This is a genomic window from Chryseobacterium daecheongense, assembly GCF_003729955.1.
GTDB lineage: Bacteria > Bacteroidota > Bacteroidia > Flavobacteriales > Weeksellaceae > Chryseobacterium > Chryseobacterium daecheongense.
Map to the genome: position 1 here is coordinate 1,268,774 of NZ_RJTX01000001.1, position 115,343 is coordinate 1,384,116.

Below are 115,343 nucleotides of genomic sequence, written 5' to 3' on the forward strand. Positions count from 1 at the left end.
TAATAAATGACATGTCACAAAAAAATATTTCAGAATTTTTTAAAATATTTTTTTTTCATACATTTTGCGGAGTTATTTACTTTTTTCAAGCATAAAACTGAACTTGGTTCCTTCTAAATATACACTTTCTACTGTAATGTTTTCGTTATGAGCTTCAAGGATGTGTTTTACGATGGCCAAGCCTAATCCGGAGCCACCTTCTCGTCTGCTTCTGCTGGTTTCCACACGGTAGAATCTTTCAAAGATTCTTGGCAGAATTTCAGGTTTGATTCCCATCCCGTTGTCTATCACTTCAATAAGCACTTTGTTTTTAAGAACACTGGTTTTCACCACCACTTTTGCTTCCTGTCTGTTGGCATAATGAATGGCATTGGAGATTAGATTGATAAAGACCTGGGAAATTTTCTGTTTATCTGCATCTACAAAGATCTGCGGATGCAGGGTCTGAATTTGTAGGGTTGTATTGTTTTTTTCCGCTTCAAGGTCAAGAAGGTCAAAGATCTCTTTGATCAGGAGATTCACATCAAATCTGGAAACCGTAAGATTGATCTCTCCTGCTTCCAGCCTGTTGATCATATCCAGATCCGTAACTATGGCAATGAGTCTTTCTACGGAGATCCCAATTCTTTCCAGATATTTGTCTCTGATACCCAGGTTTTCCACCCCTCCTTCTCTCAAAGTCTCTACATACCCCTGAATGGAAAACAAAGGAGTTTTGAGTTCATGGGAAACATTTCCTATATATTCTTTACGGTAGCTTTCCATTTCTTTCATCATGTCGATCTGGGAAACTTTCTGCTGATTGAGGTCAGAAAATCTTTCTCCTAATTCTTTAATGGTAATGTTTTCGTCATTGTCATTCACCATTTCCTGCGGAAGGATTTCAGAAATGGTACGTACCTGCTTTTTACCGTAATAATTGAACAACAGTTCAAGGACTACATAATTAATGATAAAAATAAGGACTACACAGATAAAGAGGCCCATTTTGAAAAAGGGCGTTCTGTAATAAATATCTTTTAGTGAATCGAAAATGACTACTAAAAGAAACATCACCAGTGTCAGAAGACACGAGGCGACGAGGGTAAGTCTGTAAAATTTCAATTTTACAACGTTTTATTGGTTGATATAAAGATAGATCTTTTTAGGATTATACGATTAGCTTATAACCTATTCCTTTCAAGGTCTGGATCGTATTAATTCCTAATTTTTCTCTTAATCTTCTGATATGAACATCTATAGTTCTTTCTCCCACAATCACATCATTTCCCCATACCTTTTCAAGGATTTCCTCTCTTTTGAAAACCTTTTCCGTATTGGAAGCCAAAAGATATAATAAATCGAATTCTTTTTTAGGGAGTAAGAACTGTTGCCCATTTTTAGAAACTCTGAAATTATCCTTATCAATAACAAGGTCTCCAATTTCAATCAGCTTTGCGTTGTCTGAAACCTGAGAAGTTAATTGTAACAGGGCATTTACTTTAGAGGTCAGAATTTTCGGTTTGATGAGCTTTACAATGTAATCATTGGCTCCTGCCTGGAAACCTGCCAATTGAGAAAACTCTTCACTTCTGGCGGAAAGGAAAACAATCAGTGTTTTCTGAAGCTCTTTTATTTTGCGAAGTTCCTGGCAAGTTTCGATACCATCTTTTTCAGGCATCATCACATCTAGCAGGATAAGGTCCGGAATAATATCCTTTGCTTTTTCTATCCCTTCATTACCATTGGTAGCGGTGTAAATGTCGTAACCTTCTTTTTCTAAATTGTAAGACAGAATCTCTAAAATATCCAGTTCATCGTCTATTAAGAGTATTTTCTTTTGGTTCATTTTTAATTTTTACTGAGTCAAAGTTAACAATTTTTGAATGACAGATTAATAAATCGGCAATCGTTTACATAAAGTTAACAATAATCTCATTTTGTTAATGTATAGTTAAGAAAAAATTAAATTTTACTAAACCATTTACAACGTCTTTCTTTTATTCCTTTGCACCGAAAGAATCTAAGTGTAAATAAAGAAAGTAAATAATGAAAATTCATAAGCTTAGCATTGCCGTTTTGTTTTTGTCCGGATCAGTATTTTATGCACAGGAAATTAAGCAGGATACTGTAAAAAAGGAAAATAAAATTGATGGCGTAGTAATACAAGGAAGCAGCAACAAGAAAACAGAAACTGCCGTACTTGGGGAACAGAAAAAGGCTATTATACAAAAACAGGCTGTAAGTGCTGAAGAAATTTCCAGAAAAGGAATATCCAACGTAGAGCAAGGTCTTACCAAAGTAACCGGGATCACTACAGTAGAAGGAAGAGGGCTTTTCGTAAGAGGACTGGAAGAAAGATACAATTATCTGTTGATCAACGGTCTTGGTTCTCCATCCAACAACCCTTTCCAGAAAATCATTGCCTTAAAACAGTTTCCAACAGACGTTGTAGGAAAGCTTAATATCTATAAAACTTTTAACTCCAATCTTTACGGAGATTTCGCAGGAGCTACTTTCGATATTGAAACCTTAACAATTGATAAAGCGTTTTCAAAAATTGAGTTTGGTATCGGAATCAATACTTTAAGTACATTTAAAGATCATTTTAAAGTAGCTGAAGGAGCAGATGGAATGAACGGCTATCTTGGTTTAAATTCCAGAGACAGAAGATTACCTAATGAAGTAAGAAATGAAAGACCAAGCAATCACGTCTTTACAAAAGAGCAATCTTTATCTTCGTTTAAAGATTCGTGGAATGTAGATAACATAAAATCGATGCCGAATACAAGTATTGGATTTACTACGGCACAAAAAATAAAAACCGGAGAAACCGGAAATCTGGGAGTCTTATTCTCTTTAAATCAATCATCAAAATATTCTTATAGAGAAGGAGATAATAACCAGTTTAGAAATAATGGACCTACCATAGAACTGAGTAACCTGTTGAATAAAAAAGACTACGAATATGAAACAGAATCTTCTGTTTTATTAGGACTAGGCTATAAGAACAAAGGAACGAATGTAAACTTAAATGCTATTTATCTACAAAACTCTTCTAATATCATTGAGGATTTCAGCGGATATAAGAATGGCCAGGTTTTGGATCAGCGTTTCTTCAGAACCAATCAGCAGGACATTTCAAGATTTTTGGATTTGCAGCTAACAGCATCACAGAAAATCGGAGAACGTCATCAGTTTAAGGCAGGAGCGAGTTATGTAATCAATAATTACAGCCAGCCGGACAGAAAGATTTTCGAACTTAGCCAGCCTGATGATTTCACTCACGCATTAATTTCTTACGGAGGTAACAGCTTTATCAGACAGTATCTGGATGTGGATGGCAGGTTTTACGGATCGGCATTCGGTGAATATTCTGTTTTCTTAGGTGAAAAAGGTGATCGTAAAGATTATCCTATGCAGTTATCTGTAGGATATAATGGATTTACTGATATCAGAAAGAATTCTTACCGATTCATTTTCGGAAATCCGGGAAATATGAGCACTTCTGTTTATATTGATGTAGACCGTCCTCAGGAAACTTTGAATACTTCTATCAATAATAATCAACTTTATTATAATGAAGGTAGTGACTCTTATGCTTATTTATCCAATATCTACCAGTTTGTAAATGCAGGTTACCTGAATTTTGATTATAAGCCAAGCGACAGCTGGGACATTTTAGTGGGTGGAAGATTCGAAAATGACATGAGAATCATCCGTTTCAACAGACCGGGTGATGCCAATAGAATTAATCTTACTCCTAATAAGAATTATTTCTTACCATCTCTTTCTGTTAAAAAGGCCTTAAATAACAAGAATAATTTGAGGTTATCTTTAAGCAAGACCATTACTCGTCCTGTTCTTATTGAAACCATGCCTATTGAATACATTAACCCGGATAACTCTTCAATTCTTGGTAATGCCAATATCCAGAACAGTGAAAACTATAATGTGGATTTGAAATGGGAATACTTCCCAACGAACAAGGAGATGTTTGCGGTTAACTTATTCGCCAAAAGAATTGATAATGCCATTGAACGTTCCATGGCACCTTCAGCTAACGCAAGTGGTGTTGTGATTACTTTTTACAATGCTGAAAGAGCAACTCTTGCTGGGATAGAACTAGAAGGGATTTTAAACCTGGGCAGATTCTCTGAAGCTTTAAATAAATTTACTTTAGGAGCTAATGCTACATTTATGTATTCTGATGTAGAAAGAAGCGAGGATCAGTTAAAAACAGAAAGACCTCAAGGATATACGAATGATCAACTTCATAAAAGAGGTTTACAAGGAGCTGCACCATATACCATCAATGCAGATTTGAAATACGAATATAAAAACTCTAAAAACTTTAGCAAGACTTTCTCTTTAGTATATAATGTTTCAGGTTCCAAAATCTATGCGGTAGGTGGATCCGGTTCAGACAATTACTATGAAAAGCCATTCCATCAATTAGACTTTGTATACCAGAATCAAATTGATAAAAACTGGAACGTAAAGTTCGGAGTACAGAATATTCTGAACAGCAAGTACCGCGTTGAACTGGGAGACGATAGTTATTACTCCGTAAACACAAACGGTATTTATTCTTTGAATAATTATTTCAACGGAGTAACATTCAACTTTACCGTAGGCTATACTTTCTAAAACTTAATTTATAAAAAATAAAATCTTAATATAAAATGAAAAGAAATCTTTTAACTTTATTATCATTAACCTTACTTTTAAGTGTGTCTTCATGTACAATTGAAGTAAATGATGATTCAGGAACACCTACTATTACAAATCCTGGAAATACAGCCGGAGTTCTTCCTGAAGGAGGTAAATTATCTGGTGAAATCACTTCTAATCTTACTATTAAAAAAGGTAATTATACATTAGAAGGTATTGTAAAAGTAGCAGATGGAGCAACTCTTACTATTGAAGCAGGTGCAACATTCACAGTATCTACTGCCGTTACATCAAGCTTAGTAGTTTTACAAGGTGGAAAAATCCTTGCTTTAGGAACAGCAAACGAGCCTATCGTTTTTACAACTACTGCTAAAACTCCTGGAGGATGGGGAGGAATCACGATCTACGGAAAAGCTCCTATCAAAGCGGTGAACGGAAATACTACTGCTGTATCAGAAGATGGAAATGCTATAACATATGGAGGAACTGATGCTAACTTCAGCTCAGGTATCTTAAAATATGTAAGAGTAGAATATGCCGGTAAAAAAATCAGTGACGGAACTTCTGAAACCAATACCTTCACGTTCTATGCGGTAGGTGACGGTACTATCTTAGAGAACCTGGTTGCCTATAAAGGAACAGATGACGGATATGAGTTCTTTGGAGGTACCGTAAGTGCTAAAAATATTGTATCTTATGGTAACTATGATGATTCTTTCGACTGGCAAGATGCTTGGAGCGGACAGAATAATACCAACTGGTATGCTTTCCAAACTGTGACTGGTAACTTCGGGATGGAGATTGAAGCTTCTGCAAATATAGACAACACACCACCTAAAATCTCTAATATCACTTTAATCAGAGATGCTAATACTAATCCTGAAGTTGCAGGATCTACAGAAATTTCTGCGATCCAATTCAAAAGACAGGGAACCGGTATTTTCTCTAATGTATATATAAGCGGATATAAAAACACAGGAGGTAAAAATGCTTATTCAGTGCTTATCCAGGAGCAGACTACTGAAACCAATCAGGTAGCTACCAATAAAATAAAAGTAGAGCCTCTTAACTATGTAAATTCTGACAATCCTGGAGTTTGGGGATATGCATATACTCCGGTTGCAGTAAAAACATTTACTAATACAGCTACTGTTTCAAAAGTGTCATTAACTGCAGGAGCTTGGGCTACTGTGGATGGAGTGAACCTTTTATCTGCTTTACAATAATTAGGTTATAATAGTTTCTTCATATCAAATTGAAAAAGCCGTCAGGAAATTATTCCCTGACGGCTTTTTAACTTTATGTCATTCTGAACAAAATGAAATGAAGCGTAGAATCTAAACATTTATATTCAGCCACTGCGATTCCCGCTATATTAGAAATTAAAACAGTAATGTTTTGTTTGGAAATATATTATTACAGCCTCTAAAAAATCGAAAGAAGTAATTTTTATTTACTTCTTTTGTTTTCAAATTCTTTTAGCTTTCGTTTCATAAATTCAATTTCATTTTTCTGTGTTTCAAGTATATTTTTTTGCAATTGTATCAGTTCGGGATCGGTAAGCCTTGCTTTTTCAGACATCAACACTGCTGCTGCATGGTGCGGGATCATTCCTTTTACAAACTGTTGATCACCCACATTTATTTGTTTTCTAATACCAACCCAAGATAAAATACCAATGGCCAGGGATAGTGTAATGATTACCCAATTGATTTTTTTATTTTGATACATTCCTTTCATTATCAGCAGTTCAATAATCAACATTACCGACACCATCAGCAAAGTCATGTAAAAATTATTGATGTTCGGGATCAGATTATTCAATCCGTCAATCATAGCATACATAATGAAATACATGGCTATGAACATTGCAACAGCCATTGCAATAAAACGTTTGTACATTGCTAAAGAATGTTGTTTCCCACTATGTTCTTCATTTGTATGGGTATCTTGCATTTTGTGTTGATTTTCCATATCAGTAGCTTTTTAATTGTTATTAAGAGTTTCTTGTACACCGAACCAAATAAGCATTTGAGAACCGTAATTTTATGATCTAACAAAAAAGGATGAAGCAAAGCCTCATCCTTTTTATTTTATATTAAGAATATTCAAATTTTCTTACCGCTTCCAGCGTCATATCAATTTCTTTATCCTTGATTGCATCACTGATGAAATAGGTTTCATATCCGCTTGGTGGAAGATAAACCCCATTGTTCAGCATTTGATGGAAAAAATTATTGAATAATGAATGGTTCGCTTCCTGAGCTTCGTCAAAATTAGAAACTCTGTTGATATGGAAGAAAACAGACATCATAGAACCTTTTCTATTGATTTTATGGGCAATTCCTTTTTCATTAAGAATCTTTCCGATTTCGAAGTCCAAAGTTTCTGTTGTTTTATTGAGCCTGTTGAAGAAATCACTATCATTTTTAATGATCTGAAGGGTTTTTAAACCGGCTCTCATGGCCAATGGATTCCCACTTAATGTTCCGGCCTGATAAACTCCTCCTTTCGGAGCCAGATGATCCATAATTTCATTTCTTCCTGCAAAAGCTCCCACTGGTAAACCTCCGCCGATTACCTTTCCATACGTTACCAGATCCGCCTTCACGCTGAAAAGTTCCTGAGCACCTCCAAACGCCAGTCTGAAACCGGTCATTACCTCATCAAAAATTAATAATGTTCCGTTTTCATCACAGATTTTTCTTAAGTTTTGCAAAAAATTGTTTTCCGGAAGAACACAGCCCATATTTCCGGCAACAGGTTCAATAATTACTGCTGCAATTTCTCCCTGATTGTGGCGAAATAAATCTTCTACCTGCTCAAAATCATTATAACGGGCTAAAAGCGTATCCTTTGCAGTACCCTGAGTAACTCCCGGAGAATTCGGGTTACCGAAAGTAGCGGCGCCACTTCCCGCTTTGATTAAAAATGAATCTGAATGTCCATGATAACACCCTTCAAACTTGATAATCTTATCTCTTCCGGTGAATCCTCTAGCCAATCTGATCGCACTCATGCAAGCTTCCGTTCCCGAAGAAACCATTCTGATCTGATCAATATTCGGAACATTTTCCGTGATGAATTTAGCAATTTCCGTTTCCAGTTCTGTGGGAGCTCCGAAAGAAAAGCCTTTTTCAGCCTGGATCTTCAGTTCTTCCAATACTTCAGGATGAGTATGCCCTAAAATAGCAGGTCCCCATGAATTAATATAGTCTATGTAGGTATTGTCATCCGCATCGGTAAGGTAAGCTCCTTTTGCAGATTTCATGAAAACAGGAACACCTCCCACTGATTTGAATGCACGAACCGGCGAATTTACTCCTCCTGGAATGTATTTATAAGCCTCTTCAAATAAAGCCGAACTTCTTTGGTATCTCATATATCTAGTTGTAAATTAATAGTTGCTTGTTTCTAGTTAGGTTCACAAAACTGAAAACCAATACCAGCAACAAGCAACTAAAAACAAAATTAATTAGTTTCTTGGTTTTTTATCTATTAAATAAATCAACTGTCCTGTGGATGGCTTTTGTCCTTCATCCATTCTGTTTTTAGCATATAATTTATTCAATTTGATTCCGAATTTTTGAGCAATATCATGCATATCTTCCCCAGCTTCAGCCTTGTAAGTAGGCTTGTTTCCATCGGAATTTTTAGATTCAAGGAAAACGATATCGTTCTTGTGTAAAACATCTGTTTCCAGCTCATTCCATTTCATCAGTTTACTTTCACTGATCTTGAATTTATTGGCAATAAACTGAACATTGGTATCTTCAGGAATGATAATGTATTTCAACCCTTCATTCGGGTGACTTTTAATCAGGATAGAATTAAGAATTTCCGCTTTTGTTTTAATCTTCTCCACTCTTTTTTGCTGTTGAGCATAAGAAGTCTGCTTGTAAGGAACATTAACGGTTACCGGATCTTTTTTGGTGACTTTAGAGGGTTCCAGCTGAGCCATAAAAGATCTGTCATCCTTTAAATCAGGATACATTCTAAGAACCGCATACAATACTTCCTTGGAATTGGTATTATCGAATTCGTATAATTTATATCTTTCAATTTTACCGATTAGGATAGAAGCATAGCGCGGATTGGTAGCATATCCCGCTTTTTTAAGTCCATAAGCCCACGCTTTGTAATCCTTCATATCAAGGTTGAAAAGATTCGCATAATATTTTCTGGTGGTTAAAAAGATGGAGTGATCTTCATAGGATTGTCTCGGATCATCGTACACACGGAAACACTCATTGGGAGCATCATCAGTGTGTTTCATGGTTCTGCCGGTCCAGTTTTCCTTACATTTGATCCCGAAATGGTTTTTACCTTCCTGAGCCAGTCTGCTCTGCCCGCCTCCGGTTTCTAGAAGCCCCTGAGCAAGAGTAATAGAAGCAGGAATCTTATATTTTTCCATTTCTTCTACGGCATATTGAGCAAATTTCTGGATGTATTGATCTTCAGTAGCCCAGGTCTGAGCTGAGAATTTTGATAAAACTAAAAGGCTTATAAGCAAGAAAAGTCTTTTCATGTTTTTCAATTTTACTTATATAATTAAATTTCTGTTCTGTTTTTTCAAAAGCAAATTAGCCCCTTCAATCCCTTGTAAACCTCCGGTATGAAAGCACAAAATTTTGCTGTTTTCAGGAAAATACCCTTCATCGATCAGTTCAAAAACTTTCTGCATCATCTTCCCTGTATAAATGGGTTCCAAAGGAATCCCGTATTTCACTTTAAAATCATTGATAAAACGGATGTTTTCATCTTTTATTTTACCATAACCTCCAAAACTTGAATCTATTAGATTAAAGTTTTTCTTTAAGGTTAATTCCAAGATTTTGTTCTCCAAAGAAGAATCTCCTACTACTGCACAACCTATAACTTTCTGATTCTCTTCACAAAATTTTGAAATCCCCGCAATGGTACCACCGGTTCCAACTGCTGTGCAAAGATAATCAAAATCTTTTGTTTCGTCATTCAGCATCATTTTCACACCTTCTACGGCCTCTTCATTGGTACCACCTTCCGGTATAATCAGTGCATCCGGATATTCTTTTTGAAGAGCTTCTGTCAACTTTTCTTTATCCCGGTATACTTCGCGGCTTATGAATCTGAAATTCATTCCATTACCTGAGGCGAAAACCAATGTTGGATTTTCCTGCCATTTATGTTCCAGCTCTTCTCCTCTGATGATTCCCAAAGTTGGAATTTTCAATAGTTTTCCTACCGCAGAAACTGCTGCAATATGATTGGAGTAGGCTCCTCCAAAAGTAATTAAGCAGGGATTTCGATGATTTTCATCTACATAATGGTTCACATTATAAAAAAGCTTCCAATATTTGTTTCCCGAAATCAGGGGATGAATAAGGTCTTCCCTTTTCATAAAGAGCTTCACTTTTTTCCTTAATGGAATTTCAATGATGGGAATATGGACTTCCGGAAGTTTCATCGATGCAAATTTCCTGAATTTATTTTAATAAATTAGTTAAACAAAACTTAAAAGATCATCATGAAAAAAACGGCCACTCTATTTTTATCTGCTTTGTTCGTTATTATTTTCTCAGCAGTAATACTCTATGCTTTTTTAGGTGACCTTTTCACTCCCCGTTCTGAATTTGATATTACTGATAAACAAAATGACAAGATCGTCCACATGTTTAACACGCAAATTGAAAAACAAATCGAAGATCATACCCAAAGCACAATGCATCCGGGGTATATTCCTGAAAGCAGGCAAAATACCACCAGTTATTTAAAAACCATCCGAAGCATCGAAAGCTATTCCCGCTATGGAGTGAAATCTACCCAGCCGAGAAATTATCTTGAACTGAACATTACTTTCAATAACGGAACTACTGCTGAAAAAGTCTACACAGGACACCCCTGTTCCGGATATATGGATCCCTGCTTATTAATGAAAGTGGAAATGAAAAACGGAAAAGCGGTGAAAATTTTCACCAACGGGCAGGAAAAGAAAGGCTCTCCCGAATGGATTATCCCGGATCTGAATGTATTGATTGAAAAAGCTATTTCTTATGATATCCAGCGTAACCATGATAACTATTTCCCACCGTCGAAAACACAGAAAGATTTTGATAAGGAATGGGAAGATCAGCAATAAGGATTAAGAATTACCTAAGTATTTCCAGAAACTCCAGAATTTCCTTTTTTGAAGATAGGTCAGGTCTCTTTCCATCGCATAGGCTTCCCTTTCAAACGAAATGTACCGGTATGCCATAAAGCTGTCCTTTAGCCTGAAAAACCAGTAATAATATTCGATTACATAAAAGATATAGAAGAAGATAACCAGTAATTCCAATTGTTGCCTTAAATGAATTTTTTCGTGATTGATAAGTATTTTATTTTCCTTATCTTCGGGTTTCCTAATGAAGATAAAGGGAAAGAGAGCAATGCCGTTAATTTTAAGTTTTTTTAATGGCTTTTGGCATACAATTATCATAATAACAAATATAAAATTTTTTGAGCAAGATTTAACTTATGGCCCTTTTTGACATCAAAGAAAATGAGGATTTTTACTATAATGAACAGGGATACAAGGTTTTTACAGAAAAGTTTCACCTGAAGAGAGGATACTGCTGTAAAAGTGGCTGTAAACATTGTCCTTACGGATACGATAAAAAGACGGATACATTCATTAAAAACGATAAAAAAAATAAATAAAATGAAATCACTGGTTCGCAAATTCTCTAATGTAAATATAAGTGTAATGAGCAAAAAATATATTTTTATTTTGTTAGCCTCGGCTGCCTTAAGTTTAACGTCATGTAGTCCTTTCCAAGTGCGTTCAGACTATGCCGAAACTGCCAACTTCAATTCTTATAAAACCTATAAACTGAGAATTGATGATCTGAAGCTGAATGATATTGATAAAGACAGAGTATTGAATGAATTGTCAAGACAATTGCAAAGTAAAGGTCTTGCTTCGGGTGAGAATCCGGACCTGATCATTAATGTAAAAGCTAATCATAAAAAAGTAACCGATATCACTACCAACTCTCCTTACGGAATGTGGGGATGGGGTGGCCCGTTCGGTTGGGGTGTAGGAGTAAACAGAACATGGAGCAGCAATTATAATGAGGGTGCTTTGATTATTGACCTTATCGACGCCAGAACCAATAAATTGGTTTGGCAGGGAATCGGAAGCGGAATTTCCGTAGATTCGCCGAAAGCTAAACAGAGACAAATCCCTGAAATTGTGGCAGAGATCATGGCTAATTATCCTCCACAAAGAAAATAGTTAACAGAAATAATCAGATATATGAAAAGTCAATACATTGTAAGTATTGACTTTTTTTAATTATGAGCCCAATTATGAGCCTTAATGGCTTAGTTCAAAATTCAATGCATCACATTTCAAAATTAACAGTGTCTTAATTTTTCATTCATAAAAATGTAGTATTCTTACGGAAAATTATATTCTATATGAAAAAAATTATTCTTTCCCTTTTAATAGGTGGTTTAACCTATGCACAGGCTCCTGCCGGTTATTATAATTCGGCTAACGGATTGTCGGGTGCAGCTCTTAAGACTGCTTTAAGCAACATCATCACCAACGGACATCAGGACAAAGGCTATAGTGGACTTTGGACAGGATACAAAACAACCGACATTGATAAAAATTATGAAAATGACGGATCTATTTTAGACATCTATTCTGAAAATCCATCGGGAACGGATCCTTATAAATATACTCCCGGAACCAACCAGTGTGGAACATATTCCGTGGAAGGTAACTGTTATAACCGGGAGCATATCGTTCCTCAAAGCTTATTCAACGAAGCGGCGCCTATGGTTTCGGACATTCATTTTATCCGTGCTACCGATGGCAAAGTTAATGGAATGAGATCCAATTATCCTTTCGGGAAAGTGGGAACGGCTACTTTTACTTCTAAAAACGGATCAAAGCTTGGAAACTCCGTTTCTTCGGGATATTCCGGGACGGTTTTTGAACCGATTGATGCATTTAAGGGAGATGTGGCACGTATGATCTTTTATTTTGTGACCCGTTATCAAAGTAAGCTTTCTACATTTACTACCGGAAATATGTTGGGAAATTCAACATTCCCGGGATTACAAACGTGGGAACTGAATGTTTTGCTGGCTTGGCATAATCAAGATCCGGTTTCTCAGGCAGAGATCAACAGAAATAATGCTTCTTATACTTTCCAGGGAAACAGAAACCCTTTTATTGATAATCCTAATTATGTAAATCTTATTTGGGGTTCAGGGTCAGGATCAGGAACTACAGATCCGGGAACAACCAATCCGCCTACGAATTGTGGAAATGAAACATTTGAAACAATTCCTTCCGCCAGCTCTTCAAGCTATTTAACAAGAACATGGACCAATGGAGGTGTGACCTGGACAGCAACTGATGCAAGAACAGATCAAACGATTTCTACGAAGGCGATCACGGTGAGAGACGGCTCATTACAATCGAATACATTAAGCAATGGAATCAGTTCTTTAACGGTAACTACCCAATTGAAGTTTACGGGAAGTAACGGAACGTTGAATCTTCAGGTAAACGGAACAACGGTAGGAACCATTCCTTATAGTGCAACTGCCGCTACAACTACCATCAATAATATTAATGTTTCAGGAAATGTGGTGATAAGCTTAGTGAATACGGTATCAGGAAACAGAGTGGCTATTGACAATGTAAGCTGGACCTGCTATTCATCAACAGCAAAACAAAGCAATACAGCTGTTGCAACATCTTCAGAAGCAGCTGTAAAAGAAACAGAAGGTTTACAAATTTCCCCGAATCCAATCTCTGATCAGGAGATCTTTGTAAAAGGAAATACAGAAAATATAAAAAAGGCTGAAATATACAATTTACAGGGAAAGGTGATGCAGACTATTGATAATCCTTTTAAGAACAGCAGAAACTCAATTAAGATTAAAAATTTGGAACAGGGAGTCTACCTTCTGAAGCTGGATCAGTCTACTTTGAAATTTATCGTTAAGTAAGAAACAATTTTATACATAAAAAAGACCGCAAATTGCGGTCTTTTTTTATCATTATGGAAAAATTATTTCCCCATATTTTTGATCTGCTCCATCTGTTCCATATAAGCAGCCCAACCTCCAGTTGAAATCACATAGATAAACCAGATTAAACTCAATACCCCAATCACAAGACCTATGATACATAAAATACGTCCTGTTTTAAGGTTGTTATAGTCTGTATATTGACCGGGATTGGCTAGGTATAAGGCATTGTCTTTGTTATAAAGGTTCATCCCGATCAATCCGCAGATGACCCCGATAATCCCATTACAGCAGCAGCTTCCTAAAATAGCAACAATTCCAAGAATTAATACCGTTGTTGCGTTTGGCAATTTTTGATTCATAGTTTATAATTTTAATTTAATGTGTCTGCAAATAAAAGTGTTTATAAAAATAGGAAAATACCATTATAATTGAGTTAATAATGGCTAAAAAAACAATAATATTTCCATAATTCCTTTTTCTATCGATAAAACTTACCCCTACCATCATTAGAAAAAGAAGCAAAGTATACACTGCCGGAAACATATGAAAAGCCTCAGAGAATTTCCCTTCAAAAACCAATACTATTGCTCGCTGTGTGCCACATCCGAAGCATTCGATCCCTAAGAATTTTTTGCTTGGACACGGAAGCATGAAGTCTTCAATTTTCATGGGTATAGTTTTTTCAAATATTTCATAAAATTAAGAAGAAATTTTCGCTCTCAGGTATTGATGCGGAAAAAAGCATTCTTCTTTCATTTCAAATGATCCCTGAACAGCAATATAAGGATTTCTTAAAATCTCTCTCGCAATAAAAATAAGATCTGCATCTCCTTTTTGTAAAATCTCTTCTGCCTGTTCCACTTTCGTAATTAATCCCACTGTTCCGGTTTTCACCTGTGCCTGATTTCTTACCTCTGAGGAAAACGGAACCTGATAGCCTTCATACACCGGAATTTTTGCGCCATGAATATTTCCGCCACTGGAAACATCCACTAAATCTACGTGATGATCTTTTAAAATTTTAGCCAGTTTCACACTATCTTCTACATTCCAACCGTTTTCTGCATATTCCGTTCCTGAAATCCTTACAAAAAGGGCTGTATTCTCATTCAATTCTTCATTGACGGCATCTACAATTTCCAGTAAGAAACGAGCCCTGTTCTCAAAACTCCCTCCATATTCATCTGTCCTGATATTGGACAAAGGAGATAAAAACTGATGAACCAAATATCCATGGGCTCCATGAATTTCAATAACATCAAAACCAGCATTCACCGCTCTTCTTGCGGCATCTTTAAAATACTGAACCAGATTTCTAATCTCTCCAACAGTGAGCGCATGAGGAATTCTTTCAGTCGGATGATACGGAATAGAACTTGGTGCAATGGTTTCCCATCCTTCTTCTATGGGAATCTGAATATTATTCCATGTAGAACCTTTTCTGCCTGCATGAGCCAACTGGATTCCTACTTTGCTTTCCGAATTTTTGTGAATAAATTCCACGATCTTTTGTAAGGCAAGAGCCTGTTCGTCATTCCAGATTCCCATACAATGATTGGTGATTCTTCCACGAGGCTCTACCCCCGTAGCTTCTACCATGATCAATCCTGTACCTCCTTGCGAACGGCTTCCGTAATGCACAAAATGAAAATCATTGGCTATCCCGTTTTCACAGGAATACATACACATTGGTGACATGACCCATCTGTTTCTGATCTCTACATTTCTGAATTGTATTGGAGTATATAACATGTTTGAACTTTTTGAATTTCAGTTGAAAAGAAGAATAAAAACTATTTGCCCACCTGATGAAAAAGAGCTAATTTTATCCCCCTTTTTTAGTCTCACAATATATGAAAAAAGACATACAGATCGGTTACGAATATTTTAAAAATAGCAGCGAACTGAGCGATATAGAACAACAATTGTTTGAAAGAGCAAAACAAGCGCGTGAAAATGCCTATGCCCCATATTCTCAGTTTTTGGTGGGCTGTGCCGTGTTGTTGGAGAACGGAGATATCTATTCCGGAAATAACCAGGAGAATGCGGCTTTTCCTTCCGGACTTTGTGCGGAAAGAACGACGTTATTTTGGGTAGCTGCTAATTTTCCCAATGAAAAAATAAAGAAGATCTTCGTTGTAGGTGGTCCAAAGGATTTTTCCGAGAAAAACCCTCCTATTCCGCCGTGTGGAGCCTGCAGACAAAGTTTACTGGAATTTGAGACCAAACAAAACGAGAATATTGATCTTTACTTTTCAAGCATGAATGAGGAGGTGATCAAAGTTCAGTCTATAAAGGATTTATTGCCGTTCTCGTTTGATGCTACTTTTCTATAAGGTAAAATCGCAAAATTGTGAAATCGCAAAATCGTGAGTTTGTCATTCTGAATACAGACTGCGGGTCTGTAAACGAAGTTCAAATGTCAAATAAAAAATCTAAATGTCAAAATTGAGATTCTTCCTTCGTCAGAATAACAAACTTACTGTTAATTTTCATTATGGTTTAACGATTTCATAATTCAGCTTTTTGCTATTTTACGGTTTTGCAAATTTGCTATTTTACAATTCAACCTTTCCGCTTCAATAAAAATATCTATCTTTGCAAAAATTTTGGTTTCCAAGGTATTGGAATGAAAAGGGAATTGGGTGAAAATCCCAAACTGTCCCCGCAACTGTAAATCGCATAAGGATTTCTGCAACGGGCCACTGTGAAAACGGGAAGGCGCAGAAAGCGAAAGTCAGGAGACCTGCCAGAATTGTAACTCAAAAAAATATATTGCTTTCGGAGGAAAAGTAAAATAGTATGGATATAAAAAGATCTTTAGTATTACTTTTATCGTCTTATGGGTGTTTTCTTTTCGGGCAAGAGAAAACCATTGACACTGTTACTGTTTTTGATAGTCAGATGAAAAGGGTAAAGCTCTTTCATCCGATACAGGCTCTTTCTCCGGCTGACATTCAAAAAAATTCCGCTAATTTATCTGATGTTTTACGTTTTCAGACTTCTTTGTACATCAAAGAAAACGGACGTGGAATGGTTTCTTCGCCTTCATTCAGGGGAACGGGAGCCAGCCATACAGCTTTTGTGTGGAACGGCATTAACATCAATTCTCAATTTTTAGGACAGGGAGATATTAATAATATTCCTGTTTTCGGATATGATCAGCTTGAGGTAAAGGCAGGTGGAGGAAGTATTATTTACGGAAGTGGTGCCATCGGAGGAAGCATTCATCTAAATAATGAATTGAATTTTAATAAAGGAGCAAAAGCTTCATTATATTCTGAATTTTCTTCTTTTGAGACGTATAATAATTTTGCGAAGGCTTCTTATAGTAATGATAAGTTCAGCTTTAAGGTTTCGGGAAATTATTTCATCAGCCAGAATGATTATGAAGTAGAAGAGGAAGAATATATCAACAGAAACGGAAGGTATTATAATACCACCTTCAATGTAGGAGCTTCTTATAAAATTGCAGATAGGCAAACGATTTCATGGCAAAGCCAGTTTTTCGATTCTTCCCAACACTATCCTATTTTTGTAGAAAACGGGAATAAAACCAAATATGAAACCCAGAGCACCAGAAGCCTACTGGCCTGGGATATCAATAAAAACAAATTTTCCAACAGCCTGAAGGCAGCTTATACGGAAGAAAACTTCCAGTATTTTGGAGATATTGCCGCTCCAAAGACCAGTGGAGCCACCGGAAAAATTTACATCTTCAAAAATGATTTCAACTATTTCATTACATCGAAATTGAATTTGAATGTCATTTCCGAATTTCAGGTGAATAAAGGAGAAGGATATGGTTCCGGAATTGGCGACATCAGCAGAAATATAGGATCGTTGGCCGGATTGGTAAGATATTTCGTCAACAATAACTTACGTTTTGAAGCAGGGATCAAAAAAGATTTTGTAGAGGATTTTGACTCTCCTGTTTTATATTCATTCTCCGGAAAATGGAGTCCTTTGTTATGGTACAACGTCGCTTTTAATATGTCCAGAAATTTCAGGTTTCCGACTTTTAATGATCTGTATTGGGAACCGGGAGGAAATCCTCACCTGAAACCGGAAACTTCGATCCAGGGAGATATGACCCATGAATTTTTGTTCGGAAGTTTTAAGCTTTCATTGACTCCCTATTATATGGATATTTCGGATTATATTACCTGGCTTCATACACAATACGGGTATTGGGCTGCTTTTAATACCAATAAAGTGGAATCTTACGGACTGGAATCACAACTCACTTTTTATAAGCAATTTAATAAGCATCATTTTAAACTTAACGCAGGATATACTTACGCTAAATCTATCAATAAAGGGACTCAAAAACAGATGATGTATGTTCCATTGCATAAGGTTTTTGGAAGTTTTGATTATCAGTATGATTTCCTGAAACTCTATGCTCAGGGAATGTTTAACGGGCTTACCTATACCACCACTGATGAAAAAAGAGCGGATGCCCTGGATCCTTATTTTGTTTTAAATACAGGAATTTCAGCTACGCTATCAAAAAAATACACTTTAGGTTTCAGAGTAAATAATGCTACGAATACCATTTATAAAACTGTAGCTTATTATCCTCTTCCAAAAAGGAACTACAGTATATACGCAGAAATAAATTTTTAATATAATTGATATGAAAGTAACCAGACTTTTACAACTTCTTTTCGCATTTGCACTACTTTTCAATGTTTCTTGTAGTAATGATGATGAAGTTATGATGCCCACAACTTCCTATGAAAACGGGATTTTAATTACCAATGAAGGTAATTTTGGGACACCCAATGCAGATGTAACTTTTGTAACGGGTAATTTGAGCCTTAAGCAGGATAATATTTATTCTGCCAACAACGGATCTAATCTGGGGGATGTTTTGCAGACTATTGCATTCAGTGGAGATAAAGCATATTTGGTATTAAATAATTCCAATAAAGTAAAGGTCGTAAACCGATATACCTTTAAAAGCAAGGGAGAAATTACTGAACAGATTAACCAGCCTCGTTATATGGCTGTTGCCAACAATGCTCTTTACGTAACTAATGATAAATACGGTGGTGATAAGTATGTAAGTATTTACAATGCAGCTAACTTATCTTTCATCAAAAAAATCACTTTTACAGATTCTGTTGAAAGAATTGTACAGGCTGGAGGAAATATTTTCGTTCAGAATGCTTCTTACGGATTTGGAAGTAAGATCACTTACATCAATACTTCAAATAATGAAATCCAATCTACCATTACTTTACCTAATGGAAACATCAATAAAACGATTTCCAATAACAACAATGTTTACGTCATTACCTCTGGTACTGCAGATTCATATATTTACCAGATTTCAAGCACGGGTTCTATTGTAAAAACTACGACTTTAACAGGAATTGCCAATGCTACGAATCTTGAAATTGATACAAATAAGTTTTATTTCACTTCAGGGAACAAGGTATATTCAATGGATATGACTGCTACAGCAACTCCTTCTGCTCCATTATTTACAGTTACGGATAATTCATTCTCAACATTATATGGATTCAGCGTAATTAATGGAAGGATTTTCACTTCCGATGCTAACGGATTTACGCAGGACAGCAAAATTACAGTATATAATACGTCAGGATCTGTCATCAGTACTTTTACAGCAGGTAAAGGTGCTAACGGATTCTACGCGAACTAATACAACGCCTTTCGGCGTTATATTTTTTTCATCATTTGTGTTTTTTTTCGGGCGGCTTCTACGAAGCCGCCCGATTTATTTCTCCATGTTCTCAAATAAAAAAAGCAGACATAAAATGTCTGCTTTTTTTATCTCGTTTACATTTTATTTTACCTGAAGTCCAAGCTTTTCAGCCTCAGCAATCACAAAGTTTTTTGCTTCTTCCTTATCATTGGGGATCTCACCTTCCAGGATAGCTTCCTTTACTTTTTCCTTTAAGATACCTATCTCTCTTCCGGGTTTAAGATCGAACATTTCCATGATCTCTTCTCCTGAAATGGGGGGCTGGAAGTTTCTCACCTGATCCTTTTCTTCCACTTCTTTTATTTTTACGGCTACATATTCAAAGTTTTTGATGAAGCGCTCCTGCTTTTTAGCATTTTTCGTAGTAATATCAGCTTTACACAGGGTAAACAGATCTTCCAGATCTTCACCCGCATCGAACAACAACCGTCGCAGGGCTGAATCGGAGGCATCATCTGTGATCAGGGCAATAGGACGTGATGATAATTTCACCATTTTCTGAACGTATTTCATATCGGGTCCTAATGGCAATTTCAGACGTTGAAAAAGTGATTTTACCATCTTGGAACCCAAAAACTCATGTCCATGAAATGTCCATCCTGTTCCTTCCACAAATTTCTTCGTAGGTGCTTTTCCTATATCATGCAGCAAAGCCGACCAGCGCAGCCAAAGGTTATCCGTATTCACAGAAATATTATCCACCACTTCCAGCGTGTGATAAAAATTGTCTTTATGGGTTTGTCCTTCTACTTCTTCTACTCCTTTTAGTTCTATCAATTCAGGAATGATCAGCTTTAAAAGGCCGGTTTCTTCCATTAATCTCAAACCAAAGGAAGGTTTCTCCGAAAGCATGATCTTATTGAATTCCACCATAATTCTTTCCATGGAAACAATTTTGATTCTTTCCGCTTCCTGTTGTATGGCAGATAATGAATTTTCTTCTATTTTGAATTGTAAAGTAGAGGCAAAGCGAATGGCACGCATCATTCTCAGCGGATCATCGGAATAGGTTTGTGCAGGTTCCAACGGAGTTCTTAAAATGCCCTTTTCAAGGTCCTCGATTCCGTTAAAAGGATCGATTAACTCTCCAAAATTATTCTTATTCAGAGAGATGGCCATTGCATTGATGGTGAAATCTCTTCTTTTCTGATCATCTTCTAATGTTCCGCCTTCTACTTCGGGCTTTCGGCTGTTTTCGGAATAGCTTTCCTTTCTCGCTCCTACAAATTCAAGTTCAAGTTCTTTGTATTTGATCATTGCAGTTCCATACGTCTTGAAAACGGAAATTTTTAATTTCGGATCAATTTCCTGAGCCACCCTTTGAGCCAGCTCTATTCCACTTTGCTCAGTCACAAAATCAATGTCCGTAGATGCTTTTCTTTTCATTAATAAGTCCCGGACATACCCTCCTACCACATAAACTGACTGATTATTTCGTGAGGCTACCTCAGAAATGATTTTGAAAAGCTTTAGGTTTTTATTTTGATTCAGATTAATTTCCATTACAATATACTCGTCAAATTTCTAGTGATGCAGCTCCATTAATCATAATGAGCATACATTTTACTGATTTTTTCTTCTTCATTAAAAAACATCACCTCAACGGCATGTTTATCCATGATCGATTTGTAGAATAAAGCTACTGAATCTACTCCTGCCGTTGAATGGATCAGCTCGAAATGAAGATCAGGATATTTCAACAATGCCTGGTTCCAGTATTCCCGAACAGCTGTCTTTCCTTTCAAATTATCTTCCTTTCCCTGGGTTGCCATTTTAATCATCGGGGTGCTGATTTCAATATCTTCAGCATAATGAGATAAAATACGATCTAAATCATGGGAGTTCCATGCATCAATCCATTCCTTAGCAAATTCCTGGTGATTCATTTCTTTGATTTTACAATTCGATTTGCAAAGATAGTATTAAATAAAAGAAAATCCTGTCAAGAGACATATTTGACAAGATTTTAAAAGCTGTTGTGACAGTAATTTTTATTCTCTCAGAACTTTGATTCTGTTATCACTCCATATTTTGATTACAGAAGAACCGGAATATTGAGAAACTTTTTCTCTATCCTCTTCCACTGCATAATCTACCAGATTTATTATTTCCGGAGAAATATCCGAGAATTTCAACGGGCTTTTGTCTCCGCTAAAATTGGCTGATGTGGAAACAATAGGCTTATTCAGCTTTGTGATGAGCCTTTTACAAAAATCATTTTTTACTAATCTGATACCCACACTTCCATCTTCTGCCAATAACTCTTTCGGCAATCCTCTTGGATTCTCGTATACAATAGTAACCGGTTTTTCACTAAGATCGATAATTTCCCAGGCCATTTCCGGAACATCCACCAAATCCTGCAACCTTTTTTCAGATTCCACCAAAATGATCATGGATTTGTTCTTTTCACGCTTTTTGATCTCAAAAATCTTGTTGATAGCGTCCACATTAGTGGCATCACAACCAATTCCCCAGATCGTATCTGTGGGATAAAGAATGGTTCCGCCGGATTTTAGTATTTCGATAATGTTTTCCATTTCTAGTAAATTACTTTTAATCTTTAAAGAAGAATAAGTTAAACTTCTTTTAGTTTTTGGGTATTAGGCTTTTTCAAACTTAATATTTTTTTTAAATCTATTCTTGTAATATGTTGCGAAATCAAAACAGGCCTATTTGTTCTTGAGCCTTCATTAATTAAAGTATAAAGAATTGATTGCTCTTTAAAGAAAATTATTGTTGTTTTCTCACAATCTTTAAAGCTTAAAGTGTCAGAAGGCTCATTCAGAAATATTAAATTATTAGAAATTTTAGAAACCCTATAATTATTTTTCCTTCCATATTCAAGAATCCTTTGTTTCGCATCTTCTTTATGAATATCGAATTTTATTTCTTTTAAATTTTTCTCAGTGAATTTGCAATAAAATCCATAAAGTCCTACCATTAATACAGAGATAGAAATCATATATTCCAGATTACTATTAGCTGAAGGCTTTATATCATATAAAAGTAGTGTTGAAAAAAATATTAGCCCCAAAAACATCAGATAGTTCGTAAAAGTATCAAACTTATCAAACCAATCTTCCTCATAGATAAGTTTTTTGGACTCGATACTCTTAGTAATTCTTAGATTCTTTAGTTGGCGCATTCTGAAACTATGAAATCAACTAATATTACAACCTCGGCAAGTACCTCTCCGCAATAATATTTAAATGATGATAATTGTGCCCAACAATTAATTTCCCGATGGTTTCTACAGAGATTGGGTTTCCATTAGCTGTCCCTATGTTGCTCAAAGCGGTTGGATTAAGGGTTTGAAAAAAGATCTGAGAAGATTTTCTCACCAGCTTATATTCTTCCAGTAATGAGTCCAACGTTCTTTCGTTTCCATAAGAATTATCTGCATATCCGTTTTCATCAAAGCCGGGTAATTCTGCCTGCTCTCCCCTCGCAAAAGCCAATGCGCGGTACTGGAACACTCTTTCAGTATCTGATAAATGCAAAAGCATTTCTTTCAGGCTCCATTTTCCCTCATCATAGGCAAAAAGGGACTGTTCTTCCGTAAGCCCGGAAAATATTTCAATGGTTTTTTGTCCTGACTTGTTCATTTCGTCCAGCCAGTTTTCAGATGGGATATTGTCTAAGTATCTTTGAATATACTTTTGAAAATCTGTCATATTAATATGGTAATAAGTAATTAGTAGTGATTAGTGATAATTCATCAATGATAAAGAACCATTGATTTATGAGTTATGGGTCCATTCATAGAAGTTGACGGAATCATACAGCTCAAAACCGCATGAAGGATATAACTGATTTCCGATATCATTGCTTTTCCCGGTTTCGAGTAAAACGCCACATGCATTTGTAGACCGGCAAAGCTCTTTTGCCTCTTCGATCAATTCTTTGGAGAAGCCTTTTCCTCTATAGTTTTCATTAACGTATAAATCGTTTAGCAACCAGTAACGCTTCATTCTAGTGGATGAAAATAGTGGATATAATTGCACGAATCCCACCAACTTATCTTCATTTTCGGCTACAAAAATCTCAGAATCCTTCTTTTCAATTCTTTCTTTCAAAAAGTTTTCTGCGGCCGGAATATCGGATTCTTTATGATAAAAAATCCTGTACTGATCAAATAATTCAGCCAGCTGCGACAAATCCTGAATAGTTGCTTTTCTTGTATTTTTCATACTCAATTATAAGTGATGATCATAGCTTAGAACACGCTTCATTTTCCAATCTTTTCCTTCAAGAATCCATAAAATAGTGAATTTCGCATGGCTTCCTTTGTTCCATTTGCCGTTCACGAGCTCAAAAAATTCATGCTCTCCTTCCTGGATCATTGCGTATAATCCATTTTTACTATACAAAGGATATACTTTCATTGTGTTGGGAACAAGCTCACGCTTCACTTTGTTTGGGCCACCACAAATATTATTTTTGATAGATGCTATAAAGGCCTCTTTTCCATCGGTAATTCCACCTTGATCATGATAAAACTCAAGGTCATTGCTGACTATGGAATTATAATGAGAAAGATCACACTTATTAAATCCGACATCAAATATCAAACTATCCAGCTTTTTCGCTGTTTTGTACAGTTCATCGGTTGGTTTCACCTGAGCATACATCAACTGGGTGAAAAAGCTCATTATTACTAAAATCTGAATCTTTCTCATTATATTTAATTTTTTGGGTTAAGAAAAAGCTCTTTCTAAATCTGCGATCAAATCTTCGGCATCCTCAATTCCAACGCTTAAACGAACTAAATCATCAGTAATTCCTAGTTCAGCTCTTTTTTCTGCAGGAATAGAAGCATGGGTCATCAAAGCAGGATGATTAGCTAAAGATTCAACTCCGCCTAAAGATTCTGCCAATGTGAAAACTTTCAATTTTTCTAAAAATTTAATGGCATCTTCTTTTTTACCTGATTTGAAAGTAAAAGAAACCATTCCTCCGAAATCTTTCATCTGAGATTTTGCCAATTCATATTGTGGATGAGATTCCAATCCCGGATAGATTACCTGAGCAACTGCAGGGTGACTTTCCAGGTATTTCGCTACTGCCATTCCGTTTTCAGAGTGTCTCTGCACTCTTAGTGCTAACGTTTTGATCCCTCTTAATACCAAATAAGAATCATGAGGCCCCAAAATTCCACCGCTAGCAAATTGGATGAAATGAAGTTTTTCTCCTAATTCAGCATCTTTGGTAACCAAAGCTCCCGCGATAACATCAGAATGTCCTCCTAAATATTTTGTAGCTGAATGCATCACAATATCTGCTCCCAGATCAATCGGTCTTTGAAGATAAGGGGTCGCGAATGTATTATCTACTGCAACCAGGATATCTTTTCCTTTGGCAATTTCAACCACCGCTTTGATATCAACCAATTTCATCAAAGGATTGGTTGGGGTTTCCACCCAGATCAGTTTTGTTTTATCTGTAATAACATCAGCAATTTTAGAAACATCATCAAAATTCACGAACGTAAACTTCAGCTGATATTTTTCAAAAAGTCTTGTAAACATTCTGTAAGTTCCTCCATACAAATCATCCACTGCTACTACTTCATCACCTGGATTCAATAATTTTAGCACACAGTCGATGGCCGCCAAACCAGATCCGAAAGCCAGACCTCTCGCCCCGTTTTCAATGCTTGCCAATGAATCCTCTAAAGCCTGTCTTGTAGGATTGGCCGCTCTTGAATATTCATACCCGGAATGTACTCCCGGACTTTTCTGTGCAAATGTAGACGTTAAAAAAACCGGAACATTCACAGAACCTGTTGCAGATTCATGATGTTGTCCGCCGTGTATCACTTTTGTATTAAAATTCATAATTTTTTGATTTGATAATTATTAATGTGATGATGTGCACCTCATTTTCATATCATCATATTGTTTTACATTTTAATTGCAGATTTAATAGCAAATTCTTCCGCCATCTGTTCCATCCATTGAGCCACATCTTCCTCTCCCGTTGCTCTCTGATAAGTATTCCCTAATGAAATAAGGATTTGATGGATGAACATTTTCATTTGATCAACAGGCATTTCTTTGGTCCAAAGATCAATTCTTAAAGCTTCCATCGTTTTATCATCCCAGACAGAGATCATCGTCGCCTTTGTTTCCTCTTTTTCAATTCCACCATCCTGAGCATTCCATGTAATGTTTTCAGGAATATGGTTTTCATCTAATTCAACATCTATCGTTATCTGAGTCTTTCTCATTCTTTCTATTTTTCTAATTTTTATTGTTCTGTTTTAGGTTTATATCCTGATTGATTAAATATAGTGGTGGCATCCATTTTCAGGAAATCCTGTAATTTGGTTTCCGGCTTTTCTTTAAAATACGCTTTACAGATCTGCCATCCTGTAAAAATTCCGATCTGTGGGGAAGATTCGTTGTCTATTTCCGTATAAAATTTGGAGAAAGGCCCCGGAGAAATAAAACGGTCTACCAATCTCGGATCATCCCCGAAAATCAAATTGCTTTCCACAAAATAGTTCCAGATATTAGCTTCATTAGCTACTGCCCAATCATATTGCTTCTGAGTGTAGTTCATTTTCAGGTAATCCGGGAAGCCAGGTAAAAAAGCATCCTGAAGCATCATAATTTTCCCGTTCAGGATCAGGTGATCGATAAACTTCTGGTGATCAGGAGTAGCGGCCACCGCATTTTCTGCAAAGATCTGGGAAACTTTAGGTACTATATTCTGTGGGTTCATCGATTTTTGGAAATACAGCTCCAACCCTTTATAATTTGGATTATTTTCTCCCATAAATCCGGTAACATCTATAAACAGAAGGTTTTCTTTAGAATCATAAAATACCGGATCCTGCACCATCTGTAAAACGGATGAAAAAAGGTATACTTTAGGTGCATTGAACTTTGGAAAATAATATTTAATATGGGAAAATAGCTCCTGGAGATCCTTCTGAAGTTTATTCTGATCTATTTTACCAATAGCTTCCTTATAAATTTTAATTTCCTCAGCATCAGATCTTCTTTTTACAAAATCTGCATCGGAAACAGTTCCCTGAAACCACGGAAACTGAGCTTTAAACTGTTCTAACGGAACATTCGGATTATAAAACTCTTTGGAAATATCCGTGATCTGTACTTTTTCAACAGGATCTTTCACTTCTACATTCCATTGGTTCTTAGCTTCTTTTTTGCAAGAATATAATGCGAATACTATGATGGAGGAAAGTGCAATAGTTCTGAAAATCTTCATATTTTTACATGAAATTTAAGTTTACAAAAATAGTGATTTAAACACAACTTCTGATGAAAAATAAAATATTTGCTGTGTTCATTTTATTCATAACCGTTCCGTTTTTTAATGCTCAGAAACTACATTTTCGGGACTGAACAATAATTATTTTTTCCTATGCAACTAGAAACTGAAAGACTTATTTTACGGAATTTTGAAGCTTATGATGCAGATCGTATGTTTCTTCTTGATTCCAATCCTGACGTCATGAAATATATTGGCATGCCGCCGCTGAATGACAAAAAAGATTCTGAAAAGATAATCCAAATGATTCAACAGCAATATATCGACAATGGCGTCGGCAGACTTGCCGTCATTGAAAAAGAAAGCAGCTTACTGATCGGCTGGAGCGGCTTAAAACTCTTGACCGATCCTATCAACGGGTACCACAACATTTATGATCTTGGGTATCGTTTCCTTCCTGAATTTTGGGGAAAAGGCTATGCGCTTGAATCGGCAAAAGCTTCCCTTGATTTTGGTTTCAACGATTTAAAAACCGATGTTATTTATGCTCATGCACATTCTGAAAATAACGGCTCTAATCATATTCTAAAAAAGTTGGGATTTGAAAAAACCGATGAATTTGTTGAACCGGATGGAATTTGCTTCTGGTATGAACTAAAAAAGGAAAATTATTTTTCCGGTTTATAATTGTAAGAAAACCGTTATTTTTGATCTTGATTTTCATTCGATATTTCTGAAGAAGACAAAAAGTAATCATAGACTAAAACAAAATAAAATGCAGACACAAAAAGTAATAGATCATATTGTCAACTGGCTGAAAGATTATGCCGTAAAAGCAAATGTAAAAGGGTATGTAGTAGGAGTTTCCGGAGGAATAGACTCGGCTGTCGTTTCTACCCTTTGCGCCATGACGGGCCTTGAAGTTTTGTTGTTGGAAATGCCGATCCGCCAGAAAGAAGACCAGATGAACCGCGCGCTGGATCATATTGCTGACTTGAAGAAAAAATTCCCCAACGTTCAGGGGAAGACTATCAATCTGACTCCTGTTTTTGAAACTTTCGAAGGTGTGGTACATGATCACGTGGAAGGAAGATGGAGTAACAACCTTGCTTTAGCCAATACAAGATCACGTTTCAGAATGCTGACATTGTATTATTTTGGCCAGCTTCACGGGTTATTGGTTTGTGGAACCGGAAATAAAGTGGAGGATTTCGGAATCGGGTTTTATACCAAATACGGAGATGGTGGTGTAGATGTTTCTCCTATTGCCGATCTTTATAAAACTGAAATATATACATTAGCAAAATCTTTAGATATCATAGAGAGCATTCAGAAAGCAATTCCAACTGATGGACTTTGGGATGCAGAAAGAACGGATGAAGACCAGATCGGGGCTTCTTATCCTGAGCTTGAGAAGATCCAGAAGGAATATGGCACTAAAACAGCAGATGATTACGAAGGAAGAGATAAAGAAGTATTCCTTATTTTCGAAAGAATGAATAAAGCGGCTCAACATAAAATGAATCCAATTCCGGTATGTGATATTCCGGAGGAATGGAGAGAATAAAAGTTATAAACTTATGATGAACAGTAAATCGAGGCCATTGTTTTTTGCTCTTGCCGGACTTCTTTTAGGAATGTTGGTGATGTATCTTATGAATAATTTCACTATTGAAAAGAAAAACAATACCAATAACACAAAGTCCGAACAGGTAAGTTATGGAAGTACAGCTTCTGAAGAAAATAATATTAATACTTCGGACCAACAGTCCATTGACCAACTTACCGAAGAAAAAAGGGTAATTAGTTATGTAAAACAAAATCATAAGCTCCCTGATTATTACATTACCAAAAACGAAGCAAGGAGACAGGGCTGGAACCCATCCCAGGGAAACCTCTGTGAAATATTGCCGGGAAGAGCCATTGGCGGTGATAAATTCAGTAACAGAGAAGGAAATCTTCCTAAAGGAGAAAGATATTTTGAAGCTGACGTCAATTATAACTGCGGAAACAGGAATGCTGACCGTATTGTATTTACGGAAGACGGTGATGTTTACCTTACCAAAAACCATTATAAGAGTTTTGAAAAGCAATAACCTTTATTTACTTTTCCTATATTTCGGATTATTTGTTTCCTGTACTGAAAAAAAACATACAACAGTAACGGGAAATAATTTTATGACCATACTGGTTCAGCCTTTTAAGGATATTAAACCTGAAAATGTTGCATTTGTTGCCCAGGAGATTAAAAAAGTATATCCGAATGTACAAGTTCTTAAGCCTATAGATTTTCCTGACAATGCTTATTATAGAGAACGAAACCGCTACAGGGCTGATTCCATCATCAAGTTTTTGCAGGAAAAAACCAAGCCTGGTTATGTCACTGTTGCGCTTACTTCAAAAGATATCAGTGTCACTAAAGGAAAGGTCAAAGATTTTGGGGTAATGGGACTAGGATACAGACCCGGAAGAGCTTGTGTTGCTTCTCAATTCAGGCTGCATAAAGAAAATTCCAATGAACAGCTTTTTAAGGTAGCTATTCATGAATTGGGCCATACACAAGGGTTGAAGCATTGTGCTGATAAAACCTGCTTTATGAGAGATGCGGAAGGAAAAAACCCTACGAATGAAGAAATAGACTTTTGTAAACAATGTAAAACCTTTTTACTACATAAAAACTGGAAATTCAATTCAATATGAGAACAATATATATAGACTTTACAGATATAGGCGATTATGAAGATTTTTATACCCAGCTGAAAGAAAAACTCACCCTTCCGGAGCATTTTGGAGATAATCTTGATGCCTTATATGATGTGATTACCGGCGAGCTGGAAATGCCGCTTCATATCGAATTTGTGAATATGAGTGTCGATCAGCTTGAAATTTTTGAGGATCTGCTGACCACTTTGGAAGATGCGGAAGAAGAACTTGAAAGCTTTACCTTTACATATTACCTAGAACAATACGAAGACGAGGATGAATAATTAATTATGATAGCAATAAAAAAACTCGCAGAATATCTGCGAGTTTTTTTATTGTTTTTAAAGTGTCTATTATTGTTTAATGAATTTCAAGCTTTGCGCCTTTCCTCTTACAGAAAATTCCAATATATAATTTCCTTTAGGCAGAAAGGAGACATCCAACTGATCTTTCACCGTATCGAATGATCTTATTTTTTGTCCGACCATATTGTAAATTCCGGCTTTCTCTATTTTTCCGGTTCCCTTTATGTAAAGAATATCTTTTACGGGATTAGGATAAATGGATACGTCGGTATTTTGCCTCACTCCTTCTTGAGTAGAAAGATAAGTTGTCAGGTCAAGATAAAATACTACTAAACTATTATTAGATGTATTCACACCCATACCTGCTATTTTTTTTCCATCAGGTGAAATAGCCGTAGGTAAAGACATTTTTACATTCAATGTATTAATACCCAGACTTGCAGCATAAGCATTTAATTCAACACGTCCTCCTGCCGGTGTCCAAATGAATCCTTCTCCTGTCGTAGGCGGACCCGGAAAATTTCTATAATAACCTATCACTGTATTTCCATCTGCTGAAACGCCCGTAGCTCCGCCTCTGAAAAAAGATCCCGCATTTGGATGCGTGATATACGTTAAACCTGTGGAAGCGTTCCAAACATATGGGTTAGGCAACCCTTGCCCTATAATGGTATTGCCGTCTGAGGAAGCCGCTGAAGCCTCTCCCACCAGATTGCCACTATTATCTGTAATATAAGATTCTACTCCATTTACCCATTTGGCGCCTCTTCTGCTTCCGTTAGCGTCATCCTGCCACCCAACAATCACCGAGCCATCAAAGCTGGCACCATTGGCTCTGGAACTTCTTCCAGCGACAATGCTACCTAAATCGGTCATGGTTCCTGATTGCCATTTTACGGCATGGGCAGTGCCTGCTGAGATCCAACCTAGTCCCATTACAACGTTTCCATTTCCTGATATTCCCCATGCAGAACCTGTATTACCTCCTGAAGAAGATCCAAGGCTTCCTAAATTAGTCCAGGTAGAAGATGGAATATCATATAAAGAAATCTCATTCATTGCCGTGGCCTGATTGGTCATAGTGGAGGATATTTTTCTTCCGTCATATGAGATTCCGCTTCTTCCCGCGCCGGAGCCAGCAGTAATAGCTCCAATCTGTACCAATCCACCATTTACATCCCACTTATAAGCTATTCCACCTGATGTTTGTATCGCAACAACTCCATTATTAGAAACTCCTCCCGGTTCAAGACTCCCCGATGTAATAATTGTTAATTGGGCATCTAAAGCTGTAAAATTCACCAGAAAAAAAGCAGCTAATGCCTTAAAAAAAATGTAATTTCTTTTCATAATGTTCCTTTTTAAGTTATCATAATTATCAGGAACTATATTAACACTATAATCTTTTCAAAAAATGAATAGGATTATGTAATTCATGAAATTTAAAAGAATCAATCTTTCATAATTCTTGAAATTAAGAAATAAATCAAACATAAACAACTGAAAATCAATATATTTTATAAATAAAACAAATCAACAATAATTTGCGAGTTTTAGATAGGTTTACTATAATCTCACTAATATTATCCTGAAAACATCTCCTTAACCAACATTATAAAAAACAAAACTCGCAGAAACCTGCGAGTTTTTGGTCAAGTCTTTGAAATTAAAGTGTGCCTAATTTTATTTTACTGTTTTATGAATTTAAAATTCTGTGAATCTTCCCCTTTCACAAAAAATAATACATAGCTCCCGTTTAACCGGGACAGATACATCAATCTGATTGTCATCAGAACTGAAAGATCTATTTTTGACTGACCATTGTAATTTAACTTCTAACTTTTACTGTATGTGGAATATGTATATGATTTCAAATAAATTAATCTATTCATAAGAAAGTCACTAAAAATTTGTATCTTTTCTATGGTTAGATTTGATTTTAACATTTTCAATTGCCGGGAACAATATTAATATTATATTTACCTTTTTGAAAGTATTTGACTTGCATAATTCGGGAAATTTAAAAGAACTGAAAACTTAAAATCCTAAATAACAACCACATGCAAAAAATCAAATATTGAAAATGAAACGTACCCAAACCGGAAAAACAACAGCAAAAAATTGAATTATTATATTCGAATGCCTCAGAAAAGCGTCTCAATATTATTTATTCTTCTCTATTCCATTTTTATTAATGGACAGTCAGGTCCCGATTTCAATATTTTACTGGATAAAGCTTTTCAAAAATTGTATCAGGATCCGGATGACTGCATTAATTATTCTCAAAGTTTATTGATCAGCGATCAAAATATTGAGCATAAAATCATTTTACAGAATATTATTTCGCAGGCTTATGCCATGAAAGGAGATTATGTGCAATCTGTGAATGTTTCCACTCAAAAGGAAGTCTACGAAGAAAAAGACAAACTTTCCTATTTTATGCAGGTGTTTGGAGATTATGATCTTGCAGACCAATATCAGAACTTAGATCTGTACGATCAGTCACAAAGAATCATTTCTGATTTATTAGCTAATAAAAAGTTGCTAAAAAGCGAAGATCCTAAACTTAAAATTACCGTAGCAGAACTTTATCAGCTTCAAGCCATCAATTTCGGAATCAACCGGAATTATCCTTTAGCCATAGAAAACCTCCAAAAAAGTAATCAATATATTGACAATCATAACGAAGAAAATAGAATCATCAGCACAGAAAACAAGATTTTTTATTCTTCCTATCTATTGAAACAAAATAAGTTAGAGGAAGCCAGAAAATTAATCGAAAACGTGATTGTACATCTGGAAAAAAAACAGGAACAGCCATTTTTATCAGCTTTAGCTTATGAAAATTTCTCCAAATATTATTTTCTAAAGGAAGATTACAACAAAGCCGTTGAAAATCTGGAAAAAGGCCTTGCCAAGATTGAGAAATTACCCTACAATTATCTAAAGGCTAAAATTTATGAATCGCTTTCCAAAAACTATTTTGCACTGCATAATGATGAAAAATATTATGAATATAATAAGCTGTATTCAGAACTAAAAGCAAAACTAGATTCCAATAATAAGGAAGGAATACGATACATCATTAAGTTGGTGGAAACCAATCAGAACAAAAATATTGAATTTCAGAAACAGAATGAACAGAAAAAAATCTGGACTTTAGCATCTGTATTTCTTTTGATGATCACGCTTTCAGTTATTTACTATTTAATTGAAACCCGCCGTAAAAAGGACCTTAAAAAACAGTTTGAATTTTTTGCAAAACAAAAGAATAGGATCCAAGCCACTCCTGTATATTCTCCCGACCATACTGTAGAAGTTGTTCAGACAGAAAAGATTCCGGAAAATAATAAACTATCAAAGGAAAAAGAATTTGAAATATTACAGAAGCTTAATGAATGGGAGAAATCTGATCTCTATCTGAATAAAAATATGTCTCTTTCTACACTTTCTGCACAAATGGGGATTAATACAAAATACCTTTCAGAAGTTATTAATAACAGTAAAGGGAAAAACTTCAACGGATATATTAATGAATTAAGAATAAACCATATTGCTCATTTATTAAAGACCGATCCTACTTATCTTAATTATAAGGTGAGCTATCTTGCGGAGTTTTCAGGATTTTCATCCCATAGTGCTTTTACAACGGTATTTAAATCCGTTACAGGCATGTCACCCAATGCTTATATTCAGGAAATCAGTAAAAACAGAGTCTCATGAAGTTAGTGTTAACCATTATTATAGGTATTTTTTTCATCTGCCAGCCTTCATTGTACGGACAGAAGATCTCTGATGATTCTCTATTGAAAAAAGCCCGCCTGGAAATTTACGACAATCCTGATCATACGATAAATATTGTAAAAAAACTGCTTGAGAAAGAGAATGATATCAATAAAACGCTGAGTCTGTACACGCTTTTGTCAACTGCCCATATCGCTAAAAGAGATTTTGACACCTCTCTTCAGTATATCTTAAAAGCAAAGGAATTATCTCAAAAAACCAATGATCTTAAAGTACAAACCAGTATATTGATCTCTATTGCAATACAATATCAGCAAATGCAGCTTTTCAGCAAAAGCCTTGAAACATTGAATGAGGCAGATGAATATTTGAAAAAGTTACCGGAAGACAGCCACGAAAGACATACTGAGACCGCCAGGAGTTATGCTATTCGCGGAATGATCTATAAGAGCCAATGGAATTCTGAAATCGCGTTGGAAAAATTTCAAACATCCATTCAAAACTTTGAAAAAGTAGAGAAGAAACAAAGCACTTACGCTAATATGAGTGTGGTCTACTATAATATCGGTTATTGCTATTTAAATTTATTTCAAAGAGAGAAAGCAGAAGAAGCATTCAACCAATCAGCTGACTACGCCAGAAAGGCAAAAGCCAAAAGTCTTGAAGCCTTCGCATTAAAAGGAATGGCCGAAGTATACAAACAGAAACGTGAAAACCAAAAAGCTTTAGATTTATTAATCAATGCCGGCAATCTCAGCAAAAATACGGGTGACATTATCCTTAATGAAGGCATCTATAAAGAAATGGCAGATAATTATCTTGCCATCGGAAATAGTGCCCAATATCAGCATTACAATAAAAAGCATTTTGAAATGCGTTTCAAAAGGGAGCAGAATGAACTGAATTCTATCAATCACATCATTAATAATCACAATAAAGAAACATTGAAGAAAAGCCAGGAGATCAAAAGTAAATACCGTACACTTACGATTGCCTGTATGGGTGCTGGAAGCATTATTATAGCCCTGCTTTTATATCTTATCCTGAAAATAAGAAAGCAAAACAGAAAATACCAGAAAGAAATTCAACAGCTGATAAGATCATCATAAAAAAACATTCCTCTCTGAGGAATGTTTTTTTAATATCATTATTTTCCAATGACCTCGGTGATCGGATTTCCGACATTCCCGCTTGGAAACTGTATCTTTAATAAGGAGGAAACTGTAGGGGCAATATCTGTCATATTATATGGTTTATTGCTTTCTCCGTGCTGGATTCCCCATCCCATAAATATTAATGGAATATGAGAATCATAAGAATTCCAAACACTGTGTGTAGTTCCCGTTTTAGAATATGGCGGAAGCATAGAATCATGGGAGATCAACTGAATATCACCACTTCTTTGCCTGTTGATCCCATTGATGATCCTTTGCTTGATCGGTTCCGGAATCGTAGCTTCCTGAACTTCCTGCACAGAAACAGCATATAGAACGGTAGGATCTTTTTCCAGCTCACGAATGGTGAAATCTCTCAGATCATCCAGCTCTATTTTATTGTCTTTCATCAATTTTCTATCAAAATAAATCTGGTAATTATCTACTGCATTGATCAGCTTATCCACCCCGAACTTATCTTTCAGCTTTTGATTAATATCTTTCTCCATTCCTTCCCCGAAAAATCCGGTTGTAATTTTATGTTCTTTCAAAAATCCTACGGAATGGGCTCCTCCATGATCTGCAGAAAGGAAAACTGTATACTCTCCTTTCCCGACTTTAGCATCCAAATAATTGAAAAATTGGGCTAGATCCTGATCCAGTCTTAAATATACATCTTCCACTTCAATAGAATTCGGTCCGAATTTATGACCCGCATAATCTGTAGAAGCTAAATTAATTGCTAAAAAGTCTGTAATATCATCTCCGCCCAATTTTTCTCCTTCTACGGAAGCTTCAGCCAATTTCAATGTCAATGTATTTCCGAAAGGAGTATATCGGATGTTATCTTTTTTCTCCTGATAGTCTTTTGCCAGGTTACTGTAAGGGAAAGTAGGTGTTTTTGCACTTCCTAAAAGGCCTTCCCAAGAAGAATTATCCGGAGAGCTTTCTGTATACTGATTAATAGGAAGTAAAGTATTCCATCCATTAGCAACTAATTGATCCGGAAGATTTTGGGAATTGAAAGATTTCAGCCATTGTGGCAAATCATTCATATACCATGTACTGGTGATAAAGTTTCCTGTAGAATCATCAAACCAGAATGCACCTGTTGGAGTATGTCCAGCGGGAAGAATGGAAGCACGATCTTTAAGGGAAACCCCAATTACCTTTCCCTGGAAATTGGTAGCCAGCCTCAATTCATCCGTTACTGTTGTAGACCAAAGATTTTTAGGTGAATGACTTCCTACTTTGGCATTAGTTGTTCCTACAGGCTGTACATTTTCATCTGTTGTACAATACACATTTTTACCTGTTTCCTTATCGGTCCAGTCGTTTCCGGCAATCCCATGAATGGCAGGAACCGATCCCGTATAAATACAAGTATGCCCTAAAGCGGTAACTGTAGGTACATAATTGATATGAACATTATTAAGAGAGTACCCCGTATTAAGCAGTCTTTTGAAACCGTCTTTACCATATTTATTATAATATCGGTACAAATAGTCCCATCTCATCTGATCCACTACTAAACCTATTACTAATTTGGGTCTTTCTAATTGAGAATTTTTATTCTTCTGAGCATTGATTGTAATCACAGACAAAAAGGTAGCTGCTGCAATTGAAATTTTCCTAAGCATCCGGTAAATTTTTATTGGTTACAAATTTACAGGTTTTGAAAGTTTTGCGATGTGAAATTTTATTTAAATTTGATTAAAACTATTCATGATTCTGTATTATAAGAAGTAATAATTGGAATGAAATTTCATGGAAATTAAAAAACTAAATAAGTTAACATATAATCCAACTCTGAATTGGGGGCTCAACGGTTACGAAACAGATAAGATATTTGTAATTACCGCTATTGAAATCGGAAATTCTTTTGAGTTTAATCTCAGAGAAAAAAATCAACATTACAGGAAAATTTGGGAAACCGACTCTCATGATATTGATGAGCTCAATGAAATTATTGAACAGGGACATTCCTTCGGTGCATTTGACAATGACGAACTGATCGGCTGGATCATCTGTGATTTCAGGGAATGGAACAACAGCCTTTTTATAGAGAATATGTTGATCAGTGAGAAATATAGAGGACAAAATATTGGAAGGCTATTAATCAAAAGCGTCAACCGCGAGGCCAGAGATTTACAATGCAGGATTGTTGAACTCGAAACTCAGAATACGAATTATCCAGCCATTCAATTCTATCGAAAAGCAGGTTTTCTTTTAACGGGCATCAATACCAAATTATACAACGATTCTACAGAAACCACTTTATACATGAGTTTTGAAGTATAATCGACAAAAACTATAAAAGATATTTGAATTTTTATTTTGTACCGAATGGTACAATTATATACCTTTGTCCTACCAAAATTAAAAAATGGCTGGAAGACCCAAAATATTCAATGAGCAGGAAGCAATCCAAAAAGCAACCGAAGTTTTTAGAAATAAAGGCTACGATACTGCTTCTGCAGACGAATTATTGAATGCCATGGGAATTGGGAAAGGAAGCTTTTATCTGGCATTTAAAGGTGGAAAACAAGAATTATATGTCCGTTCTATCAAACAATTTGCTGAAAGTTTTAACCAGAAAATTACAATGGCCATTGAAAGATCAGAAGATCAAATCGAGTTTATCCGGCAGTTTTTTTTAGCACTTGCCGATGCTGAAGATTGTGATATTGACAGAGGCTGTTATCTCGGAAATGCTTTGGTTCAGCTTTCTGAAAAGGATGAAGATATTAAAAAAATTACGGCAGAATTATTGAAAGGTTTACAAAAGATCTTTGCCAGAACCATCAAAAAAGCTCAGGAAAATGGGCAATTAAAAAATCAGGAAGATCCTGAAATCCTAGCTTGGCACTTAACCAATCTGTGGAACGGAATTCATGTTACAAGAAGAATGGAGAATTCTCCAAGAATCCTTCGTTCCATGATCGAAATGAATCTTAAGCCATTAGAATAAAAATTTTTACCATATTTTGTACCAAATAGTACAATATAAAATAATATAATTAATAAAACAAATTATTATGAACATTACCAATAACACCATTTTGATTACCGGCGGAGGTTCCGGAATCGGTTTAGAAATTGCAAAAGCTTTAAGTCCTGCTAATAGAATTATTATTGTCGGACGAAACAAAGAAAAATTAGATGCTGCCGCCAATGGTCTGGAAAACGTTTTCACCATTCAGGCTGATATTACGAATGAAACAGACGTTACCAGATTGTATGAAGAGGTAAAAACCACTTTCGGCGGGTTAAACATCCTGATTAACAATGCCGGTCATGCCTATGCCTACACTCTATCGGAAAATTCGGACATGTACAGCAAAGCAGTAGCTGAATTTACCACTAATTATTTTGCTCCGATCAGACTCACAGAAAAATTCCTTCCTTTATTAAAGCAACAAAATGAAGCAGCTATCGTGAATGTTTCATCCATCGTAGGTTTTGTGCCGGGCTCTCATGTTCCTACTTATTCAGATTCTAAAGCAGCACTTCATTCTCATACCAGACTGTTGAGATACGAATTGGCAAAAGACACCCATATAAAAGTCTTTGAATTGATGCCTCCATTAGTAAATACCGATCTTTCCGTTGAAATCGGAGGCAGGGAGAACGGTATTCCGGCTTCTGATGTAGCGAATGACCTTGTAAAAGCTCTTCGGGAAGATATTTACGAAATTCGCGTGGGAAATACGGAATTGATTTATAACAATTTCTTCTCAGCTACCGAAGGAGCTTTCAGTGTGATGAATAATTAAAATCCCGTCGTTCCTGAAAAGGAAGATTCCATATATTTTATTTGATCTCCCATGGGTTTCTTATGGGAGATTTTTTTCTTTTTATTCCAAGTTGAACAACAATTTCCACTCTGACCTCTACAACAAACAAAAATTGAACTTCACAACAAAACCCCTACTTCAAATATTTTCCAACTTTGCATTGTAAAATTTAAATAAAAATGGAAAATATAAAGAAAACCGTTTTGGTAACGGGAGGAACAGGATTTTTGGGAGTTCATACGGTTCTGCAACTATTACAGCAAGGTTATGAAGTGAGAACAACTCTACGCTCACTCTCAAAGAAAGACAGTATCATTAAAGCATTGGAAGAAGGAGGAATTACAGATTTCTCTCACCTTTCGTTTTTCGAAGCTGATCTTACCAGCGACAATAATTGGGACGAAGCTGTAAAGGGTTGCGATTATGTTCTCCACGTTGCATCACCTTTTCCAGCACAGGATCCTAAGGATGAAAATGAGCTCATCATTCCTGCAAGAGATGGAGCATTGCGAGTTTTAAAGACATCCCGTGATGCTGGTGTGAAAAGAGTGGTTTTGACGTCTTCTTTTGCAGCAGTCGGCTACAGCATTAAGATTGAAAACCATGTTTTCACAGAAGAAGACTGGACGGATGTAAATACAGCGCTTCCGGCCTATATCAAATCAAAAACCGTCGCTGAAAAATCTGCCTGGGAATTCGTTGAAAAAGAAGGCAACGGACTGGAACTGGCAGTTATAAACCCTGTTGGAATTTTCGGTCCTTCCATTGGTGGAATTACTTCAGCCTCACTTGATATAGCTGTTTCCAGCATCCTTAACGGAAACCTGGAATACACCCCAACTTTCACAATGGGCGTTGTGGATGTGAGAGATGTTGCGGATATTCACATTAAGGCCATGGTGAGTCCTGCAGCAGCCGGAGAGCGTTTTATCGCCACTTCAGACGGAGTCATGAGCTTCTATGACGTTGCCGAACTCTTCAAAAAGGAAAGACCACAGTACACTGCAAACATCCAGGAGCTAGAGCCGATCGGGAAAGAATTCTACAAGGAAATGTCTAATAAAAAAGCAAGAACAATTCTCAACTGGTATCCAAGAAGCCGCGAAGAGGCCCTATTGGCAAGCGCAGATAGTCTGATGGCAAATTCATAAATTTGTATAAAGACATTAGAAAACTGAAGCATAAGAAATTAAAATGAAATTCAACAATCTTCACTCCTGCCATTTAGGTCCCGAAATTTCTCCGGAGCAATTTATTCCGGAGCATTTCTTTTTGTTTCTGTTGAAAGGCTCAATGGTTTCGTATGACGGCTATAAACACTACAACATGAAACCCGGTGATTATTGTATTGCAAGAAAAAATCATTTGGTTCGATACACCAAATATAAAGAAGATGATCAGTTTGAAAAAGTAATCATCACTTTTGATGAAGCTTTTTTGAAGAAATTTCTGGAACGCCATCCTTATCAAGCCGAACCTATGGATAATGATGATTCTTTTTTATTCATTCAAGAAGATAAGCTGATCAAAAATTTTATCCAGTCTTTAGAGCCCTATTATAATGGAACTGAACAGTTGGACAGTGTTTTTGTTGATATTAAGCGTGAAGAATTGTTGATGATCCTATTAAAGAACAACTCCGATTTAAAGAATATTTTATTCAATTTTAATAGTCCGCATACAATTGATCTGGAACTTTTTATGAATCATAATTATAAATTCAATATCAGCCTGGAACGTTTTGCTTTTATGACCGGAAGAAGTTTATCCACTTTTAAAAGAGAGTTTAAAACAATTTTCAATACAAGTCCTGGAAAATGGCTGATGAACAGACGCCTTCAGGAAGCCTACTTTCTTCTGGATAAAGAACATAAAAGACCAACTGATATTTATGTTGATCTCGGTTTCGAGGATCTCTCCCATTTTTCTTATGTGTTTAAAAAGGAGTTTGGAGTTTCGCCTTCGGAGGTTGGAAAGTTTAAGGCTTAAGCTTAATCACAAAAGATTGATCATTATTTTGCAGATAAATAACATTGGTTTAAAAATCTTTGATTTTTATTCTTCTCTATTTTTTCGGCTACACAAAAAGTAGATTCGGCTACGTAGAACTTTCCTGCAATCCTGAACTTTGTTTCAATAAAAATTTAAACAAAATGAAAATTATTGTAACAGGTTCATTGGGAAATATCAGTAAACCATTAACAGAAGAATTATTGAGCAAAGGACATGAGGTAACAGTCATTAGCAGCAATGCGGAAAGGACATCCGATATTGAGACCTTAGGCGCGAAAGCCGCAATAGGAACAATGGAAAATGTAGATTTTTTAACCGAAACTTTCCGAGGCGCAGATGTTGTTTACGCTATGGAGGCCATTAATCATGGAGTTTTCTTTAATCACGAAATCGATTTTATTCAGGCTAATATTCAGATTGCTAAAAATTATAAAGAAGCTATTGAAAAATCGGGAGTGAAAAATATTATTCATTTAAGCAGTATTGGTGCCCATATGGAGAAAGGAAACGGAATTCTGGCCTTTCATTACGAAGTTGAGAAAATTTTAAATGAACTTCCTGAAGATGTTTCAATTAAATTTATGCGTCCGGTTGGATTTTATTACAATATGTATGCTTTTATTCCGACAATACAATCTCAAAATGCCATCATTCAAAATTATGGCGGCGATGAAAAAGAACCGTGGGTTTCACCATTGGATATTGCATCCGTAATTGCTGAAGAAATTGAAAAGCCTTTCAATGGAAGGGAAATCCGCTATATCGCAAGCGAAGAAATCTCACCAAACGAAATTGCAAAAACGTTAGGTGAAGCCATTGGAAAACCGGATTTAAAATGGCTTGAAATTCCTGATGAAGATTTACTGAATAATTTGACTAACGCAGGTATGAACCCGAAAACTGCAAAAGGTTTTGTAGAAATGAATGCAGCAAGAAAAGGTGGTATATTATATGACGATTATTTTAAAAACAGACCTGTTTTAGGAAGAATTAAGGTTAAAGACTTTGCAAAAGATTTTGCTAAAGCTTATCAAAACAGTTGATTTTTTTCTTTAAAACTAAAATCATTCCGCTAAATTTATCTAATGAAACAACCGGTTAGAATAAAAACAATTCAGGAGTTCCATCAATTTCGTGGTCTTCCGAAACCTCAGCATCCTTTGATTAGCATTGTGGATTACAGTGCGATCAAACATGATGCAGAAGCAAATGAACTGAGCTGGATCCTTGATTTTTATTCGATTTCCATTAAAAGAACATCCAATGCCAAAATAAAATATGGACAACAGGAATATGATTTTGATGAAGGAGTGATGTTTTTTATGGCCCCCGGACAAGTTTTTGGGGTAACTATTGATCCAGAGACTCACGAAAGAACAAAACATACAGGATGGATTTTACTGATCCATCCTGATTTTCTCTGGAATTCTTCTTTAGCTAAAAATATCAAAAACTATGATTTTTTTGATTACTCTGTCAACGAAGCTTTATTCCTTTCAGAAAAGGAAGAAATAATCCTTCATCGGATCATTGAAAATATTCAACAGGAATACCATTCTAATATTGATCAATTCAGTCAAAATATTATCATTTCGCAAATAGAAACTTTATTGAGTTATGCTGAACGCTTTTATCAAAGACAATTCATTACACGAAAAATTTCCAATCATAAAATCCTTGGTTCTTTAGAAAAGCTGCTGGATGATTATTTTAATAATGAAAATTTAGCTTCAAAAGGGTTACCTTCCGTTCAATTCATTGCTGAACAACTTAATGTTTCGCCAAGCTATCTGACCGGGCTCCTAAAAGTCCTGACCGGACAAAGCACACAGCAGCATATTCATGAAAAGCTTATTGAAAAGGCAAAGGAAAAGCTTTCTACAACTCAGTTATCCGTAAGCGAAATTGCGTATGAATTGGGCTTTGAGCATCCACAATCCTTCAGTAAATTATTTAAAAGCAAAACCGATCTTTCACCTTTGGAGTTTAGAAAATCTTTTAATTAATAGGTATCCAACACTTAAATTATTTAAATTTACCTTTCATTAAATCAATTTATGACGAGTATTTTTACTGATAAAACAGCTAAACCTTCTGAAGATGATCTCAAAATAGCTTTGGGCGAAAAATATAAATTCTGGAACGAACTGTTTTCTTTTACCCTAGAAAAATTCCCGGAAGCCAGCTTCGACTGGCATTTTTCTGGTCAAAAATTCGGTTGGGGGTTTAGAATTAGTGATAAAAAGAGGGTTCTGGTTTATCTGTTGCCCCGCGATCAGTTTTTTAAAGTCGGTTTGGTTTTCGGTGAAAAAGCTTTCGAAGAAGTCTGTAACAGCAGCATTTCAGAAACACTCATCACTGAACTCAAAAACACGAAAAAATATGCTGAAGGCAGAGGAATAAGAATTGATATCCGGAATGATTCTTTCATTTCTGATCTTAAAAAATTAATTGAAATTAAAATTAAACATTAAAAATTTTATAATTCTTTTGATTTTTAAGTGACTTTTTAATTTAACCTTAAGTAATAAATTCTCAATTCCGGATGTTATTATTATATGAGAACAATCTGGTTATTATTACTTTTTATCATTCCGAATGTTATTTTGGCACAAGATGCTTCATCCCGTGAAAGTTTTTTTGAAACATCTGATCATGTAAAAATTAAATTCAAGGTTTCCGGAAAAGGAGAAGCCTGTATGTATGTTCCGGGAGGTCCGGGACAGGGATATGCTTCCTTTGAATTATTAGGAGGAAACCACCTTGAGAAAAATCTGAAAATGATCTATATGGATCAACGCGGTTCCGGGGAATCGGGGAAGTCGGATAATTATCATCTGGACAAAATGGTTCAGGACATTGAAGAATTGAGGCAGCATTTAAAACTTGATAAAATATTTTTAATGGCTCATTCCTTCGGAGGAATTATTGCCGTAAACTATGCAAAAAAGTATCCGCAACATACAAAGGGATTAATTTTAGCTAACGTCACACTCCACTTTCTCAATGATGAATCTGTAAAAGAACAAATAGAATATGGAAATGAGCTTCTACAGCAAAAAGGCAGATTAGTTCCGAAAGACAGTTTATCTACAGAGCTTTCTACAATAAGTAAAGCCTTAAGGTCAAAACGGATGGGATATAAATTTCTCACTGATGATGTTGAAACCATCAAGGAAATGGATAAAATAGATTCATTACATCCAAGAATCATAGATTTTGGAATGGCTGTGATTTCAAAACCACAGGAATATCCGGAATATTATGCTGATTATACTCTTCTTACAAAAAACATTAAGATCCCTGTTTTGGTGATCACCGGAAAAAAGGACAAGGCAGTAGGAACCAATCATTACAAACACTTCCGGTTTCCTGACCAGAAAATTGTTTTAATCAACGGAGGGCATCTGTTGTATTATGAAAGAAATAAGGAATTTGTAAAGGCAGTTTGGGACTTCATCAATACCCGGAAAAGACTTTAAAATAATCTATATACATCTAATTAAAATTGATTTTTTTCATTAAAAAAACTTATCTTTTCAAAGTCTAGCAATAAAAATATGAGAAAAATAAATATCATCTTTTTCCTGATCCTTACTTACTCTTTCGCTTATGGTCAAAAAGATCAGTATTATCTTTTCTTCAAGACCTGGAACTTTTTAAAATACTATCATCCGGATGTAGCTGATGGAAGAATGGATGCAGATAGTTTATTTTTAGCAACAGTTGGAGAAATCACTGATCAATCGGATGCTAATTCGGTCATTGCAGCTTTAACTAAAAATTTGACCAATCAATTTCCCGGAGCTTCTGTAACAGATGATCCAAAGGATCTACTATCCGCCAATCAAAATTTCAATTGGTATCAGAAGAATAAAAAGATCAATGCTGAAAACAAGGTATTACTTAATAGCATTTACAATCACAGATCTATAACAACATCTATAAAAAAGGCTCCATCAACAACAGATAAAAGCAAGGACCAATTTTCTAAGGAGCAAAACCTTCCTTTACCATACCGCTTGTTAATCATGGCGAAGATTCAGGGTTCCATCGATTATCTTTATCCTCACAAATATTTGATGCCCAAAGATTCTGACGCTTACTTTACTCATTTATTAGATCTAGCCATTAACTGTACTTCCCGCAAAGACTTTGAAATCATTCTTGCTAAAGCAGTAGCCAAAATGGAAGATACTCATGCGTTTAGATTTTATGATCAGTTGCACTATAAAAACGAAATATATCATTGTTTATATTATCCTCCTTTCGATTATGTTCTTTTTGAAGATCATTTGTTGGTTACCCACCTTATCCTTCCTGAAATAGGCGCTAAATCCCAAATCCAGGTCGGAGACCAAATAATGGAAATCAATGGTAAAAGTATTTCAGAAATCATCAAAGAAAAACAGGCATTGATCTCAGCTTCCAATATGGAAACTCTTCTTCACATGATGTCTGATTATCAGAGAAATTTGATCTGGCCGGATGACCTTGCTCAAAAAAACCTGAAGGTAAAATCAAATCAAGATCATACAATCCGCAGCTTGAAAGTAGATTTTACAGATTTCAGGAACAAAGAGGACTTAGCGAAGGTTACAGCATATATCAAAGAAAAGATACATACTGAAACCCAATACAAAATATCTCATAAGGATATAGCTTATTTTAAAATTAATGACATTTTTTCTATCATTGATAATATTCCTGACGATCAGCTGGATGATCAAATGGATCGTATTTTTAAAGAAGCTTCATCAAAAAAAGCCATTGTCTTTGATATGCGGGGTTATCCGGACTGGGGCGGATTTGTATTTCATTATATTTATAAATATTTTTCTCCGCTAGAAAATCATTTTGGGAAATATTACGAACCCAACATTAAAAATAAAGGAACTTATATTCCCATCAGTTATACCCAATTTGGTCACTACTATCCCTTAATTGAGAATAAAACCGTCCATCCATATCAAGGAAAAGTCTTCATCATTGTTAATCCTGATACTTTAAGCATGAGTGAATGGAATACCATGAACCTACAGAAAGTTTTTCCGCAAGCCATTACCATAGGCCAAAAAACAGCCGGAGCCGATGGAGACACTGTAACAGAGCCACTTGCAGCCGGGTACAATCTGGTGTTTACCGGAAACGGCATCTTTTATGATGACAACACACAAACTCAAAAAACGGGTATCAGAATCAATAAGCTCATCAGATATAGCGATGAAGATATTATTCAAAAGCGGGATCTGGAAGCAGAAAAGATTTTAAATTCATTGAAATAAATTATTTGAATAAAAAAAGCTCCGGCGCGACCAAAGGTCGCGCCGGAGCTTTTTTATATAAAGTTTTCAATTAAAACTTCAAATCTCCATTCACCTCTCTTACCGCTTTTGCAGCTTCAGCGAATTTTGCTTTTTCTTCTTCAGTTAAAGTAATATCTACAATTCTTTCAACACCGTTTGCTCCGATAATTGCAGGAACACCTAAGCAGATATCGCTTTCTCCGTATTCACCATCAAGCATTAAAGAACAAGGGATCATTTTCTTCTGGTCACATGCAATTGCCTGAACCATTACAGAAACAGCAGCACCTGGAGCATACCAAGCAGAAGTTCCTAATAATTTAGTAAGAGTAGCTCCTCCTACTTTAGTTTCTTCAATAACATATTGTTGCTTTTCTTCGCTTAAGAATTCTGTTACAGGAACTCCGTTTCTTGTCGCTTTGCTCAATAACGGAAGCATTCCTGTGTCACTGTGAGCAGCGATTACCATTCCGTCTACATCAGAAATAGGGCTTTCCAATGCTTCAGCCAATCTGTATTTGAATCTTGCTGAGTCAAGAGCACCACCCATACCGATGATTCTGTGCTTTGGAAGACCGGAAGTTTTGTGTACCAAGTAAGCCATAGTATCCATTGGGTTAGAAACCACAATGATGATAACGTCAGGAGAGTGTTTTACTAAGTTTTCAGTAACTTCTTTCACGATTCCTGCGTTGATTCCGATTAATTCTTCTCTTGTCATTCCAGGTTTTCTTGGAATCCCTGAAGTGATCACCGCTACATGGGAACCTGCAGTTTTACTGTAATCTCCTGTTGTTCCTGTAATTTTAGTGTCAAAACCGTTCAATGATGCTGTTTGCATCAAATCCATTGCTTTACCTTCAGCAAAACCTTCTTTAATATCTACTAAAACTACTTCTGAACAGAAATTTTTCATTGCGATGTATTCTGCACAACTTGCTCCTACAGCTCCTGCACCTACTACGGTTACTTTCATAATGTATACTTTTTTATTGTTTATTTAAATTTGTCCGGTCTGAAATTTTTGACTTCCAAATTTAATAATTCTTGAAAAGTTGAGCAATTTTTAAGGAATTTAATTGCAAATGAAAAAATTCAGGTAAAGGCAAGTAAGAATTTAATGTACATTCAACAGTAATGTGTATAATTTTTGAGCTCCCGACAATACCTCATCATAATTTTCCTGATGCACTTCCGAGTCTAACACTTCTTTGAAATTTTTCCACATAAAACCTGTGTTTTCCTGATAACAGCCAAAGAAATGAAACGTAATATCGTCAAAACCCTCAGTTTTGGAAAGTTGCTTAGCAATAACATTTCCGCCTAAAGTAGAACCTTCGATCACATAAAGCATCCCTAATGCTTCATGCTCATTTTCAATTTCCAGCACATGCATGGCATCTTTGTTTTCCAATGACAGGCTTTTAAGATCCTTTTGTATCAAAGGCAGCTTTCTTCTTAAGTTCAATTGAAGCTTTTCGGAAAATCTTTGGGAAAGGCTGTTGAATATCTTGTCCTCCGAATGCAATAACATCAGATAATTGGAATGAATGATTTTTTTATAGTCTTCTAAAGTGAAGGTTTTGTTAAAAATTCTTTCAGAGTTAAATAATTTTTCAGCAGCGTTGTGATATTCTGCTGTATTTTGTTTAAGATATTCCGAAACCATACTAAAATTTAATGATTTACCTCAAAGGTAAGGCTTTTTAAATGTCAAAATAAAAGATGTCCCCTTTTCGCTGCTTTCGTAAGTGACGTCACCTCCTATTCTCTTCATGATCCTATGTACAATAGATAAGCCTACTCCATTTCCTTTGAATTTTTTGGCATTATCCAGCCTGTTGAAAATTTTAAACATTTTATGTTTTTCCTCTTCAGGAATACCTATCCCATTATCTGAAATCCTGTAAATGATAGTTTGACCGTCCTCCGTCCCTTCAATTTCAACTTTAGGCTGTTCATTATGAGAAGAGTATTTAACCGCATTATTGATGATATTCAGAAAAACCTGATGCAGCATGGTTTTATCTGCAAGAACATCAGGACATTCTCTAATGATGATCTCACTTCCCGGACTTTCAAAGGTAATCTTGGCGTTTTCAGAGATCTTATGAATCATAGTATCGGTTTTAATCCCCTCCAACTGTATTTCGCTGTACTTCGCCCGGCTAAGCTGTAGAACATCATGCATCATTTCGGCCATACTGTCTATTTCTTCAATAATGGTGTTGATTTTATGTCTGCTTTTTTCTGAACCATCGGTAAGATTATTCAAAAGCATCTGTGCATTCAGTTTCATCACGGTTAACGGAGTTCCCAGATCATGTGAAATGGTGTATGAAAAGCTATCCAGCTCTTCATTTACCTTTTTCAGCTCATCATTAAGGCGTTTGATCACCGTATATTGTTTATGAGAGGTTTCCAGAATCACATCACGTACAGCATGTACAGCACTGATATTCCCTGAATTCCATCTTTTAGAATTCCCTTTAATATTTTCCGTGAACAGCTGAAAAGAAGTGCGTGGCGATACCATTTGCTTTTCCTCTCCGTTTTGAACAAAAACCTCAATTTTCTTTTCAGGATTTCCCGCCCAGTTGATATGCTCATCAAATTCTTTTCTGAACCAGATCAGCATCTCATTCTTACTTCTTTCTATAAAATAAATGATGATTCCTGCCGTACTTTCGTCCAATCCCAGCTCATCACCATGATCTTTCAGAAAACTGCGGCTTACATAGATATTTTCTTTTACATTTTCATTAGCCCATTCTATAATCTTGTCAAGAACATCTCGCTGAGGAGCCGTTCCTTCAGTAACGATATATTCGTCGAAGGCAATGGCTAAACCATCTGCTTCCGGTAATTCTTTAATTTCTGCTTTATTTTGAACCAAAGAATCAAATAAGGAGTTCTGCTTTAGGAATTCCGCTTTTAATTGTGAAGATCTTTCATTCAATTCCAAACGGTAATTCAGCTCTTTTTTGGACTTAAATGACGAATAAGCATTAGAAGCTAATGCCGTAAAGATTCCAGCTTGTACCCTGTCTTCAAGATCTATATGTTTGGGCTCCGTATTCTGACAGGTCACCAATCCCCATAAATGATTATCAATAATGATGGAAACACTAAAGCTTGAAGAAGCTCCCGAGTTTTTAATGTACTGACCATGAATAGGAGACATTCCTCGTGAAGCGGTAAAAGTAAGGTCGATAGAATCTTTGACCCTGCTCAAGATCGGAACTGTTTCCGAATGTACATTACTGAAAATCCTTTTTCTTTTTTTCAGATACAGCTCTCTCGCCTGTCTGGGAATATCTGTTTCCGGATAATGCAGCCCCAGATAACTGTCTGTGTTACCTTTTCTCTTTTCAGCAATTACTTTTCCGGAACCATCCATCATAAATTTATAGACCATTAAACGGTCATAATCTATGATCTTAGATAAGGTTCCTAAAAGCTGGTCCCAAATTTCCTGAGCATCATCAATAAAATAGAAATTATCATATTTATTGGAGATCCGTTTGTTCGGATTAATAATAACCTCCTCAAACTCTAAAAATATATGATCATCATTTCTGAAAACTGAGAAATGATATTCTTTATCTTTGATAATGATCTTATCAAAATACGTTTCGTTTTTTCTCCGGGTAAACCGGTCTAAAGAAGCATAAATTTCAGATTCTATAATTCCCTGAAAACTTTCGGGGAAGTCCGTAATCTTTTTATCGAAAAGCTGTTCCGCATTTTCAATATCAAAAACATCCGAAATATTCCTGCTGAAAAAAGTGATGGTGTATGATTTTGCATCAATGCCAATAAGATAACCAAAACTTTGTATATACCCCGGAATATGGATAGGCTCCTCATGACACTCTACAAAATTCATATAATATTTAAATCTATCAAATATAACGAATTTTTTAAAGTTTTATGATGATAAAACAGACTTTTGATACCACAAAAAAATAAAAGCCTTATTATACTTCTTTTCTTATTATACCTTACTCAATTATCCGTTGAAGGTCACATCCTAAAAACAAAAAACTCTAATCCCAATTATTAGAGTTTTCATTCTTTTTATGCTTGTATCAAGATAAGAAGTATTAATCTTCTTTCTCAAAATACAACATATAATATTTTCCTTTTTCATCCTGCCCCTGAGCAATCTTTTGCCTGTCTCCGTGAATATAGATATGGAAGTTTTTATCCAGCTTGATAATACTTTTGAAATGTCTCTGAGATTTTTTCACTGCCGTTTCATTAATGGGGAATTCCTCTGCAATATTAATCTGCATATCCTGCTCATAGTCGGTTTTGAAATTCACAAAGCTTTCAATAACGTGTTCATCTCCCAAAACTTCATTGGTGAACTCATCAAGATTAAATTGTTCTTTTTCCTTGAAGAAGTTGATGGATTTATTCAAAAAATCAGCCTGATCTGCTTTGGAAACCTCAAATTCCTGGGGAAGCTGTTTGGTAATGTAGTCTTTATACACCATTAAGGCTTCCTGGGTATGGAAATATTCGTCATCACGCTGTTTTACCTTCAAAAAGTCTTCAAACCAATAATACATGTCACCATTTTTGTTGTTGTCAACTACAGAAAGTACATATCCGCTTTCCTTCCCGTTGTTATAGATCAAAGCCGCCTTATCGATCTTGGAAAGACTGATTCCCTGGTCTTTTTCCAGCTCAAAGGTTTCATTTTGAGGGAATATCTTTAAAAATGAATCTCTCTTCTCAGTTTTAAAAATTCCTATTTTATCTACCTTTTCACCGCCTGCTTCTTCTCCTTCAAAATAGACAATAAATAATTCTCCTCCCTGAACTCTTGGGTTTTCAGCAGCCTCAAAAAGATGTTTTGCAATATTTTCAGATTCCCATAGGAATTTGGCCTTGTCTTCAAAAATTTCAGACACAGCACTGTACACAGGATTGTTCACCAGATAAGAATCACTGTAAAACTGGTAGGTTTCCTCCGATTTGAAAGAACCCAGAAAATAATTTTCAAGCAATTCTGCCATTCCTTCATCCAGCTGCAATTCTTCCTGAGAAAGAATTAAAGATTCTCCATTGATTTTATTACCTACCCTGTGAACTATAATTTTTGAAAACATTTTTAATTTTTTTGAGGGGACAAATATAGTTGTAAACTTCAAAGACAGCAAGAATCTCATTAAGGTATTTGTTTTTAGGATATAATTATTATTTTAGCATAACATCAGATAAAACCTGACTTCCAATGCTATGAAAAAGCTTTTATTCACCTTCGTATTATTGCTTTCCTGCTTGTTTCTGCAGGCGCAAACAACCCAAGTTTATATTGTAAGACATGCGGAAAAAGATCTTTCTGATAAGGGGAATCCGAACCCGAATCTGAGCGAGACAGGAAAACAGAGAGCCGGAAAATTACTCACGGAATTAAAGAAAATAAAATTTTCAGCAGCTTATTCTACTCCATTTAACAGAACACAACAAACGATAGAACCCATTGCTTTATTTAATAAGATAGAAATCACTAATTACGATCCGAGAAATATTAAGAGCCTGGTGGAGGAGATTCTTTCCAAATATTCCGGAAAAAACGTCATCATTGTGGGACACTCCAATACCGTTCTTGAAACACTGGAAGCCTTTGGGGCGAAGAAACCTTTTGACACTATTGCCGAAGATGATTACGCGAATCTTTTTCATCTGACTATAGAAAAGGATAAAGCTACCCTTCAATCATCAAGATACTAAGTCCTGCTCTGATCCGATAATTAATTTCAATTCCCATTTTTTGCACAAGTATCTATTTGGAAAAGATTATTAAAAACATCAGGTTTAACCGGGCTAAAGCTCCTTATGAATGTGAAATTATGGAACTGGACAGTTTTTTCAAAATGTTGTCCACCTTCACGTATTTCGGTAAGACAGAAAGAATCCATTTTTATGTTGCCTTCATTATTACAGAGGGAAAAGGTAAACACTTCGTAGATTTTAAGGAATATACTCTTGAAAAAGGGACTATACTATTTGTAGCTCCGGGCCAGATTCAGCAATATGAGAAAAACCCACAATTTAAAGGTTATCTTCTCTTATTCACTGAAAACTTTTTCCGCAAACAGGCCAATGAGCTTGCGTTCCTGAATCAGACGCTTATTTTTGACACTACCCTTCCAAGCGCGCTTATACAGCCTGAACCTGGAGTATTTTCCCAAATGCTCCTTCTGATACAGCTACTACAGGCAGAACTTTCATCCAATGATACTTTCGTAAAAGAAGAAAGCCTGCAAAAACTGACAAGCTTATTCCTGATTTATGCGGAACGGCAAAAGCAAAGAAATAATGACAGTATTTCCAATCATCATTATTTGTCCCAATATTATCACTTTAAGCAATTATTGGAGAAACATTTTTCACAAGAACGCAGTGTAGATTTTTATGCTTCGCTTATGGCAATCACTCCTAAAACATTAAACAGAATTACTCAATCTGCTATTCAAAAGTCTGCCAAAGAGTTTATTGATAATAGGGTTATCATTGAAATAAAACGTCTTTTACTCTTCGAAAAACTTAGTATAAAAGAGATTGCCTATTCTCTTAATTTCAATGAACCTACCAATCTTGTTAAATATTTTAAAAAACATACAGGAGAAACACCTACCTCTTACAAAGGACAGTAGTGTCCGTTTTTTACCATCTAATGTCTGTTTTAAACCTTTTAAAAATGGACATAATATTACAACTTTGCATTTACAATAAACCTACTGAAATAGTAAGTAAGAAGGTAAAAACACAAACAAAGCTGTCGTCGAAATTGGCAGCTTTTTTTGTTTCAATATATTCTCGTTTTGAGAATTATCCGAATCATTTTGAGAGGTTTTTTATAAAGATCTTTTCCGAAATAAACCATATACTATTCACTGACAATACATTATAATCAAAAATAAGAAAAGGAATGTAATTCGTACCGTCATTTGTAAAATAAATAAAAATGAATTACGTACAGGCTGTTCAGGAAATCGCAAAGGCTGCTCCTGAGATACACAGTGAATTAAGAAAATGTTCTACCCAAAATGCTTATGAACTGATACGGATTTTTATGGTTCAAATCAGAAAAGTAGCTGGAGAAAATGAACCCAATTTGTTATTATCCTATTTAAAAAAGATGAATAAGATCTACAAAAACGGGGATACAACTATCAGAAATGCATTGGAACATACATTCATCTATTCATTGGACAATGTTGCTACATTTTGCAATGAAGAATGCAAAAAAGTCATTTTCAATACTATTTCTTTGGATTTGAGGCAGATTTATTCAAGACAGATTTATACATCCGGCATGTGATTTCATTACATTTTTCAACAATTTCATTACAAAAACAAGACTATTATGAGAACAAAAATCAGAAAACTATCCGATTGGAAAAGCTGGAAAAAGTTGAATTCCAGACACAATACCGAGATATTGGCAACCCATATTGCTGTAATCATCGGCGTATTTATTTTTGCTGCCTGCCTGTAAGTTTGGTATACTTTTCGCGGCAAGAATAATGTTTGAAAAATTAAAATTATGATGAACGGACAAATGAAAACTATTAATCAAAAAATAGCTGCCGAGTATTTAAAATTTTTCTATCCCCCACTTCGAAACGAGATCAACCAATTATCAACACAAGGTAATTTTGCGGGGATCATGCAGGCGACAATCAACTATTTAAAAGATCTTTTACAGGAATCAAAGATCAATCTCATTGCTCATCACATCAAACTGATGGATTGGATTTACCGAAATGGAAATTCTTATGTGAGAGATATGATCGAAAATCTCTTCGTACGATCATTTGAAAGCTTTAAAAAACATGCTAAAATCCAACATTGGAAACTTCTTTATGAATATATGCCTGTAAGTTTCCAACTCATTTATAATGACCAACAAAAGCAGGATAAAATATTCTTCGGTAAATAAAATTTAATTTGAAAAGAAGCTCTCCGGAACATAAAGTTTCGGAGAGTTTTTTTTATCTTTACAGCCATGAAAATGAACATTGCTTTTGTCCTCCTTTTTTCCACATTTTTTATCAACGCACAAATTTCAGAACAGGTTAGAAAATTAGCTAAGCCTTTGGATACCATTGCGTATGCGGAATCAGAATACATTAAAGTAGGTGCTGAAAAAAGTAAAGTATATGAGTATTTTCAAAAGCTTTCTGAAGTTGCCAACAACGACGATCTTTTTTATCTGGCAAAGAACGGAAGCAAATCGTTAAAATTTTATTCCAGCAAGGAATTACTTAAAAGGAACGATAAACGCTTCCTTGAAATCTATAAATTCTATACAGAAAATCCTTTTTCATTGTCTTATACCTATGGGAGCGAGGCGTCAGAAGAAGATATCACTTCTCATTTAAAACAAGCCATAAAAATTACTTCGGAAATACTTTCATTAGTAGAAGAATGGAAGAACGACGAAAAAAATAATGCCTTGGAAAGCTTCGAAGATAAACAACTCAGGAAATTTGAGGAAAAATATAAAAACCTGACGAAAACTGATTTAAAATTCTATTGGCAGGAAATAGGCAAAATTGATTCTGAAAAGAAGTAAATTTTTACAAATAATAAAAAATCCCCGGGCTTCGCCCAGGGATTTTTATTTATATAGCTTATAACTATTATTTTACTTCTTCGAAGTCTGCATCCTGTACATCTTCAGCACCGCCTGCATTTCCTCCTGGATTCTGAGCTCCTGCATCAGCTCCCGGAGCTTGTTGTCCTGCTGCATACAATTCTTCTGAAGCGGCCATCCAAGCTGCGTCTAAAGCCTCTGTTTTAGCTTTTACGTCATCGCTGTTTTTAGCTTCAAAAGCTGTTTTCAATTCAGCGGCTGCACTTTCGATCGCTGCTTTTTTGTCAGCAGAAAGCTTATCTCCGAATTCTTTCAATTGCTTTTCAGTCTGGAAGATCAATCCGTCTGCTTTATTGAAGATTTCAACTTCTTCTTTCTTCTTAGCATCCGCGGAAGCATTTTCCTGAGCTTCTTTCTTCATTCTTTCGATTTCTTCGTCAGAAAGACCTGAAGAAGCTTGGATTTTAATAGACTGCTCTTTACCTGTACCTTTATCTTTTGCAGATACGTGAAGGATACCGTTCGCATCAATATCGAAAGTTACTTCAATTTGAGGAACCCCTCTTGGTGCAGGTGGAATATCTGTTAAATCAAATCTACCGATCTCTTTGTTATCGTTGAACATTGGTCTTTCTCCCTGTCCTACTCTGATGCTTACAGCCGGCTGGTTGTCAGAAGCTGTAGAGAACACCTCAGATTTTTTAGTTGGGATCGTTGTATTTGCTTCGATCAATTTCGTAAATACTGAACCCATTGTTTCAATACCTAAAGAAAGTGGAGTAACGTCAAGAAGCAATACATCTTTCACATCTCCTGTTAAAACTCCTCCCTGGATAGCTGCACCTACTGCTACTACCTCATCCGGGTTTACTCCTTTAGATGGTTTTTTACCGAAGAATTTTTCCACTTCTTCTTGGATAACCGGGATTCTTGTAGAACCCCCTACTAAAATTACCTCATCAATATCAGAAGTAGATAATCCTGCATCTTTCAATGCTTTTGCAACAGGCTCCATAGATCTTCTTACCAGATCTGAAGCTAGCTGTTCAAATTTAGCTCTGGTTAAAGTCTTCACTAAGTGTTTAGGACCTGTAGCCGTAGCTGTAATATATGGTAGGTTAATTTCAGTTTGTGGAGAAGAAGATAATTCGATTTTTGCTTTTTCAGCAGCTTCTTTTAATCTTTGAAGAGCAATAGCATCTGCTTTTAGATCTACTCCTTCTTCAGACTTGAATTCATCTGCCATCCAGTTAATAATCACATCATCAAAGTCATCCCCTCCTAAGTGAGTATCTCCGTTGGTAGATAATACCTCAAATACCCCATCACCTAGATCAAGGATAGAGATATCAAAAGTACCTCCACCAAGGTCATATACTGCGATCTTCTGATCTTTGTGATTTTTATCTAAACCATACGCTAACGCAGCAGCTGTAGGCTCGTTGATAATTCTTTCTACTTTAAGACCTGCAATTTCTCCAGCTTCTTTAGTAGCCTGTCTTTGAGCATCATTAAAGTAAGCAGGAACAGTGATAACCGCTCTTGTTACTTCCTGTCCAAGGTAATCTTCAGCAGTTTTCTTCATTTTCTGAAGGATCATCGCTGAAATTTCCTGTGGAGTATATTCTCTATCGTCTATTTTTACTTTTACGGTATCGTTGGGTCCGCTTACTACTTCATAAGGCACTCTTGCGATCTCGCTAGCATCATCTTTAAAATGAGTTCCAATAAATCTTTTGATAGAATATACTGTCTTTTTTGGATTCGTTACAGCTTGTCTTTTAGCAGGATCTCCTACTTTTCTTTCACCATCTTCCGTGAATGCTACAATGGAAGGTGTAGTTCTTTTTCCTTCTGCATTAGGAATAACTACAGGGTCTTTACCCTCCATTACGGCAACACAAGAGTTGGTGGTTCCTAAGTCAATTCCAATTATTTTACTCATAATATTTTATATTTTTTCTAATTTTTAATTTTCAATTTACATTCAGAATTTCTCAATATTTATACCATCCGGAAATTTGTGACAAATTGACACATTGTATTCAAAAATGCTTTCAGTAAACCATTTCAAGATGTAAAAATTAATTAAAGTTTAACCTTAAATTGCATCTACCAATATGATTAATTCTTATTTTTGATAAATTTTAACACAAATATGTCATTACATTTCAACCCGAGAGACATTACATGGCTAGCTTTCAATGAGAGAGTACTACAGGAAGCAATGGACGAAAAGGTTCCTTTACATTTAAGAATCCGTTTTCTTGGGATATTTTCCAATAATTTAGATGAATTTTTCAGAGTGCGTGTAGCCGGGCTAAAGAGGGCAATGGATTTTAAGGAAAAAATAATTGCCGAATCCTTTTATCAGCCTCCATCCAAAATATTACAGAGAATTAATGACATTGTTATTAAGCAACAACAGAATTTTGACAAAACCTGGAAAAAAATCCAGGCTGAAATGGCAGATCATAAAGTTTTCATCAAGAATTCCAAAAACCTCACCCCAAAACAGAAGGATTTTGTAAGGAATTATTTTGATGAAGTGGTAGAATCCAATGTGATTCCGATCTTACTTCATGACAATACACCAATGCCATATTTAAGAGACAAAAGTCTTTATTTAGGGGTTGCTATGAGGAAGAAAGACTGGCAATACCAGAGCAATTATGCCATTATTGAAATTCCGTCTCGCTTTGTGGGAAGATTCGTTCTTCTCCCTACAGAAGATCCGGAAGAAAAAAATGTCATGCTGCTGGAAGACGTCATTACCTTTAACCTACCGCATATTTTTTCTTATTTTGGATATGATGAATTTTCTGCCAATGCTTTTAAGGTGACAAAAGATGCTGAATTGGATCTTGATAATGACATCAGAACCAATTTCGCAGAAAAAATAGAAAAAGGCCTTAAAAACAGAAGAAAAGGAAAGCCTACCCGTTTTGTTTTCGATAAAGACATGGACAAAGCATTGTTAGAAATGCTGATCCGTAAACTCAACCTAACCAAGAAAGACAGTATTATTCCGGGAGGTAAAATCCATAATTTCAAGCATTTCATGGATTTCCCTGACGTTTTTGAAGCCTATGAAAGACCCGTGGAAAGAACTTCTTTTACTCACCCTGCTTTTGAGCATGGTGAAAGAGTGACGGATGTTATCCTGAAAAATGATGTATTGCTTACTTTCCCTTACCATAAATATAATCCGGTTATCGATTTACTTCGCGAAGCGGCGATGGATCCTGATGTAAAATCTATTCAGATCACGGCTTACCGGTTGGCAAGCAGCTCGAAGATCATTAATGCATTAATTTATGCAGCCAGGAATGGTAAAGAAGTCACCGTCATGCTTGAACTTCAGGCCAGATTCGATGAAGAGTCCAACCTGGAATGGAAAGACATGCTGGAACCAGAAGGAATCACAGTTTTAGTAGGAATTCCAAATAAAAAAGTTCACGCCAAACTTTGTGTCATTAAAAAAAGAGCTCATAATAAAACCATTCAGTATGGTTTTGTGAGTACCGGAAATTTTAATGAAAAAACGGCCAGAATTTATGGAGATCATTTACTTATGACAGCAGACCGTGGCATTATGGCAGACATCAACAAAGTGTTTAATGTTTTGAAAAAGCCGAAAGAAGATATTTTACCGGTTTTGAAAACGTGTAAAAGCTTATTGGTTTGCCCTCAGTTTATGCGTGAAAAAATCATCCACCATATTGATAAGGAAATTGAAGAAGCTAAGGCAGGAAGAAAAGCGGAAATGATCATCAAGGCCAATTCTTTAAGTGACCGAACCTTGATTATAAAATTATATGATGCAGCAAAGGCAGGAGTAGTCATCAGAATGATTGTAAGAGGAATCTATTGTGCCGTTAATCAGAAAGATTTCAAAGAAAAAATAAAAGGAATAAGTATTGTAGATGAATACCTGGAACACGCAAGAGTAATGTATTTCTATAATAAGGGGGCGGAAGATATCTATATATCCTCTGCAGACTGGATGACACGAAATTTAGATTACAGGATTGAAGCTGCTGCAAAAATTACCAACAAAGAACTGAAAAAAGAATTGAAGGATATTCTTGACATTCAGCTGAGAGATAACGTGAAGGCAAGAATACTGGATAAGAAACTGAGCAACGAATATGTGAGAAATGATAAAAAGGAATGCCGTTCTCAAATTGAAACATATAAATATTTAAAAGCTAAAACGAATACGAAATGAAGATCGCTGCTATCGACATAGGGAGTAATGCCGCCAGACTTTTGATCAATGAAGTAAAAATAAACAACAGAAAACCTGAATTTATCAAGCTTAACCTGCTTAGGATTCCCTTAAGATTGGGAATGGATGTTTTCACATTGGGAAAAATCGGGGAAGAAAGAGAAAAAATGGTAGTAGACTCCATGAAAATTTTCAGCGACTTGATGAAAATTTATAAGGTGGATCATTATAGAGCCTGTGCCACCAGTGCAATGCGTGATGCTGCGAACGGCCAGCAAATCATAAAAGAAGTAAAGGAAACTTCGGGAATTGAAATCGAGATCATTTCAGGAGATGAAGAAGCCACTTTAGTTTATGAGAACCATGTTGCGGAAGGATTAGACAAGGAATTCTCTTATCTGTATATTGATGTTGGTGGTGGTTCAACAGAACTTACTTTCTATGAAAACGGTAAAATGAAATATGAAAAATCCTTCAATATCGGAACGATCCGTCTATTGAATAACCTGGTAACCTTGGATAACTGGAAGGAAATGAAAGAGGAGATCAAAAAAAACATTACCAGCAAAAAACCTATTGTCGCCATTGGTTCCGGGGGAAACATCAATAAAGTGTTCTCAATGAGCAAAACCAAGGATGGAAAACCAATGTCATTATCTCATCTTAAAAAGGTATATAAAGAGTTTGATGAGCTTACGGTAGAGGAAAGAATGACCCAGTATAATCTGAGGGAGGACAGAGCCGACGTATTGGTACACGCTTTGAAAATTTTCAATAATGTAATGACATGGGCGGATATCAATAGGATTTTTGTCCCTAAAATATCGGTTGCCGATGGTCTTATTCATAATATCTACAGCCATCTACAGAATAAGAAATAAATGAAAATTTCATAGAAAATTTAAATCAGTTACATTTTGTAACTGATTTTATTTTTTTTAAAGTAAATTTAAACCACCAATCGTCATAAAGATTATAATATTAAAAAATGAGCTCAAACCCAATAAAAGTGATTCTTACCGGAGCTACCGGAATGGTTGGTGAAGGTGTTTTAATGGAATGTCTTGAAAATCCTGCCGTTTCAGAGGTTTTATCGATCAGCAGAAAACCGTCTGGAAAAAAGCATGCTAAACTCAAAGAGTATATTGTTTCGGACTTCCTGAAAAATGACCTGAACGATACCAGTTTAAAGGGATATGATGCCTGCTTTTTCTGTGCAGGAATCAGCAGTATGGGAATGAGTGAAGAAGAATATACCAAAATTACCTACGACACTACCCTTCATTTTGCCAAAGCTGTGCTAGAACAAAACCCTGAAATGGTTTTCAATTATGTTTCAGGGAAACATACAGACAGCAGTGAAAGCAGCAAACTGATGTGGGCACGCGTTAAAGGAAAAACAGAAAATGATCTGAAAAAACTTGGTTTTAAAGCAGTTTATAACTTCCGCCCGGGATTCATGAAACCTGTTGAAGGACAAACCAACGTTAAATGGTTTTTCAAACCGTTTATCTGGTTCTTTCCTGTTTTTTTACCATCACAGTCTTTAACACTCCACCAGGTTGGGAAAGCCATGATCAATGCTGTACGGAAAGGATACCCGACTTCCACTTTAGAAATTCATGACATTAAAAACTTAGCCATATGAAAGAAATGCTTAAAAGAATTGGATGGGTTGCCCTTATTTTAATCATCATAACGGCAATTTCAGGGTTTCTTTACACCCAAAAGTATCAGTCTGAAAAAAGTTTGATGGGAAAAATACAACATCAATCTTTAAAAAAAATGGTTCCTAAAAAAGCAATCAAATCCCATTGATGAATATAAAGAGTACATTTTATTAAACATTTATTAAAATTCGCTTAAAATATTTACGGAGTATAAAGTTCATTTTTGCATAAACTTAATTGTGTAGAAATGATTAACAACTACTTGTTAAAAACGTCTGTAGCCGCAGCATTTTTCATTCAAGGCGGACTCTTCGGGCAGTCTCTTATCCACTATTGGAATTTTAATAATAATGCTTCTGAAACCGCTATTACAACACCAGCCTCGTCTATGGTCAGTGGCTCATCGCTGATCGCGGTTGCAGGGGGAGCGAGTGTCATAGATCCGGCGGGTGGAACCGGGCAAAATTTCAATATTGCCAATTTGAACGCCAGAAATGGTGATGCTGCGGGGACGCATTTGCGTTTCAACAATCCTATTGGTGGAGCTTTACAATTCTCTCTTCCCACTACCGGGTACAACAATATTGTGGTGAAGTTCACTACAAGAAGATCCGGCTCAGGAGCAGGAACCCAAAGCTGGTCTTACTCAACGGACGGAACCACTTTTATCCCTTACCAAACAGTGACTCCATTGGATGCCGATCCTCAATTAATTACATTTGATTTTTCATCTTTTTCAGGAGTCGCCAACAACCCGAACTTTAAATTAAAGGTCGAATTCTCTGCCGGAGCGGGTGGAACTGTAGGAAATAACCGGTTTGATAACTTTACGGTAGATGCAACGACAACAGGCACCGTTGACACTACTCCACCTACAGTTACGTATCTTCCTTTAAATAACACTAATAATGCTTCAACTACTGTCAATCCTACAATTACTTTTAATGAGAATGTAAGATTAATAGATAATTCAGCGATCAACGATTCTAATGCACAAAATCTTGTTGAATTCCGTTTAGGAAATTCTTCCGGTTCTCAAGTTCCCTTTACTACTCTTTTCAGTAATAACAAAATCACGGTAATCCCGACCGGAGGTTTGGTTCCCAATCAAGCTTATTATTTAGCTCTAAAACCGAATATGGTTGAAGATCTAAGCGATAATGCCGTTACCGCATCCACTTCCAGCACATTCACTACAGCCGGAACTTCCATTTCTTGGGAGAAGAACTTCGTGAAAGTAGATGAAAATGCAGGAAATTTAAATTTTAAAATTAACGTCAATAATCCGGCGACTTCATCTGTTAATTTAGTAGTAAAGCCAGCGCCTTATAGTACAGCCAACAGCAGTGATTTCACTTTAGCCAGCCAGACTATTAATTTCACGTCTTCCACAAACAGCTATACAGTAAACATTCCTATTATTGATGATACTTTAGAGGAACAACATGCGGAATATTTTGTAGTGAGCCTTGAAAATCCAACCGGAGCAATTATTTCCGGGGACAACTCTGCAACCATTTATATTGTTGATAATGATAAGCAGGCTCCTGCTCCTTCCCATCAGATTCAACTGAATTATATCGGAAGCTTTGATCCTTCGGGAAGCAATAACAGTTCTACAGAGATTGTCGTTCATGATCCTGCAAGCCAAAAACTTTTTACCATCAGTTCTTTAACGGACGTTTTCGATATCATTAATTTCAGCAATCCTACAGCTCCGTCGGTAATTCAAACTGTGAATATGGCACCTTATGGAGGAATTACAAGTATTGCCGTGAAAAACGGAATCGTAGCCGTTTCTTCTCCTAATTCTAATCCTCAGCAAAATGGTTCGGTGGTTTTCTTCGATACCAACGGGACTTTCCTGAAGCAGGTTACTGTGGGAGCTTTACCGGATATGATCACTTTCACTCCGGATGGCACAAAGGTGATTACAGCCAACGAAGGAGAACCGAATGATGCTTATACCGTAGATCCGGAAGGAACCATCAGCATTATTGATATTTCAGGAGGAGTGAACAATCTTACGCAAAGTAATGTAACGACTCTTAATTTTAATAGTTTTGATTCTCAACTGGCTGCTTTAACAGCAACAGGATTAAGAAAAGTAAGAACAGCCAATACCCTTTCCCAGGATTTAGAGCCTGAATATGTTACGGTAAGTTCAGACAGTCAGAAAGCATGGGTTACACTCCAGGAAAACAATGCCATTGCAGAAGTGAATTTGGCTACCAAAACAATCACAGGAATTTGGGGATTAGGCAAAAAAGATATGAGTCTGCCAGGAAATGGTTTTGATGCCTCCGATAATAACGGCGAAGTTGTTATTGCCAATTGGCCTGTTAAAGCATATTATATGCCGGATGCATTACAGAACTACAAAATTGGTGGTACTAATTATATTGTAACCGCTAATGAAGGGGATGAAAAAGATTTATCCGGTTTCAGCGAAAGGACGACTGTGGGAGCGAGCAGTTATACTTTAGATCCTGCAATCTTCCCTAATTCTTCTGTTTTAAAAGCTTCTCATAATTTGGGAAGATTCAGAGTTACCAGTGTGAACGGGAATACAGACGGAGATAATGAATATGAGGAAATCTATGCATTAGGAGCCCGTTCATTCTCCATTTTCAATGCAGATACCCAACAAATCGTTTATGACAGCGGAGACCGATTTGAAAGATATATTGCAGCCAGTCACCCTTTGATTTTCAATACCGATAATGAATCCAACGGAACTAAAAACAGAAGCCGTGCCAAAGGACCTGAACCGGAAGGAGTCGCTTTAGGAACAATCAACGGGCAAACGTATGCTTTTATTACATTAGAAAGAACCGGAGGGGTAATGGTATATAATATTACAGATCCGAACAACCCTACTTTCACCAATTATAAGCATTCGCGTTCAACATCCGCATTCGGAGGGGATAACGGCCCGGAAGGAATCATTTACATTGCTCCTGAAAACTCTGCTACCGGAAAAGGATATGTTGTGATTGCCAATGAGATCAGCGGAACATTATCCATATATGAAATTGCGTCTGCCACATTAGGAACAGGAGAGATCAAAACGGAAAAAACGACATTCAATATTTTCCCGAATCCGGTTGCTAAAGGAAATACGTTATACTTCAACAGAGCACAGGATTATGAATTGTACGATATGTCCGGAAAACTGATCCGAAAAGAGAAAAATGCTTTGACAATAGATACTATTCATCTTTCTACAGGAGTTTATCTTGTTAAAACTTCGGAAGGACATGTGAAAAGAGTTATTGTAAAGTAATATAGTTTTATTTAGTTGATAAGGCCTCAGGTTTTTCTGGGGCTTTATTTATGGAAAATGATTAGATTTAGATTTTAATAGTTAAAGTATGTTTGGTTTTGGACTTGATACGGGATATTGCCCTAAAATTATTTCTTATATTGATAATGTAAAAAATCTTGAAAGCAACAAATCTAATCTTGTTTATCGGCTATTACACTTAATCAATATCGATAATATTGAAACTTTTAAGGCTGAAATAGAAAGATCATCCAGAATTTACAACAATCAAGGCTTCATTTATTTACTTGATCAAGATCAAACAATTGTAAGCAATACTTTTATCAGCAATATTAAAATAATTAAATCCCAAAAGAATAATATTACAATTAGTGGTTTTGTTTGGCATCATCCTAAAGGTTATCATAAAGCCTTGATGATGAAGCTAAAAAATGAAATTATTGAAAAAAAAGCTTGGAAAAATTTACAAAAAGATGAATTACAAGGCTGGCTTGTTCAAGCTCTGCATTCTATGAATACAACTTCTGTTAAAGAAAATATTAAAATTCTGATTGACGGGAACGAATTTCACAATTTAGATGAGTTTTATTGTACTATCGGAGAAGAAGTAAATGGTGTTGGTGGTTATTTTGGGAGAAATTTACATGCTTTGGAAGATTGTTTCAATGGTGACTTTGGTGTAAAATCAATTTCAGAATTAACGTGGAGGAATCATAAGAAAAGTAAGGGACTTTTTAAAAGTAAATTTGATAGAATAATAGAAATTTTTGAACGGTATGACGTAAAGATTTCGTTAATGTAATTCTTCATCATAAAAAAGACAGGCCAAAGACCTGTCTTAAAAAATATATCTAGTGCTACTTGTTTAAGTTTCTGCTAATTTCCGGCCATGCAAACCCAACTCCTCCGTGCCGGTATCTTTCAGTTTCCAGATAAAAAGAATTCACTCCCTGAAGTCCAACTCCGGCATAATAAACAAATTTATCTATGTGCTCCTGATATTCACCAAATTCACGATACTCCGCATGTAAAGCAAGCACTTTACTCAATTCTTCATCATGGATACGGGATGCCTGAGAGCACGCATCCTTTAATGAAAGGTTATATTCCTGCTGCAATACAAAAACCAGATTAAAGACCTCAGTTCCTTTTGCCATTTCTTTCGGCAGGGAATGAATGTCATTTTGCCATGCAACAATCCGGGTCATATAAGATATTATTTTTTGAACAACAATATGCTCAAAAATATGTTCCGGCAATACAAGACCCGATTCAATCTCACCAAAGATCAGATAAGGGCGCATTAAAACAGAATATTCACGAATCGTTTTAAAGAGTGTCAGTGATGGTGGACGTTGTGCTATTTTATAAGGATACTCCAATTCAATACCATACCTAAAGGATTGATAAAAATAGTAAATAAAACGATCAACCCATAATTCAGGCATTAAAGCACGGAATTCATCCCTTATCAATGCCATTTGCTGATAAAGCGCATTTTCTTCCGGTCTTGGTTGAGCTCCTTTTAGAATATCCACACAACGTACCCGTAACTGTTGAATCTCCTCTAAGGACGAATGCTCTATTTGATCGTCAAGAGCAACATATTGGAGCATAAATCTGTTACAGGGAATACTTTGCTCATAGGTTAAATCTGGCCACATGCGTGCTGTGCACATATGTAACCTCATCTTCTTATAAGTTTCACGTTGCTTTTCTGTCAGGAAAGTATACTCATTGTCAATCCACCCATCCATATCTTTTCCCATTTGTTCTGCATGGGGATTAATGAGATCAGGCCAAGGATAATAACCAAGTGGCAGGTAATCTTTTGAACTATATTCTTCTGGTTTCATTTTTATTTAAATTTTAAGTTTTGTGATATATACACGAGTTATAAACTTATTTTTCTTTAACATCATTTATATTTGATCCTGTTTTTATATTCAATTTTTTCCGAAGTTCCGTAGCATCAGGAAAATCCATAGCGTTATAACGCTCCAGTTTTGTAGATACATTCTTCCATCCACTTAATACCATACTCATATAATGCACCCAGTTAACTACCGCATCCTGCCATATGCCAAAATCGGGTAATGAAGCCTGTAGGGCAAGAAACTCTTTAAGATCTTCATTGTGGAGTCGTAAATCTTCCAGACAAGCCTCTTTCAAAGACATCTGACGTTCATTTTGGATTACTTTTACGATATTATAGTAAATACTTCCGGTTGCCTCGTCTTTCAATACTGATTGCACTTCATTGAAAAAAGTAACAAGATGACATGCTAATGCCTGTAAACGGCAGATTACGGGGTGTTCATGTATTTCAGAAGGCAAAGTAACACCCGTTTCTACCTCTGTAAGTTGCAGAAAAGGATAGAGACATATGGAGTTTTCCCGCAAAGCAATACACTCTGCCACACTAGGGTAGATTTTATTTTTCTTGTATTCCAACTCGGTTTTAAGCCCGGTAAAATACCTGCTAATCATCCGTATAAAGCGAGAGAGCGATTCCTGTGGAATAAACTGCAAAAGTTCTTGTCTTAATGAAGCCAGCATAGCTCCTAAAGGTATTTCTGATTCTGATACACCCAGCTCACCATTTAATATAGCAATTGATTGATTATGTATATATTGAATGTCGTCAGGGTCACTTTCTTCATAAAGATCATCATTATACAAGGTCCAAAGCATAAGCCTGCAAATAGGTTTGAATCTTTCAAATGATGCTGTAGGAAACCATTGAGCAGCAATGTGGGCTGTTTTGGTTTTTTTGTACTTTTTGCGAATTTCGGGATTCTTTTCGTAAAGCCATAAATATTCTCCGTCAATCCATTGATTCTCTGTAATCTCTTGCAGTTGTTCTGCGTATGGATTTTTTAGTGTTGGGAAAGGGTACCTGAATTGTTTGTAAAGCAATTCAAGAGTACTAAAATTTTCAGTGTTCATGATTTGATAATTTGGTTTTTAGTTTTGAACACTAATATACTATTTATATTGATTGATTTTATATTTATTTCACGAAAATTTGATATATACACAATCATAATCGATTGACAATAAAAACAATACAAAACATAATTTTGTTTTATCTAATTTAAACTATGCTTCATTTAATTAAATTTATTTGCCCTTGAAGGCCGGCCCAAAATAAATTATGAAAATATTTTTGAATATTCTCTCTATAAATTAAGGTGAAATAGTAGATAATATTTCCTTGATTAAACAAAAAAAGACAGGTCTTTGACCTGTCTCAAAAAATATATTTATTGTTATTTTTTACTCTACGCTTATTACTTTTTCAATTTCCGGAGCGTGTTGCTTAATCGTATTCTCAACGCCTAATTTCAGGGTTGAAAAATTCAGTGAGCACCCGGAACAGTTTCCTAACAGCTTTACAAAAACCTGATTATCCTTCACATCGATAAGCTCAATATCTCCGCCATCTTTATTCAGAAACGGTCGGATGCTATCCAGAGCTTCCATTACTCTTGTTACTGTATCTTCGTGTGTTATGTTTGTTTCCATATTTTTCTGTTCAATTCGGTTTTTCCAAATCTTATTGAATGTAATTACTTTTTAGCTTTCGGCGAGCATCCCGCCATTGTTGTAATCTTTACCGCTTCTGTAGGAGGAAGATTTTTATTTCTTTCCACCAAGCTTTCTACCATTTTTCTAGCCGTCTCCGTATAGATATCTGCAATTTTAGAATTTTCCTGTAGAGCAGCCGGCCTTCCTACATCTCCAGCTTCTCTGATGCTTTGAATCAATGGAATCTCTCCTAATACAGGAATTCCCAAATCCTCCGCCAAATATTGCGCTCCCTGGTTTCCAAAGATATAATATTTATTGTCCGGTAATTCTTCTGGTGTAAAATACGCCATATTTTCGATTAATCCAAGAACCGGAATATTAATGCTTTCCATCTGGAACATCGCAATACCTTTTCTTACGTCTGCCAAAGCCACGTGTTGAGGTGTACTTACAATTACCGCTCCTGTTACAGGAACTTCCTGGATGATGGATAAGTGAATATCTCCTGTTCCCGGAGGAAGATCGATCAATAAGAAATCCAACTCTCCCCACGCTGCATCTCTGATCATCTGATTCAATGCTTTTGAAGCCATCGGACCTCTCCAAACCACCGCTTGATTAGCTCCTGAAAAATATCCTATGGAAAGCATTTTTACCCCATAATTTTCAATCGGTTTCATTAAATTTTTTCCGCCTACCTCCACTGAAATCGGTTTCTGACCCTCCGTATCGAACATAGTAGGAACAGACGGACCATAAATATCCGCATCCAATAATCCTACTTTAAAGCCCATTTTTGCTAAAGTAACTGCCATATTTGCAGATACTGTAGATTTTCCTACTCCCCCTTTTCCGGAAGCAATGGCTATAATATTTTGAATTCCAGGAATTTGTTTCCCTTTGATCTGGCTTTGCTGAATTTCGCTAGGCTCCGGAGAAACAATTTTGAGTTTCAAATGAACATGCTCTCCAAACTCACTCGCAAAAGCCTGCTTCATCGCCGCTTCCAGCTTTTTCTTTTCGTGCATTGCCGGTGAATGTGCTGTCATATCAATATACACATCATCACCCATGATCTGAAGATTATTCACTAAATCATCAACTTCTATCTCTTTAAGGAAATTCTGAACCTTTTCTTTCGTCAACATAAACTAAAATAAATGTCTACAAATTTACGGATTTTTTCGATAGTTTAGAATCAATAAAATCTATAACATCAGGTGATAAATCACATCGTTATAATTTTTTATATTTATTTTCTTGTCATTACTTTAATTGCTTTATAAATCAACACAATGAATTCAACCGCCTATCCCACCAAACATGCATCTCCACAAGGGATTTTCGCCGTCGGAAATACCAGATTCAAATGGTACAATCTGGCAAAAGATCTTGAAAACATTACACAGTCTGAAATTGAAAAAGCTAAATTTTGCATAGAAAATGCTTCCGAAAACTTTCACGATAAAGATGACCTTGGATTTGTCATCATGCACAGATGCGGAGAAAATTATCTGCTTTTGGTATGCACCTGGAGAAGTGAGAATGAGTTATGGGAAAGTGTCTATTTTGATGGTTCCGGAGATTTTGAAGTTTGGGACAGAAACAAGATTCATCTTCCTACGTATTGTGTCTGGGAAATGGGAATCGTTTACCACGAATCAAAGGCATGGAAAACATTTTTGGGGACGGAAAGAACAGACAATAACAAGCAGGATTATTTACAGGATTTCTTTGAAGGAGAAGTCTGACCACACCGGTTTGATGTAGAAAAAAAGGCTTCTTTTCTGATTCGTTATTTGCTTATATTCGCTGTCATAAAATTATTACATGAAAAATAAATTAATTTTAGTTTCTTTATTCATCACCCAAATCATTTCCGCACAAAATTATTCTCAATATGTTAACCCGTTTATAGGAACCGGAGGTCATGGCCACACCTTTCCGGGAGCCATTGTTCCTTTTGGTATGGTTCAGTTGTCTCCTGATACAAGAATTGATGGAAGCTGGGATGGTTGCAGCGGTTATCACTATTCTGACTCTGTTATTTATGGTTTTTCTCATACCCATCTTAATGGGACAGGTGTTTCAGACTATGGAGACATTATGCTGATGCCGACCATGGGAAATCCAAGCCTGAACAATAAAGACTATTCTTCCAAATTTTCGCATAAGAACGAAAACGCCTCAGCAGGATTTTATTCCGTGAAATTAGACAAAAATAATATTGATGTCCGCCTGACTACAACGGCAAGAGTAGGTTATCATGAATATACTTTCAATAATGCAGGAAATGCCAACATCATTCTGGATTTAAATCACAGGGACAAACTTTTGGAAGGTGAAGTAAGAATTATTAATGATAAAACTATTGAAGTTTTCAGAAGAAGCGAGGCCTGGGCTACGAACCAATACATCTACGCAAGAATTGAATTTTCCAAACCGATGAAGATTTCAAAAAAGGAGGTTAATGGAAAACAGGAGAACAAACTTTATACAGGAACAAAATTGGCTTTAGCTTTTTCAACCTCTGTTAAAAAGGGAGAAAAAATCAATGTGAAAGTAGCCATTTCCCCTACTACTTATGAAGGCGCAGCTAAAAACATGCTGGCTGAAGGTACTTCCAATGATTTTGAAACGATAAGAACGCAGGCTGTGAATGCATGGGATAAAGAGCTTTCAAAAATTGAGGTAACATCTAATGATAAAGATAAATTAACGATTTTCTACACTGCTTTATATCATGTTTTCACTCAGCCGAACATCAATATGGATGTTGACGGAAAATATAGAGGCAGAGATAACAAGTTCTATACAGCTAATAATTTCGGATACTATTCCGTATTTTCGCTTTGGGATACATTCAGGGCAGCTCATCCTTTAATGACGCTGATTGACAGAAAAAGAACCGCCGATTTCATCAATACATTTATCAAGCAATACGAGCAGGGCGGAAAACTTCCGGTTTGGGAATTGGCATCCAATGAAACAGAATGTATGATCGGTTATCACTCCGTTTCTGTTATTGCAGATGCAATGGCCAAAGGAATTACTGGATTCGATTATGAAAAAGCATTCGAAGCCGCCAAAAATTCCGCTATGCTGGATATTTTCGGATTGAATGCTTACAAACAGAATAACTATATCAGCATTGATGATGAACCTGAAAGTGTTTCCAAGACAGTGGAATATGCGTATGATGACTGGTGTATTGCTCAAATGGCTAAAATCTTAGGTAAAAAAGAGGATTACCAATATTTTATGAAGCGCTCTCAAAGCTGGAAAAATCTTTATAATCTGAAAAACGGCTTTATGCAGCCAAGAAAGAACGGAAACTGGCACGAGCCTTTTGAACCGAGAGAAGTCAATAACAATTATACCGAAGGGAATTCATGGCATTATTCTTACTCTGTTCAGCAGGACCTTCCTGGTCTGATTGCGGCTCACGGAGGTAAAGAAAAATTCGAACAGTTCATTGATGCTATTTTCTCAGCGCCTCAACAAACAACAGGGAGAGAACAGGCAGATATTACCGGACTGATGGGGCAATACGCTCAGGGAAATGAACCGAGTCATCATATCGCCTATTTATATAATTTTGTGGACAAACCTCAGAAAACAGAAGAAAAAATCAAATATATCCTTGACAATTTCTATAAAAATGCACCGGACGGACTGATCGGAAATGAGGATTGCGGACAGATGAGCGCATGGTATGTCCTAAGCTCAATGGGTATTTATTCCGTAACTCCGGGAAAACCGGAATGGGAAACCGTAACCCCTTATTTTGATGAAATAAAGCTTCACCTGGAAGACGGAACCACAAGAATCATTACTAAAAATACAAGTAAAGATGAGCTTAAAAAACTTGGTTTTGAAAACATAAAGCCTGCAAAAGATTTCAAATACCCGGAATTAGTTGCTTCCCCCGTTATTGCAGCGAACAGACTTTTTGATTTCTCTACGAAAGTTGAGATCACTCCTTTACATCCGGGTGATAAGATCTATTACATGACATTAGACGAAGGTGATGCCAATGTGAGAAAAACATTTAAAGTCTATAAAGAGCCTTTCAGCATTTATAAGACTACGCAGGTTTCCGCCTACACAGAAAGAAAAGGCGAGAAAAGTTCTGTTACCGTAGCTAATTTCAACAGAAGGCCTAATCATTGGGATATCACTGTAAATGCTAACGTAAATCCTCAATATACTGCGGGCGGAAAACTGGCTCTTATTGATGGAATTAACGGAAGTGAGAACTGGAGAAAAGGAGAATGGCAAGGTTATCAGGGACAGAATTTTGAAGCAATCATTGATATGCAGTCACCTCAGGAAATCACCCAATTGTCTTCTACTTATCTTCAGGACAGCAGAGCATGGATCTTAATGCCTAAAAAAGTAGAATATTATGCTTCTATGAACGGTAAAGATTATGTTCTTCTTAAAACTATTGATAACACCATCGATCCGAAGGATGAAAAAGTTCAGATCAAGGATTTTGCAACGGAAATCCTCCCTACTGAAGCCAGATTTCTGAAAGTAAAAGCCTATTTCTTCGGAAAGCTCCCGGCTTGGCATCAAGGCGCAGGTGGAGACTCTTATATCTTTATTGATGAGATTTCTTTGAAATAGTGTAATATGATTTATATAAAAAACCTCCGATAGCTCGGAGGTTTTTATTTTATTGAGATGCTTTCTAATTTAATCTTTCAGACCACTGTAATTCTCCCGGAAGTTCCATATCGGAGAATTCAATATGAATCACTCTTCTCTTCTTCCCATTGGTTGTTCGGTTTGAACCGTGAAGTATAAGAGGCTTCATAATCATTGCTCCTCCTCTTTCCACCTTACAGATTTCCTCAGTTTCTACATTCCAGTCAATAGTTTCCGGCCTGTAAATATCTTTCGCATGAGATTTTAGAATGACTTTTAAGGCTCCGTTATTTTCATCGGTATCATCTAAATGAATCCTGATCGTATATATGTTTTCTAAAATAGGTAAAGGCGGTTGCACGGCAAACTGATTCTTTTTAGTTGTCCAGGGACCAAAACCGGCAATTTCTATTTTCTTATCAACAGAAATGGTCAAATCCTGGTGATAGGCAACATACCAATTCGATTTTTCGGGTTTATCGAAATAGATACTTTTTACAGCCATATATTTTTCTCCGAAAATTTCATGGATAATGGCATTCATATTTGCATTTAATATCAAATCCTTAATCTCCGGAAGCTCTTTTAAAAACTGCCTTATCGCAAATAAATCCTCAGATTTTCTGAAATTTTCATTTGAAGCATCAATATTTTTTAAAACCTCATCTATCTTTTCAAGTTCTTTGTCCGAAAAGATATTATTGATTACTGTAAACCCGTTTTCGAGAATATGATCTTTATGAGTCTGTAAATCCATTTGAATTACATTTTCCCACCGTGATCTTCAAGTTGCCCCTCCCATTTGGAAACTGCAGAAGTCGCTAAAGCATTTCCTAATACATTGGTCATACTTCTTCCCATATCACAGAAATGATCAATTGGTAAGATTAAGGCAATTCCTTCCGGTGGAATTCCGAACATAGAGCAGGTTGCTACAATGATTACCAAAGAAGCTCTTGGAACCCCTGCAATTCCCTTTGAAGTTAACATTAACACCAAAAGCATGGTGATCTGTTGTCCTACAGTCATTTCGACCCCATAAATCTGTGCGATGAAAATAGAAGCAAAGGTCATATACATCATGCTTCCGTCCAGATTGAACGAATATCCCAATGGTAAAATAAAAGATACTACTCTGTTATTACACCCGAATCTTTCCAATTCTTCTACTAATTTGGGGAAAACAGCCTCAGAGCTGGTCGTGGAGAAAGCAATTAATAAAGGCTCTTTAATCCTTCTTAATAATTCAAATAGACGGTTTCCTAAAATAAGGTAACCCACTAATAATAACACCAACCAAAGAATTCCTAATGCAAAGAAGAAATCTCTTAGATAAATGGCGTATACTTTAAATATTTCAAATCCGTTGGTCGCTACCACAGCCGCAATGGCTCCCAAAACACCTAGCGGAGCAAACCACATGATATATCCTACCATTTTCAGGATTCCATGAGCAATAATATCCAGCAGTTTAATCACAGGCTGAGAATATTCTTCTCCCAAATTTGCCAAAGCAATTCCAAACATAATGGAGAATACTACGATCTGCAATACTTCATTGGTGGCAAAAGCTTCGAATATACTCTTAGGAATCACGTGTTTTACGAAATCTTCGAGGGAAAATCCTTTACTGCTCTTCAATAATTCTTCTGCTGAAGCAGCATCCTGAATCGGTAATTTGGTTACATGCCCCGGTTCAAGCCAGTTGACAAGGATCAATCCGATAAAAAGGGAAACCAAGGAAGCGGAAATAAACCATAGCATTGCTTTTGTTCCTACCCTTCCGATCATTTTGATATCGCTCATTTTGGCAATTCCTACTACCAGAGTTGTGAATACCAATGGAGCAATGATCATCTGCACCAATCTGATGAAAATGGTTCCCAGAAGCTTAATGTTCTTGGAAAAAGGTTCTGCGCTTTCCGGATATTGCAAATGTACAAACCCGCCAATCCCAACACCCAGGAGAAGAGCAATGATAATTGCTATAAAAAGTTTATTTTGTCCTTTCATATAAATAGTTCAAGTGGCACAAATATAATTGTTTTTCATTTGAGGCGTAGAATTTCTTCATCGACATTAATTTTTTGTTACATTTTTGATACATTAAAATTAATAGCCTGATTCTGAAAATATTGCAAAAAATTTAAGAAACATTTATCTATTTTTTATCCATTTGGTATAAATTTTATTATTACATTTGATTGTATTAAAACATTAAATAAACATACAACTATGAAAAAAACTATCGCAATGGCTGCATTGGCTGTAGCTGTGTCATTTGGGTCGGTTTCTTGTAAAAAGAAAGTTTCTGATGCGGATCTTCAAACTCAGGCTACAACTGTGGTAACATCTAACCCTAATGCTTCTGTTGAAGTAAAAGACGGTGTTGCTCACTTAAGCGGAACTTTTGCAGATCAGGCTTCTAAAGATGCTATGATTGCTCAGTTAAAAGCTATCAACGGTGTAAAAGACGTAATGGATATGTCAACTATCGCTGCACCGGCTCCGGCTGCTGCACCAGTTGAAACTACTTCGGCAGTGGATCCTGCTGTTCAGCAAAAAGTTCAGGATGCGGTGAAAGACTTCCCTTCTGTAAAAGTAGAAGTAGTAAACGGGGAATTAACGCTTACAGGAAATGTTTCTCCTCAACAGGCAAGAAAAATCAAAGAATCGGTTGATGCTTTGAAAGTTGGAAAAGTAAATTATAACTACACTGTAAAATAATTAATTAACAATGAGCACATTACAAGATAAATATTCAAGCGTAGTTTCTGCAGCACAGTCTTCAGGAATTTCAAATCTTAATGTTCAAGAGCAGGATGGTATCCTTTACATTTCAGGAAGTGCTTCCAGCACAGCAGCTAAAGATGCTGTATGGAATGCTTTAGGAGCTATTGACTCTACATATTCTGCGTCTGACATCAATATCGATGTACAGGTTGCAGGTCTTTCTTCGGGAGCTGCTCTTACGGTAGCAACTGAAGATTCTAATCTAAACATCAGACAGGAGCCTTCTACTGAAGCTGCTGTTGTGGGTAAAGCTGCCAAAGGTTCTTCCGTAACATTAATTGAGCAGACTTCTGATGACTGGTGGAAAGTGAAAACTGAAGACGGACAGGAAGGTTATGCTTATTCAAGATATTTGAGAGCGTAAGTTTTAAGAAATATTTAACAATATACATCCCTAATAAGGGATGTTTTTTTTTATATTTTTACCGATTACAAGCATTCTTAATGAAGAAAATTCTATTGTTCCTAATACTTACAATCAATTTTACAGTTTTTCATGCCCAAAAACTAAATATTGATGGTAAAATAGCAGATTACGAAAAAAAACCTGTAGAAAATGCGACAGTTTATCTTTTGAAAGAAAAGGATTCATCTATCATCAACTATACAGCAACTAATAAAGAAGGAAAATTTTCTCTGAAAACCGATGAGCTCAATGAACCTTCCATTTTAAAAATTGATGCGGAAAAGCTCATTTCATTCTCTAAAAGCTATAATAAAATTGACCAGTCATTCTCATTAGGCGATATCGAGCTTGAAAAAAATACGGTAACCAATATTGATGAAGTGAAAATTACAGCTTCTCCCGTAAAAATCAAAAAAGATACGATAGAGTTTAATGCTTCTGCTATTAAAGTGCGTCCCGACAGTAAAATTGAGGAACTTTTGAAGCAAATTCCAGGAGTGGAAATCAGTAATGACGGAAAAATTACCGTTAATGGGAAAGATGTAGATCAGATCATGATCAATGGAAAACCATTCTTTGATAAAGATGGCAAAATTGCATTACAAAACCTTCCTGCCGACATCATTAAAAACATCCAGTTTACTACTACTAAAACCAAAGAGGAAGAGCTTAGCGGAAAAACTGCCAAATCGAACAACACCACCATCAACTTCAATATTGACGAAAAGAAAAACAAGGGACTAATTTCCAGACTTACGCTCGGTTATGGTTCTGATAAACGCTATGAAAGCAGTCTGCTTTTAAGTTATTTTAAAAATGATTCTAAAATAAGTTTGCTGGCGTCCTCCAATAATATCAATTCTCAGGGATTTTCCAATGATGAAGTTTTCGATAGTATGGGAAATGGCCGGAATTCCTGGATGATGCAGGGCGGAAGTATCATTTCCAGCGGCGGAAACACCTATTATACACAAGGTGGTGGCGGTAATAAAGGAATTCAAAGGTCTACAACCGTCGGTGTAAATTATAGCGATAAAATTGGAAAAGACATCAATTTGGATACTTTCAGCTTGATGCATTCAGACAATAAAACGGAGACAAGATCAAAAGTCTCAAGAACAACATTGCTTCCGGATTTCACGCTGAAAACTAATTCTGAAAATAATGGTGAGAACGAGTCTAAACAATACAGTTTCGATACTTCAGTAAGAGTAAAACTGGACTCCCTCACTGAGATTTATTTTTCACCCTCTTTTTCAAAAACAAAAGGCTTTACTTTTAATAATTCGAAATCGTCTACATTGAGAGATGATATTCTTCTTAACGAAAGCGATTCTTACACAAGCAGTGACTCTGAAAATAATTCATTCACTCCGAACATTTATTTTTCTAAAAGATTTAATAAAAAAAGAAGATCATTAAGTGCCAATATAAACTCTACGATTTCCGAGTCAAAAAGAAATAACCTCAACAAGTCTCAAACGATTTTTTACCAAAGCACAGATCCTGATGATATCAGGAATCAATTGTCAAAAACTCAAAATCAGAACAATAATTACCGTTTCAGTGTGGGATATTCCGAACCCATTTCGGATTCTGCCAGTATAAATCTGAACTTAAGTTATGAATCAAGACTTAATAATAATATTCGAGACGTTAATGATTTTAATGACATCACGGGAGAGTATTCCAACTACAATACGATTCTGTCCAACAGCATGAATCAGAAAGTAAATGAGATTACGCCTGAATTGACTTTCGAGCTCAATAAAAAGAAGCTTAACATGTGGGCATCAGCCAATTTTGATATTTCGGATATGAAAGTAAATTCTGTTTATAACGGTCAACAATATGACCTACAGAAAAACTTTGTATTGCCTAATTATAATGTGAGCATTCAATATCAGTTTTCAGACCGTAAAAGGCTGAGTTTATACAATAATGCCAACTATTCCATTCCTTCAGCTGAACAGCTTACACCTTATACGGATTTTTCGAATCCATTGGTTGTACTTCAGGGAAATCCTGAATTGAAAAACAGATGGTCCAACAGCACCTATTTGTATTTCAACAATTACAATATGATAAAGAACATGAATTATTATCTGAATTTAAATTTCACCTACCAAAATAATGATGTTGCCAACTATTCCTATTATGATGAGTCCGGGAAGCAGTTTATCACCTATAACAACGTAAGCGGAAATAAGTTTTTGAATTTCGGGGGAGGTTTCAGTAAAACATTCAAGTGGAAAGAAACGAATAAATTCACCGTTAACCCAAGATTCAATATGAATTATAATTATAACAGAGGGTTTATCAATGGTCAACAATATACCAGCAATACATATACAATAAGTCCGGGATTGAATCTTACTTATGAAATTAAAGATAAAGTAACCATAAAACCGTCTTACAGCATCGGTTACAATACATCAGATTACACGAATTACAGCATCGAAAAAGTTGAGAACACCAATCAGGCACTAAAATTACAAGTGACCAATTATATGTTTAAAAGTAATCTGGTTTTCGGGAATGACTTTGAATACAATACAAGTTCCAACATTGCTCCCGGTTTCAAAAGAGATTTTTATTTCTGGAATACAAGTTTAGGGTATGCATTTTTCAATAAACAGCTGACCGCCAAAGTAAAAGTATATGATGTTCTCAACCAAAACCAGAGTATAAGAAGAACCATATCCAATTCTTACTTTGAAGACCGTGAAGACCTGATTCTGAAGCGTTATATCATGTTCTCACTCAGTATGAAGCTTAATAAGTTTGCAGGCAAGAAAATGTAGACCAAACAATTATTATATATCATTTCAAAATGACCGTAAGTTCCGGTCATTTTTCATTTCAGCACCCTTCAAAAAATAATTTATTGTTAAATTAGCTACAAATTAAATTTATGAAGATCCGAATACTCATTCTGTCTATTTTTTCTTTCATTCTTGGCTATTCACAAAACTCTCAGCAACAAGATAATTTTGTAAAAGATAATTTCATTAAACAGGAAGTTTATATCCCAATGCGGGATGGAGTAAAACTTTTTACCGCAGTGTATATCCCAAAAGATATTTCCAATAAGAATAAATACCCTTTCCTGATGCAGAGAACCTGCTACAGCATTGCTCCATATGGTGAAAATGAATACAGAACAAAGCTGGGTCCGAATCAGTACCTGATGAAAGATAAATATATTTTCGTTTTCCAGGATGTTCGGGGAAGATATATGAGTGAAGGCACTTTTACCAATATGACCCCACAGGTGGGACGTAAAGGCAAAACAAGTGTGGACGAAAGTACAGATACCTATGATACGATAGAATGGCTATTGAAGAATATTAAAAACAACAATGGAAAAGTAGGTCAGTACGGAACTTCATATCCCGGATTCTATACTGCTGCAGGAATTCTTGCACAGCATCCGGCTTTAGTAGCTTCATCTCCACAGGCCCCTATTTCGGATTTCTGGAATGATGATTTTCTTCACAACGGAAGATTCATGTTGGGATATTTCAGAACATTTCCTGTTTTCGGAGTACAGAAAACAAAAGCGGAAAATAAAGCATGGTATACTGATTCCATGATCAAAATATCTTCAGAAGACGGCTTGAAATTCTATCGGGATATGGGAACCTTGAAAGATGGGTATGAAAAATACTACAAGGATAATTTCTTCATGACCGAAATTATGAATCATCCGAACTATGATGAATTCTGGCAGAAAAGAAGCCTTTTACCTCATCTGAAAAATGTGAATCACGCAGTAATGACTGTTGGTGGATGGTTTGATGCAGAAGATCTTTCCGGGCCATTAAACATTTACAAAACCATTGAAAAGACAAGCCCGAAAGCTAAAAACACCATTGTAATGGGACCATTCTCACATGGAGCCTGGGCACAGGAACAGGGAAAACATTTCCACAATCAGATCTATTTTGGCGACAGCATTGCAACCTATTATCAAAAAAATATTGAAACAAAATTTTTCAATCATTATTTAAAAGGAAACACTAAACAGGATGCAGGCTTACCGGAAGCCTTAATGTACGACACAGGTGCCAAACAATGGAGGGAATTTGCCACCTATCCTCCAAAAGAAGGGAAGAAGATCAATTTCTATTTAGCTAAGGGAACCTTGAACAATTCCCCGGGACAAGGTTTTTCAGAATATTACAGTGATCCGAATAATCCGGTATTGAGTTCTGATAATTTAAAAGAGTTCAATGGATTCACTCCGAGAAATTACATGTCAGAGGACCAAAGGTTTGCAGAAGGAAGACCGGATGTTTTGACCTTCACAACAGATGCTTTAGCAGAAGACATGACTTTTGCGGGAGAAATCACAGCGAAATTAAATATTGCTTCCACTTCCACAGATGCCGATTTTGCAGTAAAATTAATTGATATCTACCCTGAAGATTTCAAGCCGGCTGAGAAAAAAGAGGGTGTAGTGTATGGAAATTATCATCAGATGGTAAGAAGTGAAATTATGCCTGCAAGATTCAGGAATTCGAGAGAAAAAGCAGAAGCCTTGGTTCCGAATCAGAAAACAGCAGTGAATTTCAGATTACAGGATGTTGTTCATACCTTCAAAAAAGGACACAGAATTCAGATCCAAATAAGCTCAACCTGGTTTCCGCTTTTTGCTATCAATCCCCAAAAGTTTATGGCTAATCCGAACTTTGCCACGAAGGAAGATTATACGAAAGCATTCATTAAGGTTTATGATGATAGTGCAATAGAAGCGGAGATTTTAAAATAAAAAAAAGCTGTTCAGATCTGAACAGCTTTTTTATTTATTCTTCAATTGTTCTGAATGTAAGATTTACCCGTGGGGTTTTCACCTTGGTGGTAGGCGGAAGCCTGTGAAGCCAGTGATCCTGAGTTGCTCCTTTCATTATCAATAAACTTCCGTTTTCAAGGAATATTTCCACTTTTTCCTTGGTTTGCTTATGTTTGAACAGAAATTTTCTTTCAGCCCCAAAAGTTAAGGATGCAATCGCTCCATGCTTTTTCAGATCTTTTTCCCCATCGCTATGATAAGCCATTCCCTCACTTCCGTCATGATATAAATTTAAAAGACAGGAATTATAAGTTTCTCCGGAAATCTCCTCACATTTTTGTTTCAGTTCCAGCAACTCGGGAGTCCAGGGTTTTGCATGTTTGGTACGGTTGGAGTAGGTATATTCAAACTTTTCTTCACCAAACCAGGCTACCTTTCTTTTAGTTAAAATAAGTTTTCCAAAAATCACAGCTTCATCATTTTCCCATGGCATTTGATGAAACAGGTAATCATAATAAAAATCAGATTTTTCCTTGGAGAATACTTTCCCATAATAATGAACGGTTCCGTCATGAGGAAGTATATTAAGCGGATAATCGGATATGTCTTCAAATAGGCTCATCATTGATCTTCAAAGTTGATGTATAAATTTAAACCATTAGATGGTTTTGTTTAAGATTTCTTATCAATTAAGGTTTATAGCAAAATAGAGTTTTCAGAATACATCTGTGAACTTTCCCAGCCCACAATAAGCTGCTTTCTCTCACTACCCCATCGGTAACCTCCGATATGCCCGGAAGATTGAATCACACGGTGACAGGGAATAAGAAATGCCACAGGATTATTCCCAATTGCTGTTCCGACAGCTCTTGAAGCTCCGGGATTTCCGATTTTATCTGCTAATGAGCCATAAGTAGATAGTTTCCCTTTTGGGATCGTCAGCAGGCTTTCCCAAACTTTAAGTTGAAAATCTGTCCCTTTTAAATGTAACTTGATTGTATTAAGTTCTGTCCAGTCTTTATTAAAAATGGATAAAGCATTTTTCTGAAGCTCATCCTGTTTTTCAAAAAAAGAAGCATTGGGAAATTTGTGTTTCAGATCTCCCAATGCTATTTCTTGATCTTCTTCAAAAGCCATATAGCAGATTCCTTTCTCTGTAGAAGCTGCAATTACTTTTCCAAAAGGACTTTCGGAAAAACTGTAATTGATGTTAAGGCTTTTTCCGCCGTTTTTATATTCTGCCGGAGACATCCCTTCAATTTTCACAAACAGATCATGCAATCTGCTGGTACTGGAAAGTCCCGTCTCATAAGCTGTATCAAATAAACTCGCTTTTTCTTCCTTTAATAAGTTTTTGGCATGTTCAATACTGATGAACTGCAAGAACTTTTTAGGACTTGTTCCCGCCCAATCCGTAAATATCTTCTGAAAATGAGCCGGACTCAGATGAATTTTCTCCGCCACTTCATCCAAACTTGGCTGAAGCCTGAAATTGCTTTTGATATACTCTATCGCTTTAGCAATTCTGTGATAATCTATTTGACTTTGTGTGGACATTTCATTTTGTTTTACCTCACAAATTTCCAAAGAATATGGTGCAGAAAAAATCCGATTCTTGCGGAATTTAGTTGTTGTTATAAATATGGTAGTAAGCAAGCATTTTGTAATACAACTTCGCAGCAAGGAATGCACTTGGCTTTGCCATTGGGGAATCCATTAATTCTACAATATCAAATGCCACCACATTACACTTTTCAAATACTTTTCTTAATAATTCCAAAGTTGGATACCATTGTAATCCACCTGGTTCAGGAGTTCCTGTTGATGGAGCGATTGACGGGTCAAAAGCATCAAGGTCAATGGTGATATATACATTTCCTGAAACTTTTTCCAATACATCATTCACCCAATTTTCATTGTTGGCAATTTCGTGAGCGAAGAATACTCTTCCTTCCGGCAAATACTGAGCTTCTTCAATATCCATAGAACGGATTCCCACCTGCACCAGATTATGCTTCTGATTAGCCTCAAAAACAGCACAAGCATGATTGGAAGTTGAGCCATGGAATTCAGGACGCAAGTCTGTATGAGCATCCAACTGAAGAACTGTTAAATTCTCATATTTTTCACCTACCGCACGGATAGATCCGATAGAAACAGAATGCTCACCTCCAAAAAGGGTAAATAACTTACCATCATTATTCAAAAGCTCTTTTGTTTTTTGGTAAACAGCTTCCGTCATCGCTTCAGGAGTAGAATTTTCAGAAACTTCTCCAGCTAAGTAAACTCCTTCAAGATAGGGCTCTGTACCGGTTTCAATATCATAAAGTTCCATATTTTCAGAAGCATTCAGAAACAGTTCAGGACCTTTATCAGCTCCTTTTCCCCATGTGGAAGTTCCGTCGTAAGGAACAGTGACCAACATTACTTTCGAGTTTTCTAATGATGCATTTTCTTCAGGAATTCCTGCGTAAGTTTTCATATATTGATTCAATTTAAATACTAAAAATAATGTCACAAAGATACAAAGAAGTTGGAAGATGGAAGTCAATTATCAGTGATGAATTATGAGTGATGATATCTCATTCAAAAGTTTTAGACTCATGACTTATCGCTCATAATTCATGACTCAAATGCTTATCTTTGCAAAAATTTTTTCAGTATGGCCTTACAAGCGGTGCTTTTCGATATGGATGGGGTGATTGTAGATACCGAACCATTACATAAAAAAGCGTATTATAAAATGTTCAATGAGTTGGAAATTGAAGTTTCGGATGACTTATATGCCTCTTTCACCGGAGCCTCTACCAAAAGGGTTTGTGAGACATTGATCCGTGAATATAATCTCAGCCATACCCACGAACATCTTACGGATATCAAAAGAAGATTTTTTAAAGATTATTTTTATAATGATGAAGACTTCGATCTGATTCCGGGAGTTAGAAAGCTGATCGAACACTATTATGAAAATGATGTAAAATTAATTGTGGCTTCTTCTGCAAGTATGACCACTATTAAAATGGTTTTTGAAAAGTTCGGGCTTGAAAAATACTTCAGCGGAAAAATAAGTGGTGCCGATTTAAAAGAATCTAAACCTCATCCTGAAATTTTCCTTCTGGCGGCAAAAATGGCTGATGAACCCAATGAAAACTGTATGGTAATCGAAGATTCTACGAATGGAATTTTAGCAGCCCATAAAGCGAATATTTTCTGTGCCGCATATAAGAGCAAACATTCAAAAAAGCAGGATTATTCTTTAGCAAACATTACTGTTTCGGATTATACCGAACTGGAACTGGATAAGATCTCCAATTATTTTCAATAAAAAAGCCATCAAATTGATGGCTTTTTATATTTAATCTTGTCATTCTGAACAAAATGGAGAATCTCTATGTTTTTTGAGATTGCTTCGTCGCTTCGCTCCTCGCAATGACAAGGAAGTTTATTTATATCCGAGAAGTTTCAATACATCTTCAGGTTCCTGTTTTTCACGGAAAATTTCATACTGGAATTCTCCATTTTCGTCTTTTTGGATCAATATGTGTCTCGGCTGAGGCATCAAACAGTGATGAACTCCTCCATATCCTCCGATCGTTTCCTGATAAGCTCCTGTATGGAAGAAACCGATATATAAAGGTTTCGTATCACTGAAAACAGGCAAATAAATGGCATTGGTATGCTGTTCGGAATTATAATAATCATCTGAATCACAAGTCAGTCCGCCTAAGAAAACCCTTTCGTAGCTGTCTTCCCAACGGTTAAGCGGCAACATGATGAAGTGTCTTGAAATCGCCCATGTATCCGGAAGAGTCGTCATGAATGAAGAATCGATCATATTCCATTTTTCTCTGTCATTCTGACGTTTTTGAGAAGTGATTTTATAAAGGTTAGCGCCACTTTCTCCAACCGTAAAGCTTCCGAATTCCGTATAAATATTCGGTTCTTCCACTCCTTCTTCTTCACAGAATTTTTTGATCTGAGAAACAATTTCTTCTACCATATATTGGTAATCGTAATCGAAATTCAAAGATGTTTTGATTGGGAAGCCTCCTCCGATATTTAATGAATCTACTTCGGGAGCGATTTTTTTCAAACGCGCATATACACGAAGGCATTTATATAATTCATTCCAATAGTACGCAGTGTCTTTAATCCCTGTATTAATGAAGAAATGAAGCATTTTCAGTCTCGCATTCGGATGTTCTGCAATTTTCTGGCTGTAGTAAGGAATGATATCTTTATATCCGATCCCTAATCTTGAGGTATAGAATTCAAATTTAGGCTCTTCTTCCGAAGCAATTCTAATTCCGATATCGAATGTAGTATCAATGCTTTCCGTAAGTTTATCCAGCTCACGATAGTTATCTAAAATAGGGGTAATGTTTTCAAAACCACTGTTGATCATATCTGAAATTTTCGCCAGATAATCATCGGTTTTGAATCCGTTACAGATCACCTCAATATTTTTATCTACTTTTCCGCTGTCGTAAAGAGATTTTACGATGTCCATGTCATAAGCGGAAGAAGTTTCTATGGAAATATCATTTTTAAGTGCCTCTTCAAGGACAAATCTGAAATGACTTGATTTTGTGCAGTAGCAATAGGTGTAATTCTTTTTATATTCGATCTTCTCAAAAGCTTCTTTAAACCAGCCTTTCGCTTTTTGAATATTTTGAGAAATTTTCGGCAGGTAGCTAATTTTTAGCGGAGTACCGAATTTTTCAACAACATCCATCAAAGGAATGTCATGAAACAACAAATTGTTCTCAGAAACATTGAACTCTTCCGTGGGAAAATATAATGTCTGATCAATCAGTTCCGAGTATTTTATTTTCATTTTACAGCAAGTGAATTAAGAATGCAAAATTGCTAAAAAAGTTTGATTTTTTAGTTTAAAATTTTCTTAAAGTTTAAAGGAGTCAAAGTTTTTTGGGAATCCCTTAATTTTAGCAGATATTTCTTTGATTTTCAGCGAGGAATTTTGAGATGTTTCGGCATCGTTCAGCATGACAACATTAACATATAAATGATAATGGATAAATCATAATATTCTGTATTGTTGTGTCGAGTGAAGTCGAAGCATCTTAAAGACTTTTCGCAGTTTTACGATTCTGCGATTTCGTTACAAATAATTTCCTCCAATAAAAATCAAGAGATCACCTTTTTTATATTCAATGAAAACTTCATCTTCCACGGCAAAGTTTCGTGTTCCCAATCTTTCTGTAATAGTTAAATTCCCATTAGTCAGAGGCCAATTTAAACCTTTTGTGGTAATATTTTCAACAAAGGGAAATGGATATAATGAGACCATTTTATCTTTTATTCCTTTTATCGTACTATTTTTTGGGACAAAATAATATTCGGAGAAAGCGTCATAAAATTTGATGTTCAATTCGTTCTTAAAAGTATAAGCAACTGTAAGATTTCCTAAAAAATGATCCTGCTCTCCTCCACTACCGCCCAGAACATCTACATTATGGATGCCTTTTTCCAAAATAATTTCCAAAGCTTTGTGGAAATCTGTTTTATCCTGATCGGGAGTATGAATGAACTTTTCTTCATAAATATTTTCATCGGCGCCAGAATGGGAATCAAAATCCCCAGAAATAAAATCAAGCTTATCCAGAGGAAAGCCCATGACTTTAAGATAATGAAAAGCCCCATCAGTACAAGCGATAAGGCTGTAATTTTTTATATCCGGAAAAGTTTTCGGAGCGTCACCATTGATGAAAAGTAATGCTTTATCTTTCATTCGGGTTCCAGTATTCTTCCGGTTCGTTATTAAGCTTGGATACGTATCTTGCTAAAACAAAAAGATAGTCTGAAAGTCTGTTCAGGTATTTAATCAGTTCCGGACGTACTTCTTCGGATTCATTTAAGAATACCAAAGACCGTTCTGCCCTTCTGCAGATGGTTCTTGCCGCGTGTAAAAAAGTGGCAGATTTTCCGCCTCCGGGAAGGATGAAGTATTGAAGCGGTTCCAGTTTTTCATCAAAGGCATCCATCCAATGCTCCAGTTCTTCGATTTCAGTTTCGGAAATCATTAATGTCAATCGGGATTTCCCATTGGCTAGCATCAATTTATCAACCGGAGTAGCGGCTTCGGATCCTACGGTAAATAAATCAAACTGGATTTTCTTTAATTGCTGTAAAACTTCAGCATCTTCAATATGGCTTTTAGCAATTCCTATGAATGAATTCAGTTCATCTATATTCCCATAGCTTTCCACTCTTGCACTGGCCTTGGAAACTCTTGTTCCCCCATATAATGCAGTCTGACCTTTGTCCCCTGTTTTAGTATAAATTTTCATAAGTACTAAATTACTTTTTTCATGTCAAGCTGACAAAGCTTTTCAGGAGTTTTTTACGGGGTTATTCACCTACCCATTTCCCTGATTTCTTCATATACCGTATCAGGAAATAATATCCCGCAAAGATCAGGATAAAGATTAAAGCCAGAATATTTCTGAAATCATCATTGCCATTCGTCAGTTGAGGGTATTTGAAAAGAAGGATCAGAACTATACCGCAAAGCCAGATAAATTGGGTGTTATATTCTTTGATGAGCCACCTTTTCCATTTGAATTCCATGGAAGCAAAAGTTTGGTTTAATCCTGAAAGATTGGGAATCCACCGGTGAACGTTCTTTGTATATTCTTCAAAATCATTCCCGAATTTATTTCTCAAAAAGTGTTCTTCCGCAAGAACGATACATTGATAAATGAACAGGAAAACGGGCATCACAACAAAAGTATATAGTAACGAATTGGCAAGAACTCCCACACCTAATAGCATTAAAATATTTCCTACATACAAGGGATTTCTGACATGGCTGAAAATACCATCTGTAACCAATCCGTCCGCATATACTTTTTTATCTCTTCCTCCCCTTACAATATAAGCCAAACCAATTGTTCCTCCTCTGATCAATTGACCTAATACAGTAATACTAAGTCCTAAAACAATAGCCACCCAATAATAATCGGATCCTAATCTTTTTTCTCCAAATAGTGGCGGTGAAGGAATGAATAAGAGCAAATACAGGACAATGAAAAGAAAGTTTCTGTATCTGAAAAAGAAATTACCTATCTGTATCATGATTTTTTTGCAATAATACCTGTGAAATTATACCATCTGAAAAACACTTCTACCTCATCAAATCCGGCTTCGTGAAGCATATTGATATTTTCACTGGTTTTATAAGGAATTAAAACGTTCTCCAAGGCTTCTCTTTTCTGCGAGATTTCGAGTTCACTATAGTTATTTCTTCGCTTGAAATCATAATAGTAATCTATAAATTCGCGGTTGAAGGGTTTTTCTTCCGTAAGAACTTTTTCGATCAGGATAAAGACTCCATTTTTCAACATTCCGTCACAGATCTTTTTCACAATACTAAGCCGATTAATGGGACGGATGAACTGTAACACCAAAACCATTGTAACTACAGAAGCGTTTTGCACAGGAACCTTCTTTGTAAGATCGGCTACCTGAAGTTCAACATTACGATTAAGCTTAAAATTATCAAGTTTTTCACGGCACTTCAGTATCATTTCTTCGGAATCATCAATTCCGATAAAATCAATACCTTCCGGAACCGTTTTATCCATTAAAAGCATTGTGGTTCCGGTGGAACATCCTAAATCATAAACATAACTTCCCGGTTGTGCGTGATTTCCCGCCAATTCACTCGTCATACGTTGCAGCTCATCATAAAATGGAACTGAACGGCTTACCATATCATCAAAAACTCCGGCTACTTTGGTATTGAACTCAAAGTCCGAAAGGCTCTCCAGTTTTTCCTTAAAAACCTGATCTGAATTAAATGTTTCTGACATAAAATTATATTTTTCAAAAGTATAGAACACACTTTGAATTGAGTATTAATTTTACATGTTTTTCCTTTAATTTCCCTTAACATATCATTGTAATTCAATGGGTTTGCAATAAAAACGACCGGTTAAAAACCGACCACTTTCAAATTATTTATCTACCTCAACATATTGCAATACTGTCTGATTTTTGGGATTATAAATGATCGTACTTTTATTGGGAAATCTTTTCAATTTATAATATTCTATATTTTTATCTGTTTTAATGTCTTCCAATATACTTGTATCAATAGTATTGGCAGGAAGGAACTTTTCAATAAAGCTTATTTTATCAATGATATTCTGCCCATCAATCTTTCTGGCTGCTTGATCAGACTTGCTTTCGTCTGTTGTCGGCTGACTTTCCAAAAATGGAATCAAGGCTGCTTTATCCGCTTTATATTTGAAAATATATCCTTCTGAACCATTAGGAAATGTAAATTTCTTTCCCTTCGCTTCAGTCACCATGGTTGTGCCGGAACCGGGAAAAACTTCGTTGAACTGTACATCCTTTGAATTGGTGAGAGAATTAATAGATTCATCAACAGTTTTTTTCACTGTTTCTTCTACTGCTTTCTGAGCCTTTTCCTGAACAGCTTCCGTGGTTTTCTGAACCGTTTGATCTATTTTTTCTTCAATTTTATTACATGAAACTGCTAAGAGAGCTGCTACAACAGGCAAAATATACTTCTTCATTTTTTAAAGGATCAAATTATGTGTTTGTTTTTATTATGAACGGAAAAGATTTGATGATATTTTAAATAAAAAATATTTTTTTCTTCTTCAAAATCCTACTGACAAACTGTTGTCATTACCCCCTCTTATCTTTGTCTCAACAATAACAAAATAAAACAAAAAATTATGACAACTACAGCCACAGCCACAAAACAATTCATGACTTCCGAACAATTATTAAACCACTGGCAAGGACACAGAAACCTGACAAGAAGAATCATTGAAACATTTCCGGAAAAAGAATTATTTGAATTTTCCGTGGGCGGAATGAGACCATTCGCAAAATTGGCAGTAGAGCTTATCAGCATTGGCGGACCTGCATTGAAAGGAATTGTAGAGAGAAATATGGAAGGTTACAGTGAAGAAGGATTTGCTCCTAAAACAAAAGCAGAGATTTTGGAAAGATGGGATAAAGAAACGGAAGTGATCAACCATTATTTTAACCAGATCTCCGAAGAACGTTTCCAGGAAACCTTTAATTTATTCGGACAGTATGAATTTCCTGTATTTGAAAATATTTTGTACTTCGTGGATAACGAAATCCACCACCGTGGACAAGGGTATGTGTACCTGAGAGCGTTGGGAATTGAACCGCCTTTCTTCTGGGAGAGATTTTAGATTTGTGCTTCAGGCTTAAGCCCATAAAATAAATTTTGACTATCATTTCCAGGCTTCTGCTTGTTGATCAAAATCTAAAACTCTCTTTATTCAAATTTATTATAAGCTGAACCCGGCCAATTGGCCGGGTTTTTTATTGATGCTTGTCTGAGATTTTTTTCAGCAGGTGATTCAGTTTTATCTCAAGGCTTTCAGGTTCCAATACAACCGCATAATCTGCAAAAGTGATCAGCCATCGCGGAAATCCTTCTTCAATCCACTCTGTTTCAAAGGTAAGCTCTACATTTTCTTCTCTATCTATTTCTTCTGTTAATCCATAATATTTTTTAGAATTAACAAGATGTCCCATGATTTTTTTCTCAACCAGCAACCTCACTTTTGTGGTATTTTTTCCCGGACTTCTTCTATAATCGTTGATCTGTCCATATTCCTGCGAAAATGGGTTTTGTGTTTTAGAAATTTTAAGGATCCTGTCTACCCGGAACTGTCTGAAATCTTTTCTCAATGTGCAGAAAGCCATGATATACCAGTAATTAAACTCAAAGAAAACCCCTACTGCTTCAATAGTTCTGTTTGTCACCCTGGAATCAACGGTCTTGTATTCTATATTCAGCTGTGTCTTTTCTGCAATGCTTTCCAGAATGGTTGGAATCACGTTTTTAATGGAATCTTCTGGTTTAGGCTGATAATTAAAAATATCAATCTGTTTTTCAATATGCTGTATCATATTCCGGTCTGAATATTTCAATACAGAACGTACTTTTTCCATTGCTGTCTGATAGTGGCTTCCCAAGCTTTGGTGGGAAAATTTCTGCATCAGTTTTTCAGCGGTGATAAAGCTTAGCACCTCTTCTTTGGTGAACATCACCGGCGGAAGCTTATAACCGTCCATCAATGAATACCCGTTTCCGGCTTCACCAACAATTGGAATTCCGGCGTTTTCCAATGTTTTCACATCCCGGTAAATCGTTCGGATGCTTACATCAAACTTTTCAGCCAGATCCTGTGCTCTTATCAAAGGTTTAGATTGAAGCTGTGTGAGTATGGCAGTAACCCGGTCAAGCTTTTTCAGATAATGGTCATTCATGAGTTGCTTTGAATTTTTAATTGTCTTTGTACGTATTCACCAATTTATCCAGATTCAGGCTTCTTGCTGAAGCATCGAAAATCTCTCGATAAGTTCCATTCATCTGAACCAGCTCATCATGCATTCCGTTTTCCACTACTCTTCCTTTTTTCATCACATAAATGGTATCGGCATCTAAAATCTGGGATAAAGAATGGGAAATGATAATCACCGTTCGTCCTTCTTTGATGGCATCCAATGAATTTTTGATCTGTTCTGTAGCAATAGCATCCAAACTTGCCGTAGGTTCATCCAGAAAAATAATCGGCGGATTTTTCAGGAATAATCTTGCAATGGCTATTCTTTGCTGTTGTCCTCCGGAAAGCTGTGTTGCATCATGCTGATATTGATCCGGCAATTCTATAATCTGATCATGCAAATAGGCTTTCTTCGCTGCTTCCTGAATTTCTTCAAGGCTTGCATTCATATTACCATAACGGATATTATCTTCTATACTTCCCTGGAAAATATGATTTTTCTGAAGTACTAGTCCCAGATCATCTCTAAGGTAAGTATTATTGTAATGATTCAAATCCACTCCATCCAATAGAATTTCACCGGAGTCAGGAAGATAAAACTTGCACAACAGATTAATGATGGTAGATTTCCCCGCTCCGCTTAATCCGACTAAAGCCGTAGTTTTACCACTTTCAATGGTCATGGAAACATCGTGCAAAGCCTGGGTTCCGTTTGGATAAGTAAAATTAACATGTTTAAGCTCAAATTTTCCTTTAACCTCTTCTTCCCTGAAATCACCATTAGGCTCCTTCTCATGATCCGCATTTAAAATATCAAAATAGCCTTCGGCATAGATCATCGCATCATTCATATCATCATAAATACGGTGCAATTGGCGAATAGGTGCTGAAATATTATTGAAAAGCATGATGTGAAGCATAATTGCTCCGATCGTCATTTGCTGGTCAAGAACAAGATAAACGGTCAATAAAATAATCAAAACAACACCGAACTGTTCTATAAATGTCTTCAAACCATCATAGATAAAATTGGTTTTCCTGGTGAACATCTGGCTTTCCATCAACTGCATCTGCAGGTCGTATTGTTTTTTCCCTTCAAACTTTTCACGGACAAAGCTCTTGATCACCATGATAGAATTGATCAGGTTTAATAATCCTGAAGTTTTCTGTTCTCTTTGATTTCTCAATTGCCTGCGAACACCACTCAGCTTTTTCGCCTGCAAAGAGCTTATGTAAAAATAGATCGGGATAATGATCGTTGAAACAGCTCCTACATAGACATTCTGCATGTACATGATAACAAGTGCCATAATTGCATTGGAGAAAAGCGGAAGAATGTCAATGAAGAAATTCTGCACCAATCTCGTCAGGCTCTCAATACCTCTGTCTATTCTGATCTGTAATTTTCCGGACTCATGATTTTCATCATTGAAATAGGCTACTCTGTAGGTAAGTATTTTATCAATGGCTGATTGCGCCAATACGGAACTCACATTGATCCTGATTTTTTCTCCGTAAAATTTTTGTCCGAAATTGATGAAGATATTCAGCAATTCTTTTCCTAATAAGATCATGGAGATCACCACTAAAATATGGATACCTTCAGACATAGGATGTGGAAGATGGGTCAGTTTCGTTACCTCATCTACTGTATATTTTAATACAATCGGGTTCACCTGAGCGGCAAGAGCTCCCAGAAAGGTCAGGAATAAGGTCCCATAAATCATTAAACGATATGGCCTGATAAATGGAATAAGCTGTTTATAAATCCCAAATAAAGTGACTGTTCGGTTAAAAGGTTTTGCCATGCATTGTATGAACTAAAAAACGTACCGTTTCAAAAGAAAAAGGTACGTTTTATTATATTTTTCAGCAAATATTTTTCATTCAGTTTTTGAATCTGAATATTAACTTTCATTTTTATCTATTTTAAGATACATTCATCGTCATCAATATTGATAGAATTTTTATCCCTCGTAAAAATAGGTCGTCAGATAGTGCAGTTCCGGTTTGCTTGCAGCCTTGGATTCTGCTTCAGCCTGTTCCGCCGTATATTGAGAGGTAATTTCTTTTTTCTGGAATACGAATGAATTATTCGCGTTTTTATCTACCACCTCATTAAAAATATGCTCAATATCCGAATTCGCCAAAGAGGAAAAACTAATATCTTCGAAACCATACATCAGTCTTAAATCATCAAATTGGTAGAACTGATCATCCACAAAGCTTTGAAGCTGGGATTTGGAATCAAAGTTTCCGGCCCAGATATTATAAGCGTAACTTTTCTTTTTCGGTTTATCCAAAATACTCTGGTACACGAAGTTTTCTCCAAGATAAGCTTCTCTTACCTGAGGATCATTCGCCAAATCTTCCGGAAGACCTTCTTTCAGGATTCTTCCTTCAAACATAATATACGTTTTATTGGTAATTGCCAAAGTCTGCTGAACATTGTGATCCGTAATCAAAATCCCGATATTCTTATCCACTAAGCTTCTTACGATTTTTTGAATATCTTCTACGGCAATAGGGTCAACTCCGGCGAAAGGCTCATCCAGAAGGATAAAATTGGGACTTGTTGCCAAACATCTTGCGATCTCTGTTCTACGTCTTTCCCCTCCGGAAAGAAGATCTCCCCTGTTTTTACGGACGTGCTGCAAGGAGAATTCTTCGATCAGCTCATCACATTTGATCTGCTGTTCACGCTTGGAAAGTTTGGTAAGTTGTAATACGCCCATGATATTCTCCTCTACAGAAAGTTTTCTGAAGACAGAGGCTTCCTGTGCGAGATAACCGATACCTTTCTGCGCTCTGCGGTACATTGCATCGGTAGTGATTTCCTGCTTGTCCAGGAAAATTCTTCCGGAAGTCGGCTTAACCAAGCCTACGATCATATAAAACGATGTGGTTTTCCCGGCTCCGTTCGGGCCAAGCAAACCTACAATTTCTCCCTGCTGAACTTCTACAGAAACGCCTTTTACAACTTTCTTAGGACCGTATTCTTTGATTAAGTTTTCTCCTCGTAAAATCATAGGAGCAAAGATAAAGTTTTTTTGAATTTAAATTTTAGATTACCAAGGGGAGTACAAAGTTTTATGATAATTTAATATTTTTTTTAACCCTCTATTTTGTAACTACTTATATTTTCATACGACCTATCGGATATAAAAATCATCATTAAAAAATATTAAAAATGGAAAATTACGGTTATACCAATTCAGACAACGCTCAGAATCAACAAACAAACGTACCTTATCGTTCTGAAAAGAAAATTCCTGCTGCTTTATTGGGAATTCTTGTAGGATGGCTGGGTTTGAATAAATTTTATCTTGGATATACTAAAGAAGGAATCATCCAAATCATCCTTAATGTAGTGACATTCGGTGTTGCTACAATCATCCCTTTTATTGAAGGCATCTTATACTTGTTCATGAGTGATAAACAGTTTGACGACACCTATGTCTACAATAAAAAAGGTTGGTTGTAATATTGTAACACTCTGTTTTATTTCCATACATTTATAACACCTCATTTAACAATAAAAATATGGAAAATAATAAGGAACTGACAGAACTACTGGCTCTGGATCTCGGAATTAAGATTGTTGACAGAAGGCCTTATGCCAAAGAAGTTTTTAAATGGCAGGATATGGATCTTCTTCCTCATTCTTCTACCGACACTTTACTGTGCGAAATTTTTGAATGGAATGGAAGGAACTGGAGAACAACGGGAAATAATCTGATTGGATATCTGTTTTTCGGTGATGAGCTGAATACGGTAAAAACCCAATTGATCAGCACTCCCAGAAATCCTGCTCTTATCCCGGATTTTGAGTTTAACAAAGACAGTATGATTGAATATGGTCTTTCCCTTCCTTCTTTATTCAATATCGGGATCAATGGAAATATCAAAAATGCCAAAGATTTTTCTGTGAAGGTAAACGGAGTAACGAAATCCAGAATCACCAATATAGATTCTCCGGGAATTGAAATTTTAAAGAATTATTCTGCTTTTACACAAAACAAGACCAAGACTTATAGAAAAAATATCAAATTCAATTATCTGAGTACATCGTTATTTTATGCTGAGAGTGTAGAGATCTTTTTAGAAAAAGAATCCGGTGTAAATTTGGATGTGAGCTTTCAGACTAAGGATGTGGAAGTGGATGCCAAAGTAGATACGGATACTCAAAAACATTTTGTCTTAAAATATTCTGGAAACCAGGCTCCATTTGCAGCAAAGTTTACCAAGGGTAAAGATTTCAACATTATGTGATTAATTTTTATTATTTTAGTTCTGCTAAACAATAAATATTATCATGAAAAAATTAACAAAAAAAGATTTAATGAAAATCAATGGTGGAGATATCCGTCCACCAGACGCTAATGGAAACTGCCGTGCAGGCTGGTTCTTATGTCCATCAAACATTTGTGTTTATGATAATGGTGGAGAAGATCCCATTGTTCCCGGGCATCCACATTATTATGCCTGTTTCGGATAAAAAATAAAACACCTCAAAAGAGGTGTTTTTATTTTATTATAAGTCTTACATTTATTTGTTCAAAAGCATGGCTGCCTCTTTTGCGAAATAAGTAAAAATCATATCTGCCCCAGCTCTTTTGAAGCATGTTAAACTTTCAATAATCGTTTTATCATTATCCAGCCAGCCGTTTTGGGCAGCTGCTTTCACCATCGCATACTCACCGCTTACATTATATACTGCAATCGGAAGATCAATCGCTTCACGAACTTTAGATACGATATCCAGATAAGGAAGTCCCGGTTTGATCATAATGATATCTGCACCTTCGTCAATATCCTTGAAAACTTCGTTCAATGCTTCACGGGAGTTATGAAAATCCATCTGATAAGTCTTTTTATCTTTCGGGATTTCCATATTATCTTTCGGAGCACTGTCCAATGCACTTCTGAATGGTCCGTAGAATGAACTCGCATATTTTGCAGCATAGCTTAGAATACCTACATCCGTAAATCCGCTTTCTTCTAAAGCTTCACGCATAACCAACACCCTTCCGTCCATCATGTCACTTGGTGCCACAATATCTGCTCCGGCTTCGGCATGAGATACTGCCATTCTGGCCAGTGCATCATTGGTAGCATCATTGATGATTTTTCCATTTTCGATAATTCCGTCATGTCCGTAGATGGAGTATGGATCTAATGCTACATCCGGCATTACAATCATTTCAGGAACAGCATCTTTTATAGCTCTGATGGTATTTTGCATCAATCCGTCTTTATTCCAAGCTTCTTTTCCTGTATTGTCTTTCAGGTGCTCTGAAACTTTCATGTACAGGTTCACTGCTTTCACTCCTAAAGAAAACAGCTCTCTACATTCTTTTACCGTTAAATCTATACTCCTCCTGAAAATTCCCGGCATGGACGGGATGGGTTCCTGCTTGTTTTCGCCCTCCATTACGAAGATGGGCATTACAAAATCATTGGTGGTAAGGATACTTTCTCTTACCAGACTTCTGATAGATTCGTTTACTCTCAGCCTTCTATTTCTTGAATGTATCATTTTTGGAATACTTTTTGAATAAGTTTATGCAAATTTACTATAAAGTTCTGCAAAAAACTATTGCATGTGATTATAGAATTTTTTATTTTTGTTTGTAATAACATTTCGAGAAATTAAAATTTGATGAAAAAACTTTTACTTTTATTTATCTTTTTAGGCACTTTTGTTGGGTTTTCCAGCAATTTAAAAGCACAACAATTCAGGGAGCCTTCCACCGCCTCACAAAAATCTGATGACGGTGTTCTTATTGCTTTTCCTAATCCTGCAAAGGATTATCTTATTGTAAAGGCAAAGGATTCTTCTTTAAAGATCAAAAGCGTTATCTTCTACTCTATTTTGGGTACACAGGTAGCGAGTTACTCCGTCAATATGAATTCCGGAGAGATCAATATTGAAAGATTAAAGCCCGGTAAATACTTAATTCGATACATTTTGAGTGATAATACCCAAAAGGTCACGCAGATCGTAAAACAATAAAATACAATCCTGATAATCATCAGGATTTTTTCTTTTTAAAAGGATACTGTTTCTTTATTCCGTAACTTTCGGAATATTTTTATACTAATTACAGAAAAGTAAGTTAATGTTAAAAGCTGAACATATTACTAAAACCTACAATGCAGGGAAAAAAGTAGCATTGGATGATTTCAGTATACATGTGCCCAAAGGAAGCATCTACGGGCTTTTAGGACCAAATGGAGCGGGAAAAACTTCATTTATCCGTATCATCAATCAGATTACACAGGCGGACTCTGGAAATGTCTGGATCAATGGAGACAAACTTAACCCCACTCATATCAAAGATATTGGTTATATGCCTGAAGAAAGAGGGCTTTATAAAAATATGAGCGTAGGAGATCAGATTCTTTATTTTGGAGAACTGAAGGGAATGAGTAAAAACGATGCCTTAAACGAAGCCAAAAAATGGTTTGAAAAGCTGAACATCGACCAATGGTGGAAGAAAAAGCTTTCTGAACTTTCCAAAGGGATGGCTCAGAAAATCCAGTTTGTAGTAACCGTTTTACACCGACCTCATCTGCTGATTCTGGATGAACCTTTTTCAGGCTTTGACCCTGTGAACGCCAATTTGATCAAAGATCAGATCATTGATCTTAAAAATAACGGAACCACGATCATTTTATCTACTCACAGAATGGAAAGTGTGGAAGAAATGTGTGATTATGTAGCCCTGATCAACAATTCCAAAAAAATTATTGACGGAAGAGTGTTTGATGTGAGGGAAAAATTCAAAAAGAATATTTTTGGGGTTACCCTTTCGGAAGTGAATGATCAGCATATGGATACTTTTAAAAGCAAATATGAGATCTCTAACTTTTCTCATGAGAATAATCTGGTTTCATTTGATCTGAAGAATACCGGAGATCAAAACCATGTTCTTTTGGATCTGGTACATGTTGGAAAGGTACGGTCATTCGATGAAAAGATTCCAAGCATGAATGAAGTGTTTATTAATGCTGTAAGTAATCATTCTTAATTATGAATAACATTTTTCTTATTACAAAAAGGGAGTTTCTTACGCAGGTTAAGAAAAAATCCTTCATCATATTAACACTATTAGCTCCTTTAATGATTATTGCTTTTGGAGCTGTTATTGGTTTAATGTTTAAAGCCAATGAATCTCACAATGTGATTCAGGTGGTTGATAAAAGCGGACTTTTCAAAGGGCAGTTGAAATCAGATGATAAGCTTAATTATATTTTTATACCTGATGCCAATGAAAATGCGAAAATCAATGCTTTAAAGGATGATGAGTCATTAAATGGAATTCTTATTCTACCAGAACTGAAAAATCACAATTATGATGAGCTGGAAAAAAATACAAGGCTTGTTGTAAACAGTAAAATAGGTTTTGACACCAAGCAACGTATTGTTTCCGATATTGCCAATGTTATCAAGAAAGAAAAAATGAAGCAATTAGGTATTGCCGAAACAGAGCTTAATAACCTGGATAAATATTTCACGTTAAAAACGATCAACGTTTCTGAGAATAACAAAGAGGATTCTGATCTTGCTTTTGGAGTAAAAACCGGCTTAAGTATGGTTTTAATGTATGTAACGTTTATGTTCATTATCATTTATGGAGTAAGGGTCATGCGAAGTGTTCTGGAAGAGAAAAACAACAGGGTGGTTGAGATCATTATTTCTTCTGTAAAACCTTTTGAGCTGATGATGGGGAAAATTTTAGGAGTAACAATGGTGGCTTTAACCCAGTTCATTATCTGGATTACCATGTCCGTTATTGGAGCACTGATCCTAAATACAGGTTTTTCCTCCATTCAAAAGAATATCCCCGGCGGAAGTGAGGAAATAATGAGTAAATTGGATATTACTCAAATTGCTACGCAGGTTTCTCATAGTCTATTGGAACTTAATTTCCCATTGATCATTTTTGTATTCATTATTTACTTTTTATTAGGTTATATATTTTACAGCTCTATTTATGCGGCGATTGGTTCGGCGGTAGATAATGAGACAGAAACGCAGCAATTCACTTTATTTGCTATTTTGCCATTAACTTTAGGAATGTATGGCAGCTTTTCTTTGATGAATAATCCGGACGGACCTTTAGGTTTCTGGTTGTCTATCATTCCGTTTACCTCACCTGTAGCCATGATTGCAAGGATCCCTTTTGGAGTTCCTGTATGGCAACTGGTTCTATCTATAGCATTACTGTTGGGAACAACTGTTTTTATGATATTCCTTGCCGGAAAAATCTACAGAGTAGGCATTTTGATGTATGGAAACAAAGCAACGATGAAAGAGCTTTGGAAGTGGATCAAAGGGTAAGATTTAAATTATATTGTATAAAAATAAATCCCGGAAAGTACTTTCCGGGATTTTATATTGAATAAAAATATTCTTATTGGAAAATGTAGCTTAAGCTTAATCCAATCACCTGTTCTGATTTGCCTTTTGAAGTTCCATTGGGTTCTTTAGCAAGATCAGGATATGTATTGGTTACTCCAAAATCATATTTTAAAGTAAGTTCCAGCTGTCTTTTGTAGCTGTATCCTACCCCGACACCGATTGCAAAATTAAAGCTGGCAGCTTTTCCACTATATGGATAACCTTCCACATCCGGATCGTAATAAGGTCTTGTTACAGGAGCATCCTTAACATTCTGGCTCAGCAAGAAATTAAATCTTGGACCTATCATTCCAAAAAACTCTGATTCAGCTTCTGAAAAATAGCCTTTGAAATAAACAGGTACACTTAAATAGTTATTGGCATATACAGCGTCATAACCATCTGCGCCTTTCGCATCTTTATCTTTTCCTGTTTCTCCTGCTCCATAATACAGAATTTCCGGCTGAAGATAAAACTGGTTATCTTTTCCCAGCGGGATCAAAGCTAATGCTCCTCCATGAAAAGCAAATCTTGGTCCTGACGGATTATGGGCATTCTTTACTCGGGAATAATTACCTCCGGCTGTGATACCGAACCTTGTGCTACTAAAATCAATCTGTGCGAATGATAATGTGGAAAAAGCCAAAGCTGAGGTTAATAAAATTTTTTTCATATCGTTTGTTTTGAATTATTTTATCCTAACACTTTTGCAACAGTTGCACCGATATCAGCTGGAGAATCAACAACGTTGATACCATTTTCTCTCATGATCTCCATTTTTGCCTGAGCTGTATCTTCAGCACCACCTACAATAGCACCTGCATGTCCCATTGTTCTTCCTTTAGGAGCAGTTTGTCCTGCGATGAACCCTACAACCGGTTTAGTAGAACCACTTGCTTTATACCATCTTGCTGCTTCAGCTTCCAATCCACCACCGATCTCACCAATCATTACAACAGCTTCAGTTTCTGGATCGTTGATGAATAATTCCAATGCTTCTCTGGTTGTAGTACCAATGATTGGGTCACCACCGATACCAATTGCAGTAGAGATACCGTAACCAGCTCTTACTACCTGATCAGCAGCCTCATATGTTAAAGTACCTGATTTTGAAACAATACCTACTTTTCCTTTTTTGAAAACGAAACCAGGCATAATACCAATTTTAGCTTCTTCAGAAGTAATGATTCCAGGACAGTTCGGACCGATTAATCTGCAGTCTCTGTCAGCAATATAAGATTTCACTTTTACCATGTCCGCTACAGGAATACCTTCAGTAATACATACGATCACCTTAATTCCTGCTTCTGCAGCTTCCATAATAGCGTCTGCTGCAAATGCTGGTGGTACGAAAATGATACTTACATTAGCTCCTGCTTTTTCAACAGCGTCAGCAACGGTATTAAATACTGGCTTTCCTAAGTGCTCGCTACCTCCTTTTCCCGGAGTAACTCCACCTACTACGTTGGTTCCGTATTCAATCATCTGACCTGCATGGAAAGTACCTTCGTTCCCAGTAAATCCTTGTACAATTACTTTAGAATCTTTGTTTACTAAAATTGACATTTTATTGTTATTTAAATTTATTTTTTTACTTTATTAATGCTCACAAATTTACTTATTTTTCTTTGATTTCAGACAAAACCATCGAATTTGTTTATTTGAGATTTCTCAGCTTTACTTCTTTTTTCAGATAGGTTTTAAAATCTTCTGCAAACATCCCGATATAGGTTCCTTTTTCAAGGTCTCTGTTGACTCCTGTCTTCCCTAATAATACCGTTCCAGCTTCTACTTTATTTCCCGAAGCGATACCTACCTGTCCCCAAAGCGTAACCTCATCTCCTATTACACAACATCCCGCAATGCCTACCTGGGAAGCAATTAAGCATTTTTTGCCAATCACGGTATCATGCCCAATCTGAATTTGATTATCTAAAACGGAACCTTCTCCAATTACTGTAGAAGCAGTCACCCCTCTGTCAATGGTGCAGTTATTTCCAATTTCCACATTGTTTTCAATAACAACATTTCCTACGGAAATAAGACGGTCGAAGTTACCATTCAGTTTACGGTAATAGAAAGCATCTCCTCCAAGTACCGTTCCGGATTGAATGATCACATTATCTCCGATTTCGGTTCTGTCTCCAATGACAACATTTGGGAAAATAAGGGTATTCTTTCCAATTTTCACATTGTTTCCAATAACAGCCGTACGATGGATTTTTGTTCCTTCGCCAATTTCCATATCGTGAAGCTCTTCCGTGAAATTGTATATTCTTGTAAAGTGAGTATTGATTCTGTTAAAATCTCTGAAGGGGTCTTCAGACACCAGAAGTGCTTTTCCTTCCGGACATTCAACTTCTTTATCAATTAAAATAATAGTTGCCGCAGAATTTAAGGCTTTATCATAATACTTCGGGTGATTAACAAAAACGATATCACCAGGTTGTACCATATGAATCTCATTGGTTCCCAATACTTCGAAGTCTTCCGGACCGATAAATTTCGCACCTACTAAATCGGCAATAGTTTTAAGTTTTTGTGGAGAATGGAATCTCATAAATTGATTATCTTATAAAACAAAATTCGGAATGCAAGGGCAAACCGAATTGTTGTAAATTATATTATTCTTTTACTCTTTCTAAGTAAGAACCGTCTTCTGTGCTTACTTTGATTTTGTCTCCCGGCTCAATGAATAAAGGAACCATTACTCTAGCACCTGTTTCTACGATTGCATTTTTAAGTGCATTGGTTGCTGTATTTCCTTTTACGCCCGGATCAGCTTCAATAACATCTAAATATACAGATTGTGGAAGTTCTGCCGAAAGAGGAGTTTCATCAACTTCTTTTAAAATAATCGTCACTTCTTCTCCAGCTTTCATGAACTGAGAGTTTTCAATCATTTCTTTATTTAAATATAATTGGGAGAAGTCATCATTATTCATGAAGTGGAAACCATTCTCATCATCATAAAGGTATTGGTATTTTCTTGTAATAACTTTTACCTCATCAATTTTATGACCAGCAGAGAATGTATTATCAATTACTTTTCCGTTAGTTACTGATTTCAATTTTGTTCTTACAAAAGCAGGTCCTTTTCCTGGTTTTACGTGAAGGAACTCGATTACTTTATAAATATCATTACTGTACTCAATACAAAGCCCTTTTCTGATATCGTTACTTGTTGCCATTAATTTATATTATCTTTTATTGTTACTGTTTATTTGTAAAATCGTGAAATCGTAAATTTGACTATTATTATTTTTCGATTTTACTGTTTTTCGATTTTACTTATTCTTTTCCGGTTCCGTATCCTTTCACGATACCTCTTGGAGAGTTTTGGATGAACTGAAGGATTTCGTCTCTTTCAGCCGTTGGAAGCATCTCTTTTTCAATATAAGAAATTGCCTGAGAAACATTCATTTTCATCTGAAAAATAGCTCTGTATATTTTCTGGATTTCAAAGATTTTTTCATTGGTAAAACCTCTTCTTCTCAGTCCTACGGAGTTGATCCCGGCATAAGACATAGGCTCTCTTGCCACTTTTACGTAAGGCGGAATATCTTTTCTCACCAATGTACCTCCTGAGATCATCACGTGTTTCCCGATTTTTCCGAATTGATGAACGGCACTTAAACCACCCATTACAGTATAATCTCCGATTTCCACGTGCCCAGCAATACCACAACCGTTGACAATGATAACGTGATCACCAATAACACAGTCGTGAGCAATATGGGAAGTCGCCATGATGAGGCAGTTTTTACCGATTTTGGTATATCCCAGCGCTTTTGTACCTCTGTTTACCGTTACACATTCCCTGATCGTTGTATCATCACCAATAATTACCTGGGTATCCTCACCATCAAACTTCAGATCCTGCGGAATTGCAGAGATTACTGTTCCCGGGAAAATCCTACAGTTCTTCCCTATTCTCGCCCCATCCATAATGGTCACGTTGGGACCGATCCAGGTTCCTTCTCCGATTTCCACATCTCCTGCAATTGTAGTAAAAGGTTCTACAATAACGTTTTTGCTGATTTTCGCACGTTTATCTACGGCTGCTAATTGATGAATCATTTAATCAACTTTATTTTTTGCAACTTGCGCCATTAATTCTGCCTCTACAGCTACTGTATCTCCTACATATCCGTATCCCTGCATATGTACAATACCTCTTCTGATTGGCTCAATCAATTCGATTTTGAAAATGATGGTATCTCCCGGAACTACTTTTCTTTTGAACTTTACCTTATCGATTTTAATAAAATAGGTAGAATAGTTTTCAGGATCCGGAACGCTTGCCAATACTAAGATTCCTCCTGTCTGAGCTAAAGCTTCCACTTGTAAAACTCCCGGCATTACGGGTTCTTTAGGAAAGTGTCCCACAAAGAACGGTTCGTTCATGGTTACATTTTTCAATCCTACTACGTGAGAATCTGAAAGCTCAAGAATTTTATCGATCAATAAGAATGGAGGTCTGTGCGGCATAAGGCGCATAATTCCGTTGATATCGAAAACAGGTTCTTTCGTCAGGTCAAAATCCGGAACATTTTTCTTTTTCTGTAATTTCCATTGACGGTTCAGTTTTTTAGCAAACTGGGTATTTACATAATGTCCGGGCTTATTGGCAATAACTTTTCCTTTTATTTTCACTCCTGCCAAAGCCAAATCACCGATTACATCCAATAATTTATGTCTCGCTGCTTCGTTAGGGTAATTTAAAGTGAGGTTATCAAGAATTCCGTTAGGTCTGATAGAAACATGGTCTTTACCAAACGCTTTTTTCAATTTTTCTGTAGTATCCGGAGTTAAATCTTTATCTACATATACGATGGCATTGGAAATATCTCCGCCTTTGATCAACCCGTGATCTAAAAGCATTTCCAGCTCATGTAAGAAACTGAATGTTCTTGCAGATGAAATTTCTTCTTTAAACTCGGAAATATTTTTCATAGTAGCATTTTGGGTTCCTAACACTTTAGTCCCAAAATCCACCATTGTAGTAATTTCGTAGGTATCCGAAGGAATAATTGTAATTTCTGATCCCGTTGCAGGATCCACATAGCTCAGAACTTCTTTAACAACAAGGTATTCTCTTGCAATATTCTGTTCTACTACTCCTACGCTTTCGATAGCTTCTACAAAGAATTTGGAAGATCCATCTAAGATCGGAGGTTCTGAAGCATCCATTTCAAGGATGGCATTATCTATATCACATCCTACTAATGCGGCTAAAAGATGCTCGCAAGTAGTAATTTTTACGCCTAATTTTTCTAATGTTGTTCCTCTTTCAGTGGCTACAACATAGTTTACATCCGCTTCAACCTGAGGGTGCCCCTCCAAATCGGTTCTTACGAATACAAAACCTGTGTTTTCTTTAGCAGGTTTAATGGTTAGTTTTACTTCTTTACCTGTATGAAGGCCAATTCCGGAAAGCGTTACTTCTTCACGGAGTGTTTTTTGCATATCACTCATTAGTTTTATCTTTTGAGTTATTCTCAAGATTATTTATTCTACTTACGATTTCTGTAAAATTCCTGAAATGAACATAGTTTCTTCGGAAGTCTGAGGCAGATATAGCAGGAGAACCATATAATACGTCTCCATCCTCCACATTATTATTCACCCCACTCTGAGCCTGAATTTTAACCTGATTCCCGATATTAATATGCCCTACAATTCCAACCTGTCCGCCAATTTGGTTCCAGTTCCCAATAATGGTAGAACCGGCTATTCCTGCCTGTGCAGCAATGACGTTATTCTGTCCAATTTTCACATTGTGAGCGATCTGGATCAGGTTATCTATTTTTGTTCCTTTTCCAATGATGGTAGAACCGATAGTAGCTCTGTCTATACTACAATTGGAACCTATTTCCACATCATCTTCAATAATTACATTTCCTAATTGAGGAATTTTTTTGAAACCATCAGGTGTTGGCTGGAAACCAAAACCGTCTCCACCAACTACAGTATTGGAATGAATAACACAGTTATCTCCAATCACACAGTAATCATAGATTCTTGCTCCACTGTCAATTTTACAATTTTTACCTATTTTCACTCCTTTTCCCACATATACATGAGGATAGATCTGAGTTCCTTCTCCAATTTTAGCTTTTTCAGAAACATAGGTAAAAGCCCCAATGTATACTTTCTCCCCAATGACAGCGGTAGAATGAATAGAAGATCCATCTTCAATCCCTTCTTTTCTGCCCTGCATTTCCTGATACAGGTTCATGAGAACCTGAAAGGAAAGATAAGCATCTTTTACGGCAATAATGGTGGCATTATAACTATCTTTTTCTAAAAGCTTTTCTGAAACAATAAGGACTGAACACTTGGAAGTATCCAAAAAATGAGAAAATCTGTCCTGAGCTATAAAAGAAAGATGGCCGCTTTCTCCATTCTCAATTGGTGAAACGCCCGTAATAAGTGCATTCTCATCACCTATTATTCTTCCGTCTATAAAACTTGCAATTTGCGAAGCTGTAAATTCCATATTCTGCAAAGATAAGAAATTCTATAATTCGCAAACATTTTTTAGTTTCGGGACTGCAATTTTAATATTCTTTAAGAATTAATTTTATAGAGTTCTCGTGGGTAGGTAAGAATATACCTTATGGTTTTATTCACCATTAATCCTGATAGAAGCTGATCTTCGGATTCATCCATCCTGATCTTCTTGTTATTTTTCTGTAATAGATAAATAGGTTGTTTGTCTGTATTATAGGGTAAAAGTTTTCTTTTAATTTCATGCACCAATTCCTCTCCATTATCAATTCCGAAAAATTCATTGGTCTTTTTTATTTTTTCTTCAATGAACTCTTTTTCAAAAGGATGAGAAGAGATTATGGTTTTTGGCAGGTTTCTTTGGATAACACATTGACACCAGTATGACAGGATAAAATCATCGGAATTCTGCCATAATTTCATGGCCTGGATTACGTCATTATCATCCATTTGCGTGAATCGTTCCACATCTTCGTCTGTTGCTGAACTTTTTCCGCGGTATAAAAAATATTTCAGATTCTCTGTGGCAGGAAGATCTGTTCCCTGGGAAACAAGATACTTGGCTCTTTCCAGAATCTTGACCAAAAGGAATTCCGCCAATGCAGAAGTTTTATGATAATAGACCTGCCAATACATGAACATTCTGGCCGTCAAAAAGTTTTCTATGGAGTAAATGCCTTTTGCATCAATTACCAACTCCCCTTCTTCACAAACATTCATCATGGATATGATCCTCTGGGTATTGATATTACCTTCCGAAACTCCTGTAAAGAAGCTGTCTCTTTTCAAATAATCAAGTCTGTCCACATCCAATTGGGACGAAATAAGCTGGTTAAAGAACTTTCTATGATACTTCCCCTGAAACATTTCAATAGCCATTGATAACTCACCGTGAAATACATCATTTAATCTGTTCATTAGCAAAAGTGACAGGTTTTCATGATGCCAGTCATCCATCAACATACTTTCCAAGGCATGGGAAAATGGGCCATGACCAATATCATGCATCAGAATAGCCAACATAGCTCCTTTTTCCTCTTCTTTTGAAATATTAACTCCTTTAAGCTTCAAGGTTTCTAAAGCTGTAAACATCAGATGCATGGCACCTAGTGCGTGGTGAAATCTTGTGTGTGTTGCCCCCGGAAATATCAAATTCAAAAGTCCTGTCTGAGAAATTCTTCTCAACCTTTGAAAATAAGGATGCTCAATCACATCAAATAAAATTTCATAAGGAATTTTGATAAATCCGTGAACCGGATCATTAATGATTTTTAGCTTATTCTGCATTGAAAAGTCTGTATTAGCAAACAAAGTTATGGAAATTTAATTTTAGCTTTCGTTTAATTTTCATTAATACTATTATGATTCTAATATAATCTTAAATATTCAAATCTTTTGTCTCTTCTGTGGTTGAAACTAAAACAACAATTGCTTTATATTTGGAGAATAAACCTATGATCATTAATGAGAAGCTTCTCTATTTTCTTCATTTTATTATTAAGCATTCATCTTCCTGCCCAAACTATTTCAGATACTCAAAAACTGGAATCTTTATGTAAAGTATGGGGATTTTTAAAATACTATCATCCTCATGTTGCCAAGGGAAATTTCAATTGGGATCAGCAGCTTTTTCAAAAGATGACCGAGCTGGATAATGTTCAGAATAAAGCTCAGTTGAATGAGCTGTATTCACATTGGATTGACAGTCTTGGAACAGTGGAAATATGTGAAAAATGTAAGAAGGAAGAAGATAAAGTATATTTTCTTAAAAACTTTAATTTAAACTGGATTAAAGATTCAACAGTTTTTTCTCAGCATGTAAGCCAAAAACTTGAATATATTCAACACAATAGAAATCTGGGCGACAATTATTATTTTGGAAAAGGAGGAAGGAAGGTTTTTTTCCGGAATGAAAATTCTTATGGTTCAAAATTCATTTCCAGGCAAATTAGTCTTTTGGAACTGTTCAGATACTGGAACTATGTGGAATATTTTTTTCCATACAAATATGAAACTGATCAACCCTGGAATGAAGTTCTAAAAGAAATGATTCCCAAGTTTATTCAGATTGAAAATGATGAACAATATCATCTAACTTTGGCAGAATTGGTGACCAGGATAGACGACTCCCATGCTTTTCTATTCTCACCGCTTATCAGCCTCAATCAATATGGCAGAAGAAGAATTCCGGTAGAATACGAATATGCCGAAGGAAAACTGGTAGTAACGAAAATTAATTCTAATAAATTTAATGAATCCAGTGTTTTGAAAATTGGAGATATCATTTACGATATCAATGGTAAGACTATTCCTCAAATGGTCAATTCCTTTGGAAAATACATTCCCGCTTCCAATTCCTGGGGAAAAATAAAGAAAGTGAAAAACCTTTTTCTTTTTTCAAATAATGACTCCATTACTGTTAAACTTGAAAGAGAGGGTCAGAATATGATGCTGACTGTGAAAACCTATCTTTTGAAGGATATTTATTACGAAAAACCTCCTATTCCTGAAAAATGGAAATTCATTGATGCTGAAAAGAAAACCGGATATGTACATATGGGCATAATTGAAAGAAAGGATCTCAAGGAAATGTATGAAAACTTAAAAACAACCGAATCCATTATTTTCGATTTAAGAAATTACCCAAAACAAACTATTTTACCTTTAAGTCAATTATTACTTCCTGAAAATACCATTTATTATCAGTTTAATTTTCCGGAAACCCATTATTTGAGTAAATTCTACAGCAGAAAAAACAGCATAGGCAAACATAATCCGGATTATTATAAAGGTAATGTTATCGTGCTCGTAGACGAAAATACACAAAGCCAAGCAGAAACTACAGCAATGATGCTGAAGCAACACCCTAAAGCAAAATTGATTGGCGGGCATACTTCAGGAGCCAATGGTGACGTTATAAGATTTAAAATTGCCGATCTGGAAACCAGCTTTACAGGACTCGGAGCTTATTATCCCAATCAGACAGAAACCCAAAGAGTCGGAATTATTCCTGATATTATTGTAAAGCCCACTGTAAAAGGAATAAAGGAAGGAAAAGATGAAGTTTTGGAAAGAGCTCTTGACTATATAAAAACCGGACAGTAATGATGTAAAATTGATAAAAAATTTTTGCTTACTTTCATTTAACTAATATTTAACTTTTAATCTGTCCAATTTGGCAGTTTTTATAAAGATTTGGTCAGCATTTTGATACAATAACCATGTAAAAAAATAAATTATGTCGGAAAAGATATTATGGATAGATGATGAAATAGATTTACTTAAACCTCATATCGTATTCTTAGAAAAAAAAGGCTATCATGTAACCCCCGTTAACAATGTGAACGAGGCTTTGGATCTTATGGATTCAGAAAAGTTCGCTTTAACGCTTATTGATGAAAATATGCCTGGAATTTCAGGACTGGAAGCCATCCCCATGATTAAGGAGAAAGATAATTCCTTAAAAATCGTTATGGTGACAAAAAGTGAAGAGGAACATATTATGGAGGAAGCCATCGGTTCCCAGATTGCGGATTATATTTTGAAACCGGTCAACCCCAATCAGATTTTATTATCATTAAAGAAAAACCTTCAGCAGGACGATCTGGTGGAGCAAAAAACCATTTTGCAATATCAGCAGGAATTCAGAAGCCTTTCTTTGGAATTGTCTTATTTAAGAACCTATCAGGATTGGGCGGAATATTATAAGAAAATTCTGAACTGGGAAATCAAGTTTGATAAGGTAACCGATAATGAATTTGCAGATCTTTTGCAGTCACAGAAAGAAGAAGCGAATATTCAGTTCGCCAAATTCATTGAAAACAACTATGAAGATTGGTTGCATGGATCTGATAAACCGAACATGAGCCATACTCTTTTCAAAGAGAAGGTAAAACCTGAAGTAGAAAAGGAGAAAGTTCTTTTATTAATGATCGACAACCTTCGTTATGATCAATGGAAAGTAATTGAACCTTTATTCACTAAATATTACAATAAAATTTCGGAAGACTATTATTATAGTATACTTCCTACCGCCACTCAATATGCAAGGAATTCTTTCTTTGCCGGCTTACTGCCCTCTGAGATTGAAAAACGTTTCCCAGATAAATGGTTTAATGACAATGAGGAAGGGAATAAGAATGAATTTGAACGTGATTTTCTCGAGGATCAGATGAAAAGAATAGGCTTAGGCTCAAAATCCATGAAATATTTAAAAGTATTGAATGCCGATTTTGAAAAGAAGATCTATGATGATTTCAACCAACATAAGAATAATGATCTTTTGGTGATCGTTTATAATTTCATCGATATTCTTTCTCACGCTAAAACAGACAATCATATTGTAGATCAGCTGATCCGTGATGATAAAACCTTCAGGTCATTAACTTTTAACTGGTTTGAAAATTCATCCTTATTGAAGATCATTAAAGCTGCAGCAGAAAATGGTTACAAACTGGTTATTACAACAGACCACGGAACAGTATACGTGAAAAAGCCAAGCAAGGTAGTCGGAGACAGAGAAACCTCTACCAATATCCGTTATAAAACAGGTAAAAGCTTAACATACGATGACAGTGATGTTTGGGCAATCACCAATCCGGAAAAACTGTTTTTGCCAAAAGGAAATCTAAGCTCAAAGTATATTTTTGCTAAGAGTAACATTTTTCTGGCTTATCCAAAGAATTATAATCATTTTGTAAACTACTATAAAGAAACTTACCAGCATGGCGGAATTTCATTGGAAGAATGTATTATTCCGATCAGTATTTTAGAACCCAAGTAGTTTTTTTTCATAGTTTATTTAATTTGGGTCCGGGCGGAAAAAATCGTTGATTTTTTCCGCTTGTTTTTTAATATTTTTGGAATATGAAACTTATTACTTATAACGTTAACGGAATCAGGGCAGCTTTTACCAAAGATTTTCTGGGCTGGTTGTCTAATGCTGATCCCGATATTATCTGCATTCAGGAAAGCAAAGCGGGAAATGATCAAATCGATATTGAAAGTCTTGAAAAATTAGGATATCACAGTTATTGGCACTCTGCCGTAAGAAAAGGCTATAGTGGCGTAGGAATAGCCTCAAAAATAAAACCCCTCCATGTAGAGCATGGTTGTGGCATTGAAAGCTATGATAATGAAGGAAGAATTATCCGTGCTGATTTTGACGGATATTCCGTGATTTCAGTGTATGTGCCTTCCGCCTCCAATATTGAACGTTTAGGCTTTAAAATGCAGTTTTGTCATGATTTCCTGGAATATATTAAAAACTTAAAGAAGACCATCCCAAATCTCGTTATTTCAGGAGATTTTAATATCTGTCACCAGGCAATTGATATTCATGATCCTGTTCGTCTTAAAAATGTATCCGGTTTTTTACCGATGGAAAGAGAATGGATGACCAACTTCATTGAAGAATGTGAATTGATAGACAGCTTCCGTTTTTTTAATAATGAACCGGATAATTATACCTGGTGGAGCTACCGTCAAAATTCAAGGGCTAAAAATAAAGGATGGAGACTGGATTATAATTTCGCCTCCTATTCTTTGAAAGATAAGCTTTCCAGAGCCGTTATTTTAAAAGAAGCGGCACATTCGGACCATTGTCCTGCCTTACTTGAATTGAATGTATAAAAACCACATAAAAAAGCTCCGGCTGATCTTCGATCAGCCGGAGCTTTTAATTTAAATCATAAATTTAATCGACAATTTCGTATTCCACCGGAATCGTACCATGATCGGTATTTCCGATTTCATTGAACGCAGCTTTAGAAATATCTAATGCTCTTGATGAATGGAAAGGTCCTCTATCATTTATCTTTACAATTACTTCTTTTCCATTCTTCAGATTGGTTACTTTAATCATTGTACCAAACGGAAGCGTTCTGTTGGCAGCGGTAAATTTTGAATTATCAAAAATCTCTCCGCTAGCTGTTTTTCTACCATTAAACTTATCGTGGTAGTACGATGCATAACTTGTTTTTTTCGCATCTGTGGCATTATTCTTGAAAGAATAAACACCAAGGGTTGAAATCATCATTATGATTACGAGAATGAATCTTTTCATCATGTTGAATATTTATTGGTTTTGACGGAGCAAATGTATCATGATACTTCTAAACTCCCCAATCAAATTGTTAAAATACGTTAACAAAAACAAAATATTGTGTTAATAAATTCTGTAACCCACTATAAATAGGCTGATTAGACCCTAGTGTTAAAAAACGTTAAAAAAACGCGCTAAACGTTAACGTAATTAACTAGTTTATGTATAATTTGATCTTTTCAAACTATTTAAAACACTGAAAATCAATACAATAAAATTTCATTAAGAATTTTAATTTTAGACATAAAAAAACCAATGATTACTCACTGGTTTTCTAATACATATTATTTCTATTTATTTAAAGTATTCTACTGTATAAGGATACGTTCCTGCAGGATACACTACAGAAATACTAGGAGAACCTGTAACTAAAGCCCCCGTCGTAGGATTGAATGAGTACACCGTAGTTGCATATACGGAATTCGTTCCCGGTGCATAGATAGTAACACGATAGATACCATCCGTAGCAGTATCAGGAATAGTAATAGCTGAAGAATATGAAATTGGAGATGTACTTGCCCCATCTGTAGTGAAAGTTCCTTTTCTTGCGTATACCTGAGCTCCATCTACCAATGTATTGGTAATTGTTTCCGTTGTTTTAATATCAACTCGAGGAGACTGGCCTAATGGAAGCCACTGACCGGTAGCTGTACCCGTTGGGCTGCCCGGGTTAGAAAAATAATAAAATCCCGGCGCAACAGACTGTCCTCCAATTCCCGATCCAGAAGCTGGTGTATTTCCTGAGCCTGTGTTATATACGATCAGCCCATCAAATCTGTTAGGGTTATTAGCTGTCAAATAACTACCATTATTTGTTAATACCAATTGAGTTAAATCAGCTCTAGGAAATAAAAAGCCTTTACCCAAAGTAGTACTTGGATTCCAAACAGTTGAACTTGATGCATCTAAAAATGCAGTACTATTATTGATAGAAGCATTAGCGATAGTTTGATTAGCTTTAAGCTGAGCTTGGCTGTCAGTACTAAAGGCTAAAACAACAGCTAGCGTTAGACTTGCCTTTAAAAAATTATATTTTTTCATATCTTATGTTTTTATATTATATTATTGAAGACTGTCGCTATACCAATTAACACCATCTGTAATCAAACTAATACCTGAATTAGTAACAATTGGATTGGAAGTTGTTGATTTATATTCTGTATTAGTAATTGTTGGAGATGCAGATCCGGAAGTTTCAAAAATTCTAATAGTTCTTCCAGCCATCGCAGCAGTAGGCGTAGGTAAGGTAACAGAAGAGATTGTACTTGCATTAAGAATAACACAATTATCAACATCACTTGCTAAGATAACTGCTGTACTACCACTGGAAATAGTTCTGAAAGTAGGAAGCGTTGGGGTTACAGCTCCACCACTAAAAGCTTTCCAAACGGAGTTTGGAGCATCATAATAATAGAAACCTGTAGTCGTTACATTCACCGTTTTTGCCGTTGTAGCTCCGTCTACTGCATTTACGAATACTAATGCTCCATTTTGTGCAGCAGTATATGCTGTATTCTTAGCAGCTAGTTGGTCTTCTGACATTCGAGGCACCAAAACCGCATCCGGCATCGCAGTATCTGTAGTATTGGCTACAACATCTAAAGTAGCAGCAGGAGTTGTTGTATTAACACCCACTCCTCTTTGCTGAGCCTTTACAAAAGCCGAAAAGGAAACTAGAATAGTTGCCGTAAATAAAATTTTTTTCATAAGTTTTTTTTATAGGTTTTTTAAATTTTCATCAATAATTCATACCCAAGCCAGAAATGTATCCCAACTTGTGCTATTTCAACACGCAAATCATTCAAATCTTAAAAGATTCAAATCATAATTCAGGTATAAAATTTTACAATCATACCCTTTTGTTGTTAATTCAAAAAAATGTGGAAAGAAATTTAGTACTTAGTAAATTCATCCCAACTTGTGCTTTTTTTTAATAAAAAATAAATTTTAAAAATTAAAACGCCTCTTTCTTAAAACTGTTTTAATTTTAAAATATTTACATTTTGTAGCAAATTTAAGAGATAATTTCTTATTATTTATATTCTTAAAAAGAAAAAATATAGATTTCTTTCTATAAAAAACATAAACACCTAAAAATCAATTAATTAAAATTAACAAAACTGGAATAAGTCATATTAATTTTTATTAAAATAGCCTTTTAATAGCTTGTTTTTAAACAAGTTCGCCATATAAATCAAATTCCTCAGCAGAAGTGATTCTTACCTGAGCAAATTCACCTATTGAAATATAAGTATTATCTGCAGAAACCAGAACGGTATTATCTACATCCGGAGAGTCATATTCAGTTCTTCCGATGAAATAGTTTCCTTCTTTTCTGTCAAAAACACATTTATAGATCTTACCTATTTTCTCCTGATTTTTTTCCCAGGAAATTTGAGATTGCAGCTCCATGATCTCTTCCACTCTTGCCTCTTTCACTTCTTGTGGAACGTCATCTTCCAAAACATAGGCAGTAGTATTTTCTTCATGAGAATAGGTGAAACATCCTAGCCTGTCAAATTTCTGTTCTTTTACCCAATCTTTAAGTTCCTGGAATCTTTCTTCCGTTTCACCAGGATAACCAACTATTAAAGTAGTTCTGATCGCCATATCCGGAACTTTTTCTCTGAATTTCGCCAAAAGAGCATCTGTTTTTTCATGAGTAGTTCCTCTTTTCATAGATTTAAGAAGATCTGAGTTGATATGCTGAAGCGGAATATCTATATAGTTGCAAACTTTAGGCTCTTCACGGATAATATCCAATACATCTTCTGGAAACCCGCTTGGAAATGCATAGTGAAGTCTGATCCATTCAATTCCATCTACTTTCACAAGTTCTTTTAACAAGTCTCCAAGGGCACGTCTTTTATAAATATCCAGTCCGTAATAGGTGAGATCCTGTGCAATCAGAATAAGCTCTTTGGTTCCTGCTTTTGCAAGCTTTTGAGCTTCTTTCACCAACTTCTCTATAGGGGTGGAAATATGTCCCCCTCTCATCAATGGAATTGCGCAAAAAGAACATGGTCGGTCACAACCTTCAGAAATTTTAAGATAGGCATAATGTTTGGGAGTTGTAGTTAATCTTTCACCAACCAATTCATGCTTATAATCTGCACCAAGATGTTTCAATAAAACAGGAAGATCTCTTGTTCCGAAATATTGATCAACATCCGGAATTTCTTTTACCAAATCCGGCTTATATCTTTCGGAAAGACAGCCTGTAACAAAAACCTTTTCTACTTCTCCTCTGTTTTTAGCCTCCACATAATCCAGGATAGTATTAATGGATTCTTCCTTAGCATTATCTATAAATCCGCAGGTATTGATCACCACAATATCTCCCTTGTCTTCATGAACCACTTCTTTTCCATTGGCTTTAAGCTGGCTCATTAAAACTTCGGAATCATATACATTTTTGGAACAACCTAATGTTACGATATTGATTTTCTTCTTACCTACAGATTTTGTGCGCATCGTTTTGATTTTGAGTCTGCAAAGATACGAAATATTGAAGAGTATAGGATTAAAAAATAAAAACCACTTTAAACAAGTGGTTTTCAATATTATTTAAAAGTTCTTTTCTTTAAATGCAGGAGCATTCTGATCTTTTTCTGAAAGGATCATATCTTTCTCCTCTATTTTCCAGTCTATATTAAGTTCAGGATCATTGAATTTTACGCTTCCTTCGGATTCTTTATTATAGAAATTATCACATTTATAAGCAAATACAGCAGTTTCGCTTAAAACAGAAAATCCATGTCCAAACCCTCTTGGAATATATAACTGAAGTTTATTTTCCGCATTAAGTTCAACACCAAACCATTTTCCAAAAGTAGGTGAATCTTTTCTCAGGTCTACTGCGATATCCCAAACTTTACCTTCCAGGCAAGAAACTAATTTTGCCTGAGCGTGTTCTCCTTTTTGAAGATGTAATCCCCTTAAAACTCCGTAAGATGATTTGGATATGTTATCCTGAACGAAATGCCCATTCATTCCTGTAAGTTCTTCAAATCTTTTTTCATTATATTTTTCAAAGAAGTAACCTCTGTCATCTTCAAAAATAGTAGGCTCTATAATATAACAATCTTTAAGTGGGGTTTCTTTAATCTTCATTGTTTATAACTAAATTGACATCTAAAAATAGTGAAACTAATTGAATAAGTAAATATTAATATCGCTAGGTAAAATGATGTCTTTAGATTTTTTTGGATATAATAATTATTGATTCTATTTTTTAATATTAAAAGGCTCTCAGTATTGATTTGATCTCAGAAATTGATAATATTTGTATATTCATTTTCTCACTCTCATTCTAATGCATGTATCACATTATATAAAAAA

Annotated in this window: 113 protein-coding genes, 1 pseudogene and 1 riboswitch; of the genes and pseudogenes, 55 read left to right on the plus strand and 59 right to left on the minus strand. The window is 35.9% G+C overall.

What is annotated here, in order from left to right:
• Nucleotides 1-72 precede the first annotated feature (72 nt).
• Entirely contained in the window at nt 73-1,104 is a 1,032-nt protein-coding gene (locus EGI05_RS05880) for a sensor histidine kinase (RefSeq protein ID WP_123262115.1), read from the minus strand.
• A 46-nt stretch (nt 1,105-1,150) separates the two neighbouring features.
• Nucleotides 1,151-1,828: a response regulator transcription factor gene (locus tag EGI05_RS05885; protein WP_123262116.1), complete on the minus strand. Its 678-nt coding sequence runs from the start codon at nt 1,826-1,828 to the stop codon at nt 1,151-1,153.
• A 200-nt stretch (nt 1,829-2,028) separates the two neighbouring features.
• On the opposite strand from EGI05_RS05885, the gene EGI05_RS05890 reads away from it, so the two are divergent.
• Nucleotides 2,029-4,629 (plus strand): TonB-dependent receptor plug domain-containing protein, encoded by a 2,601-nt coding sequence (locus EGI05_RS05890; RefSeq protein WP_123262117.1) that lies wholly within the window; start codon nt 2,029-2,031, stop codon nt 4,627-4,629.
• A gap of 35 nt (nt 4,630-4,664) precedes the next feature.
• Nucleotides 4,665-5,879 carry a hypothetical protein gene (locus EGI05_RS05895; RefSeq protein ID WP_123262118.1) on the plus strand — a complete coding sequence of 405 codons (1,215 nt, stop codon included), beginning with the start codon at nt 4,665-4,667 and terminating at the stop codon, nt 5,877-5,879.
• A gap of 223 nt (nt 5,880-6,102) precedes the next feature.
• Here the strand turns inward: EGI05_RS05895 and EGI05_RS05900 are convergent, their stop codons facing one another.
• The 4 genes from EGI05_RS05900 to EGI05_RS05915 form a co-directional block, all read right to left on the minus strand.
• A complete protein-coding gene (locus EGI05_RS05900; RefSeq protein WP_123262119.1) occupies nt 6,103-6,627 on the minus strand; it encodes a DUF305 domain-containing protein in 525 nt (174 codons plus the stop codon).
• Nucleotides 6,628-6,751: 124 nt separating this feature from the next.
• Nucleotides 6,752-8,035 carry a glutamate-1-semialdehyde 2,1-aminomutase gene (gene hemL / locus EGI05_RS05905; protein WP_123262120.1) on the minus strand — a complete coding sequence of 428 codons (1,284 nt, stop codon included), beginning with the start codon at nt 8,033-8,035 and terminating at the stop codon, nt 6,752-6,754.
• A 93-nt stretch (nt 8,036-8,128) separates the two neighbouring features.
• Nucleotides 8,129-9,181 (minus strand): glucosaminidase domain-containing protein, encoded by a 1,053-nt coding sequence (locus EGI05_RS05910; RefSeq protein ID WP_123262583.1) that lies wholly within the window; start codon nt 9,179-9,181, stop codon nt 8,129-8,131.
• Nucleotides 9,182-9,196: 15 nt separating this feature from the next.
• Nucleotides 9,197-10,099: a 1-aminocyclopropane-1-carboxylate deaminase/D-cysteine desulfhydrase gene (locus EGI05_RS05915; RefSeq protein WP_123262121.1), complete on the minus strand. Its 903-nt coding sequence runs from the start codon at nt 10,097-10,099 to the stop codon at nt 9,197-9,199.
• Nucleotides 10,100-10,159: 60 nt separating this feature from the next.
• On the opposite strand from EGI05_RS05915, the gene EGI05_RS05920 reads away from it, so the two are divergent.
• Nucleotides 10,160-10,771, plus strand: coding sequence for a hypothetical protein (locus EGI05_RS05920; RefSeq protein WP_123262122.1), 612 nt, complete (start codon nt 10,160-10,162; stop codon nt 10,769-10,771).
• A 3-nt stretch (nt 10,772-10,774) separates the two neighbouring features.
• Here EGI05_RS05920 and EGI05_RS05925 read toward each other — a convergent pair whose 3' ends face one another.
• Nucleotides 10,775-11,110 carry a hypothetical protein gene (locus tag EGI05_RS05925; RefSeq protein WP_123262123.1) on the minus strand — a complete coding sequence of 112 codons (336 nt, stop codon included), beginning with the start codon at nt 11,108-11,110 and terminating at the stop codon, nt 10,775-10,777.
• Nucleotides 11,111-11,148: 38 nt separating this feature from the next.
• Between EGI05_RS05925 and EGI05_RS05930 the strand changes: the two genes are divergently transcribed.
• The 3 genes from EGI05_RS05930 to EGI05_RS05940 all read left to right on the plus strand — a co-directional run bounded on the left by EGI05_RS05930 (nt 11,149) and on the right by EGI05_RS05940 (nt 13,644).
• Nucleotides 11,149-11,331: a DUF5522 domain-containing protein gene (locus EGI05_RS05930; protein ID WP_121460364.1), complete on the plus strand. Its 183-nt coding sequence runs from the start codon at nt 11,149-11,151 to the stop codon at nt 11,329-11,331.
• Between the two features lies 1 nt (nt 11,332).
• Nucleotides 11,333-11,908, plus strand: a complete 576-nt coding sequence (locus tag EGI05_RS05935; RefSeq protein ID WP_394337974.1) for a DUF4136 domain-containing protein — start codon at nt 11,333-11,335, stop codon at nt 11,906-11,908.
• Nucleotides 11,909-12,093: 185 nt separating this feature from the next.
• On the plus strand, nt 12,094-13,644 hold the full coding sequence (locus EGI05_RS05940) for an endonuclease (RefSeq protein ID WP_123262125.1): 1,551 nt from the start codon (nt 12,094-12,096) through the stop codon (nt 13,642-13,644).
• A gap of 62 nt (nt 13,645-13,706) precedes the next feature.
• Here EGI05_RS05940 and EGI05_RS05945 read toward each other — a convergent pair whose 3' ends face one another.
• Genes EGI05_RS05945 through namA form a run of 3 tightly spaced genes read right to left on the minus strand, consistent with a single transcriptional unit; the run spans nt 13,707 to nt 15,420 of the window.
• Nucleotides 13,707-14,027 carry a CCC motif membrane protein gene (locus tag EGI05_RS05945; RefSeq protein WP_123262126.1) on the minus strand — a complete coding sequence of 107 codons (321 nt, stop codon included), beginning with the start codon at nt 14,025-14,027 and terminating at the stop codon, nt 13,707-13,709.
• A 16-nt stretch (nt 14,028-14,043) separates the two neighbouring features.
• The gene (locus tag EGI05_RS05950) at nt 14,044-14,337 is read right to left on the minus strand and encodes a DUF2752 domain-containing protein (protein ID WP_123262127.1); all 294 of its coding nucleotides are present in this window, start codon (nt 14,335-14,337) and stop codon (nt 14,044-14,046) included.
• Between the two features lie 30 nt (nt 14,338-14,367).
• Nucleotides 14,368-15,420, minus strand: a complete 1,053-nt coding sequence (gene namA / locus EGI05_RS05955; protein WP_123262128.1) for an NADPH dehydrogenase NamA — start codon at nt 15,418-15,420, stop codon at nt 14,368-14,370.
• A 101-nt stretch (nt 15,421-15,521) separates the two neighbouring features.
• Between namA and cdd the strand changes: the two genes are divergently transcribed.
• The 3 genes from cdd to EGI05_RS05970 all read left to right on the plus strand — a co-directional run bounded on the left by cdd (nt 15,522) and on the right by EGI05_RS05970 (nt 19,342).
• A complete protein-coding gene (gene cdd / locus EGI05_RS05960; RefSeq protein ID WP_123262129.1) occupies nt 15,522-16,004 on the plus strand; it encodes a cytidine deaminase in 483 nt (160 codons plus the stop codon).
• Between the two features lie 257 nt (nt 16,005-16,261).
• A riboswitch (cobalamin riboswitch) is annotated at nt 16,262-16,436 on the plus strand.
• A 34-nt stretch (nt 16,437-16,470) separates the two neighbouring features.
• Nucleotides 16,471-18,297, plus strand: coding sequence for a TonB-dependent receptor plug domain-containing protein (locus EGI05_RS05965; protein WP_123262130.1), 1,827 nt, complete (start codon nt 16,471-16,473; stop codon nt 18,295-18,297).
• A 10-nt stretch (nt 18,298-18,307) separates the two neighbouring features.
• Nucleotides 18,308-19,342 carry a YncE family protein gene (locus tag EGI05_RS05970; protein ID WP_228428558.1) on the plus strand — a complete coding sequence of 345 codons (1,035 nt, stop codon included), beginning with the start codon at nt 18,308-18,310 and terminating at the stop codon, nt 19,340-19,342.
• Nucleotides 19,343-19,486: 144 nt separating this feature from the next.
• On the opposite strand, the gene EGI05_RS05975 is transcribed toward EGI05_RS05970, so the two are convergent.
• From EGI05_RS05975 to gldB, 10 genes are all read right to left on the minus strand, one after another.
• Nucleotides 19,487-20,908 carry a CCA tRNA nucleotidyltransferase gene (locus EGI05_RS05975; RefSeq protein ID WP_123262132.1) on the minus strand — a complete coding sequence of 474 codons (1,422 nt, stop codon included), beginning with the start codon at nt 20,906-20,908 and terminating at the stop codon, nt 19,487-19,489.
• Nucleotides 20,909-20,946: 38 nt separating this feature from the next.
• Nucleotides 20,947-21,291, minus strand: coding sequence for a nuclear transport factor 2 family protein (locus EGI05_RS05980; protein WP_123262133.1), 345 nt, complete (start codon nt 21,289-21,291; stop codon nt 20,947-20,949).
• A gap of 105 nt (nt 21,292-21,396) precedes the next feature.
• Nucleotides 21,397-21,945, minus strand: a complete 549-nt coding sequence (locus EGI05_RS05985) for an L-threonylcarbamoyladenylate synthase (protein ID WP_123262134.1) — start codon at nt 21,943-21,945, stop codon at nt 21,397-21,399.
• A 38-nt stretch (nt 21,946-21,983) separates the two neighbouring features.
• A complete protein-coding gene (locus EGI05_RS05990) occupies nt 21,984-22,553 on the minus strand; it encodes a hypothetical protein (protein ID WP_123262135.1) in 570 nt (189 codons plus the stop codon).
• 25 nt (nt 22,554-22,578) lie between these two features.
• Nucleotides 22,579-23,082, minus strand: a complete 504-nt coding sequence (locus EGI05_RS05995) for a DinB family protein (protein ID WP_123262136.1) — start codon at nt 23,080-23,082, stop codon at nt 22,579-22,581.
• Nucleotides 23,083-23,148: 66 nt separating this feature from the next.
• A complete protein-coding gene (locus tag EGI05_RS06000; RefSeq protein WP_123262137.1) occupies nt 23,149-23,598 on the minus strand; it encodes a GNAT family N-acetyltransferase in 450 nt (149 codons plus the stop codon).
• A 6-nt stretch (nt 23,599-23,604) separates the two neighbouring features.
• The gene (locus EGI05_RS06005) at nt 23,605-24,087 is read right to left on the minus strand and encodes a nuclear transport factor 2 family protein (protein WP_123262138.1); all 483 of its coding nucleotides are present in this window, start codon (nt 24,085-24,087) and stop codon (nt 23,605-23,607) included.
• A gap of 18 nt (nt 24,088-24,105) precedes the next feature.
• Nucleotides 24,106-25,245: a cystathionine gamma-synthase gene (locus tag EGI05_RS06010; RefSeq protein ID WP_123262139.1), complete on the minus strand. Its 1,140-nt coding sequence runs from the start codon at nt 25,243-25,245 to the stop codon at nt 24,106-24,108.
• Nucleotides 25,246-25,310: 65 nt separating this feature from the next.
• Nucleotides 25,311-25,637, minus strand: coding sequence for a gliding motility protein GldC (gene gldC, locus EGI05_RS06015; RefSeq protein ID WP_123262140.1), 327 nt, complete (start codon nt 25,635-25,637; stop codon nt 25,311-25,313).
• A 20-nt stretch (nt 25,638-25,657) separates the two neighbouring features.
• Complete coding sequence (gldB, locus tag EGI05_RS06020) at nt 25,658-26,644, minus strand: gliding motility lipoprotein GldB (RefSeq protein WP_123262141.1); 987 nt, start codon at nt 26,642-26,644, stop codon at nt 25,658-25,660.
• Nucleotides 26,645-26,800: 156 nt separating this feature from the next.
• Here gldB and EGI05_RS06025 point away from each other — a divergent pair, with 156 nt between their 5' ends.
• From EGI05_RS06025 to EGI05_RS06045, 5 genes are all read left to right on the plus strand, one after another.
• On the plus strand, nt 26,801-27,334 hold the full coding sequence (locus EGI05_RS06025) for a GNAT family N-acetyltransferase (RefSeq protein ID WP_123262142.1): 534 nt from the start codon (nt 26,801-26,803) through the stop codon (nt 27,332-27,334).
• Nucleotides 27,335-27,422: 88 nt separating this feature from the next.
• A complete protein-coding gene (nadE, locus tag EGI05_RS06030; RefSeq protein WP_123262143.1) occupies nt 27,423-28,214 on the plus strand; it encodes an NAD(+) synthase in 792 nt (263 codons plus the stop codon).
• A 16-nt stretch (nt 28,215-28,230) separates the two neighbouring features.
• Nucleotides 28,231-28,743, plus strand: a complete 513-nt coding sequence (locus tag EGI05_RS06035; protein ID WP_123262585.1) for a ribonuclease domain-containing protein — start codon at nt 28,231-28,233, stop codon at nt 28,741-28,743.
• Entirely contained in the window at nt 28,730-29,347 is a 618-nt protein-coding gene (locus tag EGI05_RS06040; protein WP_123262584.1) for a matrixin family metalloprotease, read from the plus strand. Before EGI05_RS06035 ends, EGI05_RS06040 begins: the two co-directional genes overlap by 14 nt.
• Nucleotides 29,344-29,634: a barstar family protein gene (locus tag EGI05_RS06045; RefSeq protein ID WP_123262144.1), complete on the plus strand. Its 291-nt coding sequence runs from the start codon at nt 29,344-29,346 to the stop codon at nt 29,632-29,634. The genes EGI05_RS06040 and EGI05_RS06045 overlap by 4 nt, the downstream gene beginning before the upstream one ends.
• 69 nt (nt 29,635-29,703) lie before the next feature.
• On the opposite strand, the gene EGI05_RS06050 is transcribed toward EGI05_RS06045, so the two are convergent.
• Entirely contained in the window at nt 29,704-31,005 is a 1,302-nt protein-coding gene (locus EGI05_RS06050; protein ID WP_123262145.1) for a T9SS type A sorting domain-containing protein, read from the minus strand.
• A 771-nt stretch (nt 31,006-31,776) separates the two neighbouring features.
• Between EGI05_RS06050 and EGI05_RS06055 the strand changes: the two genes are divergently transcribed.
• The gene (locus EGI05_RS06055; protein ID WP_228428559.1) at nt 31,777-33,378 is read left to right on the plus strand and encodes a helix-turn-helix domain-containing protein; all 1,602 of its coding nucleotides are present in this window, start codon (nt 31,777-31,779) and stop codon (nt 33,376-33,378) included.
• Nucleotides 33,375-34,508, plus strand: coding sequence for a tetratricopeptide repeat protein (locus EGI05_RS06060; protein ID WP_123262147.1), 1,134 nt, complete (start codon nt 33,375-33,377; stop codon nt 34,506-34,508). Before EGI05_RS06055 ends, EGI05_RS06060 begins: the two co-directional genes overlap by 4 nt.
• 38 nt (nt 34,509-34,546) lie before the next feature.
• On the opposite strand, the gene pafA is transcribed toward EGI05_RS06060, so the two are convergent.
• Nucleotides 34,547-36,193, minus strand: a complete 1,647-nt coding sequence (pafA, locus tag EGI05_RS06065; RefSeq protein WP_123262148.1) for an alkaline phosphatase PafA — start codon at nt 36,191-36,193, stop codon at nt 34,547-34,549.
• Nucleotides 36,194-36,320: 127 nt separating this feature from the next.
• Here pafA and EGI05_RS06070 point away from each other — a divergent pair, with 127 nt between their 5' ends.
• The 10 genes from EGI05_RS06070 (at nt 36,321) to EGI05_RS06115 (ending at nt 45,648) form a co-directional block, all read left to right on the plus strand.
• A complete protein-coding gene (locus EGI05_RS06070; RefSeq protein WP_123262149.1) occupies nt 36,321-36,854 on the plus strand; it encodes a GNAT family N-acetyltransferase in 534 nt (177 codons plus the stop codon).
• Nucleotides 36,855-36,939: 85 nt separating this feature from the next.
• Nucleotides 36,940-37,524 carry a TetR/AcrR family transcriptional regulator gene (locus EGI05_RS06075; RefSeq protein WP_123262150.1) on the plus strand — a complete coding sequence of 195 codons (585 nt, stop codon included), beginning with the start codon at nt 36,940-36,942 and terminating at the stop codon, nt 37,522-37,524.
• Nucleotides 37,525-37,591: 67 nt separating this feature from the next.
• Entirely contained in the window at nt 37,592-38,329 is a 738-nt protein-coding gene (locus EGI05_RS06080; RefSeq protein WP_123262151.1) for an SDR family oxidoreductase, read from the plus strand.
• Between the two features lie 200 nt (nt 38,330-38,529).
• Nucleotides 38,530-39,501 carry an SDR family oxidoreductase gene (locus EGI05_RS06085; protein WP_123262152.1) on the plus strand — a complete coding sequence of 324 codons (972 nt, stop codon included), beginning with the start codon at nt 38,530-38,532 and terminating at the stop codon, nt 39,499-39,501.
• A gap of 43 nt (nt 39,502-39,544) precedes the next feature.
• On the plus strand, nt 39,545-40,339 hold the full coding sequence (locus tag EGI05_RS06090) for a helix-turn-helix transcriptional regulator (protein WP_123262153.1): 795 nt from the start codon (nt 39,545-39,547) through the stop codon (nt 40,337-40,339).
• 164 nt (nt 40,340-40,503) lie between these two features.
• On the plus strand, nt 40,504-41,406 hold the full coding sequence (locus EGI05_RS06095) for an NmrA family NAD(P)-binding protein (protein ID WP_123262586.1): 903 nt from the start codon (nt 40,504-40,506) through the stop codon (nt 41,404-41,406).
• Between the two features lie 42 nt (nt 41,407-41,448).
• Nucleotides 41,449-42,369, plus strand: a complete 921-nt coding sequence (locus tag EGI05_RS06100) for a helix-turn-helix domain-containing protein (RefSeq protein WP_123262154.1) — start codon at nt 41,449-41,451, stop codon at nt 42,367-42,369.
• A gap of 51 nt (nt 42,370-42,420) precedes the next feature.
• Nucleotides 42,421-42,837 carry a DUF3788 family protein gene (locus EGI05_RS06105; protein ID WP_123262155.1) on the plus strand — a complete coding sequence of 139 codons (417 nt, stop codon included), beginning with the start codon at nt 42,421-42,423 and terminating at the stop codon, nt 42,835-42,837.
• Between the two features lie 84 nt (nt 42,838-42,921).
• The gene (locus EGI05_RS06110; protein ID WP_123262156.1) at nt 42,922-43,845 is read left to right on the plus strand and encodes an alpha/beta fold hydrolase; all 924 of its coding nucleotides are present in this window, start codon (nt 42,922-42,924) and stop codon (nt 43,843-43,845) included.
• A gap of 78 nt (nt 43,846-43,923) precedes the next feature.
• Nucleotides 43,924-45,648 carry a S41 family peptidase gene (locus EGI05_RS06115; protein WP_123262157.1) on the plus strand — a complete coding sequence of 575 codons (1,725 nt, stop codon included), beginning with the start codon at nt 43,924-43,926 and terminating at the stop codon, nt 45,646-45,648.
• A gap of 70 nt (nt 45,649-45,718) precedes the next feature.
• Here EGI05_RS06115 and EGI05_RS06120 read toward each other — a convergent pair whose 3' ends face one another.
• The 4 genes from EGI05_RS06120 to EGI05_RS06135 form a co-directional block, all read right to left on the minus strand.
• Nucleotides 45,719-46,645, minus strand: coding sequence for a malate dehydrogenase (locus tag EGI05_RS06120; RefSeq protein WP_121460330.1), 927 nt, complete (start codon nt 46,643-46,645; stop codon nt 45,719-45,721).
• Between the two features lie 141 nt (nt 46,646-46,786).
• Nucleotides 46,787-47,338, minus strand: coding sequence for a biliverdin-producing heme oxygenase (locus EGI05_RS06125; protein WP_123262158.1), 552 nt, complete (start codon nt 47,336-47,338; stop codon nt 46,787-46,789).
• A gap of 21 nt (nt 47,339-47,359) precedes the next feature.
• Complete coding sequence (locus EGI05_RS06130; protein WP_123262159.1) at nt 47,360-49,558, minus strand: ATP-binding protein; 2,199 nt, start codon at nt 49,556-49,558, stop codon at nt 47,360-47,362.
• Between the two features lie 217 nt (nt 49,559-49,775).
• Nucleotides 49,776-50,789: a nucleoid-associated protein gene (locus tag EGI05_RS06135; RefSeq protein WP_123262160.1), complete on the minus strand. Its 1,014-nt coding sequence runs from the start codon at nt 50,787-50,789 to the stop codon at nt 49,776-49,778.
• A gap of 130 nt (nt 50,790-50,919) precedes the next feature.
• Here EGI05_RS06135 and EGI05_RS06140 point away from each other — a divergent pair, with 130 nt between their 5' ends.
• The 6 genes from EGI05_RS06140 to EGI05_RS06160 all read left to right on the plus strand — a co-directional run bounded on the left by EGI05_RS06140 (nt 50,920) and on the right by EGI05_RS06160 (nt 54,265).
• Nucleotides 50,920-51,414: a phosphoglycerate mutase family protein gene (locus tag EGI05_RS06140; protein ID WP_123262161.1), complete on the plus strand. Its 495-nt coding sequence runs from the start codon at nt 50,920-50,922 to the stop codon at nt 51,412-51,414.
• Between the two features lie 56 nt (nt 51,415-51,470).
• Nucleotides 51,471-52,340: an AraC family transcriptional regulator gene (locus tag EGI05_RS06145; protein ID WP_123262162.1), complete on the plus strand. Its 870-nt coding sequence runs from the start codon at nt 51,471-51,473 to the stop codon at nt 52,338-52,340.
• A 311-nt stretch (nt 52,341-52,651) separates the two neighbouring features.
• Nucleotides 52,652-53,008: a DUF7674 family protein gene (locus tag EGI05_RS06150; RefSeq protein WP_123262163.1), complete on the plus strand. Its 357-nt coding sequence runs from the start codon at nt 52,652-52,654 to the stop codon at nt 53,006-53,008.
• Between the two features lie 45 nt (nt 53,009-53,053).
• Nucleotides 53,054-53,185 carry a hypothetical protein gene (locus tag EGI05_RS18150; protein ID WP_262693998.1) on the plus strand — a complete coding sequence of 44 codons (132 nt, stop codon included), beginning with the start codon at nt 53,054-53,056 and terminating at the stop codon, nt 53,183-53,185.
• Nucleotides 53,186-53,233: 48 nt separating this feature from the next.
• A complete protein-coding gene (locus tag EGI05_RS06155; protein ID WP_123262164.1) occupies nt 53,234-53,629 on the plus strand; it encodes a DUF7674 family protein in 396 nt (131 codons plus the stop codon).
• Nucleotides 53,630-53,695: 66 nt separating this feature from the next.
• Nucleotides 53,696-54,265: a hypothetical protein gene (locus EGI05_RS06160; protein WP_123262165.1), complete on the plus strand. Its 570-nt coding sequence runs from the start codon at nt 53,696-53,698 to the stop codon at nt 54,263-54,265.
• A gap of 67 nt (nt 54,266-54,332) precedes the next feature.
• Here EGI05_RS06160 and dnaK read toward each other — a convergent pair whose 3' ends face one another.
• The gene (dnaK, locus tag EGI05_RS06165; RefSeq protein ID WP_123262166.1) at nt 54,333-56,231 is read right to left on the minus strand and encodes a molecular chaperone DnaK; all 1,899 of its coding nucleotides are present in this window, start codon (nt 56,229-56,231) and stop codon (nt 54,333-54,335) included.
• 213 nt (nt 56,232-56,444) lie between these two features.
• Between dnaK and ppk1 the strand changes: the two genes are divergently transcribed.
• The 6 genes from ppk1 to EGI05_RS06190 all read left to right on the plus strand — a co-directional run bounded on the left by ppk1 (nt 56,445) and on the right by EGI05_RS06190 (nt 64,275).
• Nucleotides 56,445-58,517, plus strand: coding sequence for a polyphosphate kinase 1 (gene ppk1, locus EGI05_RS06170; protein ID WP_123262167.1), 2,073 nt, complete (start codon nt 56,445-56,447; stop codon nt 58,515-58,517).
• Nucleotides 58,514-59,398, plus strand: coding sequence for a Ppx/GppA phosphatase family protein (locus EGI05_RS06175; protein ID WP_123262168.1), 885 nt, complete (start codon nt 58,514-58,516; stop codon nt 59,396-59,398). Before ppk1 ends, EGI05_RS06175 begins: the two co-directional genes overlap by 4 nt.
• A gap of 107 nt (nt 59,399-59,505) precedes the next feature.
• Entirely contained in the window at nt 59,506-60,165 is a 660-nt protein-coding gene (locus EGI05_RS06180; protein WP_123262169.1) for an NAD-dependent epimerase/dehydratase family protein, read from the plus strand.
• A complete protein-coding gene (locus tag EGI05_RS17950) occupies nt 60,162-60,335 on the plus strand; it encodes a hypothetical protein (RefSeq protein WP_166668305.1) in 174 nt (57 codons plus the stop codon). The genes EGI05_RS06180 and EGI05_RS17950 overlap by 4 nt, the downstream gene beginning before the upstream one ends.
• Nucleotides 60,336-60,434: 99 nt before the next feature.
• Nucleotides 60,435-63,473 (plus strand): choice-of-anchor I family protein, encoded by a 3,039-nt coding sequence (locus EGI05_RS06185; protein ID WP_123262170.1) that lies wholly within the window; start codon nt 60,435-60,437, stop codon nt 63,471-63,473.
• 88 nt (nt 63,474-63,561) lie between these two features.
• Nucleotides 63,562-64,275, plus strand: a complete 714-nt coding sequence (locus tag EGI05_RS06190) for a barstar family protein (protein WP_123262171.1) — start codon at nt 63,562-63,564, stop codon at nt 64,273-64,275.
• A gap of 55 nt (nt 64,276-64,330) precedes the next feature.
• Here EGI05_RS06190 and EGI05_RS06195 read toward each other — a convergent pair whose 3' ends face one another.
• The 4 genes from EGI05_RS06195 to EGI05_RS06210 all read right to left on the minus strand — a co-directional run bounded on the left by EGI05_RS06195 (nt 64,331) and on the right by EGI05_RS06210 (nt 68,155).
• Nucleotides 64,331-65,329, minus strand: coding sequence for a terpene synthase family protein (locus tag EGI05_RS06195; protein WP_123262172.1), 999 nt, complete (start codon nt 65,327-65,329; stop codon nt 64,331-64,333).
• A gap of 46 nt (nt 65,330-65,375) precedes the next feature.
• Nucleotides 65,376-66,422 (minus strand): terpene synthase family protein, encoded by a 1,047-nt coding sequence (locus EGI05_RS06200; protein WP_123262173.1) that lies wholly within the window; start codon nt 66,420-66,422, stop codon nt 65,376-65,378.
• Nucleotides 66,423-66,752: 330 nt separating this feature from the next.
• Nucleotides 66,753-67,001: a NifU family protein gene (locus EGI05_RS06205; RefSeq protein ID WP_121460316.1), complete on the minus strand. Its 249-nt coding sequence runs from the start codon at nt 66,999-67,001 to the stop codon at nt 66,753-66,755.
• A gap of 44 nt (nt 67,002-67,045) precedes the next feature.
• Complete coding sequence (locus EGI05_RS06210; protein WP_123262174.1) at nt 67,046-68,155, minus strand: Mrp/NBP35 family ATP-binding protein; 1,110 nt, start codon at nt 68,153-68,155, stop codon at nt 67,046-67,048.
• 147 nt (nt 68,156-68,302) lie between these two features.
• Between EGI05_RS06210 and EGI05_RS06215 the strand changes: the two genes are divergently transcribed.
• Together EGI05_RS06215 and EGI05_RS06220 are read left to right on the plus strand one after the other, a co-directional pair.
• Nucleotides 68,303-68,758 (plus strand): hypothetical protein, encoded by a 456-nt coding sequence (locus EGI05_RS06215; RefSeq protein ID WP_123262175.1) that lies wholly within the window; start codon nt 68,303-68,305, stop codon nt 68,756-68,758.
• Between the two features lie 79 nt (nt 68,759-68,837).
• The gene (locus tag EGI05_RS06220) at nt 68,838-71,639 is read left to right on the plus strand and encodes a GH92 family glycosyl hydrolase (protein WP_123262176.1); all 2,802 of its coding nucleotides are present in this window, start codon (nt 68,838-68,840) and stop codon (nt 71,637-71,639) included.
• A gap of 64 nt (nt 71,640-71,703) precedes the next feature.
• Here the strand turns inward: EGI05_RS06220 and EGI05_RS06225 are convergent, their stop codons facing one another.
• Nucleotides 71,704-72,417 (minus strand): phytanoyl-CoA dioxygenase family protein, encoded by a 714-nt coding sequence (locus EGI05_RS06225; protein WP_123262177.1) that lies wholly within the window; start codon nt 72,415-72,417, stop codon nt 71,704-71,706.
• A gap of 5 nt (nt 72,418-72,422) precedes the next feature.
• On the minus strand, nt 72,423-73,673 hold the full coding sequence (locus EGI05_RS06230; RefSeq protein ID WP_123262178.1) for a dicarboxylate/amino acid:cation symporter: 1,251 nt from the start codon (nt 73,671-73,673) through the stop codon (nt 72,423-72,425).
• A 222-nt stretch (nt 73,674-73,895) separates the two neighbouring features.
• Here EGI05_RS06230 and EGI05_RS06235 point away from each other — a divergent pair, with 222 nt between their 5' ends.
• From EGI05_RS06235 to EGI05_RS06250, 4 genes are all read left to right on the plus strand, one after another.
• Nucleotides 73,896-74,387, plus strand: coding sequence for a BON domain-containing protein (locus EGI05_RS06235; RefSeq protein WP_123262179.1), 492 nt, complete (start codon nt 73,896-73,898; stop codon nt 74,385-74,387).
• Between the two features lie 10 nt (nt 74,388-74,397).
• On the plus strand, nt 74,398-74,817 hold the full coding sequence (locus tag EGI05_RS06240) for an SH3 domain-containing protein (RefSeq protein WP_123262180.1): 420 nt from the start codon (nt 74,398-74,400) through the stop codon (nt 74,815-74,817).
• 80 nt (nt 74,818-74,897) lie between these two features.
• On the plus strand, nt 74,898-77,663 hold the full coding sequence (locus EGI05_RS06245) for a TonB-dependent receptor (protein WP_123262181.1): 2,766 nt from the start codon (nt 74,898-74,900) through the stop codon (nt 77,661-77,663).
• 110 nt (nt 77,664-77,773) lie between these two features.
• Nucleotides 77,774-79,633, plus strand: a complete 1,860-nt coding sequence (locus tag EGI05_RS06250) for a CocE/NonD family hydrolase (RefSeq protein ID WP_123262182.1) — start codon at nt 77,774-77,776, stop codon at nt 79,631-79,633.
• A gap of 34 nt (nt 79,634-79,667) precedes the next feature.
• On the opposite strand, the gene EGI05_RS06255 is transcribed toward EGI05_RS06250, so the two are convergent.
• The 3 genes from EGI05_RS06255 to speB form a co-directional block, all read right to left on the minus strand.
• Entirely contained in the window at nt 79,668-80,276 is a 609-nt protein-coding gene (locus EGI05_RS06255) for an alpha-ketoglutarate-dependent dioxygenase AlkB family protein (protein ID WP_123262587.1), read from the minus strand.
• Between the two features lie 74 nt (nt 80,277-80,350).
• Complete coding sequence (locus tag EGI05_RS06260; RefSeq protein ID WP_123262183.1) at nt 80,351-81,211, minus strand: bifunctional helix-turn-helix domain-containing protein/methylated-DNA--[protein]-cysteine S-methyltransferase; 861 nt, start codon at nt 81,209-81,211, stop codon at nt 80,351-80,353.
• A gap of 67 nt (nt 81,212-81,278) precedes the next feature.
• Nucleotides 81,279-82,136 (minus strand): agmatinase, encoded by an 858-nt coding sequence (gene speB, locus EGI05_RS06265; RefSeq protein WP_123262184.1) that lies wholly within the window; start codon nt 82,134-82,136, stop codon nt 81,279-81,281.
• Nucleotides 82,137-82,316: 180 nt separating this feature from the next.
• On the opposite strand from speB, the gene EGI05_RS06270 reads away from it, so the two are divergent.
• A complete protein-coding gene (locus tag EGI05_RS06270; RefSeq protein ID WP_123262185.1) occupies nt 82,317-82,979 on the plus strand; it encodes an HAD family hydrolase in 663 nt (220 codons plus the stop codon).
• A gap of 117 nt (nt 82,980-83,096) precedes the next feature.
• Here EGI05_RS06270 and EGI05_RS06275 read toward each other — a convergent pair whose 3' ends face one another.
• The 6 genes from EGI05_RS06275 to EGI05_RS06300 form a co-directional block, all read right to left on the minus strand.
• A complete protein-coding gene (locus EGI05_RS06275) occupies nt 83,097-84,491 on the minus strand; it encodes a type III PLP-dependent enzyme domain-containing protein (RefSeq protein ID WP_123262186.1) in 1,395 nt (464 codons plus the stop codon).
• Between the two features lie 285 nt (nt 84,492-84,776).
• Nucleotides 84,777-85,406, minus strand: a complete 630-nt coding sequence (locus EGI05_RS06280; protein ID WP_123262187.1) for a thiamine diphosphokinase — start codon at nt 85,404-85,406, stop codon at nt 84,777-84,779.
• A complete protein-coding gene (locus tag EGI05_RS06285; RefSeq protein ID WP_123262188.1) occupies nt 85,396-85,965 on the minus strand; it encodes a cob(I)yrinic acid a,c-diamide adenosyltransferase in 570 nt (189 codons plus the stop codon). The genes EGI05_RS06280 and EGI05_RS06285 overlap by 11 nt, the downstream gene beginning before the upstream one ends.
• Nucleotides 85,966-86,026: 61 nt before the next feature.
• On the minus strand, nt 86,027-86,752 hold the full coding sequence (locus EGI05_RS06290; protein ID WP_123262189.1) for a methyltransferase family protein: 726 nt from the start codon (nt 86,750-86,752) through the stop codon (nt 86,027-86,029).
• Nucleotides 86,749-87,489, minus strand: coding sequence for a carboxy-S-adenosyl-L-methionine synthase CmoA (cmoA, locus tag EGI05_RS06295; protein WP_123262190.1), 741 nt, complete (start codon nt 87,487-87,489; stop codon nt 86,749-86,751). Before cmoA ends, EGI05_RS06290 begins: the two co-directional genes overlap by 4 nt.
• Before the next feature lie 144 nt (nt 87,490-87,633).
• Nucleotides 87,634-88,218, minus strand: coding sequence for a hypothetical protein (locus tag EGI05_RS06300; protein ID WP_123262191.1), 585 nt, complete (start codon nt 88,216-88,218; stop codon nt 87,634-87,636).
• Nucleotides 88,219-88,383: 165 nt separating this feature from the next.
• On the opposite strand from EGI05_RS06300, the gene EGI05_RS06305 reads away from it, so the two are divergent.
• Nucleotides 88,384-88,875, plus strand: coding sequence for a DinB family protein (locus EGI05_RS06305; protein ID WP_123262192.1), 492 nt, complete (start codon nt 88,384-88,386; stop codon nt 88,873-88,875).
• A gap of 133 nt (nt 88,876-89,008) precedes the next feature.
• Here EGI05_RS06305 and EGI05_RS06310 read toward each other — a convergent pair whose 3' ends face one another.
• From EGI05_RS06310 to lptB, 3 genes and pseudogenes are all read right to left on the minus strand, one after another.
• Nucleotides 89,009-89,962, minus strand: a complete 954-nt coding sequence (locus EGI05_RS06310; protein WP_123262193.1) for a helix-turn-helix transcriptional regulator — start codon at nt 89,960-89,962, stop codon at nt 89,009-89,011.
• A 16-nt stretch (nt 89,963-89,978) separates the two neighbouring features.
• Nucleotides 89,979-91,706 (minus strand): ABC transporter ATP-binding protein, encoded by a 1,728-nt coding sequence (locus EGI05_RS06315; protein ID WP_123262588.1) that lies wholly within the window; start codon nt 91,704-91,706, stop codon nt 89,979-89,981.
• Nucleotides 91,707-92,282: 576 nt separating this feature from the next.
• Nucleotides 92,283-93,008, minus strand: a pseudogene (gene lptB / locus EGI05_RS06320) (LPS export ABC transporter ATP-binding protein); the annotation flags it as partial.
• Nucleotides 93,009-93,169: 161 nt separating this feature from the next.
• On the opposite strand from lptB, the gene EGI05_RS06325 reads away from it, so the two are divergent.
• From EGI05_RS06325 to EGI05_RS06335, 3 genes are read left to right on the plus strand one after another with little or no spacing between them, the layout of a single operon-like run.
• Nucleotides 93,170-93,463: a TM2 domain-containing protein gene (locus EGI05_RS06325; protein WP_123262195.1), complete on the plus strand. Its 294-nt coding sequence runs from the start codon at nt 93,170-93,172 to the stop codon at nt 93,461-93,463.
• Nucleotides 93,464-93,522: 59 nt separating this feature from the next.
• Nucleotides 93,523-94,251, plus strand: a complete 729-nt coding sequence (locus EGI05_RS06330; RefSeq protein ID WP_123262196.1) for a hypothetical protein — start codon at nt 93,523-93,525, stop codon at nt 94,249-94,251.
• Nucleotides 94,252-94,294: 43 nt separating this feature from the next.
• Nucleotides 94,295-94,477, plus strand: a complete 183-nt coding sequence (locus tag EGI05_RS06335) for a bacteriocin (RefSeq protein WP_123262197.1) — start codon at nt 94,295-94,297, stop codon at nt 94,475-94,477.
• A gap of 51 nt (nt 94,478-94,528) precedes the next feature.
• Here EGI05_RS06335 and hemB read toward each other — a convergent pair whose 3' ends face one another.
• Nucleotides 94,529-95,518, minus strand: coding sequence for a porphobilinogen synthase (gene hemB / locus EGI05_RS06340; RefSeq protein WP_123262198.1), 990 nt, complete (start codon nt 95,516-95,518; stop codon nt 94,529-94,531).
• A 123-nt stretch (nt 95,519-95,641) separates the two neighbouring features.
• Here hemB and EGI05_RS06345 point away from each other — a divergent pair, with 123 nt between their 5' ends.
• The 3 genes from EGI05_RS06345 to EGI05_RS06355 all read left to right on the plus strand — a co-directional run bounded on the left by EGI05_RS06345 (nt 95,642) and on the right by EGI05_RS06355 (nt 98,326).
• Entirely contained in the window at nt 95,642-95,995 is a 354-nt protein-coding gene (locus EGI05_RS06345; RefSeq protein ID WP_123262199.1) for a T9SS type A sorting domain-containing protein, read from the plus strand.
• Between the two features lie 106 nt (nt 95,996-96,101).
• A complete protein-coding gene (locus EGI05_RS06350) occupies nt 96,102-97,013 on the plus strand; it encodes an ABC transporter ATP-binding protein (RefSeq protein ID WP_123262200.1) in 912 nt (303 codons plus the stop codon).
• A gap of 2 nt (nt 97,014-97,015) precedes the next feature.
• Nucleotides 97,016-98,326 carry an ABC transporter permease gene (locus EGI05_RS06355; RefSeq protein WP_123262201.1) on the plus strand — a complete coding sequence of 437 codons (1,311 nt, stop codon included), beginning with the start codon at nt 97,016-97,018 and terminating at the stop codon, nt 98,324-98,326.
• 73 nt (nt 98,327-98,399) lie between these two features.
• On the opposite strand, the gene EGI05_RS06360 is transcribed toward EGI05_RS06355, so the two are convergent.
• The 8 genes from EGI05_RS06360 to EGI05_RS06395 all read right to left on the minus strand — a co-directional run bounded on the left by EGI05_RS06360 (nt 98,400) and on the right by EGI05_RS06395 (nt 106,186).
• The gene (locus EGI05_RS06360) at nt 98,400-99,059 is read right to left on the minus strand and encodes a porin family protein (protein ID WP_123262202.1); all 660 of its coding nucleotides are present in this window, start codon (nt 99,057-99,059) and stop codon (nt 98,400-98,402) included.
• A 20-nt stretch (nt 99,060-99,079) separates the two neighbouring features.
• Entirely contained in the window at nt 99,080-99,952 is an 873-nt protein-coding gene (gene sucD, locus EGI05_RS06365; protein ID WP_034735515.1) for a succinate--CoA ligase subunit alpha, read from the minus strand.
• 91 nt (nt 99,953-100,043) lie between these two features.
• Nucleotides 100,044-100,946, minus strand: a complete 903-nt coding sequence (locus EGI05_RS06370; RefSeq protein WP_123262203.1) for a UDP-3-O-(3-hydroxymyristoyl)glucosamine N-acyltransferase — start codon at nt 100,944-100,946, stop codon at nt 100,044-100,046.
• Nucleotides 100,947-101,010: 64 nt separating this feature from the next.
• Entirely contained in the window at nt 101,011-101,577 is a 567-nt protein-coding gene (efp, locus tag EGI05_RS06375) for an elongation factor P (protein WP_121460282.1), read from the minus strand.
• A gap of 100 nt (nt 101,578-101,677) precedes the next feature.
• A complete protein-coding gene (lpxA, locus tag EGI05_RS06380) occupies nt 101,678-102,466 on the minus strand; it encodes an acyl-ACP--UDP-N-acetylglucosamine O-acyltransferase (protein WP_123262204.1) in 789 nt (262 codons plus the stop codon).
• Nucleotides 102,467-103,864 carry a bifunctional UDP-3-O-[3-hydroxymyristoyl] N-acetylglucosamine deacetylase/3-hydroxyacyl-ACP dehydratase gene (locus EGI05_RS06385; protein ID WP_123262205.1) on the minus strand — a complete coding sequence of 466 codons (1,398 nt, stop codon included), beginning with the start codon at nt 103,862-103,864 and terminating at the stop codon, nt 102,467-102,469.
• Nucleotides 103,857-104,888, minus strand: coding sequence for a UDP-3-O-(3-hydroxymyristoyl)glucosamine N-acyltransferase (gene lpxD, locus EGI05_RS06390; RefSeq protein WP_123262206.1), 1,032 nt, complete (start codon nt 104,886-104,888; stop codon nt 103,857-103,859). Before lpxD ends, EGI05_RS06385 begins: the two co-directional genes overlap by 8 nt.
• Nucleotides 104,889-104,959: 71 nt before the next feature.
• Nucleotides 104,960-106,186, minus strand: coding sequence for an HD domain-containing protein (locus tag EGI05_RS06395; protein WP_123262207.1), 1,227 nt, complete (start codon nt 106,184-106,186; stop codon nt 104,960-104,962).
• Nucleotides 106,187-106,363: 177 nt separating this feature from the next.
• On the opposite strand from EGI05_RS06395, the gene EGI05_RS18065 reads away from it, so the two are divergent.
• The 3 genes from EGI05_RS18065 (at nt 106,364) to EGI05_RS06410 (ending at nt 110,530) form a co-directional block, all read left to right on the plus strand.
• Nucleotides 106,364-108,004 (plus strand): S41 family peptidase, encoded by a 1,641-nt coding sequence (locus EGI05_RS18065; RefSeq protein ID WP_123262208.1) that lies wholly within the window; start codon nt 106,364-106,366, stop codon nt 108,002-108,004.
• 133 nt (nt 108,005-108,137) lie between these two features.
• Nucleotides 108,138-109,682 (plus strand): T9SS response regulator signal transducer PorX, encoded by a 1,545-nt coding sequence (porX, locus tag EGI05_RS06405; RefSeq protein WP_123262209.1) that lies wholly within the window; start codon nt 108,138-108,140, stop codon nt 109,680-109,682.
• An 83-nt stretch (nt 109,683-109,765) separates the two neighbouring features.
• The gene (locus EGI05_RS06410; RefSeq protein WP_123262210.1) at nt 109,766-110,530 is read left to right on the plus strand and encodes an exodeoxyribonuclease III; all 765 of its coding nucleotides are present in this window, start codon (nt 109,766-109,768) and stop codon (nt 110,528-110,530) included.
• Nucleotides 110,531-110,594: 64 nt separating this feature from the next.
• Here the strand turns inward: EGI05_RS06410 and EGI05_RS06415 are convergent, their stop codons facing one another.
• From EGI05_RS06415 to rfbC, 5 genes are all read right to left on the minus strand, one after another.
• A complete protein-coding gene (locus tag EGI05_RS06415; protein ID WP_123262211.1) occupies nt 110,595-110,966 on the minus strand; it encodes a septal ring lytic transglycosylase RlpA family protein in 372 nt (123 codons plus the stop codon).
• A 330-nt stretch (nt 110,967-111,296) separates the two neighbouring features.
• The gene (locus tag EGI05_RS06420; RefSeq protein ID WP_123262212.1) at nt 111,297-112,043 is read right to left on the minus strand and encodes a hypothetical protein; all 747 of its coding nucleotides are present in this window, start codon (nt 112,041-112,043) and stop codon (nt 111,297-111,299) included.
• Between the two features lie 21 nt (nt 112,044-112,064).
• Entirely contained in the window at nt 112,065-112,709 is a 645-nt protein-coding gene (locus EGI05_RS06425; protein WP_123262213.1) for a hypothetical protein, read from the minus strand.
• Between the two features lie 465 nt (nt 112,710-113,174).
• The gene (rimO, locus tag EGI05_RS06430; protein ID WP_123262214.1) at nt 113,175-114,476 is read right to left on the minus strand and encodes a 30S ribosomal protein S12 methylthiotransferase RimO; all 1,302 of its coding nucleotides are present in this window, start codon (nt 114,474-114,476) and stop codon (nt 113,175-113,177) included.
• Between the two features lie 93 nt (nt 114,477-114,569).
• Nucleotides 114,570-115,115 carry a dTDP-4-dehydrorhamnose 3,5-epimerase gene (gene rfbC / locus EGI05_RS06435; RefSeq protein WP_123262215.1) on the minus strand — a complete coding sequence of 182 codons (546 nt, stop codon included), beginning with the start codon at nt 115,113-115,115 and terminating at the stop codon, nt 114,570-114,572.
• Nucleotides 115,116-115,343 lie beyond the last annotated feature (228 nt).

Bases quoted from the DNA above. Each gene is read 5' to 3' on its own strand.
- EGI05_RS05885 (WP_123262116.1), bottom strand. From the start codon at position 1,828: ATGAACCAAAAGAAAATACTCTTAATAGACGATGAACTGGATATTTTA.
- EGI05_RS05890 (WP_123262117.1), top strand. From the start codon at position 2,029: ATGAAAATTCATAAGCTTAGCATTGCCGTTTTGTTTTTGTCCGGATCA.
- EGI05_RS05895 (WP_123262118.1), top strand. From the start codon at position 4,665: ATGAAAAGAAATCTTTTAACTTTATTATCATTAACCTTACTTTTAAGT.
- EGI05_RS05900 (WP_123262119.1), bottom strand. From the start codon at position 6,627: ATGGAAAATCAACACAAAATGCAAGATACCCATACAAATGAAGAACAT.
- hemL (WP_123262120.1), bottom strand. From the start codon at position 8,035: ATGAGATACCAAAGAAGTTCGGCTTTATTTGAAGAGGCTTATAAATAC.
- EGI05_RS05910 (WP_123262583.1), bottom strand. From the start codon at position 9,181: ATGAAAAGACTTTTCTTGCTTATAAGCCTTTTAGTTTTATCAAAATTC.
- EGI05_RS05915 (WP_123262121.1), bottom strand. From the start codon at position 10,099: ATGAAACTTCCGGAAGTCCATATTCCCATCATTGAAATTCCATTAAGG.
- EGI05_RS05920 (WP_123262122.1), top strand. From the start codon at position 10,160: ATGAAAAAAACGGCCACTCTATTTTTATCTGCTTTGTTCGTTATTATT.
- EGI05_RS05925 (WP_123262123.1), bottom strand. From the start codon at position 11,110: ATGATAATTGTATGCCAAAAGCCATTAAAAAAACTTAAAATTAACGGC.
- EGI05_RS05930 (WP_121460364.1), top strand. From the start codon at position 11,149: ATGGCCCTTTTTGACATCAAAGAAAATGAGGATTTTTACTATAATGAA.
- EGI05_RS05935 (WP_394337974.1), top strand. From the start codon at position 11,333: ATGAAATCACTGGTTCGCAAATTCTCTAATGTAAATATAAGTGTAATG.
- EGI05_RS05940 (WP_123262125.1), top strand. From the start codon at position 12,094: ATGAAAAAAATTATTCTTTCCCTTTTAATAGGTGGTTTAACCTATGCA.
- EGI05_RS05945 (WP_123262126.1), bottom strand. From the start codon at position 14,027: ATGAATCAAAAATTGCCAAACGCAACAACGGTATTAATTCTTGGAATT.
- EGI05_RS05950 (WP_123262127.1), bottom strand. From the start codon at position 14,337: ATGAAAATTGAAGACTTCATGCTTCCGTGTCCAAGCAAAAAATTCTTA.
- namA (WP_123262128.1), bottom strand. From the start codon at position 15,420: ATGTTATATACTCCAATACAATTCAGAAATGTAGAGATCAGAAACAGA.
- cdd (WP_123262129.1), top strand. From the start codon at position 15,522: ATGAAAAAAGACATACAGATCGGTTACGAATATTTTAAAAATAGCAGC.
- EGI05_RS05965 (WP_123262130.1), top strand. From the start codon at position 16,471: ATGGATATAAAAAGATCTTTAGTATTACTTTTATCGTCTTATGGGTGT.
- EGI05_RS05970 (WP_228428558.1), top strand. From the start codon at position 18,308: ATGAAAGTAACCAGACTTTTACAACTTCTTTTCGCATTTGCACTACTT.
- EGI05_RS05975 (WP_123262132.1), bottom strand. From the start codon at position 20,908: ATGGAAATTAATCTGAATCAAAATAAAAACCTAAAGCTTTTCAAAATC.
- EGI05_RS05980 (WP_123262133.1), bottom strand. From the start codon at position 21,291: ATGAATCACCAGGAATTTGCTAAGGAATGGATTGATGCATGGAACTCC.
- EGI05_RS05985 (WP_123262134.1), bottom strand. From the start codon at position 21,945: ATGGAAAACATTATCGAAATACTAAAATCCGGCGGAACCATTCTTTAT.
- EGI05_RS05990 (WP_123262135.1), bottom strand. From the start codon at position 22,553: ATGCGCCAACTAAAGAATCTAAGAATTACTAAGAGTATCGAGTCCAAA.
- EGI05_RS05995 (WP_123262136.1), bottom strand. From the start codon at position 23,082: ATGACAGATTTTCAAAAGTATATTCAAAGATACTTAGACAATATCCCA.
- EGI05_RS06000 (WP_123262137.1), bottom strand. From the start codon at position 23,598: ATGAAAAATACAAGAAAAGCAACTATTCAGGATTTGTCGCAGCTGGCT.
- EGI05_RS06005 (WP_123262138.1), bottom strand. From the start codon at position 24,087: ATGAGAAAGATTCAGATTTTAGTAATAATGAGCTTTTTCACCCAGTTG.
- EGI05_RS06010 (WP_123262139.1), bottom strand. From the start codon at position 25,245: ATGAATTTTAATACAAAAGTGATACACGGCGGACAACATCATGAATCT.
- gldC (WP_123262140.1), bottom strand. From the start codon at position 25,637: ATGAGAAAGACTCAGATAACGATAGATGTTGAATTAGATGAAAACCAT.
- gldB (WP_123262141.1), bottom strand. From the start codon at position 26,644: ATGAAGATTTTCAGAACTATTGCACTTTCCTCCATCATAGTATTCGCA.
- EGI05_RS06025 (WP_123262142.1), top strand. From the start codon at position 26,801: ATGCAACTAGAAACTGAAAGACTTATTTTACGGAATTTTGAAGCTTAT.
- nadE (WP_123262143.1), top strand. From the start codon at position 27,423: ATGCAGACACAAAAAGTAATAGATCATATTGTCAACTGGCTGAAAGAT.
- EGI05_RS06035 (WP_123262585.1), top strand. From the start codon at position 28,231: ATGAACAGTAAATCGAGGCCATTGTTTTTTGCTCTTGCCGGACTTCTT.
- EGI05_RS06045 (WP_123262144.1), top strand. From the start codon at position 29,344: ATGAGAACAATATATATAGACTTTACAGATATAGGCGATTATGAAGAT.
- EGI05_RS06050 (WP_123262145.1), bottom strand. From the start codon at position 31,005: ATGAAAAGAAATTACATTTTTTTTAAGGCATTAGCTGCTTTTTTTCTG.
- EGI05_RS06060 (WP_123262147.1), top strand. From the start codon at position 33,375: ATGAAGTTAGTGTTAACCATTATTATAGGTATTTTTTTCATCTGCCAG.
- pafA (WP_123262148.1), bottom strand. From the start codon at position 36,193: ATGCTTAGGAAAATTTCAATTGCAGCAGCTACCTTTTTGTCTGTGATT.
- EGI05_RS06070 (WP_123262149.1), top strand. From the start codon at position 36,321: ATGGAAATTAAAAAACTAAATAAGTTAACATATAATCCAACTCTGAAT.
- EGI05_RS06075 (WP_123262150.1), top strand. From the start codon at position 36,940: ATGGCTGGAAGACCCAAAATATTCAATGAGCAGGAAGCAATCCAAAAA.
- EGI05_RS06080 (WP_123262151.1), top strand. From the start codon at position 37,592: ATGAACATTACCAATAACACCATTTTGATTACCGGCGGAGGTTCCGGA.
- EGI05_RS06085 (WP_123262152.1), top strand. From the start codon at position 38,530: ATGGAAAATATAAAGAAAACCGTTTTGGTAACGGGAGGAACAGGATTT.
- EGI05_RS06090 (WP_123262153.1), top strand. From the start codon at position 39,545: ATGAAATTCAACAATCTTCACTCCTGCCATTTAGGTCCCGAAATTTCT.
- EGI05_RS06095 (WP_123262586.1), top strand. From the start codon at position 40,504: ATGAAAATTATTGTAACAGGTTCATTGGGAAATATCAGTAAACCATTA.
- EGI05_RS06100 (WP_123262154.1), top strand. From the start codon at position 41,449: ATGAAACAACCGGTTAGAATAAAAACAATTCAGGAGTTCCATCAATTT.
- EGI05_RS06105 (WP_123262155.1), top strand. From the start codon at position 42,421: ATGACGAGTATTTTTACTGATAAAACAGCTAAACCTTCTGAAGATGAT.
- EGI05_RS06110 (WP_123262156.1), top strand. From the start codon at position 42,922: ATGAGAACAATCTGGTTATTATTACTTTTTATCATTCCGAATGTTATT.
- EGI05_RS06115 (WP_123262157.1), top strand. From the start codon at position 43,924: ATGAGAAAAATAAATATCATCTTTTTCCTGATCCTTACTTACTCTTTC.
- EGI05_RS06120 (WP_121460330.1), bottom strand. From the start codon at position 46,645: ATGAAAGTAACCGTAGTAGGTGCAGGAGCTGTAGGAGCAAGTTGTGCA.
- EGI05_RS06125 (WP_123262158.1), bottom strand. From the start codon at position 47,338: ATGGTTTCGGAATATCTTAAACAAAATACAGCAGAATATCACAACGCT.
- EGI05_RS06130 (WP_123262159.1), bottom strand. From the start codon at position 49,558: ATGAATTTTGTAGAGTGTCATGAGGAGCCTATCCATATTCCGGGGTAT.
- EGI05_RS06135 (WP_123262160.1), bottom strand. From the start codon at position 50,789: ATGTTTTCAAAAATTATAGTTCACAGGGTAGGTAATAAAATCAATGGA.
- EGI05_RS06140 (WP_123262161.1), top strand. From the start codon at position 50,920: ATGAAAAAGCTTTTATTCACCTTCGTATTATTGCTTTCCTGCTTGTTT.
- EGI05_RS06150 (WP_123262163.1), top strand. From the start codon at position 52,652: ATGAATTACGTACAGGCTGTTCAGGAAATCGCAAAGGCTGCTCCTGAG.
- EGI05_RS18150 (WP_262693998.1), top strand. From the start codon at position 53,054: ATGAGAACAAAAATCAGAAAACTATCCGATTGGAAAAGCTGGAAAAAG.
- EGI05_RS06155 (WP_123262164.1), top strand. From the start codon at position 53,234: ATGATGAACGGACAAATGAAAACTATTAATCAAAAAATAGCTGCCGAG.
- EGI05_RS06160 (WP_123262165.1), top strand. From the start codon at position 53,696: ATGAAAATGAACATTGCTTTTGTCCTCCTTTTTTCCACATTTTTTATC.
- dnaK (WP_123262166.1), bottom strand. From the start codon at position 56,231: ATGAGTAAAATAATTGGAATTGACTTAGGAACCACCAACTCTTGTGTT.
- ppk1 (WP_123262167.1), top strand. From the start codon at position 56,445: ATGTCATTACATTTCAACCCGAGAGACATTACATGGCTAGCTTTCAAT.
- EGI05_RS06175 (WP_123262168.1), top strand. From the start codon at position 58,514: ATGAAGATCGCTGCTATCGACATAGGGAGTAATGCCGCCAGACTTTTG.
- EGI05_RS06180 (WP_123262169.1), top strand. From the start codon at position 59,506: ATGAGCTCAAACCCAATAAAAGTGATTCTTACCGGAGCTACCGGAATG.
- EGI05_RS17950 (WP_166668305.1), top strand. From the start codon at position 60,162: ATGAAAGAAATGCTTAAAAGAATTGGATGGGTTGCCCTTATTTTAATC.
- EGI05_RS06185 (WP_123262170.1), top strand. From the start codon at position 60,435: ATGATTAACAACTACTTGTTAAAAACGTCTGTAGCCGCAGCATTTTTC.
- EGI05_RS06190 (WP_123262171.1), top strand. From the start codon at position 63,562: ATGTTTGGTTTTGGACTTGATACGGGATATTGCCCTAAAATTATTTCT.
- EGI05_RS06195 (WP_123262172.1), bottom strand. From the start codon at position 65,329: ATGAAACCAGAAGAATATAGTTCAAAAGATTACCTGCCACTTGGTTAT.
- EGI05_RS06200 (WP_123262173.1), bottom strand. From the start codon at position 66,422: ATGAACACTGAAAATTTTAGTACTCTTGAATTGCTTTACAAACAATTC.
- EGI05_RS06205 (WP_121460316.1), bottom strand. From the start codon at position 67,001: ATGGAAACAAACATAACACACGAAGATACAGTAACAAGAGTAATGGAA.
- EGI05_RS06210 (WP_123262174.1), bottom strand. From the start codon at position 68,155: ATGTTGACGAAAGAAAAGGTTCAGAATTTCCTTAAAGAGATAGAAGTT.
- EGI05_RS06215 (WP_123262175.1), top strand. From the start codon at position 68,303: ATGAATTCAACCGCCTATCCCACCAAACATGCATCTCCACAAGGGATT.
- EGI05_RS06220 (WP_123262176.1), top strand. From the start codon at position 68,838: ATGAAAAATAAATTAATTTTAGTTTCTTTATTCATCACCCAAATCATT.
- EGI05_RS06225 (WP_123262177.1), bottom strand. From the start codon at position 72,417: ATGGATTTACAGACTCATAAAGATCATATTCTCGAAAACGGGTTTACA.
- EGI05_RS06230 (WP_123262178.1), bottom strand. From the start codon at position 73,673: ATGAAAGGACAAAATAAACTTTTTATAGCAATTATCATTGCTCTTCTC.
- EGI05_RS06235 (WP_123262179.1), top strand. From the start codon at position 73,896: ATGAAAAAAACTATCGCAATGGCTGCATTGGCTGTAGCTGTGTCATTT.
- EGI05_RS06240 (WP_123262180.1), top strand. From the start codon at position 74,398: ATGAGCACATTACAAGATAAATATTCAAGCGTAGTTTCTGCAGCACAG.
- EGI05_RS06245 (WP_123262181.1), top strand. From the start codon at position 74,898: ATGAAGAAAATTCTATTGTTCCTAATACTTACAATCAATTTTACAGTT.
- EGI05_RS06250 (WP_123262182.1), top strand. From the start codon at position 77,774: ATGAAGATCCGAATACTCATTCTGTCTATTTTTTCTTTCATTCTTGGC.
- EGI05_RS06255 (WP_123262587.1), bottom strand. From the start codon at position 80,276: ATGAGCCTATTTGAAGACATATCCGATTATCCGCTTAATATACTTCCT.
- EGI05_RS06260 (WP_123262183.1), bottom strand. From the start codon at position 81,211: ATGTCCACACAAAGTCAAATAGATTATCACAGAATTGCTAAAGCGATA.
- speB (WP_123262184.1), bottom strand. From the start codon at position 82,136: ATGAAAACTTACGCAGGAATTCCTGAAGAAAATGCATCATTAGAAAAC.
- EGI05_RS06270 (WP_123262185.1), top strand. From the start codon at position 82,317: ATGGCCTTACAAGCGGTGCTTTTCGATATGGATGGGGTGATTGTAGAT.
- EGI05_RS06275 (WP_123262186.1), bottom strand. From the start codon at position 84,491: ATGAAAATAAAATACTCGGAACTGATTGATCAGACATTATATTTTCCC.
- EGI05_RS06280 (WP_123262187.1), bottom strand. From the start codon at position 85,406: ATGAAAGATAAAGCATTACTTTTCATCAATGGTGACGCTCCGAAAACT.
- EGI05_RS06285 (WP_123262188.1), bottom strand. From the start codon at position 85,965: ATGAAAATTTATACTAAAACAGGGGACAAAGGTCAGACTGCATTATAT.
- EGI05_RS06290 (WP_123262189.1), bottom strand. From the start codon at position 86,752: ATGATACAGATAGGTAATTTCTTTTTCAGATACAGAAACTTTCTTTTC.
- cmoA (WP_123262190.1), bottom strand. From the start codon at position 87,489: ATGTCAGAAACATTTAATTCAGATCAGGTTTTTAAGGAAAAACTGGAG.
- EGI05_RS06300 (WP_123262191.1), bottom strand. From the start codon at position 88,218: ATGAAGAAGTATATTTTGCCTGTTGTAGCAGCTCTCTTAGCAGTTTCA.
- EGI05_RS06305 (WP_123262192.1), top strand. From the start codon at position 88,384: ATGACAACTACAGCCACAGCCACAAAACAATTCATGACTTCCGAACAA.
- EGI05_RS06310 (WP_123262193.1), bottom strand. From the start codon at position 89,962: ATGAATGACCATTATCTGAAAAAGCTTGACCGGGTTACTGCCATACTC.
- EGI05_RS06315 (WP_123262588.1), bottom strand. From the start codon at position 91,706: ATGATTTATGGGACCTTATTCCTGACCTTTCTGGGAGCTCTTGCCGCT.
- EGI05_RS06325 (WP_123262195.1), top strand. From the start codon at position 93,170: ATGGAAAATTACGGTTATACCAATTCAGACAACGCTCAGAATCAACAA.
- EGI05_RS06330 (WP_123262196.1), top strand. From the start codon at position 93,523: ATGGAAAATAATAAGGAACTGACAGAACTACTGGCTCTGGATCTCGGA.
- EGI05_RS06335 (WP_123262197.1), top strand. From the start codon at position 94,295: ATGAAAAAATTAACAAAAAAAGATTTAATGAAAATCAATGGTGGAGAT.
- hemB (WP_123262198.1), bottom strand. From the start codon at position 95,518: ATGATACATTCAAGAAATAGAAGGCTGAGAGTAAACGAATCTATCAGA.
- EGI05_RS06345 (WP_123262199.1), top strand. From the start codon at position 95,642: ATGAAAAAACTTTTACTTTTATTTATCTTTTTAGGCACTTTTGTTGGG.
- EGI05_RS06350 (WP_123262200.1), top strand. From the start codon at position 96,102: ATGTTAAAAGCTGAACATATTACTAAAACCTACAATGCAGGGAAAAAA.
- EGI05_RS06355 (WP_123262201.1), top strand. From the start codon at position 97,016: ATGAATAACATTTTTCTTATTACAAAAAGGGAGTTTCTTACGCAGGTT.
- EGI05_RS06360 (WP_123262202.1), bottom strand. From the start codon at position 99,059: ATGAAAAAAATTTTATTAACCTCAGCTTTGGCTTTTTCCACATTATCA.
- sucD (WP_034735515.1), bottom strand. From the start codon at position 99,952: ATGTCAATTTTAGTAAACAAAGATTCTAAAGTAATTGTACAAGGATTT.
- EGI05_RS06370 (WP_123262203.1), bottom strand. From the start codon at position 100,946: ATGAGATTCCATTCTCCACAAAAACTTAAAACTATTGCCGATTTAGTA.
- efp (WP_121460282.1), bottom strand. From the start codon at position 101,577: ATGGCAACAAGTAACGATATCAGAAAAGGGCTTTGTATTGAGTACAGT.
- lpxA (WP_123262204.1), bottom strand. From the start codon at position 102,466: ATGATTCATCAATTAGCAGCCGTAGATAAACGTGCGAAAATCAGCAAA.
- EGI05_RS06385 (WP_123262205.1), bottom strand. From the start codon at position 103,864: ATGAGTGATATGCAAAAAACACTCCGTGAAGAAGTAACGCTTTCCGGA.
- lpxD (WP_123262206.1), bottom strand. From the start codon at position 104,888: ATGGAATTTACAGCTTCGCAAATTGCAAGTTTTATAGACGGAAGAATA.
- EGI05_RS06395 (WP_123262207.1), bottom strand. From the start codon at position 106,186: ATGCAGAATAAGCTAAAAATCATTAATGATCCGGTTCACGGATTTATC.
- EGI05_RS18065 (WP_123262208.1), top strand. From the start codon at position 106,364: ATGAGAAGCTTCTCTATTTTCTTCATTTTATTATTAAGCATTCATCTT.
- porX (WP_123262209.1), top strand. From the start codon at position 108,138: ATGTCGGAAAAGATATTATGGATAGATGATGAAATAGATTTACTTAAA.
- EGI05_RS06410 (WP_123262210.1), top strand. From the start codon at position 109,766: ATGAAACTTATTACTTATAACGTTAACGGAATCAGGGCAGCTTTTACC.
- EGI05_RS06415 (WP_123262211.1), bottom strand. From the start codon at position 110,966: ATGATGAAAAGATTCATTCTCGTAATCATAATGATGATTTCAACCCTT.
- EGI05_RS06420 (WP_123262212.1), bottom strand. From the start codon at position 112,043: ATGAAAAAATATAATTTTTTAAAGGCAAGTCTAACGCTAGCTGTTGTT.
- EGI05_RS06425 (WP_123262213.1), bottom strand. From the start codon at position 112,709: ATGAAAAAAATTTTATTTACGGCAACTATTCTAGTTTCCTTTTCGGCT.
- rimO (WP_123262214.1), bottom strand. From the start codon at position 114,476: ATGCGCACAAAATCTGTAGGTAAGAAGAAAATCAATATCGTAACATTA.
- rfbC (WP_123262215.1), bottom strand. From the start codon at position 115,115: ATGAAGATTAAAGAAACCCCACTTAAAGATTGTTATATTATAGAGCCT.